Source organism: Psychrobacter sp. JCM 18903 (assembly GCF_000586475.1).
GTDB lineage: Bacteria > Pseudomonadota > Gammaproteobacteria > Pseudomonadales > Moraxellaceae > Psychrobacter.
Map to the genome: position 1 here is coordinate 1 of NZ_BAWJ01000001.1, position 115,343 is coordinate 115,343.

The following is a 115,343-nucleotide window of genomic DNA, read 5'->3' on the forward strand; positions in this document are numbered from 1 at the left end:
CGCATGTATTATCCCTAATACCAGAGCCGATACCTTAATCCTTATTATAAGAGAGAAAGTAAAGCCTGATAGTATTGTTTACACTGACTCCTTTAGAAGTTACAACGGCCTTGATGTCAGTGAGTTCACCCATTACCGTATCAATCATTCAAAAGAGTTTGTACAAGACATAAACCATATCAACGGAATAGAGAACTTTTGGAGCCAAGCCAAGCGACATATGCGTAAATATAATGGCATCCCAAAAGAGCATTTCCATCTGTTTTTAAAGAAATGTGAGTGGCGTTTTAACTACAGTGACCCAAAACGTCTATTATATCAGCTAAAACAATGGGTTAAACAGGAACTGAACTATTTATCTAGGACAGCCCCTTAAAAAAAATTATGATAATGCAAACTAGAGTTTTTCTGCAAGTCATTGTTATCGTGCAATATTAAATTAGAGCTTAGGCTTGCCACTGTTTGTTATCTTGATGAAAGAACCACGTCATTATTATAGGCGCGAGCAGGCTTAGCAAATACCATACGTAATCGATAGCCCTTGCGCTACTGTGATATAGCTCAACAAAATAATAAAGGTGGCAAGAATAAGAGCGGTCATATTGTGAGTTGATTTGCGGCACATCAAGGCTCGAAGTAAAGTTAGGGTCACTAAAAAGCCAAATAGCATTATCATCAATAATCCCATAGCATAAGGCTGGGTGACCGTACGATTCAGAGTATCTGCCCAAGCGTCGGTCACTAAATTAAGCGCGCTGCCTAACGCTGTAAGCGTAGCGAAAACAAAAAAGTGCCCATAGCCAAATAAGAATAAATCATAACGGCGACGCTCATTGTTCAAAATAGTACCAAACGGGATCGTAAAATAGAGCCACCATAAGGCAAAAACCAATGCTACAAGGCTTGAACCTAATAATATAATGGCGCTAGCAGCAGACTCGGAGTTGACTAAAAAGGTTCGAATACTGTTACTAACTCCTAGCACGCCTTCGCCTAAAACGATAATGGTCAAGAGACCATAACGTTCAGCCATGTGATGAGGATGCCAATTGATGTTCTGTGCGGCACGCGCCCATATTGGCATCAGTAATTCAGCCGCTATAAATAAAAATAACGCAGGCGTTTGTATCGAAGCAGGTAGAAACAACCAAAGTATCCAAACACTTTGTAGCGTTAGTAAGCCAATAATACTGCGACCAGCCACCCGTTTGTGACCTTCAACTTGCTGATAAACACGCCACCACTGGCTACAGCTGGCCAATCGCATGATCGCGTAACCAGTGACTCCTATCCATGTTAATCCTTGCTCAAAAAACTGATTGATGTTGGCTGCAATCATTAATGAGCCAAACATTTGCAGCAATACTGAGAGACGATAGTACCAATCGTCAGGATCGTAGCCGGAAGCAAACCATGTGAAGCTCGTCCAAGCATTCCATAAAATAAAGAAGGCGATGATAAAGGTCAAAAACCCTAAAAAGTCATGTTCAAGCAAACGATGATGTAGCCCGCTTGCGGCTGCTGAAACGGCAATGACGTAGACTAAATCAAATAATAACTCAAGCGTTGTTGATGCCCGATATGGCTCATTGGGATCGCGGGCACTTATCTTATTGAGAGCAGGTATAGTGATCATTTAAGCTTGTCCGTTAAGTGTTGAGCCGTAAATGCTTATCAAAAATTATCCCAGTACGGATTATCACCAAAACGCTCGGCAATAAAGTCAATCAAATAACGACAACGCTGCGATAAAAATCGATTTTTGGGATAGACTGCATAAGCGTTTAAAGTGGGTAATTGATACTGCTGCAGGATAGGCACAAGCTCACCGCTGATTAAGGCTTGATACGTAATAAAGGTCGGCAAAAAAGCAATACCATGACCTTTGACTGCCATCTCCCGCAAAAAGTCCCCATTATTGGCTTTTATTTTACCGTTTACGGCGACTTGATGCTTCTTACCTTGCTCATCTATCAATTCTATCGCGCTAGATTTGCTCATACCATATTGTAAAAACTCATGTTCTGACAGATCGTCAAAAGTCTTTGGCGTACCCATCCTCTCTAGATATTCAGGACTGGCGCATAACGCATAACGAATCAGCGCCAGACGTTTGGCTTGATAACTGGAATCTTGCAACTCTCTAATACGAATCGCTAACTCGAACCCTTCCTCAATCAAATCAGTATGCCGATCAGAAAAATCCAGCTCAAAATTTAACTCAGGATGCTGATTGGCGTATTCATCGATAACATCGTTTAAATGCATCAAACCGAAGGATAATGGTGCAGTCATCTTTAATGTCCCTTCGATACGCGTCGGAGTACCACTCGTCTCTTCATTCAGCGCATCCACTTCACTGAGTATATGGTGCACCTTTTGATAATACTGCTCACCGGCTTGGGTTAAGTTTGATTGACGCGTGGTTCGGCTAATCAGTTGACTGCCCAAGCGCGTCTCTAACTCCTTTAAACGCCGGCTTACCGCAGATTTTGCGATGTTCAGTTGCTCTGCGGCTTTGGTAATACTGCCTGCTTCGACAACACGCACAAACATTGCCATATCTTCTAATTGTCCCATGTGAACCACTCCTTAATTGTTCTACAAATAAGAACTTACATTTGCAATTATCACGGTTTATCTAATTATAAGCAACGAATACAATAAGACCATCGCATAATCAAATAAAAGCTTAAAAAACATTCTATTACTGGAGAAACCCCATGGACAACCTGCAAGCGTTAAGCGCGCCAATTGGACGCCTTTTTTTATCAATGATTTTTATCTTTTCAGGCTTTACTAAAATTACCGGCTACGCGGCCACTCAAGGTTATATGGAATCAATGGGTGTACCTGGGATGTTATTGCCGCTGGTCATCGCGGTTGAACTTTTCGGCGGCCTCGCTATTCTCTTTGGTTTTAAAGCGCGTTTCGTTGCTATTTTACTCGTTGGATTCAATATTATATCAGCGCTGCTTTTCCATCAATTCTGGATAGATGAATCACAGATGAACCCTTTCATGAAAAACATTGCGATGGCGGGTGGTTTCTTGATGATATTTGCTCATGGAGCAGGTGCTTATTCAATTGATAACAGTAATCATCGCAGAATATAGTAGAGTAAATGGCTTAGAAAATATCGCTTTATCATCATAATCAAGGAGCCGTTATGAGTAGATCAATCAACATCGCCTTAATTATTGGCAGCTTGCGAAAAGAATCTATCAATCGTAAATTTGCAGAATATATGGTGTCGCAGATGCCTGAAAGCGTGTCTATAAAAGAAGTCTATATCGCAGACTTACCCCTTTACAATCAGGATTATGATGATACGACTATCGATAGCTATGAGCGTGTGCGTCAGCAGCTGAAAGGCGCTGATGCCGTATTAATTGTCACGCCAGAGCATAACCGCACTATGCCTGCCGCCTTGAAAAATGTCGTAGATATCGCCTCACGTCCTTATAAAGAAAGCGTGTGGACCCATAAAAAAGTTGCGGTAGTGACGGCCTCGCCAGGTAGTTTCGGCGGTATCAATAGTGGCCTTGATGTCAGAAAAAGCATGCGAATGCTCTCGGCACAAATGATGGTTGATCCTGAAGTTCATTTAAGTCGTGCAACTGATAGCTTAAATGATGATGGCAGTGTTAGCCCGCGTACACAGAAATTCTTACAGCGCTTTGTGAGGGATTTTGTAGATTTTTCAGGACATACTAGTGAGTAAAACGGTAACTAATAATAATACTGCTCCTGTACATGATGAGCCACCAAGCTTTTGGCAACGCTATCAAGCGCCTATTCTATTAACGATAGTTGGTGGGGCGATTGATACCATTGGCTTCATCACTTTATTTGGCTTTTTTACCGCTCATGTCACGGGTAACTTAGTACTGGCTGGTAGCGGTTTGGTCAAAGGTGAAGATGGCTTGTGGATCAAGCTAGCATCAGTACCACTTTTTATAATAACGGTGGTTATTATAAAAATATACATTGATAAAAGCCGGAAGCAAAAATTAGTACTCAGTCATTTATTTTTGGCAGAAGCCCTATTTTTGACCGCCTTTATGATAGCAGGATTGTCCTTTCAACCTTTCACTGAGGCTGGAGATATTACCGTCGCCATCACTGGTGGTCTAGGTTTAACAGCGCTAGCTATTCGTAATACGGCTAGTAAAACAGTCATCAAGCACATGAGTCCAACGGTATTAATGACAGGCAATACGACCCAACTGGGTATTGGTATGTCAGATTATATTGCCAACCGTAGCGCTGATAATGCCAAAAAATTAGGGCATAGCGCGGCATTGGTTATCAGCTTTGTGATTGGCGCGCTACTCGGCGCGGTACTGTACGTGAATCTCAGTTATTGGGCAGTCGGTTTATTTGTCATTCCTGTGCTGTACCTATCACTACTAGCGCGTAATCCAGAGTTCTTACAGCATATTAGCTAATAAAAGCTCTACCGTTATTGAGTAATGTCATTAATCGTAAAAAGCCATGATGATTTATCATGGCTTTTTTTATGCATATTGTCTTAGGCTTTCGCACAATGAAACACCGAATTGGCTTGGTATTCTGGATGCTTATCAATGTAAGACTTCACATAAGGACAGGTTGGTTTAACGCGTAAATTTCTAGAAGCGGCATTATCTAAGATGATTTTGACTAAATAACCAGCAATACCACGACCACTAAGCGACTCAGGCACGAATGTGTGCTTATACTCAATACCTTCTTCACCTGTGGATGTGGTAAAAAACTCATACTCTTCAAAAGCAACCTGATCATCAATATGAATCTCAAATCGATTTTGGCTTTTATTGTCGATCACATCGTAATGCGTTGTATGCTGATTTGACATTGTTATTCTCTCTTTATCATTAATATTTTTTGCACCTGTTTATTGGTACTGACGGGTAACGCGAATGATGGCGTGACTATTATATTACGTTAATTCTAAGCACTTATTGTTCTATAAATAAGAATAGTTATTTGCAATAAGCACTGTTTATCTATATATGGTCAACAATTATAATAGGACCATAGCTTAAACAAGCCAATTAAAAATAAAGGATAACTTATGAAAACGATCTATCATGCAGCAGATTCTCGTGGCGATGCTAACCATGGCTGGCTCAAAAGCAAGCATACTTTCAGCTTTGCCAATTATCATAATCCAGAGCGTATGGGTTTTGGCGCGCTACGGGTAATCAATGATGACTTTGTTATTGGTGGTCAAGGTTTCGGCAAGCACTCACACCGTGATATGGAAATTATCAGTATTCCTCTAAGTGGGAAGTTAGCTCATGGCGATAATATCGGTAACGAAGGCATCATCGAGACTGGTGAGATTCAGGTCATGTCAGCGGGCACAGGTATTACTCACAGCGAGATGAATGGCGATGCCAATGAGCCTGTCAAGTTTTTACAAATTTGGGTGATACCCAACAAAATGGGTGTGACGCCGCGTTATCAACAAGTGCGTATGGATGAGCACATGAAAGCTAATGAGTTCAACCAAGTGCTATCGCCAAATGCGGACGACGCTGGGGTTTGGATTCATCAAGACGCTTGGTTCCATATGGGTAATTTCAATAAAGGCGTGACTCAGACTTATGATTTAAAAGATGTCAACAACGGTGTTTATGTCTTGGTACTAGAGGGTAAAGTGACTATCAACGGTAACGTACTTGATACTCGTGACGGTCTTGGTATCTCAGACACCAAAAGCTTCACGATGGATGCTGATGAGGACGCTAGAGTATTGCTAATGGAAGTACCTATGTATTAGGTAACTAATTATTCAGTACCTATTTATTGAATAATCTTGTATTAAACATTTATACAGTCAACAGCAGTATCAATCCATACAAAACCTAGTAGTAATTTATCAGTAAGCATTCAATAATCTATAACTATCTATAATAAGAGGTGGATGATGAGTATTCAAACCCTAGAGCCAAGGTTGGCTGATGTCGGCGGTATTCCGATTGCCCGGTTATTACCCAATAAAGGAAAACAGCCTATCGGTGCGTGGTGCTTTTTAGATCACGCTGGTCCTGCTGACTTTGGTGAAGATGATTTAGGCATGCAAGTCGGTCGTCATCCGCACACCAATCTGCAAACCTTTAGCTGGATGTTAAATGGCGAAGTACTGCATAAAGATAGCTTAGGTAACGAGCAAGTCATTACCAAAAACCAAGTCAATGTCATGACTGCAGGTACAGGTTTGAATCAAGGTATCAGTCATACGGAACAAAGCGTCTTTCCAGACACTGGTGGTTCGTCAGAGGCGGCGCGTGCTATCAGTATGGTACAACTCTGGATTGCACTACCGACGGATCAAGAGATTGAGCGCGGTTTCATCATTATCCAGAGCTACCAACGTGGACGGAAAATAGTGTTGAGATGATTTTGACCACCGGTAGCTATACCAATGCTTCAGGTCAGCACTTTAAAGCGCCTACCATCCAATACTCCAAGCTGGTCGGTATCGACGTGTACTTCACCGAAGATGGCGAGGCTACACTGACTTTAGAACCGAGCTTTGAATATGGCATCTTAGTCTCAGAGGGTGAGATAGAGTCTGAAGGTAATATTTGTAAGCAAGATCAGTTATTTCGCTTCCACGATAGCGATGTTGCTAATAACAAAAGCATCAAGCTGGTCGCCAAAAAAGGCACCCGTGTGATGTTTATCGGCGGTGAGCATTAAACAACCAAGTGCTACTGTGGTGGAACTTTGTTGCGGACAATAAAGCAGAGATCGAGCAATCCATCATCGACTGGAATAATGGTCATGAGCGTTTTGGTAATGTTGACTCAGATATGCAACGTTTGCCAGCACCTGAATTACCTCAAGGTTTTAAAGGCTAAAAGAAGGCTAAAGATTAAAAGCCTTTTATCATTTACTATATTTTTAATATAAACCTAACGGAGAACATCATGTCAAATCTAAAAGATTTACAACAATTGGCAGAAAAGCGCCGTTCTATTTATGCGCTTAGCGACAATCTACCCGTAACGAATGATGAGATTGTCGATTTGGTGGAACATGCTATTTTGCATACGCCATCCGCTTTCAACTCACAATCAGCACGTACTGTGGTGTTATTTGGTGAAGATCATAAAAAATTATGGGACATCACTGAAGAGACACTCAAGGTGATTGTTGGCGATGACGAGAAGTTCCAAGGTACTAAAGATAAAATCGCAGGCTTTAGAGCGGGTGCGGGTACAGTATTGTTCTTCGAGGACAAAGGCGTCGTGAGAAACATGCAAGAAGCCGCCCCTTTATATGCGGATAAATTCCCAATCTGGCACATCAAACCAGCGCGATGCATCAATATGTAATTTGGACGGCATTGGCTAGCTTAGATATCGGTGCTAACTTGCAGCATTATAACCCTGTCATCGATCAGAGAGTTGCTGATGCTTGGGACATAGCTGAAGATTGGGAATTGAATGCGCAAATGGTGTTCGGCGCTATTGAGCAGCCAGCAGGTGACAAAGCGTTTCAGCCAATTGATGAACGTATGAAAGTATTCGGCTAATAATTTTTAGCGTTAAAGACCGTATAACCAATGAAACTGCTATGAAAATATCATAGCGGTTTCATTGGTTTTTTTATAATTATAAACTGGGGTAATATGATTTTATAGCAGACTATAACTAATGTAGTAAATCCTACTAGCCCAGTTGTTTAAGATATGCCTATAGAAGAATTCAAGATCATCGAGCGCTTTAATCGGATGCTTCGGAATTTAAGAAGCGTCGGATTAAGGGTTATCTTGAATACTAGCGTTTATAAATATATTTAATAGCCAATTACTGTCAGCAGTCATTAAACTATCTTTATTAGATGAGGTGCTAAGCGCTAATGGCTATGTTCATCATCATGTCCAGCTTTCACACCAAACCAAGTCACATGAGAAGGTGTGAAATTTAGTGTTATTTTTGACTCGATTTTACCATCATGAGGATCAATCTCGATAATTTGCTGGTTTGAGTCATCCATCATATAAACCATTTGCGTGTTTGGGTTAACAATAAATGAGGGAACCGCTTTGCCTTCGATGCCATTAGGGAAAACATTTAATACGGCGGTTTGCTTATAATTTTGTGCAACATCGAGTATATATAGTTTGCCGGTATCATCGAGTAGCATTAAATGCTCTCCATGGGCATCAAAATCATAGCTGACAATACGGCGACTGCTGTCTGTTGTCCAGACAATCGGTGTCATGTTTTTACTGACAGGATCGACACGGTAAGGCTGACCGCAAGCAGTGCCAATGGCATAATTATGATGGTGGTTAGTGATGAATGAGCCAATTCGAGCAGGACTACTGCTTGTACCATCACATTGAATATTGGTTAGGCTGCTGGGATAGGAAATTTTTTCGGCGCTGAATGTGTCTCCGGTTTGTTTGACGCTTAAAACGCCATCGCTACAAGCAAAGACACTGTAATCTGTGACGCTGCCACTGCCATGCAACCCCATGCATTTTGTCTCAAAGGTTTGGCTTATATGATAGTGATCACCATGCTGTTCAAATACAGAGAGCGTATCAGCCAGTGAGCTACCAGTTGTCTGATAACGCTGCGAGGCAATCACATAATTGCCTCTAGGTTCCGCTGTACCGTGCATGCTGGTATTAAGCTTTTGATAAGGCAGTGTACCATCGGCAATACCGGTATCTGTTACGAGTACAAATCCAGCTTCTTTTACAGGGTTTTCTATGGGGTTGCCTGTGGCACCCAAACCATCAAAAAATAATCCAGCTTGCTCACCAAACGTTTGAAAATGTACAGGACGGGTATAGTTGAGCTGTAATGGCATTTTTGCCGTATCACGAGCATATGGGTGATCATGATCGCATGATTTTCAATCTCAAGCCCACTATGATAAAAATTGACCGTGTTGTTAGTACGATCCATGACGACGGCGTAATGACCATCTGGACTACTTTGTACGGCATCGGCTTGACCTGTCAAAGGTAAGGTTTGTATCACTTTATCTTGAGCAAGGCTATAAATGTAAGCTTGACTGCCATCTTTTGCAGTGATGAATAAACGACCTTGTTCCATTTCAGTGCTGACAGCAGATTCATCATCATGGTCATGATCGTCTCCATGGTCGTGGTCGTGTTCTGAATCTACGATTGGTGTTTTCCTATCATCTGATGACCCGCAGCCGCTAAGTGCTGAAACGGCGATTAAAGAAGAGAAGGCGAGCGCGATGGCAGGGCTCAAAGCATTTATTTGATTCATAAAGGACTCCATCATAAGTTATGAGGCTTATGACAATTGATTACGGATTGCTAGTTACTGGTGACTAATGAAAAGAGAGTAAGCTGTTAGAAGTTATAGGTGATACCTGCGTTTAACGAGCGTTCTGGCATTGGCACTTGTTCAGCCAAATAAGAGGCATGATTATAGGCAAGCTCGTTTAAAATGTTTTCGACTTGAAAAAAAGCGGTGTAATCATGAGCGCTCGAACTGTGGTAGACAAGCTTGGCATCAACCATGTTGTAGCTCGGTGTATTGGTTTCAAAATCAGCAATGTGATCTTGCTCAAAACGATGATATCCAGACAGCACCAAGTCAAACTGACCAAATTGAGAGGTAATATCACCACCAATACGGGGCGCTACCAATCTTGGCGCGTACTTCCGTGTAAGGCTCGCATCATCTAGCGTGATGAGTGCAATGTCGGCAAAGCTGCCAATACTAATATTGTTATTGAGATAATAGCGTGATTGAATTTCACTACCATAATGTTTGGCATCGCTTTGGACATAATCCACTAAACGGAAACCAGCAGACTCTCCTTCAGTAGCAATATCTTGAGTTTTGGCATAAATATAATTTGTACTGTCGTTATAAAAGACAGAAATACTACTATCAAAACGATTGCCATTGTCGTAACGCAGAGTGAGCTCTATGCCATCAGTAGATTCTTCTTCTAATTGCCCATTACCACGCTCCCAAGTATTGGTTGCAAGATGGGCGCCATTAGAAAACAACTCTTGTGGAGAAGGTAATCTTTCAGAATGACTGATTCTGGCTGACAACTGCGTATTAGGCGTAAGATATTTGCCACCTTCTAAACTGACAGATGTTCCGGCATGTGTTTTTTCGATGTTATTGTCGTTATCTATTAGATTTTGAAAATCTTGACGACCGCCAAACTCAATATACCAAGGACTTTTGCCTTGTTTTCTTAAAATACTAGACGTATCGAGAGGAGCGTCGTTCGTCGTCTCACCATGATTATGACCAGCATGGGCATCACTTGCAGATAATGATTGACCTGCAAATTTATCAGCATTCTGTATTTTTGCGCCAAAATAATCTGGCGTGAGTCGTTCAATGAAAAACAAACCGACCTGTGTACGATCAGTTTGCGGCAAATAACCTTCTAGCCCAACAGCAGAAAACCGACTGTTTGTGTAATCTAGACCGACCACACCTTTCATAAAACCTAGATTGCCTGTTTTATACGTGCTATGTGTGGCTTGAGCTTGAGCACTAATGGCTTTGTTTTCAAAAGTTGTTCCCACCGCACCTTCATCTATTTCATCGTGACGGTAGTCTGTATAGCTGAGTTTCGTATTGATGCTATCGACGCCTATCATGGGTAATTTTCGCTCTGCATGGAGCTGATAGACGTTTGACGTCATATCGACATAGGGCGCTTCACCATGATCGTGGTCATGTTCGTGATCCGCCTCACAGCTCAGTTGGTTGGTCAGTACGCTATCAGGTGAGCATTCATTATGCACATGAAAGGGCAAGCCATATTCTGAAGACAGGCGCTGATATGATGCACCGATATAGCCATATCAGTCACATAAGACAAGCCGATGCTACCGTTATCTTGCGTGTACCAACTGTTGGCAATCTCATCGGTATCTAAGTGTGGCACTTGGATATTGCCTTTATCCGTCTTTTGGTAATACCCACTCCATAGCCAGTTTTCACCGATACTGCCATTGAGTTCTGCATAACCCAAATAACCGTCTGTGGCTTGTTGACCAATCAATGCCACTTTTCCGCTGATGTTTTTTTTAGGCTGTTCTTTAGGAATAGTGTCATTAATAATATTGACCACACCGCCGATAGCACCGCCGCCATACATCAATGCTGACGTGCCTTTGATTACTTCAACTTGTTTGGCACCTAGTACAGGTACCGCCACTTGATGGTCTGGTGAGATTTGTGACGCATCTTGTACGCTCAAACCATTTTGCATGACTTGGACACGCGGTGCGCTTTGCCCTCGAATAATGGGTCGGCTCGCACCTTGCCCAAAACTATCAGTAGACACGCCCACTTCATTTGCTAGTGCATCACCAAGCGTACTGCTTGTCTGAGTAGTGAGCGCATCGCCAGTAACAATACTGGTTGCGGTTGCCATTTCATTCGCTTGTGGCAATAACGGGTTAGACGTCACCACTATGGTGTCTAGAGTTACCGAAGGGTGGGTCATATCAGGAGAGTTTAGGTTAAAAGATGAGGGTGTCATAGGTTTGATGTCTACTATCGTATCCTGCGCATTGACCGACAAACTTGCCATACCTAAAGCTGTCGTTACTGAGAATACAGTCGTTACCCGGCGAATACTAAAATTAACTGAAGATACAGAAGTATAATCAGGTTCTCTTAATCTGTTGATATGAAAAATTGGAGACATGAGATTACCAAAATAAGAAGTTATATAGGGATAAATAACGATAAGAGTAAATATTTTAGTTATGTTATAATATAACATAAAGATATACAAACTTTATATTTCAGTAAGGTGTGCATATTAGCTACGCTTACACAAGGTAACTTCAATATTTGACTTTCTTTGTGAGTGATAAATGTGACAGTCATTCAATGAATGTGTTGGTACTGAGATAATAATGAGTATGTCGAAAGTTAGAAAAATGAATGTATTAAGAACTATGGTTCAGGAGAATATCAATCATAAAAAGCCTTATAGATCTCTGGTCAATGAATTGATACGTCTGAAATATAGAGCACTTTGTAAGCCAGTCTCTGAAGAAATAAGAACGGTAGGCAATAAATCAACAATAGATCGTCTGGACTAATGACAGTTTGCAGGAATTCAGCACCAGAGTTTAGGATTTCATATGGCTGAAAGTGTTATATTTTGGAAGTTTAAAACCAACTTTGAGTGATAACTTGAATAAAAAATAGCTAGTTTAGCTTTAACGACAGCTGCTAAGAGCAAACGTTATATGAGGGGACAGGCTCTAGAGTAGGTTTGTCTTTATTTACGAATGCTACTCTATACGTTTGGCACAATTGAATAGAGAGAACGTAGGCAAGTGATACTAGTAATCTAGGTTTTTTGGATAAGCGCAGTGTATTTGTTAAGCAGTCCAATATTATTTGAGTGACCTAATCACCTAATAGAATCGGCTCTATTGCTTATTTATGCAAGGTGTTACCTTTAATAGCGCCAGTGGCTGCTAGATTCATTAGACGTCAAAACCTCGGACACTCCAAGTGGCTAGGCGCTGTGTAAGTTGCCGCAAGTTGCAGCCCGTCACGCATAGCGCTTAATTTTTGAATCGTTTCATCCAGTTCAGAGGCTTTGTTCAGCAACAAATCTCGATCAACATCTAGGGTTTTTTCAGACCCTAATATCCCAGCAATCTCATCCAATGAAAACCCTGCAACACGTCCTAAAGCAATTCAGGCCAGACGCTCTAATATATCTTCGCTGAAAACTCGGCGGATACCGTGCCGACCAACAGAGCGAATTAGGCATTTTTTCTCATAAAATCGTAACGTTGAAGCAGGAACACCAGACTGTTTAGCAACCTGCGAAATATCCATAATGCCCTCTGGACTTAAAATTGTATGCAATCATCACATTGATACTGAAACCAGTAAGAGAGTCATCATGGATAACGTCGTTTTTATAATATTAATCGGTATTGGTGCTACCGCTGTGATGGACTTATGATCATTACTCAGGAAGTATGTGTTTAATATTCCACCGAGCAACTGGGGAATGGTGGGGCGTTGGATTGCTTACATGGGTCAAGGGCAGTTCCGTCATGACGCTACTGCAAAATCTAATACTATTCATGGTGATCTTTTTATTGGGTGGAGAGCCAATATTTTACAGACAAAAAAAGCCCCAATCGTGAGATTGGGGCTTTCTAAATATTTGGTAGGCATAAGCAGACTCGAACTGCTGACCTCTACCATGTCAAGGTAGCGCTCTAACCAACTGAGCTATACGCCTATTTAGGTTGAGTATTCTATCAAGTTTTTGAGATTTTACAAGCTTTATTTCTAATAATTTTTTTTATTAGCATAATAATGATTATCACACTTTATATTAAGTGACTTTTAATATTTTTTTATGTAGTTATATTAAATAGTGATTGAAATTGGTTTATTTTTTATTGTCAGTAGAACTACAAACCCTAATAGCTAGGTGATATATAACTGGTATCATCATTCTCAAAATAAAGTGAGGATTGTGATAATAGTTTCACAGTACTCATAGTTCACAAAAATTATATCAAAATAGAATGTTGAGGAGAGTGATATGGGGCTGTTGGTTGATGGTCAATGGCAAGACAAATGGTATGACACGGAGGCGAGCGGTGGACGCTTTGAGCGAGAAGATGCCGGCTTTAGAAATTGGGTCACGGTCGATGGCAGCGCAGGCTCGTCAGGTGTTGGCGGTTTTAAAGCCGAAGCTGATCGCTATCATTTATATATCTCGCTTGCATGTCCTTGGGCACATCGTACCATTATTTACCGTCAGCTAAAGGGTTTGCAAGACCTGATTTCGCTGTCAGTGGTGCATCCATTTATGGGCGATAAGGGCTGGACGTTTGCAGAGGGCGCAGGCGTGATTGCTGATCCTATTGTAAATGCGAATTACTTATATGAGATTTATACGGCGGCAAAGCCTGACTATACAGGACGGGTGACGGTACCAGTATTATGGGACAAAAAAACCAATACCATTGTCAGTAATGAGTCCTCTGAGATCATTCGTATGTTTAACTCAGCTTTTGATGAGGTTGGGGCGCTAGCAGGTAATTTTTTACCAACCGAGTTATTAGCAGAAATCAATGCAGTTAATGAGCTCGTTTATTCTGCGGTTAATAATGGCGTTTATAAAGCAGGATTTTCGACCACACAAGAGGCTTATGAAGAAGCGGTGACGGAGCTATTCGATGTATTAGAGACGCTAGAGGCACGTTTGACAGACCAGCGTTATTTGCTAGGTAATACGATAACTGAGGCGGACTGGCGCTTATTTACCACGCTGGTGCGTTTTGATGCGGTATATGTCGGACACTTTAAATGTAATATTCGCCGCATTGTTGATTATCCCAATCTTTGGGGTTATCTGCGTGATTTATATCAAGTGTTAGGTATTGCAGAGACGGTGAGCATCGGGCATATTAAGCAGCATTATTATACTAGTCATGCCAATATCAATCCCACGCGTATCATTCCTGTTGGTCCAGCGCTTGATTTTAATGAGCCACACGAGCGTACACGTTTATAATTTTTAGTGAAGTTTTAATATAAGGCAATAAAAATCGCGCCAGCTGCTTGATCACAGTTGGCGCGATAGATTGACGGTATAAATAAAAAGCTGCTTAATTTATATTACGCATTATTCAACTGACGAGCGGCTTCTAGCGCAAAATACGTCAAAATCCCATCAGCGCCTGCACGGCGGAAACCAATCAACGATTCTAAAATCACCGCGTCGGTTAGCCAACCATTTTGAATCGCAGCCATATGCATCGCATATTCGCCAGACACTTGATAAGCAAAGGTCGGTACGCCAAAGGTATTTTTAACTTCACGAATAAGGTCTAGATACGGCTGACCCGGCTTAATCATGACCATGTCTGCACCCTCGGCTATGTCCATCGCCACTTCATGCAGCGCTTCAGCACGATTACCGAAATCCATCTGGTACTGTTTCTTGTGTCCGCCTTTTAGGTTGCCAGCACTGCCGACTGCATCACGAAACGGACCATAGTATGCAGAAGCATATTTGGCAGAGTAAGCCATGATAGCGGTATTCACAAAGCCTTCGGCTTCAAAGGCGTCACGCATGGCTTTGATACGGCCATCCATCATATCACTAGGCGAGATGATGTCAGCACCAGCGCGGGCATGTACCAATGCTTGTTTGACCAATACTTCAACCGTTTCATCATTAACGACATAGCCTGAATCATCCAGCAGTCCATCTTGACCGTGCGAGGTATAAGGATCTAACGCCACATCGGTCATTACCACCATTTCAGGCACAGCATCTTTGATCGCTTTTACGGTACGAGCAGTAAGGGCGTTTTCGTCATAAGCTGATTTACCGTCGGGTGTTTTTAAGGAATTATCAATAACAGGGAAGATGTCGATGGTAGTGACGCCCTCGCTTAATAATTCTTTGGCATAGTTGATCAGCAGGTCAATCGATAAGCGTTCAACGCCTGGCATACTAGCGATTGCTTCGCGCTTATTTTTGCCTTCTAAGACGAAGACAGGGGCGATAAAGTGCTTAGGATGCAGCTCAACTTCACGAATCATCGCGCGTACGTTATCGTTGTAGCGTAATCGACGTAGACGAGTTTCAGGGAATTGACGGTTAAAGGTATAAGTCATGATTTGTCCTCATTAGATTTTAGTCATTGTTATTTATCAGCTTGATTAAATAAGCTGTTTTGAAGCATATGTTTTTTTATATCACGGACATTAATAAGTGGATAAAAGTATGTGTAAGCTAATTTCCCTACTATAACTAAAAGCACCTTACAAAAGCAAAAAGCCCTACCAAGTCGGTAGCTTTTTGTACTTATCGACTATCAATGTGAAGGAAATCACCTCACACTATTTATGAGTGTTTAAGGCTCAACGATCTGCGTGACCGGTACTTGCTCAATGCTGGTTTCGTTATACGTCGTCTGTTTGGTAACGACTCCTATGGCAGCATCTTTTTTGCCATCATTATTGACATCAACGACAGCGGTTGGCTCAAAAGTGGCCGTTTCCGATGGTTGCGCTTGTTTAATGGCGTTTGCTTCTTGTGCAGAACAACTCGCGCTGAGCTAGCCGCATCGATAGCATTTGCCGCTTTTGCTTTATTGCTATTGGCAGGTAGATTCACTAGTTGCACTAAGTTTTTATGCGGTACAGGAATCGCCGTTGGTACATCCAGATTAGCACCGCCACCCAGCACTTGGTATAGCTCGACTTGGCTCACAATTTTTTGTAGCTCTAAATCCAAAATACCTTGCTGCGTTGAGAACAATGAACGCTGTGCATCTAGCACATCTAGATAGTTGGCAATACCTGCTTTAAAGCGTGCATCTGCTATCTGGAACGTTTGTTCAAAGTTATCTTGTAGACGGTATTGTGCTTCGAGCTGCTCACCCAGTGTGGCTCGTGTCGCGAGTACGTCTGACACTTCACGGAATGCGGTTTGGATAGATTTCTCGTAGCCTGAGAGCGTTTGTTCACGCTCAATTTTAGCCACATCGTAATTGGCGCCTAAGCGACCAGCGTCAAAGATAGGCACGCTAATGCTTGGACCAAACGACCAACCGACAGCGCCGCTTTTGAATAAGTCATCTAAACTGCCGCTACTAACCCCAATGCTACTGGCTAAGCTGATAGACGGGAAATAAGACGCGCGTGCCACTTCGATATTGGCTCCAGCGGCTTTTAGGTTGTATTCTGCTTGCAGTACATCTGGGCGATAACGTAGCAACTCACTTGGTAAGCCTGCACTAAATATCTGCTGGCTAGTGATGTTGCTGACTGCTGGTGTTGGAATTAGATTGGTTGGAATCGGTCCACCCACCAAGAACTGTAAGGCGTTACGTGATTTTAAAATGCTGCTTTGTGCCCGTAGGACAGCAAGTTTGGCATTTTCTAATGACGCACTGGCTTGCAAAGATGGCAGCTTCGGATCAATGCCTGCTTCAAAGCGTTTATCAGCGATAAACAGGGACTTTTCACGACTCTCAACCGTGGCTTCTGCCAGCTTTAACTGCGCTAAGCTATAGCTCAAGTTGGCATAGCTCTGAGCGATATTACTAATCAAGCTGATTTGGGTCGAATCTTTGGCCGCTGTAGTGGCTAAGAAATTCTGTAGCGCTTGATCTTTTAAGCTAGCAATTTTGCCCCAAAAGTCCAACTCGTAATTAGCCAAGCCTAGGTTGACGTTATAGCTACTATTGGGATTTTTGTCGGTTCTATTTTGTGCTTGACGTGTGTATCCACCATTACCATTAATCGCTGGTAGATCATTAAGATCGGTAATTTGATACTGTGCGCGTGCTTTCTCGATTGCTAAACGAGCACTTTCAAAATCTTTGTTGTTCTCTAGCCCTAAAGCAATCAAGCCCTTTAAACGCTCGTCACTATAAAAATTCTGCCAGCGTTGACCCGCAATACTTGCTTGATCAGCGCTACTAACTGTTTCTTTATCGAATGCCCCATAAGTTTGTTCGATAGGGATATTTGGCTCAGCAAGCACAGGGCGCATATCTGCTTTTGGAATCGTGTTACAAGCAGCCATGCTCATCGCTAAAACGGTCAAGCCCATTAGGCGACCAGCATTTCTGCGCATATATGAGCACGCTGGTTGCGCAGTGATAGCAATGTTTGCTACCGCTGCTGAGTTGGTGTTATATATTTTCTGAACACTCATTGTGTATTGTCTCCAAAGCTTGCAGGCTGATAATTCTCAGAAGGCGTTGGGTTTTGCGGGTCAGGCGTACTATTATCATCATCTTTATCGTTTGGTTTATTGTTCTCGTATTTGTACGGGAACATACTACGTACCCAAATATAAAACATGGGAATAAAGAAGATACCTAACAATGTCGCGGTCACGACGCCACCTAGTACACTGGTACCGATGGCATTTTGACTGCCTGAACCAGGACCTGTGGCGATAAATAATGGCACAACACCCAGTCCAAAGGCAAGCGAGGTCATGATAATCGGGCGCAAACGTTGACGCGCGGCTGTCATGACGGCTTCTCTCAGACTATAGCCTTCCTCTTGGTGCTCTTTTGCAAACTCAATGATCAAGATAGCATTTTTAGCGGATAGACCAACGACTGTGAGTAGACCTACCTGCAAATAAATATCGTTATTAAAGCCACGTAGCCAAGTAAAGATGACTGCACCTAATACCCCAAGTGGAATGACCAATAGCACAGAGAAGGGGATAGACCAGCTTTCATACAAGGCTGCTAGACATAAGAATACCACCAAGATTGAGAGCGCGTATAGCATCGGCGCTTGTGCACCTGACTTTTGCTCTTCAAGTGACATACCCGTCCACTCATAGCCCACACCTTCAGGCAGATTCTCCATCATTGCTTCCATAGAACTCATCGCTTCACCCGTACTTAGACCGGGTGCAGCACTACCTTGAATATTCATCGATGGTAAGCTGTTATAACGGGTCAGACGCGGTGAGCCAGATTGCCATTCGCTGCTAGAGAACGCATCAAATGAAATCATTTCACCTACATCGTTGCGTACATACCATTTGGCAATATCTTCAGGATTAGTACGGCTGCTTGGTTCACCTTGAACAAAGACGCGTTTAATACGCCCGCGATCGACGAAGTCATTAATATAACTTGAGCCCCAAGCGGTAGAAATAACGCTATTAATACTAGCAAGTGATAAGCCATAAGCAGCGGCCTGCTCTTGATTAATATTCACTTTTAACTGCGGTGCATCTTCTTGACCATTTGGACGAACGCCTGCGACTTTGTCGTTTTGCGCAGCCATGCCAAGCAGCATATTACGTGCTTCGAGTAGACCCTCATGTCCAAGGTTACCGGTGTCTTGAATCATTAAGTCAAAACCACTGGCGTTACCAAGTTCGGTAATGGCTGGCGGTACAATCGCAAATACTTGTGCTTCATTTAGTTGGGTAAAGAAGTAACCCATGGCGCGATCAGCGACAGCCTGTGCAGTGTTTTCTTCACCGGGACGATCAGCCCAATCCGATAAACGTACAAAGGCCAGTCCCATATTCTGCCCTTGTCCTGCAAAACTGAAACCTGCGATCGTAAAGACTGAAGCGATATTATCGCCTTCTTGGGTACTGTAATAATCACTGACTTTATCGAGCACTTCTTGCGTTTCATCAAGCGTCGCACCAGCAGGTAACTGAACCAAGGTAAACATAATACCTTGATCTTCTTCTGGTAAGAACGAGCCGGGAATACGTAAGAATACCACTGCCATAATACCGATAATGGCAGCATAAAGAATTAAGTATAGCCACTTCAAGCGGAAACTTTTGCCAACTAAATTCTCGTAACTACGACTGACTTTATAAAACGAGCGGTTAAACCAACCAAAGAAGCCTTTTTGCTCTTCTGTATTGCCTTTATCATGGCTCTTGCTACGCTTGAGTAAGGTCACACAAAGGGCAGGGGTAAAGATAAGCGCTACTAAGGCTGATAGCACCATACTGGTAATCAAGGTGATAGAGAACTGACGATAAATCACACCTGTTGAGCCACCGAAGAATGCCATCGGTACGAATACGCAGATAGAATCAGCGCAATACCAATAACGATTTTACTAATCTCGCCCATCGATTGTACGGTAGCATCCTTAATAGAGATATCAGGATCTTCTTCCAAGATACGCTCGACGTTTTCGACAACGACGATCGCATCATCGACCAACAGACCGATGGATAGTACCATGGCAAACATGGTCAAGACGTTAATACTAAAACCAGCGATGTAAAGTACAGCGAAGGTGCCAAGTAGTACGACAGGTACGGCAAGAGTAGGAATGATGGTCGCACGCCAGTTCTGTAAGAAAACGAACATGACGATAAATACGAGAACAATTGCCTCAAGCAGTGTCATAACCACTTGTTCGATAGACAAGCGCACAAATGGTGTGGTGTCATAAGGGATAACGGATGTTAGACCTGCTGGGAAGTTTGCTTCCAGCTCTGCCATACGAGCGCCAACGGCTTCACGAGTTTCCAGTGCGTTTGCACCACCCGCCAATGAAATACCAAGACCAGCTGCTTCTTTGCCGTTGTATAGCGACACTACGCCGTAGTCTGCACTACCAATCTCAACCTCTGCCACATCACCTAAACGCACTTTTGCGCCAGCAGTATCGGTTTTTAATAGAATGTTTTTAAATTCATCAGGCGTTTGTAAATAGCTTTGAACCGTGACAGTCGCATTGATAACCTGTTGACTGGTATCAGCAGGTGCTTGACCTAGCTGACCGGCAGATACTTGGGCGTTTTGTGCCCGTACTGCCTCAACCACATCCGCTGGTACCATGTTATAGCTACGTAAGCGCGCCGGATCTAACCAAATGCGCATGGCATAAGCAGAACCGAAAACTTGTACTTCACCAACACCTTCCACACGGCTTAACTGGTCAACAACGTTTGAGTTGACATAATCGGCGATATCCGCACGATCCATACTGCCATCTTCAGAAATAAAACCTTGCACCATTAAAAAGCTGCTAGAGGATTTATTAACGTTGACGCCTTGACGCTGTACCGACTCGGGTAGTGAGCTCATGGCGGCTTGGAGTTTGTTCTGTACCTGTACCTGTGCAGTATCAGAGTCTGTACCATTTTCGAAAGTGAGCGTAATGGATGCAGCACCATTCGAGGAGCTCGATGACGACATATACATCAGACCATCAAGACCCTTCATGCGTTGCTCAATAATCTGCACGACTGAATCTTCAACCGTCTGAGCATTAGCACCAGGATAGCTTGCGCTGACTGAAATCGTCGGTGGTGCAATACGTGGATACTGCTCAATCGGTAAGTTAATGACCGATATCACCCCGATGAGCATGACTAAAATAGCCATAACCCATGCAAAAATAGGGCGATTAATAAAAAAACGTGACATAGTATATTCCTAGTCTTCCTATCTTTGAATGGAATTAGTTAGCGGTAGACTCTGCTGGTTTCTGAGCAGTGGCATCTTTGCTAGCTGGCTTATCCATCGCTTTAGCAGCTTGCGGCGGCGTCTGGGCATTAGGGGCACCTTCTTTAGCTGGTGCTGGGTTTGGATTCTCTAATGGCTTAACGACCACCTCTTGTTCAGGCTTAACTTTTGAGCCGCCGATAACAACTATCTTGTCCCCTGCTTGTAAGCCGTCAGTGACAACCCACTGGCCTTTATAAGTGCCATTAATAGTGACAGGACGTACTTGGATTTTATTATTTTCATCAACGATGTAAACTTGCGTCTCACTTTTCGGTGTACGCATTACGGCGCTTTGCGGTACCAATGCAGCATTGGTAATCACGCTCTGTGTCAAACGTGCCGTCACATACATACCAGGCAGCAAGATGTTATTGCTGTTAGGGAAAATAGCACGCAAGGTCACAGCGCCTGTTGATTCGTCAACCTTTGCTTCAGATAAAGCAAGCTTGCCGCGTACTGGGTAGACTGAGCCATCTTCTAATACCAACTCAACCGAATTCATGCCCGGCTGTGCTTTGCCTTCAGCGATTTGCTGACGCAGTTTTAATAGCTCAGAGGATGATTGACTGATATCAACATAGATAGGATCTAAGCGTGAGATAGTCACCAGCGGATCAGCTTGACCTGCGCTGACCAAAGTACCAGCGGTGACACTAGAGCGGTCAGTACGACCTGACAGCGGGGCACGTACGATGGTACGGTTAAGATCTAGGTTACTAGCATCTAAACCCGCTTGAGCAGTTTGAATGCCTGCTTTTGCACTTTCGATGCCTGCTTGTGTCTGTCCAACAGCGGCGACCGCACTTTGTACCGCTGCTTGTGCAGTACGTACTTGTGTTTGTGCCTGCTCATACTGCTGCTTTGAGATGGCGTCGATGCTGACCAAGCCTTGTAAGCGCTGTAAATCATTTTGTGCTTGTGCCAATGATGCCTGACGGCTGGCTAGCTCGGCTTTTGCATTGGCATTATTTGCTTGTGCAGTCTGGTAATTTGCTTGTGCTTGTTGCACTGCTGCCTGACCACTGGTGACAGAAGAAGCGTAGTTATCAGTATTGATACGATAAAGTGGCTGGCCTTTTTTGACGTTGCCGCCTTCACGGAACAATACTTCGTCAATAACGCCATTAACTTGTGGGCGGACGTCGCAGTCTGATAAGCCGTGGTACGTCCAGAAAAAGTCTGTACTTGGGGTACAGTATCGAGCGTGACAGTCTGGACGTTAACAACCGCAGGCGGCATCTGCTGCTGTGCGGCATCTGCGCCAGCGGCGTCCTCGTTTTTGTCACAGCCAATCAGTACAGCTCCAGATAGTACAGATGCTATTACAAGCGCAAGAGTAGAGTGCTTCATCAATGTCCTCGGCAATAGGTATAAAATAAGTAATGACAGTATAAAAAGTTTATCAATAAATCTAAGCGTATTGAATATAAAAATGAGTATTGATTCTAATGAGCTTTACTTTCTCGCTAAATTTGTTCTTAATAATATGAATTTAGCCAAACATCACTATTAGAATCTCTAATAGCGATATAAGTATCAAGTATCGGTGTAAGAATCTTAAGCATCAAAGCTGTAGCCAAACCACAACCTTGATTAGTAAAGTTAACGAGTAATTATAAACTATCGGGATAACCCCACAGTCAAGTAGTTGAGCGCAGGATTTATGGTTAGAAACCGTAATATCAGCTTTTGTGAATGCATGAAATACTGTCATGGCAAGCGCCATCTTCATTAACAGCTAATGTACAGTCATACAACGGTCAATGAGAAATAATTGTAAACTTTTGTGAAAATAGTATAACCATATAGATTGTAAGGTCTTTAATGAATGATAAATAAGGTTTGCCAACAAAACAAAAACTTTAGCAACTATTAACTGTGACCATTAACACAATTACTCATTAAGGGTCTTTATCAACAGTTAATGGCTGCTAGCCGCAAGTATTGACAGCTGTTATGACGATACTGACTACAGCAAGCGTGCGCTAGCCAATTCAGTCAATTGATATAAGCCTGTGCGATAACGATTGTCAGGTAGCGTACTCAATGCTTGTTGCGCCAGCTTGGTTTCTTCCCAAGCCCGCTGCTTACAGTAATCTAATGATCCTGAGCGGCGCACTAACTCAATAAGTTGTTCAGCGTTCGGTGTCTTTCCAGTTTGTACGGCGACACGCAACTGCTCATAGCCTTCGATGTCGCTGTTTTTTAGCAGCTCAAGCGCTTTGATGGTCGGCAGGGTTGGCTTGCCTTCAGCGAGGTCGTCTCCTAGGTTTTTGCCCATTACCTCACTATCACCACTATAGTCGAGCACATCATCGATAATTTGAAAAGCATTGCCAAAGTGCTGACCAAAATCGCCTAAAGCCTGCATATGCTCTATTCTGTCTTGTAAAATTGCAGCGCCTTGAGTCGCCATCATAAACAGCCGCGAGGTTTTACCGTCAATAATGCGCAAGTAGTCCTCTTCTGTCGCGGCAGGGTTATGCTGATGCTGGAGCTGTAATACTTCGCCTTCAGCGATATCACAGGTGCCATCTGAGAATACTTGCAGCAGTGGTAAGCTTTGGAAGCCAACTAATAAATTAAAGGCGCGAGCAATCAGATAGTCACCGACCAGTACCGCGGTGGCATTATCCCATGTAGCATTAGCCGTCGGCTTACCACGGCGCTGTCCTGACTCATCAATCACATCGTCATGAACCAAGGTCGCTGTATGCAGCATTTCAGTAATAGCGGCTAGATGCATGGCTTTTTCTGAGGGCTTGTCCTCAAACATGCGTGCACATAACAAGGTAATCAGCGGGCGCATGCGCTTACCACCAGCATTGATTACATGCTGTGAGACGCTCATTACCAGCTGAACTTTGGAATTAAGACTACCGAATACTTGCTTGTCCATAATCTCAAAATCATCCGCCACGATACTTTGAATATCAGCATAATTAGGCGTTGATTGAGTCATTGAATCTGTTTTATGTGAAGGGATGCTGGTCATAATAAATAGTCATATTAATAAGAATAAAGAGAATTTTTTATAGCCTTAGTTTTATAGATAGGTCAGGCATTATTTTCTATAATAGCATAGCTATGCCTTTAGATTGTGGGTTAAAACGTGCCTAAAACATCGCACCTATCTTTTATATAAGATTTACTATATATAGAAATTGACATAAAAACTGTAAAAATTGGCTAAAATTTCACTAGAATTAATGGTCATTTATCGGCGACATTTAAGGTCCTTTAAGAGATGTATAAAAGGCTGTAAGTCGATGATTATATAAGTTATAATAGCCGCTGTTATTATATAGTGTTTTTTTGTTGGAGTAGCATCTTAGATGCGCTCCTAATCAGCAGTAGATATAATAAAAATTGAGGTGGTTATTCGTGTAACTGCCTTACAAAAACCAGTCAAACAAGTGAGATAGACGGCTTGCTTTTATGAGCAAAAAGCCGTAAAATCTTGCCTTTAATTTTTCCCTGTCGTGTTCGTCGTAAAAGCGTTGGTATAACATCAGCCACGGCACACGGGTTAAACGGAGTCATACAATGTACGCAGTAATCAAAACTGGTGGTAAACAGCACCGTGTAGTTGTCGATGAGTTGCTTAAAGTTGAACTACTAAAAGCAGAAACTGGCGCAACAATCAAATTCGAAGATGTATTGATGATTGTTGACGGCGAAACTGTCAAAATCGGTCAGCCTATCGTTGAAGGTGCTAGCGTTGAAGTTGAAGTGGTTGAACATGGTCGCGGCGAAAAAATCCGTATCGTTAAGCACAACCGTCGCAAGCATTATCACAAAGAGCAAGGTCACCGCCAATGGTATACCTTGTTAAAAATCAAAGCCATTAATGCCTAATTATCCACTTAGCAATTACTGCTAAATAGTGCACTAAACGCTTAAGAGTTATCGCATCAGCGATAAGTCAAATTAACAAGGAGATTTTCCCATGGCACATAAGAAAGCTGCCGGTTCAAGCCGTAATGGTCGTGATTCAAACCCAAAAATGCTAGGCGTTAAAATCTTTGGTGGCCAAGCTATCACACTGGTAACATCATCGTTCGTCAACGTGGTACAGAATTCCACGCAGGCGAAGGCGTTGGCATGGGTCGTGATCATACTTTATTTGCACTGAATGACGGTGTAGTAAAGTTTGCGACCAAAGGTAAGTTCAACCGTCGTTATGTAATGGTTGAAAGCGCATAATTGCCCATCAAGGTTGTTTTAGTCGAAGACTAAAGTAATCCGATGACTAAAAAGCCTCTATTACCGTTTGGTAGTAGGGGCTTTTTTTTAGTTATTTTCGTAGGGGTTAAGGATGCTAAATTGGCTTTATGCTGCTAAACAACATTAGTAAATAACGTTAGGAAATAATGAATAGTCAAAAAACTCACCATTCATGCTGTTTATTATTGTGTAGCCACTTATGATCACAAAAATGCTCAAAAGAGTAGTTACAAGCGTGTATGGCAGCGGTAGTAAAGATTGCAAATCATGACTAGGCGTGTAATAAAAAAACTGGCACACTGTTGTCATTGTTTATGAGCCACTATTTTATGGTTGCTAGATAAACATTTATAGAAAAAAATTTTAATAAGATGTCTTATTTTTAAGCGACAATTTTTAAGCGATTATGCATTTTTAGAGAGGATTTATGATGACTTTATTAACCAACAAAACAACTTTAAAACAAAAAATGATGAGCGGTGCTTTAGCTGGTGTATTAATGACATCGCTTGGTGTTGCAGCCCCAATGATGGTATTAACACAATCAGCTACTGCTGCACCAGCTGATAATTTGACCGCTGCCAAACGTTTAAACAAGCTGCTGACAAATACCAAAAGCATGACGGCTAACTTTAGCCAAACGACGAAAGGTGCCAACAGTGGTACTTTTACGGGTACGATGAGTGTACAACGCCCAAATAATTTCCGCTGGGAAACAAAGTCGCCGTCACAGCAACTGATCGTCGCTAATGGTAACTCCATGTGGGTTTATGATAAAGATTTAGAGCAAGCGACCAAGCAAAACGTTGATAGCCAAGTTGGTAATACGCCAGCACTGCTGTTATCAGGCGACCCAAGCCAAATTGACAAGAATTTCAAAATTACCCAGCCATATGATAATAAAAATTACTACGTGCTGTACCCAAAATCAGACAGTGCCAGCTTTAAGAGTTTATCAATGAGTTTTAGTGGTGGAAAGCCAGTAATGATGGTACTAAATGACAGCCTTGGTCAAACCACTTCCATCAAATTCAGTAGTATCAAACTAAATCCAAGCATCAGTAGCAGTCAGTTTAAGTTTACGCCACCAAAAGGCGTTGATGTCATTAATCAATAACAGGCCGTTATCAAGAGCCAATGCTTAAAAGTTAATTCTTGAGAGCCAGTCAAAGACTTTCTTGATTAAATAAAAAAGACAGATCCTATGCGGTCTGTCTTTTTTTGAATGAAGATTCTCTGGAAAATAATGCTAAATCTCTTCTATATCATGTTTTAAATGCTTAATGATTTTTAAAGGCTTCACGCTCTAAAGGCTTAAGACATCGCTTTGATAGCGCTGATATCTGGCATCGGTGGTAACTCGCTCAACTCACTCAGTCCAAAGGCATCTAAAAATTGTGGCGTGGTCTGTAGTAATGCTGGGCGACCCAAGGTTTCTTTGTAACCTTTCTCTTCAATCCAGCCTTTATCAAATAGTTGACGCAATATATTGCTTGATAGCGTCACACCGCGCACGTGTTCTATGTCACTACGAGTCACTGGCTGCTTGTAAGCAATCACACTAAGCGTCTCAAGTAAGGCTTGGCTCAGGCGTTCTTGGCGCTGCGGGAAGACGCGTTGAATTAAAGCACTATAGTTATTCGCGACTTGCAGTCGATAACCGCTGGCAGTTTCGTGCAAGCTTAGCACGCCCATATCCAAGCGCTGTCTTAGTAGCGCCAAAGCCTCTGTTAGCTCTTTAGCCGTTAAAGATAGGTGTTTTCTTAAGACAGTGGCGGTGAGGGGCGCTTCGGACGCATGTAATAGCACTTCGATATGCTTGCTTAAGTCTGCTAGATGCTGTCGCTGCTCTTCGGTCAATGACAGTAAAGCGGTAGATAATGAGGATGGTTTGTCATGATCTTGCTTGGTATTGTCAGTATCTGTCATTAGAAAGCGACTCTTTTTAAATGATAATGTGTATCGATATTTATAGGAATAGATAGGTGAATAATAACTATGCCAACCACTGTAACGTTAAGGGTTTAATATGACGGTCTTCGGCATCATTATTGTCAGTGGTAGGGTGACTTTCTAAATCAGCATTTATAATACCAACCAACTGTCGTTTTATCAGCTCTAATATAGCGACGAAGCTGACAACCACACCTATTTTACCTTGTGTTTTATCTAGTAGCTCATAAAAAGAGCGCTCGCCATCCGTACTGAGCTGTCGGCTAATACTGGCAATACGATCAGCAAGAGGAACAGCATCGACGTTGATGGTATGCATTTGATAATCGGGCTGCAGCTGCATTTTAAATAGGCTGTCAATCAAAAGGTTTGGCGAATAGCTAGGTAGTTCAGCATTCATGACGTCTTGACCGGGCATACTGACCATGGCTAAAAACACATCACGCTCAAGACGCACCAGATTATCTAAGCGTTGACTGGCTACTTTGATTTGCGCATATTCTTCAAGGCGCTCAATCAGTTCTGCTTTTGGATCACGCTCATCGCTAGGAGTTTCAGGCTTGGGCAGCAACAGCTCGGTTTTAATGGCAATCAACGTGGACGCATCAACAGATAATCGCCTGCCAATTCAAAATGCTCGGTATCTAATTCGCTGATGTAAGCCAAATACTGCTCCGTTATGGGTAGTATCGGCATTTGGGTCAGATCAACGTTATTTTTTTTGACCAGATATAGCAAGAAATCTAATGGTCCGGAAAACTGCTCAAGCCAAATGGCAAAGGCTTGCGGCGGCACATAGAGATCTTCTGGTAGATGTTGTACGGATGTCTGGTAAATGCGAATAGCAGTAGTATCAAATATATCTATCATGCTTAAGGTTCCTGACATACTGCCATAAATAATCCTGCACCAATATCCAAAGTATGACAAATATAACGAGAATTATTTATGAATTCTGTTAAGAATTCACAAACCTCACCACCATGAGAGATGACATTATCTACAATAAGAACACTGCCAACACTTAATACTTTATGTAGACGTTCGGTATAATTGGAATAAAACTGACGCTCCGCATCTAAAAATATAAAATCAAAAATGTCATCAGTCTCATTTAGAAAAACAAAGGCGTCTTGCACTATTAACCTGACGAGAGGGTATAAACCAGTATTCTGTAAGTGTTTCCTAGCAGCATCGCTTCGGCTTTTATCTATATCTAACGATATAAACTCAATGTTAGACTGGCGACGTAAACCATAAGCAAGCCATAATGTAGAAAACCCAGTTGAAGTACCAATCTCCAGTACTTTATTGGGCTTTCTTATCATGGCAATATTGGCTAGAAATTGAGCAGAATCCAGTTCTACATGACGATGACGATTAAGTCTATTCGTTTGCTCAGAGTCATACGCTTTGTCCGTATCATATACAGACTGACAATAAGACAAAAAATAAGTACGTTCAAAACCTTCATGCATCGACATTAATAATATCTACCAATACTTTGTTTATTATTTAAGTTTGGCAAGTGGACGGATACCAATGGCACGACGCGCTTTATCTAGTTGCTTACGGCTATGACGACGGGCTTTTTCTGCACCCATTTGTAAGATTTCTTCTAACTCTTTTGGGTTAGCCATAAGATGCTCATAACGCGCGCGGAAGGGTGCTATTTCCGTATTTATTTTCTCAAACAGGGCTTGTTTAGCATCGCCCCAGCCGATACCAGCGGCAAACTGCGCGCGCATATCAGCAATTTCTGTAGGAGTAGCAAAGGCTTTATAAATCTCAAAAATAGCAGAGTCATCAGGGTCTTTTGGCTCAGCAGGTAACTGTGAGTTGGTCACAATTTTCATGATGGCTTTATGCATCTGCTTTTCGGCGCTAACTTGTGGATTAGAATCACCAAATAGCGGAATGGTATTGCCATAGCTCTTACTCATCTTGCGACCATCCAAACCCGTTAGTAATGGGATATCGTCATCTACAACGGCAGATGGTAAGGTAAAGAGCGTTTTATAGCGATGATTAAAGGTACCAGCAATATCACGCGCCATTTCGACATGCTGAATTTGGTCGCGACCAACAGGTACATGTGTGGCATTAAACATCAAGATATCTGCTGCCATGAGTACAGGGTAGCCAAACAACCCCATATTAATACCTTGATCAGGATCGACGTCTTCTTTTTTCATATTAATATCAACAGCGGCTTTATAAGCATGAGCACGATTCATTAAACCTTTGGCACATGAGCAGTTCAAAATCCAAGCAAGCTCTGGTATTTCCGGCACATCTGATTGACGGTAAAAAGTGACGCGCTCAGGATCCAGACCACAGGCAAGCCAAGTCGCTGCAATGGCTTTGGTCGATTCGTGAATAATAGCAGGATCATAACAGCCGATAATGCCATGGTAATCTGCTAAAAAAAAGAATGCTTCGTCATCACTGTTTTGGATAGACTGAATGGCTGGACGAATCGCGCCAACGTAATTTCCTAAATGCAAGGTACCCGTCGGTTTGATGCCCGTCAAAATGCGTTTGGCTTGCGTTGAGTGATCAGGAGCTTGGTTATCAGAAATATGAGTGTTATTCATGGTAAATCCATTATTTGGTTCATCAAGGTTTTATTTATAAAAGTTTTGTTTTTCAATTTGTTATAAATTCATTGTTATTTATATGTAGGTAATATAAAAAATATAAGCTGCAAAGTATAGCAAATTTTCTGGCGATCTTCCGTAGCAATACACGCTTACTTATAGATATCAGTACGACCATCAGGACCATTTTTGAAACGACGATGGAACCACATCCACTGAGTGGGATCAATACGAATCAATCCCTCTAGCAACTCATTGACTCGCGTCGCATCAGCAATTCATCGTTACTTGGATAGTTTTGAATTTCTGGGGTAATCGTTAGATGATAGTGCGGGCGTTTGCCTTTGGGTAAACTGTCTGGTGTCTGCCGGTAAGTATGCAGCGCCATTAATGCGGGTGGATGTGCCTTGTCGCCCAATTTTGCCATGCGCCGTGATGCTGTAATAGTCGCTGCTGGCACACCAAAGAATGGTGCCATGACGCCTTGTTTTAGACCATAATCTTGGTCAGGTGAGTACCAAATCACATGACCAGCTTTAATTGATTCAACAAAACTGCGCATGTCACGACTGGCTATTTGCTTGCTAAGAATACTGGCACGACCATTATAAACAAACCAATCAAGTAGCGCGTTATTCTGCGGTCGATACATCCCATCCATCGGAAAAAATTGCGTACAGAGCATGCCGCCCAGATCAAGCATCGTATAATGAGCGCCCAGTAAAATGACAGGACGACCCTCATTCTGTGCATTGACAACGTGCTGTAATCCCGAAATTGAAACGGTACGAGTAAAAACATTTGGACGATACCAAGCACATAAAGTTTCAAACACACCAATGCCTTGATTGACAAAGACTTGTTTTGCCATCAATTCGCGCTCAACGTCTGGCTTTTCTGGAAAAGCCAGTTTCAAATTGATAAGCGTATCACGCCGACGTGAGCCTGCTATTTTATAGATAAATATGCCAAGCTGACGTCCCAGCCAAAACTGCCAACGTAGCGGCAAATATATGATGGGTAAGATCATTGCTGCCAATAGCCAAATGCCCCAATATTTAGGCAACAAAAACTGCCATTGAAAAGGCTTTTTTTCTATGGGCGCTGTGCGCTTATGATTTTGGGTAATCGTTGGCATGCCAGCAGGTATCGTTGGGGACTTAGCAGGCTGCTGTGTACTTGGCGGTGGCAGGCTGCTTTTAGTAGGTAGTTTGCTGGGGTCATATTGTTCAGGCGCTTTCATAAAATTGTTACTAATAATGAAAAGTTATCATCATGATGGGGTAGTCAGCATTGCTTTGCAAGGTGAGTTACGCACAAAATCACGAGCAAATGCAAAAGTCATCAGCCATAAAAAAACCTTATAAGCTGCGAACAGCTTATAAGGTTTTGCAAATCTACTCTTTTCTTTAATATTGTGACTGTCGCTCTGAGATAAAGACAACAGCCGCAAAAAGATAAGAGATAGCTTTGATTAACGTTTCGAGAATTGTGGACGTTTACGTGCTTTACGTAGACCCAATTTCTTACGTTCAACTTGACGTGAGTCACGAGTAACAAAGCCAGCTGCTTTTAGTGCAGGCTTGTTGGCTTCGTTTAGCTCAATCAATGCACGCGTGATGCCGTGACGGATTGCGCCAGCTTGACCACTAATACCGCCACCTTTTACAGTGATGTAAAGGTCATAAGCAGTAGGTGAGTCAAGTAATTCTAGAGGCTGACGAACAACCATACGTGAAGTTTCACGGCTAAAATACTCATCAAGTGGCTTACCGTTAACAACGATGCTACCAGTACCTTTAGCTAAAAAGACACGAGCAGTAGACGTCTTGCGGCGACCAGTTCCGTAATTGCGTTCCATAAGTATATCCTTAGATGTCTAGTTCTTTAGGTTGCTGTGCAGTATGTGGATGTTCAGTACCCGCATATAGCTTCAGCTTCTTGATCATCGCATAGCCAAGAGGGCCCTTTGGAAGCATACCCTTAACTGCTTTGTGTAGAACATCTTCAGGCTTATGTGCAAGCAACTTACTGAAGTTGGTTTCCTTGATACCACCTGGGTAGCCACTGTGACGATAGTATTTTTTATCTTGCGCTTTTTTACCCGTTACCGTGATTTTATCAGCATTGATGACAACAATGAAGTCACCAGTGTCAACGTGCGGCGTAAAAGAAGGCTTATGCTTGCCACGTAAGCGACTAGCGATTTGAGTGGCTAAGCGACCAAGGGTTTTGCCGTCAGCATCTACGACATACCAGTCATGGGTCACTTCAGCTGGTTTTGCACTAAGTGTTTTCATGATAAAACCTTAAAATTAGAATTCGTTGAGAGTTTAGCTGGGAACGGGGCTCTCAAAAAACAGACTGCACATTATAAGCAGTAGTGCCTACGCTTGCAAGCTGCATTGGGGTTTATTTTCGCCTTATATACATTAAACTGCAGCGTTGGCCAGTTTTTAGCGGTTCTAAACATTTGTAAAATTTGTTAACGGCTTTCATTAACTAGGCAATTATGACGATGATAAACGATAAAGTCCAGCAACAACTTGTCCAACCTTGGTCTGTTTCACACATTCAAAGCGGATTATTTGCTGAATAGTACTTGATTGGATATCTGGATTTTTATTAAGCGTCTCTTCCAGTTGCTTCAATTGGCTCTCTAAATCTTTATCCGCTTCTAGATAAATCAGTGTTTCACTATCAATTAACGACTGGGTAATCAGTGCTATTAAAATAGGTTGCCACAGATCTTGAGCATACGGTGGATCGATAAATACAATATTGAAAGGGCGCGGAACAATCTGCTCTTGCATCAATACTCTTTCTGCAGTGCCTTGGATAATTTGATGGGTATCAGCGCTCAGATGTAACTGTTCAGCACTTTGACGCAGCATATTACTTTGCGCAGGATTTATTTCGATAAAGGTAGCGTGCGCGGCACCACGAGACAGTGCTTCAAAACCTAAGACACCGCTACCGGCACAGCTATCAAGCACATAAGCGCCATGAATATCAGGAAGTAACCAGCTAAACAGCGTCTCTCGCAAGCGATCTGGGGTCGGACGTAGACCCTCTGCGTCAATAAAACGTACAACACGGCGTTTAAACTGACCACCAATGATCCGCACGTCGCCCGCAGCTATATTTTTGCTCTTATGATTGTTCCTATGCTCGCGGCTGCTTATAGATTTTTTCATAATATTTATATTTACCGTATCTGGTTTAGCGTACTTTTACTCAGAGGTTGTGGTGGCTGCTTCCACCTCTGCCTTTTCTTTTAGCGCTTTTTCTTCTTTTTCACGCTGGGCATCACGCATCAATTTTTCAAAAGCTTTTTGGCGCTTGATGACTTTTAATTGGTCAGCCGTTGGTGGCAAGATAGGGTCGTTTTTGCGCTGTAATATCCAGTAGTCAAATAGTGCGCGACCGATAGGTGCAGCTACCACACTACCACCGCCACCGTTTTCGACCAGTACTGCAAGCGCAATCTCAGGATTTTCTACGGGTGCGAAACCATTGAACCACGCGTGATCCCAGTGACGTTTGTCTATGGCAGATTTATCATAGCGTTTGCCTTGCGCAATGGACTTGACTTGCGCAGTACCCGTTTTACCCGCAATACGATAGCGCGGCGTATAAATCCCACGTCCGGTACCTGCCTTGACGGTTTCTTCCATTGCATCGTGCATACGTAGCCAGTCAGACGGTTTGCCGTTATATTCGATTTTACCATCGGGTTTGGTGATTACGTTAACTTGTGCTGCACCATCGCTACTTTTTAGTAGATGCGGAGTAATGTGATAGCCTTTGTTCGCTGTCATGGCGGTTGCATTGGCAATCTGTAATGGTGTGGCTAAGAAATAACCCTGCCCGATACTGACTGAGATGGTTTCGCCCGGCAACCAGCCTTTATCATAGGTGTCTTTTTTCCATTTTGGTGACGGCATAATTCCTGATTTTTCATTGGGCAAATCAATACCTGTTGGTTCACCAAATCCAAAACGTGCCATCCAATCATGTAGGCGCTGAATACCCATCTCATAAGCCAATTTATAATAATAGGTATCCACTGACATCACGATAGATTTCTTGAGATCTACCGTACCGTGACCACCGCGTTTCCAGTCACGGAATCGATGTGAGTCTCCTGGTAAGCTAAAGTAACCGGGATCATAGATAGTGGTTTCCCAATTGCGCAGCCCATAATGAATGCCGCCTAAGCCTTCAAAAGGTTTAATCGTAGAGCCGGGTGGGTATGTCCCTTGTAGCGCACGATTATAGAGCGGCTGATCCAGATCTTCACGCAGATTGCCATAATCCTTAAAGGAGATGCCTGAGATAAAAGGGTTGGGTCATAGCTTGGATTACTGACAAACGCCAATACATCACCATTCTTTGGATCGATTGCCACGATAGCGCCGCGACGACCGTCCAGCTGCTGCTGGGCGACTTGCTGTAAGCCATAATCCAAGCTCAGCGTAATGTCATTACCAGCTACGGGTGGTTTAGTGTCTAATTGACGCAAAATATTGCCAAGAGCATCGGTTTCTACCGACTGATAACCCGGTTGCCCTAGCAATATGTCCTCGTAATAATCTTCGATACCGATTTTACCGATAAGGTCAGTGCCAGCGTAGCGATCTTTGTCAATGCGTTTGGTTTCTTTATCATTGATACGCCCAACATAGCCGATGACGTGTGCAAATAGCTCGTCATAAGGGTATGAACGTGTCAGTTTGCTTTGAATGGTCACACCGCGAAAAAAGGGTTTGCGCTCACTAAACTGCGCCAATTGGGCATCGGTTAAGTCAATTTTAATGGTCACAGGATCGTTTTTGCTTTTACTCAGTCGCGCTAAAATATCGGTAATATTCTCATCTGTTAGCTCAAAAATAGGCGCAAGCAAATTTAGCGTACGCTCTGGATTTTCGACTTCATCAGGCTTAACATGGCCGTAAATACGGGCTGGTTGTCTGCCAATATGATCCCATTGCGATCATAAATATAGCCGCGACTGGGCGGTGCAGAGATCAGTTTAATACGGTTATTGTCTGCTTGCGTCGTATACTTATCGTGCGCATAGACTTGCAGGTAACCATAACGCACGATCAAGCCGCTCAATCCAATAAATATCAGAATTCCAAATATAATAATACGACTGGTGAAAACACGATTGACCTGTTCAGTATTGGGGGTTAGCGGTTTATTCATAGAAAGTAAGAGCCCAAACGGTCAGTGAGTCAATAAAAGAGAGTAAAAGGCAGGGTCGTTCACCAAAGTGCGGCGAGCATAAAGGATAATAATAAGAATTTCAATTACATGGACTGATATGAGTTGAAATAATAATCCCTCAATCTATATACAGCGATGTGTGGTCATACAATCACAAATTATAACAGAACAAATGAGCCGCCGCAGTACACCGCCATTTATTTTGTGGTCGTTATTATCTAAAGCGCCTGTAGATGATATTAATATTGTTACTATCGAAAGTAATCGTAAAACGTGTCATCCCTAGTCACAACTTACCTAGGCTCGACGTGTGCTAATGAATGGCAAGTATGCTAAAATCAGGCGATTTATTTGATAATAATTATCATGGGCAGAGCGGCTTTTTGTTAAGCGTTCTAATTTGCTAATCCTTTTTAATTAGCGACGACAATTAACCTGTCAGGGGCAAGATAAGTCATGGATGCAACTTCATTGTGGCAGACAATAGCTGAACACCCAGAGTTTTTTGCCATGCTGACTATTCCGCCTGTGACCGCATTTGTCACATGGATACACGTGTGGATGGCGCTTAAAATGCTGTTCTATCCGATTAAGTTTCGGGGTATTCGTATTCCAAACTTCCCGTTTTTTGGGTTGCCAGGTATTGGCTGGCAAGGTATCGTCCCACGAAAGGCTGGCAAGATATCAGGCGTTATCGTGGATCAAACGCTGTCAAAGCTTGGCTCGCTTGATGAGTTCTTTCAGGCGATGGAGCTGAGCAGATGGCGGTATTTATCACGGATACCGTGGACAAAAACCTTGAAGCATTGATTGATGAAATCATGTTGGACCATTCGCCAGCGCTGTGGGGTAATCTGCCTTATGCGTTGAAGCGCCGTGTCTACGCTCAAGCGCATCAAGAGCTGCCCAATATCATGCAGTCTTTGGTGACTGACTTGACCCATAACGTCGAAGACTTGGTTGATATGCGCAAAATGATTGTTAACACGATGGAAAGTGATCGTCGTTTAATGGTCAATATGTTTTTGAAGGTTGGTCAAAAAGAGATCGATTTTATTTGGCATATCAGTGCTTTGATTGGTTTGGTCTTCGGTATTATCCAAATGTTCATATTTTTGGTGGTGCCGCAGCATTGGACAGTGCCGTTTTTTGCCGCGATTTGGGGCTTTCTTACCAATTGGATTGCTATTTGGATGGTGTTTAATCCTGTAGAGCCGCGATTTATTCCTTATGTGAAATTTTTTGCCGTCCAGAGTCGCTTTCCATTTATTAGACCGCAATTACCACATATCGCCCAGTATCGTTTGCAAGGCGGTTTTATGAAACGCCAAGAGGAAGTTTCTGAGGTTTTTGCTGAAATTGTCGTAAAAGATTTGGTGACGCTTGAGAACATCATGAATGAGATGATGTATGGCGACCGTGCTGCACAAACGCGTGAGTTGATGAAGTCGCATTTATATAAAGTGCTAGAGTCGCCAGTGATTAGTACGACACTGCGCCTAGCTTGGGTCGCCGCGAATATGGACAGCTAAAAAACACCATCATTGATAAGTCGATTGTTGCGACAATGGTGCCATTGCGAGATCCTGAGCTCAATGAAAGCCGTGCCAGTAAAATATTTGGGCTGTTTCGTGACCGTATTCGCGCGCTGACGCCAGATGAGTTTCAGAACTTATTACGTCCCGCTTTTCGTGAAGATGAAATGACATTAATCGTGTTGGGTGGTTTGACAGGGTTTTTAGCCGGCTGGTTGCATCTGGTCTTAGTGTTTTTTCCTGCGATTCAGTAATGACATATTTTTTATGTCCTTTATACACATCGCATACAGAGTGGATACAGAAACGTGACAAGTTGACGCTAATGTACCTTGCTGTAAGCGCCCTTAGCTGCAATGGCTAATGGCGCTTTTATAATAAATAATACTAATAAAGACCAGCAGTATAAATACTCGTAGTAACGATTACTGGATACTTTCGAATATCCTAAAAAACCAATCCCTAAAATAAACAATGACCGTATTAAGGTAAACAAGGTTAGACCGTATGTTAATCACAGAATTGGGTTATTTTGCCTTGCTAGCCGCCTTTATATTGGCGATTTTGCAGGTGGTATTACCAACCGTCGGTATCATGCGTGACCACGTTGCGTGGCAGCGTTTGGCACCAAGTCTGGCGTGGGCACAATTTGCTGCCATGATCACATCATTTGCCGCGCTGATGGCAGGCTTTTATTATAATGACTTCAGTCTCGTCTATGTCACTCAGCATTCTAATACGCTGTTGCCTTGGTATTATAAGCTGTCGGCAACTTGGGTGGTCATGAGGGTTCATTGCTGCTTTGGATGACCATCATGGCTACTTGGTGTGCGCTGGTCTCTTACTTTAGCCGTGGTTTGCCACTGTCTATGCGTGCGCGAGTGTTGGTAATTTTGGCCGGCGTGCAGATGATGATGCTCGCGATGCTGATTTTTACCTCGTCGCCATTTGATCGTACATTGCCAAATTTGCCTGTTGATGGTGCGGATCTAAATCCTGTGCTACAAGATTTCGGTTTGATTATTCATCCACCGATGTTGTATATGGGCTATGTGGGTTTGGTCGTGCCGTTTGCCTTTTGTATGGCGGCATTGTGGGAAGGTCGTTTAGATGCAGTTTGGACACGCTGGTCGCGTCCGTGGGCATTGGCGGCTTGGGGATTTTTGACCGTTGGTATCGCGCTTGGCTCATGGTGGGCCTATTATGAGCTTGGCTGGGGTGGTTGGTGGTTCTGGGATCCAGTAGAGAACGCTTCATTGATGCCATGGCTGGCTGGTACAGCGCTGCTACATTCGCTTGCCGTCACAGAAAAACGTGGTGTTTTTAAAGCATGGACGATTATGCTGGCTATTTTTGCTTTCGCACTCAGTCTATTGGGCACCTTTCTCGTGCGTTCTGGCGTTATTACCTCGGTGCATTCGTTTGCCGCAGACCCAACGCGTGGTCTGGTTATTTTAGTCATTCTCGGTGTGATCATCGGCGGTGGCTTGTTGATGTTTGCGGTACGTGGTTGGCGTTTAACGGTCGAAAGTCAGTATCAACTGATCTCACGCGAGTCATTTTTAGTCATTAACAACGTTATTATTTTGATTTCGACTTTGGTCGTACTACTTGGCACGCTGTATCCTATCATTGCCGACTCCTTTAATTTAGGTCAGGTGTCTGTCGGCCCTCCTTACTTTAATGCGCTATTTGTACCGCTCACGTGGCTGATATTAGTGGCAATGGGTATGGGCTCGAACATTCGCTGGAAAAAAGACAGCCGTCCGCTATTGGGCGCTGGTATGGTCATTGCCGCCAGTAGTTTAGTGCTTGCGGCAGTTATCACGTATTTTGTGAGCCCGTCTGCGATGCTTAATATTGGCGTTACCTTGGCGGTCAGTTTTTGGGTACTGCTATGGATGGTGGTTGATTTCAAAGACAAAACCAAAAACGCACCCAATTTTGTTAAAGGGTTACGCCAGTTACGTCTGAGCTATTGGGGTCAACAGACCGCTCATATCGGTGTCATTATTGCCGTCATCGGCGTCGCATTTACCAGTACGTTAAGTATTGAACGTGATGTCGCACTTGGACCAAACGATAGCGTTCATGTCCAAGGCTATGACTTTACCGTTAAAGGCTTTCGTGAAGTCAAAGGCAGTAACTTTGATGCCACCCAAGCTGAGGTTGAAATCAGCAAAGATGGCCGTGCTGTGACTACTCTGTATCCTGAAAAACGTAATTACATCATTAGTATGATGCCAGTCACAGAAGCCGCGATTGATGCTAGCCTCATGCGTGATGTTTACGTGGCACTGGGCGAACCTATCGCCGAAGATAGCAACGAATGGGCAGTACGTATTTATGTGAAACCGCTTATCCGCTGGATATGGCTAGGCGCTCTGATTATGGCGTTTGGTGCAGTACTGAGTATTCTTGATCATCGGTATCGTATTAAGAAAACCAAGACACCTGCACAAATTGCGGCGAATAAAGCAGGCTTTACCACCGTCGCCGATTTGGATGAGTCAGCATTAAAGACAGGGGATAATTAATATGAGCACATCAAAGCAATCCCCTGATCAAAATGCAAAGCAAGATAAGGTAGGTGGTACGAAAACCATGAACAAAAAGCAACTTAAGCTATGGTTTTTGATTCCACTGATCGTTTTCATTGGCTTAATCATCATGCTATATCTGCGTTTGGGTAAGCCGACGGATATCGTTACCAATACGGCACTTGAGCGCCCAGTGCCCGCTTTTGAGCTGCCGTTATTATCAGATACCAGTCGTATCATGACCAATGAGAATTTGCCTGATAAGCCCTTTTTGATGAATATCTGGGGCTCTTGGTGCCCAACTTGTATTATTGAGCATCCTTTTCTTATGCAGCTAGAGGAGCGTGGTGTCAATCTGGTCGGGGTCAACTATAAAGATGACATTGGTGATGCTCTAGGCTACTTAAACCGAGGTGGCGATCCGTTCTCGATGTCTATTCAGGATTTATCTGGTCAGTTTGCTTTGGACTTAGGTTTGACGGGTGCGCCTGAGACTTTCGTAGTCGATGGTAATGGCATTATTCGTCAGCACATCATTGGTGAGATCAATGAAAGCAACTGGCAAAGTCGTATTACGCCTTGCTTGATGGTACTCAATGAAGCCAATAATAATGACGTCAGTCCAGATCCGACTCAGGTTGCGGAGCGTGTAAATGATAGCCAATAAAATAACAACCGTTACGTTAAAAGTCTCGAGCTTATTAATAGCTTGTCTAATAAGTATGGCAAGCTATGCTGCTATTGAGGTCTATGACTTTGATTCTGTGCAGCAAGAAGCCCAATATCGTGGTCTCATCGAAGAGCTGCGTTGCCCAAAATGTCAAAACCAAAATCTTGCAGGATCGGATGCGCCCATTGCTCAAGATCTAAAGCAAAAAACGTATGATTTGATAAAAGACGGTCGTAGTGATGGCGAGATTCGTGCTTATATGCAGGAACGTTATGGCGATTTCATCACTTATAAGCCGCCTGTCCGTCCATCAACGTGGATTTTGTGGTTTTTTCCACCACTATTACTCATCAGTTTACTCATAGGCTGGTTCTGGCAAAGCAAACGACGTCAGCTTGTCGCTAGTGGTAAAAGCGGGGTAACGGTCAATAGTACGGCTGCTGCTCTGTCTGCTGCTGAAAAAGCCGAGATTGATCGTCTGTTATCACGTGCTTCGAGCGATGACAAAAACGACCATGATATTACAAGCCTCAAGGACAAAAAATGACCATATTCTCTACTGTGGGCTTATTTATTGCTCTAAGCTTACTCATCGCCTTAATACTCGCTGTTATTACTATCATGCCTTGGCTGCGAGCATCACGCTCGCCAGAAAAGCCTCTGGACAATCAGCTGTTGGATATCAACGTTGCTGTGTTCCGTGAGCGTCTAACAGAACTGAAAACAGATAAAGATAATGGCACTATCGATGACAGCCATTACCAGAACCAAAAACTGGAGCTTGAACGCCAGTTATTGGATGCTCAGCGTGAAGTCACACCGATGGTCGCGCCTGGTATCAAAAGTCGATTGATCATTACTGTCTGGGTGCCTGTCTTGGCAGCGATGGCCTATTTGATGGTCGGCGATCGTACGCCTGTGTTCGAGCTTTGGGCAGCTGAAGACAAAGTGGGTCAAGTGGCTGATGACTTATTAACGGGTAAGATTGATCAGCCGCCTGCTTGGGCGATTGAAGATGGTCAACAGCTGATTAGTGCCATGCAGACCAATGTCTATCGTCACGCTGATGATCCAGATCGCTGGATGCGTTTATCAGAATTATTCTTATCATTAGAAGCGACGGATTCCGCAATTGAAGCCTTGTCGCGTGCTTATCGTTTGTCACCAGACAATGAAGAGATTGCAACCACTTATGCACAGATTAGTTTCTTTGCCAATAAAGGCCAATTAGACGCTAATAGTCGCCGAGTGCTACAAGACGTGTTGGCTAAAAATCCAGAGCATGAGGGCGCGCAAATGCTTATGGCAATGGGTGAGGCACGGAGTAGTAATTTTGATCAAGCACAAGGCTGGATTAAGCGTCTACGTGACAGTATTGCAGCTAAACCTGGTGATCATACCAAAGCATTGGCGAGTCTAGATGAGCTAAGTGCTAATGTCACCGCTCAGCAACAGCAAGCCTCTGAAGGTGTTGAAGTGACTGTTACGATTAATGCTAGCCTGCTGCCGTTAGTTAAAGCCGACGATGTGTTATTTGTCGCCATACGTGATGTCAATGGTGGACCACCATTTGCTGCCAAACGTTTGCCGATCAGTGTTATCAAGCAAGGTGAAGCCAGCATTAGCCTAAGCGATTTGGATGCCATGATGCCTGAACGTACTTTGAAATCGGCGAGAGCGGATAAAGTTCAGTTGGCTGTCATCGCTCGTATCAGCCATAGTGGTACTGCCAGTGCAGAGTCAGGGGATTTGTCAGGTAATCCTGTGGTGATTAGTGCGGAACAAAATCAGGTCAATGTTGAAATTAATCAACAAATTCCATAGTATTTATATCTGTTGTTGTCAGCACCTCTGATGTAAGCGCTGTTGTCCGATACAGCAGCGCGCAACAGCATTATATGAACAGATAAGTCATGACAACTTATCACTGCAAATAATGAAAATACTTGAGCTTTGCCAAGCCACAAGGTAAGGTAGCTTGGCAAACAACCAATCCCTGAGTTTTATTAGTCCCAAAATCCTATCTATTAAGGAGAATCGTGTAATGATGCGTATTATTTTGCTAGGTCCACCAGGCGCCGGTAAAGGTACCCAAGCCCAGTTTATTTCTAAAGAATATGATATCCCGCAGATCTCAACTGGCGATATGCTGCGTGCAGCGATCAAAGAAGGCAGCGAGCTTGGCAAAAAAGCCAAAGACATCATGAATGCTGGTGGTTTGGTTTCTGATGACCTCATTATTAACCTAGTGAAAGAACGTATCGCTAAGCCTGATTGTGCCAATGGTTGTATTTTGGATGGTTTTCCGCGTACGATTCCACAGGCTCAAGCACTTGCAGATGCTGACGTTGCTATCGATCATGTAATCGAAATTAGCGTGCCAGATGACGAGATTGTCAAGCGCTTATCTGGTCGTCGCCAACATCCTGGTTCAGGTCGCGTTTATCACGTTGATCACAATCCACCCAAGGTCGATGGTATCGACGATGTGACAGGTGAAGCGCTAATCCAGCGTGAAGATGATAAAGAATCTACCATTCGTGATCGTCTAGCGACTTATCATGAGCAAACATCAGCGCTTGTTGGTTTTTATCAAGACAAGGCCAAAGAAGGTGCCGATGCCCCTAATTATGATAAGTTTGATGGCACGCAAGGCATCGATGATGTTAAGCAACAAATCTTGTCAGCGTTAAAAGGCTAATCATCGATTTCGAATAATTGATGACGCGATTGAAGACCCTGTTTATTAGCAGGGTTTTTTATGTCTGATGGTTTTAACTGTCTGTCTTACAACATTACTAAGCAGAACTCTCATTGCCCAACGATTCTATTGAGTAAGCGCTTAAATAGCATTCACAAAAAAACCGCTCACTCGTAATGAGTAAACGGCTTTTTGATCAAAATATACTGCGAATAAAGCTAGCACATTTTTGCTTAAAACTTATGCATTACCTTCAGCATCAACTTGTGCTTGTTGCTGGCTTTGTGCGTAAGCTTGATCAAAGTTCACAGGCGCAAGCAATAACTGCGGGAAGCTACCACGCGTTACGATGTCGCTGATGACTTCACGAGCGTATGGGAACAAAACGTTCGGGCAGTATGCACCTAAGATTTGACCGATTTGGTCTTCTGGGATGTCTTTTAATAAGAAGATACCTGCTTGATGCACTTCAGCGATAAATGCCGCTTCTTCCGCATTTTTTGCTGTAACGCTCACCGTTAAGATGACTTGATAATGATCGTCATCGAGTTTTTCAGCATTGCTAGACAAATTGATATCAAGCTCTGGGTTCCACTCTTTGGTGAACACACTAGCGCCTGGGACTTCAAGTGACATGTCTTTTACGTAGATACGCTCTAGTGCCAATTGTGGTTGTGCTTGTTCTTCAGCCATGATAAATCCTCTAAAAGTTGATCAAATAGTTGGACAAACTGTCATTTTAATAAAAGTTCATTGTAATATAAATCGAGACAAAATCTGGATGTTTTTATTACTCTCTTTTATCTTTGCCGCTGTCTATCATTGCACAGGCAAAGACAGACAGCAACGAAAAGCAGCAGATTAACCTGCTAATAGCTCGTCAAGTTTGCCTTGTTGGTTCATTTGATTGAGCTCATCAAAACCACCGACAAAGGTCTCGCCGACGAAAATTTGCGGCACAGTGCGATAGTTATTGGTTTTTTTCATTAATTCTTGACGCTCTTCGCGGCTCATATCGTGCATGCCAATTTCTTCGTAGTCAACGCCTTTAGTTTTTAAGAGTTGTTTGGCGTTTGAGCAATATGGGCAGATAGGCGTCGTATAAACTTTAACAGCGACAGTCATGGTAAATCCTTATTTATAAGTTTAGAAGGTAATCGTTTTATTATAAAAAGTATTATAAATAATTATTTGATAAAAATTCTTATAATCCGTTACCAGCAAGTAAATTGAAGATAGATTCGGTGATGCTCGTTATTAAAGTGGGGATGAGCAGAGCAAATTCAAGATGTTTGAGTATAAAAGCTCTGACGGTAGCACAAATGCCACAAACAAAAAAACACCTATCGATAAGGTGTCTTTTTTATTTGTGAATATTCAATGCGCCTCAATCATATACCAATTGATACGGGCTAAATATTTTTTAAACAGCAGTATAGCGGACTACTTATGTAGACTTGGTTTGGCTTTGCTTTATTTTTAGGCTTTGCATCTTTTAACCCAACCAATGGCATGCCCGCTGCTTGCCAGCCGCCGATACCACCTTCTAAGCGATAGACACTGTCCTTGCCGATCATCTGAATCGCCGCGCCTGCTTGCACACCCATATCACAAATGATAATCACTGGCTGCTCAATTGCACGGATTTCTTCTAAGCGGTCTTTAAGCTCAGTGAACGGTATGTTACGGCTGCCTTGGATGTAACCGGTCTCAAACTTCTTTTTGGCACGAATATCGATTAGCTGCGCGTTTTGCGAGTTAACCATCATACCTAAGGTATTGGGCGATATTTTTCTGCCACTACGTTTGTTTTCAATCGTAAAAAATAGCACGGCAAGTACGGCTAATATACCAAATAAAAACGGGTGGTTGCCCACAAATTCCAGCGCACGATCCAAACCATACCTCCAAAAAAATAAGTGTTCGGTTAAGCTGAGAAGACAGCCTAACGATACTGAACAAGGCGCTATTATACCGATTAGACCATCCATAGTAAACGGGCGATGGTCAACCAAGCGATTAACGACCCATAAGGCAGCGATTAATAAGGCGTATACTAATAATGCCAATATTAATAGGCTTAGTATCGGCCTCTTCTCTTAGGGTAACGAGGTTTTCCACACGGCGCTGCAATACCACACCGTCAGCAACCGCTTGCCATAGTGCGCAGCCTTTGCTGTTGTGAGTATGACGACAATCACGGAACTGACAGTTGCCAGATAACGGTGCAAGCTCTACAAATCCTGAAATGATATCATCGGGTGTGAGATGCCAAATGCCGTACTCGCGTATACCTGGGGTATCGACGATACCGCCTTGGGTCAAGTCGGCTGGATTAAATGGTAATAAGCGACTGGTGGTGGTGGTGTGTTGACCAAGTTTTGAGTTATCAGAGATGATATTGACGCTTTGCGCCGACTCAGGTAGTAGTGCATTGATGAGACTGCTTTTACCGACACCAGATTGCCCCGCAAAAATCACCAGTTTTTTATCGATATAACGTTTTAATTCATCTAGCCCTTCTTGCTCATCGCTATCCGCGACGTTTTCAGGGCAATCGACTGAGGTGAGAACGCTCTCATAACCGAGAGAAGCATATTGTGCCAATAATTCTTTGGTATCGACGCCGTTTTCTTCTGCCAATAAATCGGCTTTATTAAGCACCAACAGCGGCTTTACGCCAGCATGATGACAGACGACCAAATAACGATCGATGAGGGTTGGCGCGGCAGCAGGTAGCGGCGCAAAGACAATGGCCAAAATATCGACATTGGCGGCGACAGGTTTAAGTTTATGATAACGATCAGGACGCGAGACCAGAGAGGTACGCGGCTTAACCGATTCAATACGTCCAAAGCCCGTGTTAGGATCGGCACTCCAGCGTACTTGGTCGCCAGCAGCTAGCATCGGTAAGTTAGTACGCACATGACAACGCCAAATATCGCCTAATGCCAGCTCTTGCCAAAACGGCTCAGGATCATCGGGGGCAATCTTCGGCTGCACAGGTATCACTGCAGGCAAGCTGGTCACTTGTACTTCTAGTTGCTTGCCATAGTGCGCCATGACCACGCCATCCATCAAACTGTCATCGATGCTGTCTTGGCTTGCCAGCTGTTGTTTGTCGATGCGACGAATCTGTTGTTTAGTCAGTTTGCGTTGCCGAATTAATGCCATGGGTTTTGAACCTATTAAAAAAATATTGCTAAGTGTAGCGTGAAAGTTTGATAACATACAGCCTAAAGCGCCTGCTGCAGACAGAGATTTTGTAACGTTTTAAGGGTTATAAATCAGTAGATGCAACGTTTTGCTACTTATGCATGAACATTAACAGGCGATTTATCTAATTAATATTGCTCCAAAGTTGTTCTAAACTTTATTGACCATAGGATATTTTATGAGTACCGGTGACCACCCCAACAAGATTAAAATCAGAAACCAAGGCAAAAAAGGGCTGGTATGGATTGACCTAGAAATGACCGGGCTGGATACCTTGAATGACGAGATTATCGAGATTGCTACCGTTGTCACTGATGAAGATTTGAATGTCCTTGCCGAAGGGCCAGTGTTCGCTATAAAAGTATCGGATCAAACGTTAAATAAAATGGATGATTGGAATACCAAGCAGCATGGTCAGTCAGGATTGGTCGACCGTGTCCGCCGTAGTACCGTGACATTGGCAGAGGCCGAAGCTGAAACCATTAAGTTTCTCAATAAATGGGTCGATAGTGGTAAGTCGCCAATGTGTGGCAATTCCATCTGTCAAGATCGCCGCTTTATGGCGCGTCAAATGCCGGAATTAGAAAAATTCTTCCATTATCGCAATCTGGATGTGTCGTCAATTAAAGAGCTTTGTTTCCGCTGGCGTCCTGATATTCTCAGAAACTTTGAAAAAGGTGGCAGTCACTTAGCGTTAGATGACATTCGTGATTCTATTCGTGAATTGAAGCATTATCGCCAACATTTCTTTAAATTAATACCGTAAAGTAAGAGTTGAGCGATCAATAGTTTGACATTTAAATTCGCTTCAATCATGCAGTGTAATTTAAAGAAAAAAGGTCTGTTGATAATTCAATAGACCTTTTTTATTGTTCAGAGGCGCTCAAAAAAAATGACATTAAATGAGCGATTTAAACTCAATCAATCTAAATTCAGCAGCATTACTACTAAAACTGTCATTTGAATGCTCGTCGCCTGTGACTGCGCCAATCACCGCACTTACTTTTGGCTGGCGTGTATTGCTATCGAGCAATCGCCAGTCACCAAGTACATAGCGAGTTTTACCCTCATTACTTTGGTGGATTTCAGGACGATGGGTATGACCATGTAGTAGGGCATCAAAGCGATAAATAGCTTTGTTCACTGCTGCTTCATTAACATCCATGATATACGCCGCTTTATTGGCATTATTCTGCTGGCTTTTTTGCCGCATTTTATCGGCGATAGCCAAGCGTTTTTCTAATGATTTATTGAGCAAATACCACTGAGTCAAACGATTACGCATGATTTTACGAAAAAACTGATACTTTTTATCATCAGTACACAAAGCATCACCGTGCTCTAGACGATAATTTTGCTGACCGACAGTCAAAGTATACGGCTCGTAAATAAGCTCGCCACCAAATAGATTGCAGAATGGCTGACCTAACAAAAAATCACGGTTGCCATGCATGACCAAAATCTCGCAGCCAGCTATGCGCAGTTTTTTTAATTTAACGATAAGCGGAGTGAGCCAATGACTTTGTCGTTCCTCGTCGGATAAAGACAAATAAAAATCATCACCGAGCCAAACTTCAAACCAATCACCTAAGATAAACAAGCGTTTGAGCGCAGGCAGAGCAAGGCAATCATCAAGCAGCGCCAAAAAAGCCTGCGCTAAGGCAGGCTCTTCAGGCGATAAATGCAAATCGCTAATCAATACTTGCCGCACCTCATGAGGGCGGGTGGTAATTAGGTGGTCAAAACTTTGCATTTATCCTTATCCTCGTAATTTTAAACAGCAACGACTCATAAGCTTTTACAGACTCATCGCTACTGAGTAATAACTATTGAAGAATGATTACTGAGAGACAGTTATTTAGTAGCAGTTACTTAGTGATAATAGTCGCTGAGTTGATAACCACTGGCTCTTTTGGCACATCAGCATGCATGCCGAAACGACCAGTAGGTACGCCGCGCATTTTTTCGATGACATCCATACCGCTTGTTACTTTACCAAATACGGTGTAGCCCCAACCTTGCATGTTTTTGCCAGAATGGTTTAGGAAATCGTTGTCTTTTACGTTAACGAAAAACTGACTGGTTGCTGAATGCGGATCTTGCGTACGCGCCATCGCAATCGTACCAGCGTCGTTTTTTAGACCGTTGTCTGCTTCGTTTTCAACAGGGGCATTGGTCGATTTTTCATTCATTTCAGCGTCCATTCCGCCGCCTTGAATCATAAAGCCGTCAATGATGCGATGGAAAATCGTACCGTCATAATGACCAGATTTTACATAGTTTAAAAAGTTTTCAACGGTTTTTGGTGCTTTTTCTTCATTGAGTTCGATAACGATCGCACCCATATTGGTGTCTAGTTCTACTACTGGTGGCATGTCTACCATGTGATATTCCTCTTTGATTGCAGCGCCTAAAATGACGCTGTTAAGTGGTGGCTAAAAAGTTGGTGATTAAAAAGTTATGGCTAGTCTAACGGCTTTTTTATCTCGTGTCATGTATCAGGCTGTTAATGCGTTCGCAAAAGCTGATAGAATAACGCAACTTTAGCTTTTTATTATCATTTTTAATAACTTGTTTTTAATGATTTGGTTTGAATTTTCCATGCTGCGTGATGGCACGTAGCATGAACTGACAATTTGCGTTAGGAGCAATGCCCGATGAGTGAGCACTCAAGCAACAATGCACAAAAAGACGAACAAAAAAACGATTTTATTCGCAATATCATTCGTGACGATGTCAAGGCACAAAAATACCCACAAATCGTGACGCGTTTTCCGCCAGAGCCAAACGGTTACTTGCACTTGGGGCACGTAAAATCTATCTGCTAAACTTTGGCGTGGCCGAAGAGTTTGGTGGTGTTTGTAACCTGCGTTTTGATGACACCAACCCAACCGCAGAAAAGCAAGACTTCATCGACAATATCGAAAATGATGTCAAATGGCTTGGATTTGAGTGGGCAGGAGAGGCGCACCATGCGTCAGGCTACTTTGACCAGCTTCATGCTTGGGCGATTCAGCTTATCAAACAAGGCGACGCTTATGTAGATTTGCAATCGCCTGAGCAAATTAAAGAAAACCGTGGCTCATTCAATGAGGCAGGCACAGCATCACCACATCGTTCTGCCAGTGTTGAAGAAAACTTGTCCCTCTTTAATGACATGAAAGAAGGTAAGTTTGCAGAAGGTAAAGCCGTGTTGCGCGCCAAGATTGATATGGCAAGCCCAAACATGAATATGCGTGACCCCGTTATCTACCGCGTCATGCATCAAGCGCATCACCAAACGGGTGATAAATGGTGCATTTATCCGATGTATGATTTTGCCCATCCGCTCTCTGATGCACTCGAAGGCATTACCCATTCATTGTGTACGCTAGAGTTTGAAGATCATCGTCCATTTTATGATTGGGTCATTGACAAAATTGGCTTTGATGTACCACCGCACCAGTATGAATTTAGCCGCTTAAATGTCGATCATACCTTGACCAGCAAGCGTAAGCTTAAACAGTTGGTTGACGAAAATATCGTTAGTGGTTGGGATGATCCGCGTATGCCGACGATCGCTGGCATGCGTCGCCGTGGTTACACACCAGAGGGTTTACGTGATTTCTGTGAGCGTGTTGGTGTAACCAAAGTAGACAGCGTCGTTGACTTTCGCTTATTAGAATTTAGTATTCGCCAATCATTAGAGACGACCACAGGTCGTGGTATGGCAGTGCTTAAGCCATTAAAAGTGACCATTACCAACTTTGCCGAAGCGGTCAGCAGTTGGGAATCGCAAAAAGCGGACAGCGTCAACGCTCGCTTTGATGATGCTTCGCAAACCTTATGGCTCACGCAGCCAAAACATCCTAATGTCGACATGGGTGAGCGTGAGATTCCATTCACTGAGACTCTCTATATCGATCAAGGCGATTACGAGATAGAGCCGCCAGCAGTATAAGCGTCTATCACCAGAAAAGCCAGAAATTCGTCTGCGTAACACCTATGTGTTGGCAGTGACCGAACATGTGCTAGATGACGCAGGTAATGTCGTTGAACTAAAAGCGACGATTGATCCGGCGACTTTGGGTCAAAATCCTGAAGGTCGTAAGGTTAAAGGCGTGATTCATTGGGTATCAGCTAGCCAAGGCATCCCAGCAACAGTGCGCATGTATGAGCAGTTATTTAGTGTCGAAGACCCAAGTGGCGTCGCTGACGTCCACCAAGCATTGAATCCTAACTCGTTGACTGAACTCAATGCCGTGGTTGAACCTTCATTGGTGAATGCGGACGCTGGCACACGTTTCCAGTTTGAGCGTGAAGGTTACTTTATCTCTGATAGCGAAGACCATAGCACTGACAAACCAGTCTTTAACCAAATCGTCAGCTTGCGTGACAGCTATAAGCCAGCTTAATTTATCACTATTAGCGGCATTAGCGCTTATTTGAAAAACTACTGAACAATAGTGGTTTGCAAGCTTGCCCATTTCTAGTACGCTAGGGATGGGCTTTTTTGTGCATGATTATAAAGTGATTGATCGTAAGATTGAGGAAATAATAATGGCAAAATTTTTAAACAGCAGTGGCACGACTTACCATTTAGAAGAATTGATTAAAAATGCGTCTGATAGGTTGATTATCATCAGTACCTATCTGAAGCTGAATGAACGTATTAAAGAGTTGCTAGAAGATCGTAATCGTCTCAAAATTGATATTAGAATCGTTTATGGCAAGAATGATTTGCACCCAGAAGAGATAAACTGGCTTAAAAACCTGACCTTTATTCGCACCAGCTTTTGCAAAAACTTGCATGCAAAGTGTTATCTGAATGAAAACGAATGCATTATTACCAGTTTGAACCTTTATGAGTTTAGCCAAGTCAACAATAATGAAATGGGCGTGCTGATTTATCGTAATGAAGATGCCAAACTATATGCCGATACTTATGAGGAGGCACAGCGCATTATTCGTATCAGCGATGAAGTGCGCATGTCGCTTGAAAAAGTGACCGAATCTGATGGTAGGACTGATAATACTGCTACTGCCAGTTATACAATGCCCAGCAATAATGCTAATACAACGGTCGCACCTACTGCTACAGAAGCGGCAACGCTAATTACTCTAAATTAACGACGGCGAAACTTGCCAAAGAGCTGGGTTTTAAGACCCAAGAGTTAAATGATAAGTTACTTGCAGCGGGATATTTACAAGAGCAAGAAGGTGAGCTTACATTAACAGATGCTGGGCGTGCAGCAGGTGGTACTAGTAAAAAAGGTAAATTCGGTGATTTTTGTTTGTGGGATTCTGGGATGGTGATCTGATTCATTCGTTAAGTGTATGCTAAATTACTTAGTAATAAACAGAATAACCGCATTACAATCCTTCACAAGGCAGTCATAACCAGTTTGCTAAGATAAAATAGAATTTTTGCTGACGTGCTTTGAGTTATTGTGTAATATCTGACAGGGCACGTTGATAATAAGAAGTACGTTGATAATAATAGAGCACGCGAATATCTTTGGATATTAGTGCTCATCACTAACATAGCTAAGGAATTGAGCATGGCACATTTACGTTTAGGCGATACCGCACCGAATTTTGACGCTGCAACCACGGAAGGTGACATCAACTTTCACGAGTGGGCAGGCGATAATTGGGTGGTTTTTTTCTCCCATCCAGCTGATTTTACGCCAGTATGTACCACTGAGCTTGGCCGTGCTGCGGCACTGAATGGCGAATTTCAAAAGCGTGGTGTCAAGCCAATTTGTATCTCTGTTGATGGTATCGATGACCATCATGCGTGGGCCAAAGACATTGGTGAGACTCAGGTACTGAGCTAAATTTTCCAATCATTGCTGATCCGAACAAAGAAGTCGCTGAGCTGTATGACATGATGCATCCCAATGCAGACAGCACGCATACGGTACGCAGTGTGTTCATTATTGATCCAAACAAAAAAATTCGTCTAACGCTGACCTATCCTGCTAGCTGTGGTCGTAATTTTGACGAGATTATCCGTGTCATTGATGCTCTGCAACTGTCTGATGAATATAATATTGCGACGCCAGTTGACTGGAAAGACGGTGATGATGTCATCATTCCACCAAGTGTCAAAAACGAAGATATTGCGGCTAAATACCCTAAAGGTTATACAGAAATTAAGCCTTATTTACGTACCACGCCTGCACCCAATAAATAAGTAGCATGATTGGATGAATGAAATTAAGCCTCATGACGTAACGTTGTGGGGCTTTTTGTTGTTTAGTATCTGATCAAAAAAGCAAGCCTAATAAGGCTTTGCTATGATGAGCAGAGTAGGATATAACTGTTGTATAAAGGATGGTCAGTCTTCATTTATCATCAACAGCGTAATAACCATAATAAAACCAGATAGCGTTGAGTCGCTTTTGTCCAATCTTACAAGGAGTTTGCCATGAAAAAACTATACGTCACCCGTACCGCGCCCAATCCACGTAAAGCCCTTATTTTGTTAGCATCAAAAGGCATCGATGTCGATGATATGGATGATGTGGACGTGATTGACATTGATTTTGCTGCCAATGAGCAAACGTCAGACGAGTTCACCAAAATAAATCCAATGCAGACCGTGCCAGTTCTCATACTAGGGGATGGCACGGTACTCAATGATTCGCAGGCTGTATGTGAGTATCTCGACCGTGTCTATGGTGAGCGTTCGGTGATGGGTAATGATGTGATACAACGTGCGCAAGTGTGCGCTATGCGCCGCATTGCTGAGTTTGAGGTATTGTATAACTTTATGCTGGCTTTTCAGCACAGCCATCCGTCCAAAGCCCAACGCGTTGAGCAAGTCCCAGAGTTTGTCGCGCCATCTGTTGCACGAGCTGTTAAAGCTCTTGCTTATTTTGAAAATATTTTAGAAGGTCGTGAGTATTTGGTCGGTGAACAATTAAGCTTTGCTGATATCGTCCTATATCTCGGTTTGGATTTTGGTAAAGTCCTTAACGTAAATCCGAACGAGCAGGGCGAAAATCTTGCGCGTTTTTATCAAATGATGAATGAGCGTTTTAGTATTAAAAATATGGCAAAAGCCAAAATTGCTCATACAAACGAGTAAGCCTAGCGCGAAAAATTAAAAATGTGACATCATTGATGGTCTTGAATAATTGATGAAATTTCCAATTATCTGAGACCATTGATTTTTTATGGTACCTTTAAATATTAAAATAGCAGTTACGATGAATCCATAAAAATAAACACTTTGTTACAACCATGGTAATCAACGGCGCTATAGTGGTGAATTGTGACGCTTTATTAAAGTGGATATCATCAGCCCTTATTGTTAAATATTTAACCTGATTTTTTAAATACTTTGACTTAAAAAAGGGATAACCACAAGGTATGACTGCTATGACCTCATCTGTTAAAAAATGGCCAATTCGATTCACTTTACTACCAAGTTTGTTGGCACTAAGCTTGGCATTAAGTGCTTGCCAAGATGCCTCTTTGCCCAATGAAAGTGAGGTACAAGAAGGCACTCAGAAAAGCGCTGATGCAATAAATGATGATGGCATAGATATGAATGCCGATGCAGTAACGGATGATACTCAGATGGATAACATGAGCGATGAAGAGAAAATGATTGCCAATCTTTCACGTTATCGTTGGACATTGCTGTCTGTAATGGACAAAGGCGCACAGCCATTAAATATGCTGACGGATATTAAAGACCAAGTGCGTTTGTCTTTTAATCAATACCAAGGTGAGAATACGTTAAGTTATAGCGTTGGTTGTAATACCATGAGCGCCGGCTACCAATTGCAAGGTCACACTTTGACTATTGAAGAGGGTATGAGTACGAAAATGTCTTGTGGTGAGCTCGATAAGGCTGAAAATAGTTTAAGTCAGCTGATGCAAGGTGAAAGCCAGTTAACATTAGTGAAAGCTAACAGTGCCAAAGATGGCGACGCTAAAGACAACAACTCTCAGGATGATAGTCTTAAGAGTGATAAGCCAATATTAACCCAAGTGACCAGTGTCGGAGCAACGTTGATTTGGGAAGGCAGGCTTACCTCACAAGCCAAGTATAATAGTAAAGGTGAGACCGTATTCTGGGCAGTAAGCTCGAAAATGATACCTTGCACTGATAATGGCTCAGAGATGTGTCTACAAGTGAAACCCATTACCTATGATGACCAAGGTATTAAAACGAGCGAAGGCAAGTGGGCAGTCTTTACGGATGAAATCGATGGCTATCAGCATGATGGCATGCATGATGAAGTATTACGTCTACAGCGCTACCCATTAGACAGTGACGATAGCAATAGTACAGAAGGCGAAGAATATGCTTATGTGTTGGATGCAGTGATTGAAAGTGCCGTCGCAGAGTAGTCGGTTTAAGCCGTTGCATTTTTATAGTAAAGCGATTTTATAGCAAAACGATAGTGTAAATAACTTAGACAGTTCGAAAAACACGCGCTATTTAGACGCGTGTTTTTTTATGCTTGTTTTATAAGCGTTCTTAACGCAAATTGCCTAGATCTTCTTCTGTCAAACGCCAGCGACCTTTTTTCTTAGACGCACCGCGCCCACGCATGGCGCTGTTTAATATTAATTTATTCATGGAATGGCTTGAATGCGCATGACAGATGGCGCAGGCAAGACCATCGGCGGCATCTTGCTGTGGCACGACATCCAAAGATAGTATGCGGCAGACCATCTCTTGCACTTGCTCTTTGGCCGCTGCACCATAACCGCAAACGGCTTGCTTAATCTGGCGTGCAGTATATTCTGATACTTCTAAGTCTAGAGCAACCATAGCGGCAATAGCAGCACCTCGCGCTTGCCCAAGTTTCAACGCTGAGTCAGGGTTTTCTGCCATAAACACTTGCTCAATGGCAGTATAGATAGGCTCATCAGCATATTTCAAATGATGCTGTGTGATGCGCGTTAAGCCATTAAAGATGCGCTTTAGACGTTCAGGCATCTCTTTGGTGTCGGTACGTATGGTACCTGCATCGATATAGGTGAGTTTGTCGCCCGTCTGTTGGACGATGCCATAACCGGTCATGCGCGAACCAGGATCAATTCCAATAATAATTGCCATAATATCCCATCTTGCTTACATTTTATTTTCAATCCTATATAAGTTGGATACGGTGTCAGACTCGCTCAGCCTACTACTCGTAGTACCTTTACTCATCTTCCTTGTATCCAAATTATATTGTACCGACTATATGGCTTAAAAATCAGCCTTAAGTTTGATAGTATAGCAATCAATCCCCATATACATCATATGTTAGCCATCTTAATTTGCATGGCGCTCAATTTATTGGTTTTTATTTTATAGGACGACACTTTATGGGTCAGATAGTTGGTATTGCCATTGTTTGGTTTATTATCGAAATGCTACTTTGGTATTTGCTTGCTCAGTTTATGAGTGGTTGGTGGGTATTTATGTGGTTTATTATCGCCGCAGTCATCGGTATCTCCCTCTTGCGTAAAGGGATGGCTGCCCTCAATCCAATGGCGCAGCAAATGAAAGCAGGTGGCCTGATGAACCCATCGATGCGTCCGCAAGAATCAACCATGATGAAAAGTGTGGCCATGGCAGCGGCTGGTATTTTGCTACTCATTCCAGGTGTGCTGAGCGATTTACTCGCATTATTGGTGATATTGCCACCCGTGCAAAAGAAGCTCAAAGACTTTGCTAATAATTATGTCATGAATAATCAGCAAAAAATGATGGAAATGATGGCCAAGCAAATGGGTGGACAGATGGGCGGCGGACAAAATCCGTTTGGTGGCATGGGTGGTCAAAACCCATTCGGCGGCGCAGGTGGTATGAATAATCAAAATCCATTCGGTCAACAACAAAACCCGTTTGGTGATGGGTTTAAACAGCATACAACGATTGATGGGACAGCAAAAACCATTCCCAAGGATGTGAAAAAAATCACCAAATCTGCTAATGATGAATAGTTAAATTAATAGGCAAGCATAAGAAAAGCCCCTTTCATCAATGATAAAAGGGGGCTTTTTAATGGTTATTACTAAGTCTTTATGAAATGGTAGATTATAAGTGAACCTACCAAATATTATTAGAATAATAATTAACTGAATAGAACAACCGAAGTGCCGCTGTAAGATGGTGACCCATGAACCGTGAAGTTCAGCGGATGCGTCACTGCCTCTGCAGGTTTCCTGATACACCGCAAGCGATGCAGGCATACACAATGAAGCAATAGGTACCACATCCTGGTAAAGCATTATCGGCTCAGGGAATAAACATCTACTAGCCAACACTTCAGAATATAATTATCTTAACGAATGGTTTGAATGATTGCAAGTATGATTTACAGATTGATACGTAGATTTAGAGAGTGGCATTATTGCTATTAAGTTTTAACCGCCTTTTCTACTGTATAAATGTGCTTTAAATAAGTATGCTTTAACGCTTAAGAGTGGGCGTAAAATGACGATTTTTCAGCTATTTTAAGATGTGTGTTAATATAGAGGGCTTTAAACATCCTAATATAGCATTATAGGCGTTCATTCACTTGAGGAGCGGTAATCCATGACCAATACCCAGCAACAATCAGCATTTATCGATGATAATCAGGCTCAGCTCAATAGTAAGCAGGATGGCGATCAAAATAAAAAAGTGCCGCATGTCTTAATGATATTAGATGGTTTTGGGCATCGTGAAGACGATAAGGATAATGCGATTGCTGCCGCCAATATGCCAAATTTGGATAGGATTTATCAGCAATATCCGCATGGATTGATATCTGCTTCTGGAGAAGACGTTGGTTTGCCAGATGGGCAGTTTGGCAATTCAGAAGTTGGGCACATGAACTTAGGTGCGGGTCGCGTTCTGTATCAAGATTCGACTCGTATCTCAAGTGAAGTGGCCAATCGTGAGTTTTATAAAAACGAAGCTTTAGTCAAGGCGGTTAAAGCCGCGAACGAGTTGGGTGGTAACGTCCATATCATGGGTTTGCTGTCAGATGGTGGTGTACATTCGCATCAAGATCACATCGAAGCAATGTGCCACTCGGCGTTAGTGCACGGCGCCAAAAATGTCTTTGTACATTGCTTCTTGGATGGACGCGACACCCCACCTAAATCGGCGGATAAGTATATTAATCGTCTGCGGGACCATATCAATAAGCTTAATGCTCATTATGAAGGCGGCCGCGTACAGATTGCCAGTATCATTGGGCGCTATTATGCAATGGATCGTGACAATCGCTGGGATCGCGTCCAAAAAGCCTATGAGCTTATCACTGAAGGTAAAGCCGATCGTCTGTCTACGCGTGCAGATGGCGCAGTACAAGCTGCTTATAAGGCACGCGAAACCGATGAGTTTATCAATCCAACGGTAGTGATTGGCCGTGATGAAGTGCCATATACCGTTGATGACAATGACGCGCTTATCTTTATGAATTTCCGTGCTGACCGTGCCCGTGAGTTGGCGCAAGCTTTTGTCTTGCCAGATCATGAGTTTTCAGGGTTTGCCCGCAATAAGCAGCCAAAACTTGCGGCATTTGTGATGCTGACCAAATATTCTGATGTTTTAGCAGACAATCCAAAAACTAGCGTTGCTATTATCCTACGTCGTTGACCAATACGCTTGGCGAGTATTTGCAAGACAATGGTAAAACTCAGCTGCGTATCGCTGAAACTGAAAAATACGCACATGTGACGTTTTTCTTTAGCGGTGGTCGTGAAGAAGAGTATGAGGGTGAAACACGTATTCTCGTACCCTCTCCAGATGTGGCGACTTATGATCTGAAACCAGAGATGAGTGCGCCTGAAGTGACCGATAAATTAGTGGCTGCCATTGAATCAGGCAAATATGACGTGTTAATTGTCAACTATGCCAATGGTGATATGGTAGGTCATACAGGGATTTTTGATGCGGCTGTAAAAGCAGTAGAGGCACTAGATGTTTGTGTTGGCCGTATTGAGTCAGCAGTACGCGCTGCTGGCGGTGATATGCTTATCACAGCAGATCATGGCAACTGTGAGCAGATGCAAGATTACGAAAGCGGTCAAGTACATACTCAACATACCACTGAACATGTGCCACTCATTTATGTGGGTGAGAAAAACTTACAAGTACGTAGTCGTGGTAAGTTGAGCGATGTCGCACCAACTATTTTGGCGCTGATGGATATTGAGCAGCTACTGAAATGACGGGTGAAAGCTTACTGGTTCCAGCGTTGTAAGTTGGGCATTTAATACTATTAAATTGACAACTTACTAGCGTTGTTAGAACTAATAGAAAGAGGAGAGATATTTATTGTCTCTCCTTTTTTTGATCTGTTTTTTAAGAGATATTTATCTTTAAATGTTTGGATAGTAAGGAAAATAAGCGCAAGCATGATATTTCGCCTGCTAAACAAACTTGACACCGCTACTCATCATTTGATGAAATCATATTAGTTATCGTGAATGTTACTTGCAATACTCTCCTAGTCTTAGACTGGCTCTTGGTGCTATCTTATGAGATAAATATTCATCCATATATCTATAAAAATAATTCTATTATTAAACGAGTTCTCTTATGCGTTCTATTTATTTTATGCGCTTACCAGTAGCGAAGCGATTGGGCAAACAAGCAATGAAGGTATTCACTGCGCCGACTATTTTTAAAGCTGCATTGATGATAGGTCTGATTGGGCTCAGCACTGCTAGTATGTACGCACAAGCAGCGAGGTCACCAGCTAATGTGACCATCAATAATCCCACCGCCAGTCTACAACTGATTAGCTTAAATACCGATGAGATAGCCACAGAAGATGACACTAATAATTTATCAGATGTCGCTGATATGCTTGAGTCGGCCGACCAAGTTGACGACTCGATAGACAGTGTCGCAGATGAGAGTGCCTTGACCGATGATACGAACGAGATTGATGTCAGTATTCCACCTGAAGTTGCGCAAGTATCATTGAATGCGATTTCTCCAGAAACGCTCAAGACGTTTGTTGCGGTAGTGGATTTGGTACGCCGTGAATATGTAGATGCGGTCAATGATGAAGAGCTGTTCAATAATGCGTTGAGTGGTATGTTGACTAAGCTAGATAGTCATGCTGAATTTTTAGATGCTGAGGCTTATGAAAATTTGCGTGCCTTTACCGAAGGTGATGTGGGTGACGTCGGTATTAAAGTCAATTATCAGCCTACAGATGGCTATTGGGTGATTACAGAGGTTATTGACGCATCGCCTGCAGATAAAAAGGGCATTGCGGTTGGCGATTATTTACATCAAGTCGGTGATTTCAAACTTGATGAAGATAAAGAAAGTAACGATATCGAGCAGCTTTTGACAGGGATTGCAGGTACGCAAGTAGATGTTGTCACCTCAAAAGCTGGTCGCCGCAAACATACCACGACCTTGCAGCGTAATAACAGCCACCCTCAAACGGTCGAGGCAAGTCTCATTGACGGTATCGCTGTTATTAAGTTACCTGCCTTTCAAAATAATAGCCGTGAAAAACTCTTGGAAGGCTTGATAGATCTAGATGCACCTATTACAGGTATCTTGCTAGATATGCGTGATAATCCAGGCGGGGTGCTAACGTCGGCGGTGAGCGTAGCCAGTTTGTTTATGAGCGACACTGATGTGGTACAAGTAAAGGGTCGTCAAAGTGATACGCGTACGCTATCCACTCAAGGTCTGGCGATACTTGAATCATTGCCAGTGGTGGTGCTACAAAATCGCTATTCGGCGTCAGCGGCAGAGGTGCTTGCTAGCAGCTTACAAGCACAAAAACGTGCCACAATCGTTGGTGAAGTCAGCTATGGTAAAGGGTCGGTACAGTCAGTCATCCCACTGAATGATGAGCAGGCTGTCAAACTAACCGTCGCCAACTACATGACAGCGTCAGGCAATAAGATCGATGGAATCGGGGTAGAGCCTGATTTAACCTTATCAGGTAGTGAAAGTACATGGGAGCAGCAAGCGCTCGCTTTACTAAAAACAAAAGCACTTGATTCGGGCATTCGTTTTGTCCGAAAACCTGCCAAAGTTGATCAAGCGGTGGCAGGCAATAGGGTTCAGTAAGGCTCGCTTAAAGACAGGCTATCACGATATATCAACGTTAAAATATCATTTATCGTTATTCAAAAATAGCGAATGCTATGGCTCGAATTGATCCTCAGCTATCTCTAGTTTTTTCATGCGATAGCGTAAAGAGCGAAAAGTGGTGCCTAGTAGTTCAGCTGCTTGCGTTTTATTCCAAGCCGTTTGTTTTAGCGCGGTAATAATCAACTGTTTTTCTTGTTCTTGTAGGTAGTGTTCCAACCTTGAGAGGGTAACTGACCATCCTCTAATTTGCTTAGAATTGCTTTTTCATCACTTTCTTGCAGAATAGGTCGATGGGTGACAGATTCTTCGTGATTGTGACGGGCTGTATGGTTGGGGTTTTCTGCATGATGGCTTTCTGAACGCTGTATCATAGAAGGGTAGTGCTGAGCGTTAGTACGATAAGGGTGCAAGTTGGTCGTCACTTGCTTGACCTGTGGCGCTATAGTCTCATCCATAGATTGAATGACTTTTTCTCTATTTTCTATCGATTGAGCGACCATTTGGTTGTTTGTTTGACGCTCAGAATGTTGAGTATTATTGACAACCGCTGGTTCACTCTTCTGATCTTGAGAGACTGCGCGGTGATGGGTTATATCAATATCAGGCAAACCCAAGTGGCTGATGTCAATGTGCGGTGTCTCTGCTAGGGTTACTGCACGTTCAAGGACGTTACGCAGTTCACGAACATTGCCCGCAAAGTTATGATCTTGCAAACGTTCGCATGCCTCAACAGTGAGTATCGGTGGGTTCTCTAACTGCCATTCATCAGCAATTAATGCTAAAAAGTGCTTGGCTAATACAGGGATATCATCACGACGTGCATTGAGCGTCGGCAGTTTTAACTCAATCACATTGATACGGTAGTACAAATCTTGTCGAAACGCACCGTCTTGCACCAATTGGTTTAGATTTTTGTGGGTGGCGGACAAGATACGAATATCTACGGGAACCTCTTTGGTATCACCAATGGCTCTCACCGTTTTTTCTTGAATGGCGCGCAGTAGTTTTACCTGCATGGCTAAAGGCAAATCAGCCACTTCGTCTAAAAATAACGTGCCGCCATTGGCTTGCTGAAACAGCCCTTGCTTGTCAGCGACAGCTCCTGTAAAGCTGCCTTTTTTATGACCAAAAAACTCTGATTCCATCAGCTCTGATGGTATCGCCCCACAGTTTACTGGTACAAAGCTACCATCACGGCGTGGGCTTAAATCATGAATCAATCGGGCAACCACTTCTTTACCAGTACCCGAAGCGCCTGACAAAAATACAGGTGCTTGTGAGCGTGCTAATTTTAAAATAGTATTTTCAGTGGGTGCATCACCGCAGAATCACCAATGAGTCTACTGTCCAGCAGTTTTTGTTCGGGTGAGCATTCGGCTGTGGCTTTTGTTTCATTGTCTTGATGAATAACTTTTAAAGCATTTTCCACCAGTTGACGTAGGCGCGGTAACTCAAGAGGTTTATTCACAAAGTCAAAAGCACCAAGCTTCAATGCTTCAATGGCGAGGTCCATACTGCCGTGAGCAGTAATCACGGCAATGGGCGTACTAGAGCTATTACTGATTTCTTTTACCAACTCTAGTCCTGACCCATCAGGCAGCTTTAAATCGGTCAGACAAAAATCGTAATCATTGTCTTGCCAGTATGATCTTGCTTGTGACAGAGTATATGCTACATCACTTTTAATGCCCATTTTGGTCAAAGTAATTTGCATCAATCGGCACAGATCCACTTCGTCATCAACGACTAGCGCGGTTGTTGTCATACATCATCTCATCGTATTCAATAGCTATAAAATGGTAAAAACCAAGAGGCCTTAATGGCAAAGTATTCCATATAATATTAATACTTGGTAACGTTAATATTTATAAAATAGTGGCATTAACATTATGTTCAGTTTTATTTACATGAGTATCAGCGCCAATAGCAGGTGCTATCAAGCGAAAACAGGTTTTTTCATGTTCAGGAATATAAAGCAAACGAGTTTGGTTGGCCTCACAAAAAGCTTGTGATAAATACAGTCCTAAGCCTGTCCCTGCTTGATCTGTCGTAAAAAATGGATTGAATAAATGTTCTAAGTCTTTGGTGCTAACCCCACGACCAGCATCCAAGATATCAATTATAACATCGTTATCCGCACAATAAATCTCGATTTCCACATAGGCATGAGGGTGGGCGTAGCTACTGTAGCGCAAGCCATTGTTGATTAAATTGATTAAGACTTGCTCTAGTTGATGCGTGTCGAATGATATGGTCGGTTGTGTTTTTACGTGTAGAAAAACATCGTGTCCTTGAAAGTAATTCTCTAAAAATGTTGGCATCCAGTCTGCCAGTATAATCGACTGCTGGTTTGCAGTTTGCTGGCGAGACAATTTTAGTACATCTTCGATAATGCGATTCACGCGTTTTGTTTGTGAAAATATCATTTGATAAAGCTCATGATTCGCTGCCATATCGTCATTTGAGATAGTCGCCGTTATTGTATTATCTGCTGTATCGACTTCTAGATTGGCTTCTATAACATCTTCCATTAATAATTGGCTGGCTTGTGATATCGCTGCCAAAGGATTCCTTATTTCATGGGCGATGCTCGCCGTCAATTGCCCTAAAGAAGCCAGTTTCAATTGTTGGGCACTGGCTTGCTCGCGGCGTAAGTCCTCTAACATTATCAATTTACTGTCATCTTTTAATGGAATAATTTGTACGCGCAGTTTACCGAATATGGAAGCGTTTGCGACTGCAGGCAAATCATAAATAAAGGTACGTGATTGGCCTGCCGCTACTGACAAACAGGCTTTAAATAGCTGCGTATGTTGTTGACCAAGCTGCTGCTGAAAGTTAGATAAGAGTGCACTGCGAGTATTGTTTCGAGTATCTTTTGTATCAATAGAGGTGTTGTGCAATGATGCGGAAGGGGTGTGCGAAAGGCTAAGTAATTGGTGAGCGGCAAGGTTTGCTAAAACGATATGCTTTTTATCGATGACGATGACACCATTGACCATTTGCGTGATGACTTCTTGGTTGATGACGTTTAATCGTTCAACTTCTTTAGCGTGACTCGCTGCTACTTTCTCAAGTTGTACCAAACGCTGTGAGATGGACCAGCTCAAACCACCAACCGCCAAAAAGCTGGCTGACATGAGCAATGCGTCCCCTAAATTTGCTAAGCTCATGCTATTGGCAATGGCATAAAAGAATTGCTGATAAATGACAAAAATAATAGCGAGTAAGGTAATAATTAAGGCTTGTGAGCCGTGTAGCAACATAAAACTCGCTGCGACGACCACCATATATAGCATGGTCAACTGTAAATCAGGCGCACCCGCTGTATATAGTAATAAGCTTAATATAATGACGTCTAATACTAAACCAAAAGCTAACTGCCGCCGCATTTGATGATTAACGACATAAAACAAGCCAAGTAAAATAAGACTCAGTAGGAAATAAAAGCTAAGCGTTGTTTGTTGTAAAAAGCTTGGTAGAGAGAGGCTGTTGTCAGAGTGAGCGGTGATATATACCATCAGTAGAGAAAACAGACTAACAGCAAAGCGGTAACTGCTATAAATAAGCCCCAACCTGCGCAATTGAGGTGGAGATAGCGTGTCATCACGATGCAAATAATGAGTAACAGTAGAGACGATATTAGTAGCAGGCTTCATAGATTGACCGCAATAAGGGAACAGTTGCTAGGGCGTGTCCTCATTTTAAAAATAGGGATAAAATGAGATAAATTACAATCAAACAAGGAATATATCGTCATTAATATCGGGATATTTGACGATACTTGATAAAATTTAGCCATTTTCAGCCCATGTAGATGTCCATCAATTGAACTGAGGACACGCCTAATGAGTTATGGCTGAATTAGACCATGACGAATGGCCAAATGTGTTAACTTCACATCGCTATCAACCCCAACTTTCTCATAAATACGATAGCGGTAAGTGTTGATGGTTTTGACACTCACAAATAGCTGATCAGCGATTTGCTGCGGGCTTTGACAGTTAACGACCATCATTGCCACCTGTTTTTCGCGATCACTCAGTAAGTCAAAAGGTGAGTTGGCATTATCTGACAACAAAACATCAGCCAGTTGCTCAGCGACATCTTGGCTAAAATAACGACCACCTTGATAGATTTTTTTGACAGCGCGAATCATCTCATCGAGCGGCGTGCCCTTCGTAATATAGCCATTGACCCCCGCTTTGATAAGCATCGAAGGATACGGCTGCGCTGACATACTGCTGACGGCCAATATTTTGATACCCATATCCAGCTGAATTAAGCGTTTGGTTGCTTCAAGCCCACCAATATTAGGCATATTGACATCAAGCAAAACCACATCAGGCGCAATTGTTTGGCCAATTTGATGGCCATGTCACCACTGTCCGCTTCGCCGATTACTTCAATATCGATACTATCTGACAACATGCGGCTAATACCCATTCTCACCAAATCATGATCATCTACTACCAGTACTTTAATCATAACGATACTCTTTATTGTTTGTCAGAATGAAGGCTTTTATTGACGCTAAATGACAAAAAATAAAATCATTAGAGTCGTTTTTTTAGTTTTGGAAAAAAATAAAATATTGCTAATCTTTTAGATAGATACCATTGTTTTATATAACAAAAAACGAATAATTACAGTGTTCAAAGTTAAGATATATTGCTGAAATGTGAGTCAATGTTTCTGTAATATAAAGTGGTTGTAGTAAAATTTGAATTACACCAAAATAAATTATTAAATCAGCTTGATACATTAAACTTAAATGCAAACCATGATACACTAAAAATACAAAAACTCTATACGAGTACTTATAAACCCATTCATAAACGCTACGTACGTTGTTGCTATTGGTTAGTATGTAACTGATTCTCTAATTAACAGCATCGTGACAGCAGGAGGCATAATGAAGCAACTACCATTAACCAAACAGCAATTAATCGCTGCTATGATTTCATTGAGTTTGGGCAGTGTTGCACAAGCCGCACTTACTATTAATGGTAGCGCTGACACTAGCTCTAGTGCTCGCATGAGTTGGGGCGGTGCCGATAGTTTGTCTGAAGCACGCAATATTATGTACAAATCCAAAGGCTCAGCTATCAAGAAAGTTGATAGTGGCAATGGTACGACCAGTATCACCAACGCCAATAGCTTCGGTAGTAGTAATAACAGTTACAATAGCAGTAATAGCTACAATACAACGTATCGTGGCTCATTTGGTAGCAGTAACATGATACCGATCAGCACTGATTCGCGTAGTGTCGCGGTCATCGATGCTGAAACGGGTGAATCTATTTATGAAAAAGATGCTGACATTGCACGCCCAATGGCCAGTATCTCTAAAGTGATGACGGCCATGGTCGTATTGGATGCTGGTCTCGATATGCGTGAAGAGCTCACACTCGATCCAGAAGATTTCGTCGGCCCTAAGCGAGCCAGCTCTAACCTTAAATCAGGCGATCGTTTGAATCGTGCCGAGATGTTGCTCATGGCATTGATGAAATCAGAAAACCCAGCAGCAAAGAGTTTAGCGCGTAATTATCCAGGTGGCTATACCGCCTTTATACGTGCCATGAATCGTAAAGCTCAAGATCTGGGTATGACCACAGCTTTCTTTGGTGATCCAACGGGTCTTGATAAGCGCAACGTCGCTTCATCAAACGACTTGGTTAAAATGGTTCGCGCGGCGGGCAACTATGACGTGATTCGTCGTTTCTCGACCACCAAGAGCTATGACTTTTATGTGTCTAACTACTCAAGTGGTAACCGTACTTATAAAGCCAATAACACCAGTAGCTTGGTTCGTGCCGGTGATTATCCAATTGGTATCTCAAAAACAGGTTTCATCAATGAAGCTGGTCGTTGTGTGGTCATGGAAACGCGTGTGAATAACCGTCCAGCAATTATCGTCATCTTAGGAGCGAACAGCTCAGCTACACGTTGGGGTGATGCCAAAAATATTCTAAACAGTCTAGCGACACGCCGCACGGTATAACCTTACTGTTTTAGCATTTATAAAAAGGCTGTTATTCGATATAACAGCCTTTTTATTGTATTGAATTTAAAGTGTGTCTTCAATTTAATCAATGGACTTCTACATGGGCTAAAAATTTATCTCATTTTTATCTCCATTTTTAAAATGAGGACACACTCTAGGAAAAATAACATGACTCAAACATCGACTGTTATATCAGCACCAAAGCTATATTTACTGACCAATGACGATGAGTTTGCGCTGCTGTATCGCAAATTAGAAGCAGCACTAGCAACAGGATTCATTGCGCTGTTACAAATTCGTCGCAAGCAGATATTGGCGCTACCTGATGGTGAGTCTCGTCTATACGAAGAGGCTAGACAAATAGTTGAGTTGGCGAAAGCGTACAGCGTACCAGTCGTCATCAATGACAATATTAAACTGGCTGCCAAGCTCGGCGTTGGTGTGCATTTGGGTCAACAAGATGGCGAAGTCACTGATGCTAAGGACGAACTACATGCCAACCAAATGATCGGACGCACTTGTCATGGCAAGATAGAACTGGTTGAAGAAGCAAAAAATGAGGGCGTAAGCTATGCCGCTATGGGTGCGATTTTTACCTCAAATACAAAACCTAACGCCAATATTATCTCGCGCCAGCAGCTTATAGATGGCTGTCAGCAAAATATAGCGATATGTGTCATAGGTGGCTTGACGGCAGAAAATATCACCGAACTGGCAGGTTTGCCGATTACTTACGTGGCGGTCGTTGGCGATATTATGGATTTACCTGTGGATCAAATCGCTGCGCGCTGTAAACAATGGCAGCAGGCATTCTCTCAATGGAAAACGCCTGCTTGACCACTGGAACTTTGGTTTAGAAGGGATGTTTTAGAGTAAAAATGAGTCGTTATTCAGCATGTTCCATACATAGGGTAGCGTAAGGTAGTGCTTGTAAGCGCTGTTCTTCAATTTGCTCACCGCAGACTTCACATTTACCATAAGTCCCATTTTCAATACGACTTAGTGCATTTTCGACATAGATCAAACTTTGACGGGCTTCAACCATCAAATTTGTACGCATGTCGTTTTGACGATAAGAGATGGCTTGGTCTTCCCAATGCTCATTGAGGTCGTCTTGCGGGTTTTGGATATGATCTTCAATTTTATCGATACGAGTCTCATATTCTTCTTTAAGGGTTAGTAGGTTTTGTTTGGCAGCTTGGAGGTCGATACTCATTGGGTTCTCCTAATGGATTATTTTTATTGTAGGTATTATTTATTATCAGTGCTAATAGCATCTTAAACAGCTTTATTACTAAGTGCCACCACGAAATGTTACTGATTTTTATTAAAATTTAGCCATTTGTATTATTTTTATCCTCATTTTCAAAATGAGGACACGCCCGAGTAAAATTTAATAGTGCGTTCTTTATGAGCACTTGCTAGAAAACTGCTAGAATACACCGCCTCAAATTCTTGCTTGGTTGCTTTTATACAGCCACAGACAAGAGCAGCCGATTTGATAAATATTTTCAGTAATGAGTAAAGAGCCAACCGATAGATTAACAAGAGATGATGCATAGGAGCAGGTAATGAATTTTTTGCGTATGAGTGAGCTGAGCTTAACGGATAAAGTGGTGTTGATTCGTGAAGATCTCAATGTGCCTATTAAAAACGGTAAAGTCGCCAGTGATGCACGCCTGCAAGCCAGCTTGCCTACGATTAAGATGGCGTTAGAAAAAGGCGCGGCCGTTATAGTTTGTTCACACTTAGGTCGTCCAACTGAAGGCAGTCCTGAGTCGATATATTCGCTAGCACCAGTTGCTGAGTATTTAAGCGATAAATTAGCCACACAACTTTCAACGCCCGTTAGCTTAAACAATGACTACCTTACTAAAGGCGTGGCAATTCAAGCAGGCGAGGTCATGCTATTAGAAAACGTGCGCTTTAATCAGGGCGAAAAGAAAAACGATGCGGATTTAGCACAGAAATACGCTGATTTATGCGATGTATTCGTGATGGATGCATTTGGCACCGCACATCGTGCGCAGGCCTCAACAGAAGGCATTACCCAAGCTATGCATCGAGCAGGAAAAACAGCTTGTGCAGGACCTTTATTGGCGGCTGAGCTTGATGCGTTAAGCTTGGCACTTGAGACCCCAGCACAGCCAATGTTGGCAATCGTTGGTGGTTCCAAAGTATCGACAAAGCTAGAAGTGCTGCACAGTTTGTCTGAATTATGCTCGCAGATTATCGTTGGTGGCGGTATTGCAAACACCTTCCTAGCGGCGCAAGGTCATAGCGTTGGTGCGTCACTGTATGAAGCGGACTTGGTTGAGACAGCTCGTGACATTATGACTAAGACTGAAATTTTATTACCTGAGTATGTTGTCGTTGCTGATAAAAATGAGATTGATTTTGCTGACTTCACGGGCTCATTACAACAAGCCACTGCGACCATCAAATCTGTCGATGCGATTGGCGAAAATGACATGATATTGGACATCGCTCCAGAAAGTGCTAAGCAATTAGCGGATGCTATTATCAACGCAAAAACCATTTTATGGAATGGTCCGGTCGGTGTTTTTGAAGTCGATGCTTTTGGTCAGGGCACACAAATCATAGCAAGTGCCGTTAAAAACAGCGAAGGATTTTCGATCGCTGGTGGTGGTGATACGCTTGCTGCAATTGATAAATATCAAGTGGCAGATGGCGTTAGCTACATGTCAACAGGTGGTGGCGCATTTTTAGAGTTTGTAGAAGGCAAGGTATTGCCTGCGGTTGCTGCTCTACAGATTGATGCGTAACGCTTTAACGATATTTAGCAGATGAGTAACATTAGCCGTACAATTTAGCCTCACCATCTCATGTACGCTGTATCAATAATATTTTGGCTACTATTCTTATGTTATTGTTTTAAGAGAAATAAGAATCAGTGGCCACTCATTATTATTAAGTAGTAATTATTTGTTTCTATACTGAAAATTATGATTGCATGTCTAATTTGCACTCTATAAAATAGCGCAAATCATGTATTTGACATGCTTTATTTATGAGGGATTTATTATGTTAAAACGCCATTTATTACTTGCTAGCGTACTTGCTGGTACTTTTGCAATCACTGCATGTAGCCAACAAACAGAAGAGAACGCCGAAGCTGCTGTTGAGTCTGCTGGTGATGATGTTGCTGCTAACGCTGATACTGCCGCTGCTGAAACAGAAGCCGCTGCTGTTGAAGCTGAAGTTGCTGCAAAAGATGCTGGTACTGAAGTTGCCGAAGGCGCTGAAACTGCCGGTGTTGCTGCTACAGATGCACTAAAAAACACTGGTGAAGCAGTTGTGGTAGGCGCAAATGAAGCCGTTGCCAAAACTGCTGAAGTGGTTGCCGATGGCGCATCTGCTGTTGAGAATAAAGCCAGTGAAAACGCAGTAGAAGCAGAACAACAGTACTAATCATCAATACATAAGCAACTGAACCTAAGCCATTGATCTACTAATTTGTTGATTGATGAATAGCTTATTAAGCTGTTGGTTGCAGATATTGATTGCTGTATAAGCCCTCAAAATATTTAAAAAGCTTTGGTGATAGCCAAGGCTTTTTTGTATTTAAAATCATAATCTAGAGGTTAGGGTGTGTCCTCATCTTTAGCGCATTTAAATATCCATTGATTGAATTGAGGGCAGGCCTTAGTCAGTCAAAAATATGATGCACAAGGTTTATCCGTTTTTTCAATTAGCTGCGTATCATATGGAACTTATCAAATTGTTTTATGAAACTCGCTATCATTCTGTTTTATGAATCAAGCAAAGAAAGAAATAGTCGGTTAACCGCTACGAAGCGCTGGCAATTTTTGCTATAATCACGGCGTAATAATTACGATCAAAAAACACCAGTTTTTTGCTGGTCTGACTATTATCAGGCTAGGGTTTTAGGGCAATTGTTGCAACATCGTATTTTTAAGAATGATTTCTTAATATCATATTCAAAATTTAATCAGAGAGCGTCTTATGGCTTTAATATCGTTACGTCAACTTCTAGATCATGCCGCCGAAAATAACTACGGTGTCCCTGCTTACAATGTCAATAATTTAGAGCAGATGCGTGCAATCATGATGGCAGCCGACGCCTGTGATTCTCCTGTTATCGTACAGGCTAGTGCTGGTGCACGCAGTTATGCAGGCTCTGCATTTTTGCGTCATCTGATTATTGCTGCTATCGAAGAGTGGCCACATATTCCAGTCGTTATGCATCAAGATCATGGTATGTCACCAGCGATTTGCCAACGCTCAATTCAGCTTGGCTTTTCATCAGTGATGATGGACGGCTCGCTCGGTGAAGACGGTAAAACGCCAATGGATTATGATTACAATGCCAGCGTGACTCGCGAAGTTGTCAAGATGGCACACGCATGCGGTGTTTCAGTAGAAGGTGAAATTGGTTGCTTAGGTAGTCTTGAGACTGGTATGGCTGGTGAAGAAGACGGCTCTGGCGCAGAAGGCGTATTAGATCACGAGCAGCTATTGACCAGTGCTGATGAAGCAGAACAGTTCGTTAAAGACACCAACGTCGATGCGTTAGCCATTGCTATCGGTACCAGTCATGGTGCGTATAAATTCACCCGTCCACCGACAGGCGACATCCTATCGATTGAGCGTGTCAAAGAGATTCATGCCCGTATTCCTAACACCCATTTGGTCATGCATGGCTCGTCATCAGTGCCGCAAGAGTGGCTAAAAGTTATCAATGAAAATGGTGGCAACATCGGTGAGACTTATGGTGTACCGGTTGAGCAAATCGTTGAAGCGATTAAGCATGGTGTGCGTAAAGTAAATATCGATACCGATTTACGTTTGGCATCAACGGGCGCTATTCGTAAATTCCTTGCAGAAAACCCTAGCGAATTTGATCCGCGTAAATACTTCAAAGCCTCTATGGTTGCGATGTCAGATATCTGTACCAATCGTTTCGAAGCCTTTGGCTCAGCTGGGCAAGCGCATAAAATTCGTCCAATCAGCCTTGAAGGTATGGTCGATTTTTATAAATAAGCGTTGCAACAAGATATGCTTATTTAATAGCATTTATCATTAAATAGCAGCTCAGTTCATTTTTTATATCAGCTCTAATAGAGGTAGTGGATTATGATTGGATTGATTAGTGGTCAAGTGCAGTATTTGATGGCACCGACTGCCTGTGTCATGACTACCTCTGGTGTCGGCTACGATATAGAGCTGCCGCTACCGTCATTTTGCCAGTTGCGTCTCAATGAGCAGGCGAGTATTTGGACGCACTTTCATGTGCGCGAAGATGCGCAGCTGCTTTATGGTTTTATCGATCGCAAAGAGCGTGACGTCTTTCGGCAATTGATCAAGATTAATGGCGTTGGGGCAAAAATGGCGTTAGCAATGCTGTCTGCGATGTCAGCTGCTGAGCTAAAGATGCATGTCGAGCAAGAGTCAGAGACGGCATTAACCCGTATTCCGGGTATCGGTAAAAAACAGCGCAGCGCTTATTGATTGAGCTAAAAGATAAGCTGAAAAATATCGAAGTCGATAGCAGTCATTTAGAGTTTGCCATGCAACCTGCTGAGGTGTCTCACGAGGGCAGCATCATCGCTGAGGTAGAAGGCGCGTTGATTAGCTTGGGCTATAAAGAAAGAGAGGCACAGCAAGCGATTAAAGCTGCTAAGAGTAATGGTAATACCTTTGCCGATACGCAAGGTTTACTAAAAGCCACATTGCAACAGTTGTCAGGATTTTGATTCATATAGCTCACTACCCTTGATAAGTATCAATAAGTCTTAAACAGATAAGCGACATTCATTGTCGCTTATTTTCGTTTTAGGCTGTGCTTTATTTAGTAGCTGCTTTATGATGTTTTGCATGACTTATACGTAGCGTTTGGTTATGCTATTTATACCTATTCTTTAAAGATAATGATTTAATATAATGATAAAACCTATGATGCAAGATCGTTTGATTAATCCATTCGAAGGGGCAGGCGATGCGCCTGATTCTAATATTCGACCGGCATTACTGGCTGAATATATTGGTCAGCCAGTGGTACGTGAGCAGATGGAAGTATTTATTGGCGCAGCGCGTGGTCGGGGTGAGGCATTAGATCATACTTTGATTTTTGGTCCGCCTGGTCTTGGAAAAACGACGCTTGCCAATATTATTGCTCGTGAAATGGGCGGTAATCTGCGTTCTACATCTGGCCCTGTCCTTGAGCGTCCGGGTGATTTGGCAGCGATGTTAACCAATTTGGAAGAAGGTGACGTGCTCTTTATCGATGAGATCCATCGTTTGAGCTCCGTTATTGAAGAGATACTGTATCCCGCTATGGAAGATTTTCAGCTGGATATTATGATTGGTGAAGGGCCTGCGGCACGCTCTATCAAGCTGGATTTACCGCCGTTTACCTTGGTTGCGGCAACCACGCGAGCAGGATTATTGACCTCACCACTGCGTGATCGTTTCGGCATTGTGCAGCGGCTCGAATTTTATAATATTGCTGATCTGACCACGATTGTGAGTCGTGCCGCCCGTTTGATGCGTGTACCGATGAGTGAAGATGGCGCGGTGGAGATTGCTCGCCGTGCGCGTGGTACGCCAAGGATTGCCAATCGTTTATTACGCCGTGTACGTGATTATGCTGAAGTGAGAGGCGACGGTAGTATCAATGGCGCGATTGCGGGCAGTGCGCTCGATATGCTGGCAGTTGATAGACGTGGTCTTGATCATTTGGACAGACGTTATATTGAGATATTGCACGAACGTTTTGATGGTGGTCCAGCTGGCGTTGAAGCGGTAGCAGCAGCAATGGCTGAAGATCGCGGTACGCTTGAGGATGTGATTGAGCCATATCTTATTCAGCAAGGCTATGTATTACGTACCGCACGTGGACGCGTACTGACCCAAATGGCGATTGACCAGATGTTATGAAATTAGCCTAAAAAATACCCCTACGTTTAATACTCTAGTTAAACGTAGGGGTATTTTTTAGGCTTTGATTTCTTATAAGCACTATTCAACAGTTAAACAGTGGGTAAAGCCTCAGGCCATATTTTACCTGGATTTAAGATATTTTTAGGGTCAAGGGCTGATTTAATCGCTTGCATCATACTAAGGCGTTACCGTGTTCTTGCTGCATATATTTTTGTTTGCCTTGCCCGATACCATGCTCACCTGTACAAGTACCATCCATTTCAATAGCGCGGGTAGCTAAGCGGCTGATAATGCCGTCAGCGGTAGCGATTTCTTCAGGATTTTCGGTATCGACCAATAACAAAACATGAAAATTACCATCGCCAACATGACCAACGATAGGCCCAATCATACCCGATGCTTCGATATCTTTTGCTGTTGCACTGACGCATTCTGCTAATCGTGAAATGGGCACACAAGCATCCGTCGATAAGGCGCTGGCTTCAGGACGTAGAGCAGAGCTGGCATGATAAGCGTTATGCCGTGCTTGCCACAGACGTTTGCGCTCGGCTTCATTGGTATCCCAAGCAAAGTCACGACCGCCGAATTCTTCGATAATATCCGTAAACAGTTGAGCTTGTTCAGCGACGCTGGCATCTGTGCCGTGAAACTCTACAAATAGGGTAGCGTCTCATCTAGATCAAGATTGGCATATTGATTACAGGCTTTAATTTGCATGGCATCAAGTAGCTCAATGCGCGCAATCGGCAAGCACATTTGAATGGTCAGCATCACTGCCTGACAGGCATCCTCAATCGTTGGGAAATGGCAAATACCGCTACCAATACACTCGCTGATGCCGAACAGTTTAAGTGTGACTTCGGTGACGATACCAAGTGTCTCTTCTGAGCCGATCATTAATCTCGTCAAGTCATAACCCGCTGCAGATTTTTTGGCACGGGTACCAGTGCGGACAATCTCTCCACTCGCGGTGACTATCTCAAGCGCGAGTACCACGTCTTTCATCGTGCCATAGCGTACCGCATTGGTGCCTGAAGCGCGAGTGGCGACCATACCGCCGATACTGGCATTGGCACCCGGATCTATTGGAAAAAACAGTCCTGTATCACGTAAATAGTGATTGAGCTGCTCACGTGTGACACCTGGTTGTACGGTCACTGTCAGATCTTCATTATGTACCTGCAATATTCCATCCATCGCGTGCATATCGATGCATAATCCACCATATGGCGCATTTAATTGACCTTCTAAGGATGAGCCAATACCAAATGCAATCACTGGCATTTGATACTGATTGCAAATCTCCACCGCAGCTGCTACCTCGTGCTTATCTTGTACTGTCAAGACGGCATCGGGTGGCTGATTGGCAAGCCACGTCATCGTATGCCCATGCTGCTCACGTACCGTTATATTGGTAGTAAGTTGTTTACCGAAACGAGTTTGTAAGGCAGCAATAGCCTCGCTGTGGTCTTTTTTAGCAATTGATATTTTAGCGGTAGACATGGGTGACTCCTATACAGGGCGTCTTTTTTAACGACACAATGAGAAATGAGGCAATGTAAAAACTAAGCTCTCACTCACTTTAAATATCACTAAAAAGCAATGAAAGTGAGTGAGAGCTTATTGAATAAAAATTAGATAGTAATGGCTATTAACCAATACTTATTTTTATTAAAAATAACAGAGCGTTAGGCTAAAATACGCCAAACGACAACCAAAATAGCCAATATATAAAAGATAGGCGAGAGCCAGCCAACAACCTGTATTGCAATGGCAATGAAAATGGCAAAGCCAGCAAGCGCCAGCCAATCTCGGCGGCGATCATTAAGCATATCCGCACGAATTTGTTGTATTTCTCGCAGCTGACTGTCTTGACGTGATCCTTGTGAGGCAAGGCTTTGTAAGCCTTGATCCAATAGCTTTGGAATATCAGTCGTCGATAATAAAATCTCTGGTAACTGCTGGCGTAAATGTTGTAAATTACGCATCGGATCGAGCTGCTCTTTAATCCAGCTGCTTAAAATCGGCTTGGCAAGTGACCAGATATCAAGGTCAGGATACAAGTCGCGACCAAGCCCTTCGACATGAACCAAGGTCTTCAATAGCAGCATTAATTGCGGCGGGATACTCATATGGTGACGACGGGCGATATCTAAAATCTGCATCAAGACACCAGCAAAGTCGATATCATTAATGGATTTTTGCAGCATTGGACCAACCGTGCGTTTCATATCGCGCATCAGGGCATGCTTATCTGTATTTGGTGGAATCCAACCTGCACGGCTGACGATATCAACCATCGCCGTAAAGTTGTTATTCATCACCGCCAACAGCATGCGCGCCACAATGAGCTGATCGTCTTTTGATAGCGTACCCATGATGGCGCAATCAAGCCCGATATAGCGCGGCTCGTGCCCTAAGTCAACCGCTGCCATATCGGCAGTGAGCGTTTTAACCGGTGGCGTCTCTACAAAGACATTACCCGGATGCATATCGGCATGAAAGAAGTTATCGCGGAATACTTGGGTAAAAAAGATCGTTAAGCCTTTTTCTGCTAGTGCTGCTCGGTCATAACCAAGTTGATCAAACACTGCAACTTGCGAGATAGGAACGCCTTGGATACGCTCCATGACCATCACATTTTTGGCAGAATCATAGACTTCTGGTACATACATCAATGCCGAACCCAAGAAGTTGTTGCGCATCTGAGTGGTATTGTCTGCCTCTAAGGTCAAATCCAACTCGTTTAACATCACTTGGCGATAGTCTTCGACAATATCGATGATATGAATGGCACGTGCCGCTTCAATACGCGCTGATGCCCAATTGGCCAGCTCACGTAGTAGCTCAAAATCAGCAATGATGGTGGTGCGGATATCAGGACGCACCACTTTTACCACCACTTCACGACCATCATGCAGCGCAGCAGTATGTACTTGGGCAATCGAAGCCGCCGCTAGAGGTTTGACATCAAAGCGTGCGAACAAGGTGCCAATCGATTGACCAAGACCGTGTTTAGGGTCTTGGATTTGGGTAATGGCCACATCAGAATTGAAAGGTTTGACTTTATCTTGTAGCTGAACCAATTGCTCGATAATCTCAGGCGGCACTAAATCGCGACGCGTTGACAGCAGTTGGCCAAGCTTTAAAAACAGCGTGCCCATGTCTTCAAGCGCATATTTAATCGCATTGGGTTGGTGTTTTTTACCCCACGCCGCTGGATGCAGGCGAATCAAACGCGCCAAAGGTTGCAGCTGTGGCACGTCTTCGATAGAAAGATGAGTATCGATGCGATAAGTTGCGGCGATACGCCAAAGCTCAAGTAAACGGGCGCGATGAGATAATAGCATGAGGTATGGGTACTCTAAAGAAAGTCGAAAATAGGGTGGGCACTGCACTTATTTATAAACTGTGCTTATCTATAAATTGCACTTATCTATAAACAGTGCTGTCGATAATAGAATTTAGCGATCATCGACGACAACAGTTATTGATGAAACGAGTTATTGAGAAAACGTGTCTGTTCATCTTTGATAGCAGCAAGTTTGGCCTCTTCACGTTCGACATCAGCCCGCAGCTTTAACAGTTGCTGCTTAAGATCGTTTACTTCTGCTGCCTCGATAGGATCAGGAGCACTATTACCTGCCACCTCATTAGCCCAGTCGCTGACATCGTCAAAAGCGCGTTTGGCACTATGGCGCCAGCTGCCTTTAAGCTGTGAGATAAGTAGATGCAACTGATTGGCCATCGGCTTACCAATAAATGGCTCAAGCTGTCCTGCAACATCTGGATCGAAACCTGCGACCAGTTGTTTGAGCTGCATGAGTACCTTGTAATCACCCGCGATAGGCAGGTTGCCTCAGTGCCACGCATCAGATTCAGCAGTTGCGCTGGGTTATCTACAGTAATGGTACAGTCTGGGCGACTATGACCAATCCGTGCGCGCTCCATAGTGGCTTGTTGGTGCTCGTTCATCGCGCCACTTTGCTCAAACACGCTGTCTGTTGTCACCGGCTCAAAACGCAAACGCTCATGAGTGAATAAAATATCCAAACGAATCTCAGGCATGGCCATATTGAGTCGCAACACTTTGCCAGCAAGCGGTGCCAATCCTGATTTGGTAATTTCATCACTCGCAATAGCAAGGTTAATCAGCTTTTCGGCACCCGCCAAAAGTAGAACAGTCAGCATAAGGCTCTCGCATAGTCAGTTGAGCGCCTTAAAAGAGCGCATCATTTGTAAAGGTCAGTTGCCACCACTTTACGTGATGGCATGTCTATTACTATGTAATGTAATTCAAAACTTAATCTTACGCTTTAAAGCCGCGATGGACAGCGACAATACCAGCCGTTAAGTTATGATAATCACAATTTTCAAAGCCCGCTTGCTGCATCATTTGTTTCAACGTCTGTTGATCAGGATGCATACGAATCGATTCGGCCAAGTATTGATAACTCTCAGAATCATTGGCAATCAGCTTGCCCATAATAGGTAAGGCGGTAAATGAGTATAAATCATAGGCTTTAGACAATGGCTCAAATACAGGTTTTGAGAACTCCAAAATTAATAAACGACCACCTGGCTTCAGCACGCGATACATCGATTTGAGCGCTGCGTCTTTGTCCGTGACATTACGTAGGCCAAAGCTGATAGTGACCAAATCAAAGCTATTGTCATCGAATGGCGCGAGTGTTTCGGCATTGGCCAATACAAAATCGACGTTGTTGCAGCCAGCATTGATTAAGCGTTCACGACCGACTTCTAGCATGGCGGCATTGATATCTGATAACACTACATGGCCATTTCTACCGACTTCACGGCTAAAAACTTTGGCTAAATCACCTGTACCACCAGCGATATCAAGCACATGCTGACCCGCACGCACGCCTGATAAGCTAATGGCATAACGCTTCCATAGTCGATGAATACCAAATGACATTAAGTCGTTCATGATGTCGTATTTTTTGGCAACTGAGGTAAAAACATCGGCAACGCGCGCTTGCTTTTCAGCTTTATTGACAGTCTTATAGCCAAAATGCGTTTCTTCATTACCGTCAGTATCAGGCGTATGTGGGTTATTGATGTCATCACGTTGATTAAAAAGCGTTTGTTTGGCGGTTTGTGTTTGTGCAGATACATTGTCTACATGGTTGCTATTAGCGTTGTTGCTGATATTGTTACTGGTAGTATTATTTGGCATAGTGGTTTGTTGGCCTTGTGGCGTTCCCGTTGGTAGGTCTTGGACTTGTGTAAAGTCATTTCTCTTGCTGTTTTCGACGCCAGCATCAATACCTGTATTAAGCGTGGTATTAGTTTCATAGCTTCGACGTGCTTGTACTTGTGACGTAATATTTTGATTGTGGGTGATGCTATCTCTGACCAATTTATCTTGCAGGTGACCATTAGTCGTGGTGTTGAGCGCTGGCTTTTGGTCAGAGTGAGCGGTGTTGTTATTGGTATTATCGGTCATAGCATTATCCTGTTATTCACTTTTATGATTATTGGTTTGCAAGGTATAAAATAGCAGCTAACCAAGCAAATGATGCGTCTATCATACACCAAACGTCATTGGCTTACCGCCATTATCCGTCTCATGAACACGGTCAATAATCTCAAGTTCACGCTCACAAAACGGTTCAATAAAGCCGCTGACACTTTTTAGTGGTTTCATCGCTTTAAAGCCTGAATCGATAAATTCATACAAAGGCTGATAGTTGTAACGGTAGGCGGTGCCTTTAGCCAAGGCAAAGGCTTTTTGCAACATAAAAGAGTTTATATATTTATCGGTACGATAGCACACCTCTTTTAAATGACCGATTTGGATACGTCTGGTGTCGGCTTCATTGACTACGCGATAGGCGTTCAGCATGTTGTCTTCGTTAACGGCTAAATCTTGAGCCAATAGCCATTCTGCTAAATGTAAATCTAGCTCTATCGCTAAGATAGCTGCTTGTATTGCCATGCTGCCAGTCTCTAAAGCCGCTGCTGGCGCAAAACGTTCAACTTTTTGCGCTTTAGGCACAATACGTTCTAACTGTCTGGCCAGCAATTTAAACTCATCGCCGCCATACAATTGTGTCAAAAAATAATCTGCCATCAGCTGATTTTGAGGTTGCTCGAACAAGTCTTTGTGAGTGTTCTGAATACGATCTCGTTGCCAAGCTTGCACCTCACTAAGTTTATCGTTTAATGCCAAATCTTCATGATAAGGCAGTGCCCAAAAACGGTTCAAATGTTGTTGTAAGTCGGCTAAAGAGGCCATGGTCAGTAAACCTGCATAAAAGTAAAGAGGATTAAAAGGTTGCGAATAAAAAGCTCAGGATAAACCGTGTTTTATACTTTTGGTTTTTGTATTTATAGAGCGTGATTACAGCATGTGTCTGAGATTGTGTTCACCTTAAAAGAAAATAAAGCAGAATACAAATGTCAAACTGTTACATAGCAGCGTTATTTACCGAATTGCTGCAATGCTATGATGGCGCTAACACGCTTTCAATCATAGGATGATGACAGTTATGAGCAAAAATAATAAGACGACTGAACCCACCGCACCACAAGCGCTAACTGCACAATTTAGTGAGCAGATTATCGATGAGCGCTTAACTCCCAATCCCCTGAGCCAGTTTTCTATGGACAACGATGCACTGAGATTGGCACTGGTCACGGCCCAATATGCTCTACGAGCAACGCGGCAACAGACGCCGCCAATCCTCAATAAACCAACAGGCTATTGGTATTGGTCAATGGTATGGAGCAGGCAGGCAAGGGTACCGCTGTCAAGCAATTGCGCCAATGGTCGATCCTCGACTACTTAAAGTTGAGGCAACCGTTGGTGATTGTCCCTCAGTATATCAGCCGATTTGGCAGGTACATACCAAGGTGTTACCCCGTCATGGCGATGTGATGGTTTATTTTGGCAACTGGTATGCTGACTTGCTTTATAACGTCATGCGTATGGCAACATCAGACAATGACAAGTCTGACAACGACAAAGCGTTACCGATTGCGCAATGGCAAGCATATTTACAGCAGCAGCTTATTGAGCTACAAGCGTTCGAACAAGACCTCGCTGCCAATCAAACCCGACTGCTTAAATGCTGGTTCCATGTCGATATCGAAACGTTGCAAGCGCGATTGAATGACGATGAAGCCGATCCGCAGTTTTTATACCAAATTGACTGGAATAGTAAAAAAGTTATCGAAACCTTTAATCAAGTGGCTACCGTTCTGCTACGCCAGCAAGATGATTGGATCATCATTGATGGTGATAACAAGTCAGATGCGGCTGACCATTTTTGCCATGAAGTGCTACAAGCGATGCAAACCGCGCTAATAAGTAGTAAAATCAATAAAGTACAAACCTCTGATAAATCAAAGGCTAAGAAGCAAGCTCAGCAAGCACTCAAATCAGCAAAGTTTGAACCTGTAAAAATTCCTAAATGTTTAAAAGATATCGATGAGGCAGAGATTGATAAGTCGGACTACCGTGATGCGTTGGTAGAAAAACAAGTTCGCCTTGCCCAGTTGCTGCGTGCGCGCAAAGGGCGTCATATCGTTTTTGCCTTTGAAGGAATGGACGCTGCTGGCAAAGGCGGCGCGATCAAAAGATTGGTTGCGCCACTCGACCCACGCGAGTATCAAATTTATAATATCAGTGCGCCAATGTTATATGAGCTGCAACATCCTTATCTATGGCGTTTTTGGACCAAACTTCCGAACGAGCAAACCGACCGTATTAGCCGTATTGCCATTTTTGATCGGACTTGGTATGGGCGCGTTTTGGTTGAGCGCATTGAGGGTTTTGCCACGGATGAGGAATGGCAGCGTGCTTACGATGAAATCAATCGCTTTGAGGCGGATTTAGCCGCGGCGGGGACAATCGTTATCAAATACTGGTTGGCTATCGATAAAAAAGAACAGCTTAAACGTTTTGAGGCACGTCAGGAGACACCGCACAAGCAGTTTAAGCTGACGGACGATGACTGGCGCAACCGTGATAAATGGTCGGATTATGTGCAGTCTGCGGCGGATATGCTGGCACGTACCGATACAGAGTACGCACCGTGGTGCGTCATCGCGACCAATGAGAAGCGTCAAGCACGTTTGGATGTTTTAGATCATGCGATTAAGCAACTATCAGCGGTGTGTGGCAGCTGATATGTGATTGGTCATTCAATTAGGTAGCTGTTTACAAAGCGCCATAATTATATATTTAACGTTAAATAAATTCAGGGAAAGAGAGTATAATGCGGCGTTATAGCAGGATGTTCTCTAACACATATGCTGGCAGTTACAAATCTTGCAATATCATCATGCATTATGCGCTTATATTTAATATAATAGGCGCGTAATAGCTCCTGCTGTGCACGCTACTCACTGAGTGAGTAGCGTGTTTTTACCCTTTGATACAGACATTTTAATCACTCTGGTTAATAAGTTTGGCAAAGTTCTTACAATAGCAGTTATTAGCACCAAAATTATTACTACGACATCTCTAAGCCGCAAGCTGCTGTAATCAGACGATTTGGCAATATTCCTTGCGGCTTTGTGACATATTGAGTGATGTGTTTTACCTTATTTACTGCCTTTACGTAAAATAAAATACGAGTAAATAAAAAATAAGCGTTAGGGTAGAGCACCAAGATAGCAGTAAGAAAAACCGTTTTTTAGCAAGCATATTGCGCGTTTCATATACGTTATATTAATGTCAGAAGCTATCACGAGCATTATTAATAGCCGCGCAATGTCATCAACCGCCTATAATTTCAATCAGCTTACGCAGGACGTATCAACGTATGGGTATTAGCAACAGTTCTACAGAGCCAGTCAAATCAGTCGGTTCTATGAGAATAAATCTATTTTTTGCCATTTTACTGATTGCGATGACCGCCTACTTTTTGTGGTGGGGTCTAGATTACACGATGCGTCAACAGACGACGCTATTTATTGTGGCTACTGCTTTTGGTGTCTTTATGGCATTCAATATTGGTGGTAACGATGTCGCCAACTCCTTTGGTACCTCAGTAGGTGCAGGGACATTGACCATTCCACAAGCGTTGGGTATCGCAGCGATATTTGAAGTGTCCGGAGCCGTACTGGCAGGTGGTGAAGTCACCGATACCATTCGAAGCGGCATTGTCGATTTAGATGGTCTTTCAGTAACGCCCAACCAATTCATTTATGTCATGCTGTCAGCGCTCATCGCTGCCGCATTTTGGCTGTTATTTGCCACCAAAAAAGGTCTGCCCGTTTCGACCACGCACGCCATTATTGGCGGCGTTGTTGGTAGCTCTATTGTATTAGGTATCACGTTAGGTGGTACTGAAATGGCATTGTCAACGGTGAATTGGAGTACGATTGGCACCATCGCGATTTCTTGGGTATTATCACCGCTATTGGGCGGCGTTTTGTCCTATGTATTATATGGACAGATTAAGAAAAATATCATCGAATATAATGATAGAACAGAGGCGCACATTGCGACTTTGAAAGGCGACAAAAAAACCTTAAAACAAAACCACAAAGAATTTTTGGACGGTTTAACAGAATCAGAACAACTTGCCTATACGTCAGCGATGTTGCGTGATCAAGAAATCTACAAAGATGATGATTGCGATGTTGAAGATTTAGAGACTGATTATTATAAACAGCTTTATGAGATTGAAAATGAACGCAGCAACCTTGATACGCTAAAAGCGTTGAAGCAATGGGTTCCTATCATTGCGGCTGCAGGCGGCGCGGTCATGGCCTCTTTGGTCATCTTTAAAGGTCTAAAGAATGTCAATAATGGCATGACGACGCTGCAAGGCTTTTTAATCATGGGTATGATCGCGGCGCTAGTGTGGCTTGCGACCTTTATCTATACCAAGAGTATCCGCGGTAAACATAAAGAAGATTTGACCAAAGCGACGTTTATTATGTTTAGCTGGATGCAAGTCTTTACCGCCTCTGCTTTTGCCTTTAGCCATGGCTCAAACGATATTGCCAATGCAGTCGGTCCTTTTGCCGCGATTATGGATGTTATCCGTACCAATAGCATTGCGACTGAAGCCGCTGTACCACCTGCTGTCATGCTGACCTTTGGTGTTGCGCTTATCGTTGGTCTTTGGTTCATTGGTAAAGAGGTCATTCAAACGGTTGGTACAAATTTGGCAAAAATGCATCCCGCTTCTGGTTTTTCAGCTGAATTGGCTGCGGCTGCAGTGGTTATGGGCGCATCAACCATGGGGCTGCCCGTCTCAAGTACGCATACGCTAGTTGGCGCGGTACTTGGTATCGGTATTGTCAATAGAGACACCAATTGGGCGTTGATGAAACCTATCGGTTTGGCATGGATCATTACTCTTCCTGCAGCAGCGGCAATGTCTGCAATCAGTTATATCATTTTGGTCAATATTTTTTAACACGTACGCTTATTAAGGTTTTTGCTTAAATCTTATTTAACGTTATTTATAAGCAAGTTTCAAATAAAAAACGCTTATCAGTATCATGCCGATAAGCGTTTTTTTATGTCAAATTAAGGTCTATTCGGTACCAAATTGTTTGCGTTTTTTGGCAAAGAAGCGATCTAAGCGGTCCATGGCATCTTCTAAATCATGTAAGTTTGGCAAAAACACCAAGCGGAAATGATCGGGCTTATCCCAGTTAAAGCCTGTTCCTTGCACCATTAATACATTTTCTTCAACAAGCAAATCCATCATAAATGCCATATCATCTTCGATAGGGTAAATATCAGGATCCATCTTTGGAAAGCAATAAAACGCGCCTTGTGGCATGGTACAAGAGATACCTTTGATCGCATTAAGCCGTGACACAGCCATTTCACGCTGCTTATATAAGCGCCCACGCTCTGACGTGAGCTCTTTCATGCTTTGATAGCCACCCATTGCCGTTTGGATGGCATACTGACCTTGGACGTTGGAACACAAGCGCATAGACGCTAACATGTCCAAACCTTCGATAAAGTCAGTGGCATGGTGTTTTTTGCCAGACACCATCATCCAACCTGCGCGGAATCCCGCGATACGATGAGATTTAGATAATCCATTGTATGAGAGCACCAGCACATCATCAGTCAAGGTGCTCATTGGGGTGTGTACCATATCATCATAAAGAATACGATCATAAATTTCATCGGCCATGATGATTAAATCATGCGCTTTAGCGACCTCAATAATTTGTTTGAGTAATTCATCACTATAAAGTGAACCCGTTGGATTATTAGGGTTAATCACCACGATACCTTTGGTTTTAGAGGTGATTTTAGATTTAATGTCTTCGATATCAGGATGCCAATTGTCGTCTTCATTACAGCGATAATGTACCGCTGTGCCGCCAGCTAGGTTCGCCGCTGCCGTCCAAAGCGGGTAGTCCGGCATTGGGATAAGCACTTCGTCACCATCATTCATCAAAGCCTGCATGGTCATTACAATCAGCTCAGAAACTCCGTTGCCCAAATAGACATCACGGACATCAACTGCCGATAGCAACCCTTTTGATTGGTAGTACTGTAGGACGGCTTTACGCGCTGAAAAAATCCCTTGCGAGTCGGAATAGCCGGTCGCGTCTGGTAAATTCATTGCCACATCGCGCAAAATCTCATGCGGGGCTTCTAAACCAAAGGGGGCTGGGTTACCGACGTTCAGCTTTAATATACGTTTGCCTTCTGCTTCCATCTTATTGGCTGTTTGTAGTAGCGGGCCGCGAATGTCGTAGCAAACATTTTGTAATTTATCCGATTTTTTTATTGTGTTCATAGTGTGACCACTCATAGGGTTATTTTGTGAGTTTGTATCTATAGTAGGAGTTGTAGCTGTTTGATTGGTTTGGGAGTCACGCATCTTGTCAGTTTGAGCGGATGACGTATTTTGACTATTCTTATTATGAGAATGAGTGCTTTCACTCACTTCTTTATTATTATCACTGTCGTTTTTTAGTTCACCGCGTAACAGATAGCCTTCGCTGCAGCCTAAAATGTGTGCTAGCGTTGGTAGTTTAGATGACACAATGCCATTGGTGCCACGCTCCCAATTCGAGATAGCACCGCGACTGACTTTTGCGCCTGCTGCGGTCATGGCTTGCGCTAATTGCTCAGCAGTCAGCCCTTTATCACGACGTAGCTGTACCAGTCTTTCGGCTTGTGTGCTTTTATTTTTGTCATCAGCCATAATCATTCAAGCCTTTATTATTCATTAATTGGTAATAGAGAGAAGGAAAGCAGGCATTTGTTTTAATTAAGCCTTAATGCAAGATATTATTGCATTATCAGTATCAATGCAAGCTGTTTTTAAGGAAGATGTATTTATCAATGCAAGAATAACTTGCATTGATAGTATTATAGTTACCTCATTGCTACTCTACTAGGGCGTGTCCTTATTTTAAAAATGGTAATAAAAATGAGATAAATTGTCGTTAAACAAGGAAAGTAGTGCAAATAATATCGAGATATTGCTAAGCTATTTGACGATGTTTGGCAAAATTTAGCCATTTTTAGCTCATTTAGAAGATAATCGATTGAATTGAGGACACGCCCTATATATCAAACTTCTTTCAGAGAATCATTGTCGTGGCTACATCTATATTCATTGATACGTTAAGAAAATTTGCTGTATTTTATTTATCATAGCTTTTTCAATACCTTACACTATCGCTTGTTTATGATAGTTTTCTTGTAATGTATACCTTGAATATTGAGTGGATAAACAATAGATAAGGCCCATCGTTTTTATAAAAATATGGCGATAAAGTGTTAGTTAATAGCAGATAAAAGCTAATGCTAATGGATGAGATAATACATACCCAAATTAAGGATACATTATGCAAGACAATCAACTTAGCCAAGAAGAGATCAGCCAATTAACAGAAGCTGATTGGAAAGAGCGTTTGAGTGCTGATGAATATCACGTGATGCGTGAAAAGGGCACAGAACGCCCATTTACGGGCGTCTATAACGATGCGACTGATGACGGTATTTATCGCTGCAAAGGCTGCGGTGCGAGCTTATTTGACTCAAGCAATAAATTTGATGCCAGCTGTGGTTGGCCAAGTTTTGACCAAGGAGTTGATAACAGCGCTATCGAGGAGCATGTGGATAATTCGCTGGGCATGACGCGGACAGAAGTGACCTGTAGTAACTGCGGCGCACATTTAGGTCATGTCTTCCCTGACGGCCCAAGCGAGACGACGGGGATGCGCTATTGCATCAATTCTGTGTCTATTGATCTAGATAAATCTGACAAGTAATCGGTAGAACAAGTCGCTTAAATTGTTTTAGAATCATGGCAAAGAAGTGCGATATGCTTCTTTGCCAGTTATTAGAACTATGAATGTTATTGAGACATGAGCACGGCTTAAAAAAACCAAAATAATAAATTAATCAATTTAAGGACAAATGATGAGTACTATTTATGATTTTACTGCTGAGCACATGGACGGAACTGTACAAGCCTTTGCTGATTATCAAGGTAAGATGTTATTAATCGTCAATACCGCCAGCAAATGTGGGTTTACGCCGCAATTTGAAGGTTTAGAAGCAATATATCAGCAATATAAAGATCAAGGATTGGTCGTTATTGGTTTCCCTTGTAATCAATTTGGCGGGCAAGATCCAGGCAGTAATGAGGAGATTGGCGCATTTTGTCAAAAGAACTATGGTGTCAGTTTCCCAATGATGGCGAAGGTTGATGTCAATGGCAAAGACGCTCATCCTATTTTTGATTGGCTCAAAGAGCAAAAGGGTGGCGTATTAACAGACGGTATCAAATGGAATTTTACTAAGTTTTTAATTGGTAAAGATGGACAGGTCATTGACCGCTATGCGCCAACCACCAAACCAGAAGCCATAAAAATGGATATCGAACAAGCATTAGCCAGTAAATAGGGTCATGCTTGAAAATTTATTGGTTTTTTATAAAAATATAAATCCAATGAAAACATAGGCTTGTCAGATTAATAAATAAAAACCTATAAAATAGGTTAAAAAACTGAAAATACTGTTTGACAGCCATGTGTAAATCTATATAATACACACCCACAGCAAGGGGACTTAATTAAGTTCAATGTTGTTAGAATTTTTACTGACTTAAAGCGTGACAACTTTAAAGATTAAACTTTCTATAAAATTCCTTTTAAGGAATTTTAACTTGCGAAGCTAAAATTGCAGTGCAATTTTTTAACGCTTCTCAGGGTGATTAGCTCAGTTGGTAGAGCGTCTGCCTTACACGCAGAATGTCGGCGGTTCGAATCCGTCATCACCCACCACTCTTTTTAGCGAGTGTCTCTGTAATAAGAGAAGATGCTAAGACGACCTAAGCAGCGGTAGTTCAGTTGGTTAGAATACCGGCCTGTCACGCCGGGGGTCGCGGGTTCGAGTCCCGTCCGCTGCGCCATATTTAGTAAAAAGCTAAAACAAATTTAAACTCTCGAGTTTAAGCAAGTTTCGCCTCAAACATAATTTTGTTTGGGGTTTTTTTGTGTCTAAAATTCTTCTTACGGCCTTTATCTATAAAGGTTGGCTTTTTTTCCCTTATCAACTCTTAGGGAATAGTCTGTTTTTAATAAGGTATTCTCTATAAGTTTGGTTGCATACATTCTACCTTTTGGTCACCGACCACTTCCTTGCTGACCACCTGCTCGGTGACCAAAAGGTGACCATTTCTCGATTAAACACGCCCTATGATTCTTTTAATAACTGTACGTTAACTTGAAAGTAATACTCATCCTTAATGGTAATACTGACTTTGCCGTTATGGGCATTGACGATCGCTTGTACGATGGCCAATCCCAGCCCTGTGCCCGAGTGCTTATTATTGGATTTGTGATGACGATAAAAGCGTTCAAACAGTCTATCTGCTTCCGCTTGAGTTAGAGGCGTCTGCAAGCGATTAGTGATGGTGATGTTTAGCGATGGCTGCTGAACCGTTTCTCTAAGGGCGTGAGCGTTATGTTTTATAAAGCTAGCAGTCTTAGAAACGGCGGTAATAGTAATGATACTGTCGCTGGCGGCGTAGTAAATCGCATTGGATATCAAGTTGGCAAACAGCCTTTGTAACAAGCTCTCATCCCCTAATACCACATCAAATGCCCCTTTTTTCTCAAAAGAGATACCGCGCTCTTCGGCTATCAGCTCAAAATAATCGATGAGCTTAATTATCAGTGAGTTGGTATCGACAAGATGACGTTGTGAGTCGTAAAGACCTTTTTGAGTTTTTGCCAGCAATAGCATATTGTTAATTAGCAGGGATAGTTGCTTGAGCGTGTCGTGTTGATGATGTAGCTGCTCGACATATTCTTGATGGTCTCTAGGTTTACTGAGCATCACTTGAGTTTGAGTGCTTAACGTTGCCAGTGGTGTGCGCAGTTCGTGAGCAATGTCATCAGAAAACTGTGATAATGAAGCAAAGTTGTGTTCGAGTTTATCCATCATGGCATTATAAGCGTCAGCCAAGGGTCGCAACTCGCTTGGCATTTCAGAGACGATGATTCTATCGTCTAACTGCTCGGCGTTGATACGTGCCATTTTTTGACTGATGGTCGCTAAGGGGGCGAATCCTAAATAGACGCTAAAAGCCGCCACTGATACCAAGATAAAAGTAATCGCAATAAGTATCAGAATAAGATGGTGATTAAACTGGGCAAGGTATTGATGATGCACATCAATCGGTAGCGCGATTAATGCCAAGCGATTAGAGTGCTCAATGACCAGCGCGCGATAATGACGATGATTAAGCTGCAAGTCAAAGGGTTGATCGCGGTGCTGCTGCCATAGTTTTTCGACCAATTGGGAGTCATTGAGTTTATCAATAAAATTCTTTGGCTGACTATTAATGATATGTCCATTATGGTCAGTAATAATTGTTTTGACTTCATAATCTGGTCGAAAAATATCTACCACAGATGATGCTGTATTAGCGAGATGAGCAGGGTCGGCAAGGTTGTCAGAGGCTGATCATCCGATGTCACCTCTGTCATATACTGTCGTAAATTAAACGCAGCATGAGTCAGGATCTCTGAGTCCATTTGTTCAAAATGATCATTAACTGAACGCTGTATCCATATGTACAAAAAAGCTTGAGATATCAGCACACATACCGTTAATACTAGGGTAGTGCGCCACAGTAATGACAAGCGTCGATGCTCTGATTTATATGCCATGCTATTTTACTTCAACATGATTGAGTTTAGAAACCGTATTAGCCTCATTACTCATATCAATGTTGGTTTCATTATTAACTGTAACGGCGGTATTGTCCGCTTCTAGTTTATAGCCCATACCGCGTACGGTATGAATGAGCTTACTTTCAAAGCCATCGTCGATTTTACTTCGTAAGCGTCTTATCGCCACATCAATCACATTGGTATCGCTATCAAAATTCATATCCCATACTTGTGAAGCGATGACAGAGCGGGGCAATACTTCGCCTTGATGCTCAAGTAAAAACTGCAATAGCGCAAATTCTTTGGCCGTCAATTTGATAGAACCTTTATCTCGATGCACACTACGTTTGGCGATATCCAGTTTTAAATCAGCCATTTGAAGCACTGTGCTGGCGTAATCTGCTTGATTGGCACGGCGTAGTAAGCTTTTGATTCTGACCAGCAGCTCAGCGAAGGCAAAAGGCTTGGTAAGATAATCGTCACCGCCAATCTCAAAGCCTTTTATACGGTCACTAAGGTCATCTTTTGCGGTCAAAAATAATACAGGGGTGGTGTTACCAGCAGCGCGATAGTTACTGACCAGCTCAAAACCACTGACATCAGGCAGCATCACATCCATCACCACGACAGTGAAGTCCTCAGTCATCAGAGCATGATAACCATCTAAACCTGTGGTTCTATGCTCAACGATAAAACCTGCCTCGCTTAAACCTTTTCTAATGTAGTCGCCAAGCGATAACTCATCTTCGACTAACAATACTTTCATAGCATACTCGCGCCAATTATTTAGGATGAGATCAATATAAAATGTCTTTATTATTATCAATCATAGAGGAATACTGGTAATAAACCTATGCTCAGTCTAGAAGATGACAAAATTGTCATCTTGGCGTCATCTGACTGTCAGAGTGGCTATGCTAGTTTGGCTTTAATACATCCTAATTTTAATATTCAACACCATGAAATATTAAACACCATGAAATATTCAACACTATGAAATATTCAACACTATGAAATATTCAACACTATGAGAAGCCTCTATGATGCCTTTTACCATTAAGTTTGTTCGAGGGTCAGCGGTCTTATTAACCGCTGTCATATTATCAGCGTGCGGGCAATCTGACAGCAATGCTTCTAATGCTAGCCCCTCTACTGCCAATGCCGCTAACGCCAGCAGTGGTGAGGCAAACGCTATACAGAGTAAGCAAACAGTGACACCAGCCAACAACCCAGACCTGCTCAAGAACGTGTCAGCCACTGTCTATAAAGATGCCAATTGTGGCTGTTGTAAAGAATGGATAGGGCACGCAGAAGATAATGGGTTAACGACAACTGCACATGATGTTGCAGACTTGTCATTATTTAAAGAGCGTTACGGTGTACCTGCTGAGATGCGTTCTTGCCATACCGCCGTTACTAGTGATGGTTATGTCATCGAAGGTCATGTTCCTGCTAAGTATGTGGCTGAGTTTTTGCAAAATCCACCAAAGCAAGCCATTGGTTTGGCGGTACCGGGTATGCCCGTCGGTAGCCCTGGTATGGAATATCAAGATAAGTTTATGCCATACCAAATTATGCAAATCAATAAAGATGGCACAAACCAAGTATACGCTGAGATTGAGTCCGCAGAGCAGCAGCTATAAGCCAATACTTTAGATAGATTTTTTAAATTTCAGCTACTCATTGTAGTACTGATAGCAGCATTGATGGAGACTGACTGATGAATCATACAGAGCAAAAACAGATGAACCCTTATGTAAAGTTCACCCTCATGATTCTGACGTCTACCGTGGTGATGTATATCATGATGTACTTCAATACTTATGAGTGGGATCATATTTATTTTAGTGAGACCAGAGCCTATATGGCGCTATATATGGGCGCAGGCATGGCAGTGATTATGCTCGCCTTTATGAGCAATATGTACAAGAAAACTAAGGTCAATTTAATGATTTATGGTCTTAGTGTGCTGATGTTTGCCGTGGGTATCTGGGGCGTCAGATCTCAAGCAACCGTCGATCAAGTAGATTGGATGCAGGCTATGATAGCGCATCATTCAATTGCGATCTTAACCAGCTCAAGAGCCGATATAGAAGACCCTAGAGTACAGCAACTTGCTGATGACATTATCGAAGCACAAAAACGTGAAATTAAAGAGATGAAGGCACTGATCGAAGCATTAGAATAAGCAGCCTTAAAACACACTCCTCTTAGTACATAAATTAAATGATTTTTCCAACTGGTGGATCTTAGCTGATTTGCCAGTTTTTATATGAACCATAACTACCAAATGATCGTAATTAAGGACCTACCATGAAAATGATAAGAAACTCACGTCTTGCCATGCTTGCAGTTAGTATCAGTGCCATGATGATGCTTGGCGCTTGTCAGCCGACGAATGATGTAACAGAGGCTACTGTCAAAGACGAGGCGGCTCCCGTTAATAATGCTACAACAGACACTAGCGCGATGGATGCGCATGCAGGTCATGATATGTCAGGTGATGCGATGACGGGCATGCATGGAGAGTATAATGACTCTATGACTAAGATGCATGATGAGATGATGGCAGGTATGGCATACAACGATCCCGATGCTGCCTTTGCCCAAGGAATGCTCGGTCATCATATGGGTGCTGTTGATATGGCAGAGATTCAGCTAAAGTATGGTACGGATGCAGAAATGCGTCAGTTGGCACAAGAGATTATTGACGCTCAGAAAGCTGAAATTGAGCAAATGCAGAACTGGCTTGCCAACCATCCTGATGCTGCTGAGCCAACGTCTGATACTGAAGCCATGCAGAAAGCTTATGCTAAAGGTATGGATACGATGCATAGTGAAATGATGGCAGGTATCGCTGACTCTAACCCAGATATGGCATTTGCTCGTGGTATGTTGCCGCATCATATTGGCGCAGTAGATATGGCAAAAATACAGCTAAAGTATGGCAAAAATGAAGAAATGCGTCAATTGGCACAACAAGTAATTGACGCGCAGCAGGCTGAAATTGAGCAAATGCAAAACTGGATAGCCAAGCATAATAGTTAAATAATGAGTGCTTAAGAATGGATGTATTTTAGATAAAAAGCAGTGCCTTATATTTTTTAAGGTACTGCTTCTTCTACTTTACATTTCTTAATTTTCTCTAAAATTTCGCTAGTGCCTGTATCAATATGCGCGTCGCCACCTTTGTCTACCATAAGCCTTAAAAGCTTAAGTCTCTCAGGTACGCCATTGATATGAGTAAGACTTGCTAGGATAATATAACTGTGTTTAAACCACCCGAAGGTGGCTTATGTCATTATGAATCATTTCAAATTATCTAAATCAGGCAAAGTTGATGAATTTTCAACGCCAAATGCCATTTGTCCCAACTTCTTAAAGTCTATGTATTGGATTTCAATCAAGTCGGGTAAAAGATTGAGATGTACAAAGATATTCATCTTATCTATATTTTTGATAGAAGCATTGTCACTAATAGCAAGGGCAGGGACAAAGCCAAACATTTCATCGTATTCAAGAGCGCCAAACTTCTTGATACAGCGTTTGAATAGTGGTTTGTCGTTGTTGTCATATATATCTGTATGATCTAGCTTACTAAAACCAAAAAATAGCTCTAACTTTTTATCTGCGTACTTCTGCAATATCTTCTTTGTCTCCTTCTTCTTGATATACCCAACCACGAGTCGGAGTGATTGTATAGGCATGACCTGTTTTTTTTCCCCAAACGTAGAGCTTGCCAAAGCCACTACGAGCGATCACATAATAGTTATCTTTCCGCGTGATTTCTTCATCTAGCCAGATAGCTAATTCATCTTCATAATCAGCAGGATTAACCATCCAAAACAGCCCTTGTTTAAAGCGACAAAAACCAAAATGCTGCCAATAGAAAAGAAGTCTATTAGGCAATTTACCACGATAATAATCTAAGGTAGCTTGATCAACCGGTTGTTGCCAATCAGGTTGACCGAATTTTTCTAAAAAATAATCAAATCCTTCATCTATAATAAAGTGACTCATTTTGATATCCTTTAGATGTTTATTTGTACATATTAATCAGTGTCAATGATATTTGTTGGTAGGTGTTGGCTTGCTATTTATTATTACTGTTTAATAATGCCTTATTAATTGCCCTGTGGTCGTTTAATTCTCTATCAAGCCCTAGTTGCATCAAAGTAGCAGGATGATACTGGTAGTTGTCCTGTTTGTTATTGGAGCTCGAGCTCGAGCTTGAGTTGAGAGTCATAAATATAAAAAACCACACAAAGGTGGTTTAAGTAAAATAATAACAAACTAACCTTTTTCACCTTCAAACTGCCAAATAACTTCGCCCTATTGGTTGTTAGGGTAATCAGGCATGATTTCACCTTGCTTAAAGTAGGCACGACTGTTCGCTTTTGCTTGAGTGAACCAGTAGCCTGACTTAGGGCAAGGCTGATTTGCTGGGCAACGCCCTTTGGCTTGACTAGTAATTTCAGGTTTAGCGGTAGGCTGGTTCTCATAATAAGGCGTCATATCTTCACCCGCCTCAGAACGCTGCATAAACTCTTCATAAGTTATTTTATAGGGGTCAATAGAGATAAACTTACTGGTGTCGATGCCTGTTTTCTCTAATATCAGAGGGAGGGTAGAGTCAGGTTGATCTTGTTGAATTTTTAATCCCATATTGATGGCAGAAGTTTCATTCTCTAATCTCCAAGAGGCTATTTCTGGATAGGTTTCTGGGTAGGTATCCTGCCATCTGATTCTATCCTCAGAGTCTAAATTGGTTTGAATTTCTTCTAATTCGTCATAGACATCTAAACTAATTAGATAATAACGATTACCAGTAGATGGATCTGTTTGTCTATTTATCCTAATGTCCATATAGATTTCCGTGCCATATCTTAATCGCCATAGCTGTAGATCATTAAGTTGCATCCATTCTTTAAAAGTAAGTGGGTAACTGTAGTCAAGATATAATTCTGAACCTGCATCTGTCGTTGCAAATGTAAAACTGTCTTTGGCAGTCAACCTAGGAGCACTATTTGAATGCGCATACGTCCAACCTTTATCTTGTAGTTCTTTAAAGAAAAACATCATTTTTTTATAAGCATCTTCGTCTGATATACCGTTGTCTGTCTTATCGAAGAAAAAGTCAACTGTAATTTTATTCAACCCTCTCTGCTCGCTAGTTACCTTATCCATAGCTAAAATAGTGACAACTTGGTCAATCTTAAAACTATCATCAGAATAATGGAAAATTACTTTCCCCATGTTGTTTGTTGGAAAATCATAACCCTGAAAAATAACGCCCATAGGTTGAGCATCCGCTTCTTGAAAAGCTTTATACTCAGGGTTGGCATCGTATAACTCTTTAGCAGTCATGTTTAATGAAATTTCTAAAGGTTTATCAGGCATAGTGCTCTCTTTTTCTGCTTGGCAGGCAGTAGCTAAAAAAAGAAAACTAAAGCAAATCAGAGTAATGAAAATTTGTTTAAACATAATATTGAACATGCCTTAGTTGCTTGAATAATGGGATTTTATATCCTTACCCTTGTTCACCTTCAAACTGCCAAATAACTTCGCCCCATTGGTTGTTAGGGTAATCAGGCATGATGTCACCTTGCTTAAAGTAGGCACGACTGTTCGCTTTTGCTTGAGTGAACCAGTAGCCTGACTTAGGGCAAGGCTGATTTGCTGGGCAACGCCCTTTGGCTTGACTAGTAATTTCAGGTTTAGTGGTAGGCTGGTTCTCATAATAAGGCGTCATATCTTCACCCGCCTCAGAACGCTGCATAAACTCTTCATAAGTAATTTTATAAGGGTCAATAGAGATAAATTTACTGGTGTCGATACCTGTCTCTTTAAGTACGAGTGGTAGCGTATAATCAGGTTGATTTTGCTGAATCTTCAATCCCATTTTAATGGCTTTAGTCTCGAAAAAAAGTCTAGCTTCAGGTAATCCGCCATAAAGCTTACTATATTCTTTGGTCAAAGATTCATCATAGTTATTAGGAATGATTTATCTTATTAACTCTAACTCATCGAAAATATCTAAGCTAATCAGGTAATGACGGTTGCCTGTTTCAGGGTCACTTTGCCTATTTATTCTAATATTCATAAATACATCTGTACCATGTCGCAGTTGCCATATTTGCAAATCACTGAGCTGCATCCATTGCTCAAAGTTCAAAGGGTAGGTGTAATCAAGATTAAAGTCACTTCCACCTTCTTTTGTGGCAAATGTAAAGCTGTCTTTAGGGCTTAAACGAGGTTCACTTAAACTTTTAGCATAAGTCCAACCTTTATCTTGTAGTTCTTTAAAGAAAGACATCATTTTCTGATAGGCATCTTCGTCTGATATACCGCTTACTTTATGGTTGAATAAAAAGCCAAGATTGACTTTCGAGAGTTTGTAATTTGCTTGTTTGTTATCGTCGTAAGCCAAGACTGACATAACACCGTCAATACTTAACTCACCATTAGGATATTTAATAATGACAGTAGGTTCTTTATATCTTGGAAAATCATAACCTTGAAAAGTAACCCCCATAGGCTGAGCGTCTGCTTCTTGGAAAGCTTTATACTCAGGGTTAGCACCGTATAAATCTTTAGCAGTCATGTTTAATGAAATTTCTAAAGATTTATCAGGCATATTAACCTTTGTTTTAGCTTGGCAAGAAGTAGCTATTAATATGATAAAAAAAGAAGTAATGAACCTTAATCGCTTCAACATATCTATCTACTCATTCAGATCAAACATCAAAGTGCACTGCTTCTTACTTATTGCTATTCTAATTTCTATCATTAAGTCAATCGATTTTTTGGCTGTTATAAGATTTTAAAGCATCATATGTTTTAACCGCATCAAAGCTTGTGTTTAAATAACCGATTGACTTTAGTTGTAACATTTCTTCTGATGTTAAATTTGAAATATTATTTACTTTGTCTATTATATGACTGCTGACTATTTCTTCAGAAATTAAACGTGCTCTCTTTCGTACTGCGGAGCTTTTTGCCTTATCTGTTGATAAAGCTACAAAATATTCAAGTGGAGCTGCACCATTTTTAAGCATACATATCTTATAGTTGATATCTGAACGATATAATATGTAATCTTTAACTTTTTTTATGTCAATTTTACTTATCTTCTTTAAAGTACTTTCATCAGGTAAAGTTCTGTTTTTTTCTTCAGCAGTGCATAGATCTATAGTGTTCTCGTACTGTTCTATTGCTGATTCTAGAGTAAGTTTATCTTCTAATTGTGTCTCTGTTTTAGCACAAGCCGGTACTGAAAATATGATTAATATTAATGAAAAGAATATAGTTTTTTTCATGGTATACATCCATCGTAAATAGATCTAAAGAATTTAATTTCATCGTTACTTGCTCCATCACTTTGAAGGTCAATGACAGCCATACCTGCTATGTCTTCAACTTTTCGTCGAGTTATCTTACTCACGTCTCTCATACCTTCTGCAAGCATTATCCAGTCTGTTGATTTTACTGCAACTTCTGCATTTAAAGTTGTTCCGCCTATAAAGACAGTAGCTACTCCTCCTATACCTAAAAATCTTGTTAGCCAGCTACCAAGTTTAAGACGAGAGTTAATATCATCTAAATATTCAGATCCCTTTGCACTGAGCACTAAATTCTCAAATACAGGACAAGATTTTAAATTTTTGTTCCCCTTTGTAATCTTCACCTGTTTAGTTTTACCATCTAAAGTAGTTTTATCTGTAGAATATTGAGGCGGTTTTTGCATAACTAATAATCTCCATTCGTTGATAGATAGAGGTGAACATTAAAGTTTTCTTCAAGTGATGATACAAGGTTTTCAGTTTCACCCTCAGCATTAGTGATTCCAAAATAAATTAACTCTTTTACCTCAGATATTGCACGATAATGAACATGACTATAGGGGTTACCATCATCATCAGTAAACTTAAATTTAGTTTTATAAAGCTTAATAGATCCCCAAGGGTCTTCATTTCTTAGATGTACTTTAATCTTATTGGAGTCAGAACTATAAAAAGTCTCAGTATTTCCCTCAGCATCAGTTACACCCTCGAATGTTTCTTTTGTATTCTCATTAATAGCAATATATGGTGTATTGGTGTAGGCGATATCATCATCGTCAGCGAACTTAAATTGCGCTTTAAACATCGCACCAGCTATCAAACTCGGCAACCCCGCCAAACCCATCCCATCCCTTCCACCCCCAGCCTTACTATGCTTACCAGCCTTCTCCGTAAACTGCTTTGCGGCTATCGTAATATTTGCGCCATCCAAAGTGATACTTGCACCACCAGCGGTAAGTGTAATTTTATTCGTCGCTACTATCTCAACCTCTTTGGTCGAGGAGGCTATATTGACATCTTGCTTAGCCGTGGCTTCAAGCTTACCCGTATGGGCGGAGAGGGTGATATTCTCTTTGGCATTGGTCATGCTAAATTGACCATCGGCTATGATATTTAGAGACTCGCTACTGACTTGGTTATGACTCTCCCCACTACTGATCATCATATCTTGCTGCGTAGTACTAATCATCTCACCCATACTTCTGTGAATCAGCGTATCGTCACTGACATAAGCACTGTCTGCTGCGCTATCGATTAACGCGAATGGCATTGTTTGATGGGTTTTGGTTTGCTGTTCCTCTGCGATAGTCTCAAGCTGCGTCTTAATCGCTTTGTGGTCATTGACATGACGTCCAAGCCCTGTTGCCAATTGTGTTAAACGTTCGGCTAAGTGCTGACCACCTAATGCAGTTTGGGTCAGGGTCGGGGTGTGCTGCTGGTAGTTATGCTGTCTAGATTGCGTATGAGTTTGCGGTTGAGTGGAAAGGACGAGAGCTTCGCCTGATTTTATATTGATTTGAGCGTTAGTAGCCGCATTGATGCCTTGACGTTTGGCTGTGTCTGATGGATTGATGACCCCCATCTTTAGACTGGCAGATATCCCGGCACTGTCTACTTTTAGCTGCGAGTACGCTTGTTCTGTACGGTGATCAGTAATCCATTCTGATAAACCGTTGCCTGTGTTGCGATAACCGCTTTCAATCGCTTGTTCATTGTCCGTGGCAAATAGGCTAGGGCGAGTCGATGACAATAAACTGCCAGTGTTAATTAGATGCTCGCTATCGCCGATAGATTGCATGAGGGTTTGGTCATCCGCTCTATGGGTGAAGTGTGTGCCGTAGTTCGCGCCAGCCTGAGCCTCAAGGCGACTGATAGGCTGGGCAGGGCTATCCAGTAAATAGCTGCGCGTGGGCGTCATATGGTTACGGCTATCCATCTCATTTTGCATTTCGGTGATACCCGTCATCGGCGGTAGAGCGCGTCTGCTATATAAAGGACCGATCCATGGGGTATCAGCGGTAATGAGGCGCAGTTGAGTTAAATGAATGCCAGATGCTAATGTCGACGCATGACGCTGTTGGTGGCGTGAGCTTTGGGTCAGCCCTGTGACATGCGCCAGACTATTGCGTGCCAAATGAATGATATGAGTAGCACGGTAGTGTTGATTGAGCGCACTGTGATCGACAAGCATAAAAGTATCAGCAACACTCAAATCGGTAGCATGGGCTAGGGCATGATAGGCGCTATATTGACTTTGATGACTGTTTGCCACGATGGTTGCTTCGTCTATGGTTTCAGTATTGGTTACTGGCGCAAAAGCAGCTGGCGTGTCTAATGTGAGAGTGTGGTTATTTGAATGGCTTATGTTATTAGGGTTACGGCTCATCGTAACGTCAGCGGACTGCGTTGGGTGTGCAACACTGCTGCTATTAAAGCGCTGCATCGTTACTGAATTTGGCTGGGTGATGACCTGCTCACTCAATGCCAATACTGGTGCATGGACACGGTCATGTAACACTTGCTGGTAACGCAGCGCGCCAATATTTAGGCTGATTCCATCGCTATTACTTGGACTATGCGATGTAATAACGAGCTTTGGTGGACTGTGCTCGTCCGTTTGCTCATGGCGCAGATAGGCGGTCAGCCCTTGACGCGCGAGCCGCTCGCAAATATGTGTCCAGTCGCTTATTTGCCACTGGGTCATGCGTGCTGGTGACCAGTTAGCATCTTCACCATTGTTGCTGTCATCGATGATTTCTATATCCAGCGTAGCCGTGCGCTCTGCTACTATCGCTTGTACGGTCAAATGAGTATCAATGTGACCGCGTATATGCTGATGCAGACGATAAGTGATGGGCTGGGCGAGCAGGCGATAATAGCCGTAGCTGCCATCATGATCTAGCTGATGCACAGCCGTTATATACAGATGACGAAAGCTTAGGCCACTTGGAATATCAAAGCTCAAGGTCAGAGGCTACCGATGAGATTGGTTAATGGCGTAAAGGGAGGGTGATGCCGCTCATGGATATAAACATGTAACACATAAGTGTCGATACCATGCTGCTGGTATTGGCAATTACCATTGGGGTTTAGTTGAGCAATGATATCGGCTTCATCAGCGCTATGCATGAGCTTATATTGCCACGCACGATGAGCCTTAATGTCTTGGCGAGCGCTCGGATAGGGCGCTTGAGTGCTGCCTTCACTGGCATAGAGCCGATCAGGTGCATAGGCAGCACGGTATTGGTCAAGCGTAGCATAGTTATGTCCCTATTTTTTTAGCAGTGGCTCTCTTTTAGCATTGGTGTTTTTTGTAGCATCGATATCTCTAGTAGCAATGACAGTATGTTTTTCAGCATTATCAAACCAGCTATCAGCACTTAACCGTCATTGCTTAGTTGCCGTTATCGTCATACGTTCTACATAGCGATGTTATTCATTAAGGGTAAATTCGATACGGCGATTGCGAGTGCGACCTTCTTCGTTGTCGTTACTAGCGATAGGATCTGAGTCCCCTTTGCCAGTAGTACTGAGACGAGTCGCATTGATATTTCGACCGATCAAGTATTGTTTGACGGCTTCTGCACGCTTATTTGATAGGGCAAGATTGGCAGTAGAATTGCCGACATTGTCGGTATGACCGGTGATAAGAACAGGCTTATCACCGACCCGCTGTAACACCCCTGCCATATCGTCTAAGATACCAAGGCCCATCGGCGTTAGATTGGTGCTACCAGACTCGAACTCGACGATACGGTTGCCTAAAGTCTCGTCTATGAGGCGTTGTTCACCTTCTACCACGACCAGCTGATTTTCTAATTGATAGAGATCAGTTAGGCGCGAGTGAATACGGTTTTGAATGGCTTGCTTTTGTTCAAGGCTGCTTACCTTGCCATGTAAGCTAATGGTCGTACCATGAATGTCAATACGCCCTTGACGAATGTTAGAGATGTCGCTATCAATGATAGTCGTGGCTATCTGTTGCCAGTTGGTCGGTATACTGATGTTCGAACGTACTTCGATTTCATCTCTGACAGGTTTATCAGGATACTGTGCTTTTAGCTTGTCAAGCAATTGCTGTTTGTCTGAACTGGTAGCGACCACACCTTTGATGACCACTGGCACATTTTGTGAGTTATTTGTCACATGAGCGTCGTTATGTTCTGCAAATACAACGGCGCTCATAGGAAGGGTGATAGCGGCGGCTAATAGCAGGTTTTTCGTGTGATTTGTTCGCTTGGATTTTGTTATTCTAGAGAGGACTTTCATTCAAGTACCTTTTTAATCTGTCTATTGTTGAGCAGTGACTAATTGCAGGGGTATGATGCATGGCGGCTACTATTAGCTGTTACGAATCAGCAATTATCGTGAGCCACTATCTATTGTGCTAAAAAAGTTTTTTTAAACAATTGCCTAGTATCATACAGATATAAATTGTCTTGTAACAATACTTTATTGAAACGGGTCAATCCAATGTCTTCATCGATATAGCCTTGAGTCCAGTCGCTATGAGCGATGACCACCCAATCTTCAGGATAAGTTTGTTCACTTTCTGATATTTGCTTGAGTATACGTCCATCGGGTTTAGTAAAACTCATGAGCAAGCGATAGCAATTAGCGACACGATATAAGTAGGTATTCAAGTAGAGCTGGTGTGGCTGATAAAAACCATTGATGAGATCGTGCCAAAAAGTGGCCATGTGTATCGAGTTTTCTCTATCAGAGGTAAGTGACCAGCAGATGGCTTTATTCAAGCCATAAAAACCCTTAGTAAAGGTCGGTAAAAATAACAGGCCAGTGGCAATGATTTGCTGTATCAGCTGCGTTTTATCAATGTTCATTAAGATCGCGATATCATGCAACGTAGTGGTATTGATAAAATCATAGTAGTAAGTACTGGCATTGTTATCGATGCTGAGTTGGCTATGATTGAGGTGCTCCATAAGATCGCTATTGTCAGTTTTGGATTTTGCCATACTCAAAACTTCATAAGTGTCATTCCAAAGCGCTGATGACTTGACGGGCAGATAGTTCATCCAGTTTTTCGGTTTATCGAGATGAAGCACGCCAAAACCTATCAATGGGTAATTTCTATAGCTACTATCGTGACTAGGGATCAAAACACCGGTGATAATCTCGTTAGCTCTAGTGTCGATATGACTGAAATTTAAAAAGGCAAAGTTATGATTGCTGACATTGTTTATCGGAATTCCGCTAAATACACTTTCCGACACGGCTAGCGCTTCGCTGACCCATTCATCAATGGCATTAGTCTCAGAGATATGAGCACGCGCCCGGACAAAGTCCCCGCGAGCAGGCAATTTTCCAAAATATACTAAAGGCAAAGAGTCTGGAGTCATGGCGTTTGCTCCTGCTGTTCAGTCACGGCTGAACGATCATCAGTAGCCGTCGTGGTATCAGTAGGCGGTTGTACTGGTGGACTGTTTTCACTATTAGTATTAGGGACTACAGTAGATACGCGGGCGGGCGGCGTGACATTGCTTGTATTTTGCTCGCCAGTTGGTACTGGCTGATTGGTGCCAGAACCCGCATTAGGAGTGTCGCCATCAACAGCATTATCATCAGAAATTGGCCTTGCTGTACGTGTGACACCAAGGGCAATAATCTCCTCTGGTAGTTTCATTCCGGTAAAGGGATTGGTAGAGCGACCTTGACCGGTAGTGGTACTACTGCCGCTGCCGCTGATGATTCTAAAGCGTACAGAGATAGTGATACCGTCACCAGACCATGCCATCTCAAAGATATCATTGCCAAGTTCAGTACGGCGTGCACTGTTAATGAGCCTTTCTACCCCAAAGCTGCCTGCTTCTTCAAAGACAGTAAAGTCTCTGCCATCATAGTCCTTGGCTCGAATACTGGCACCAGGTTGGCTACTTGGATTTGGCCATACAACGTTGTCCACGCTTGAGTACCCATGCGATAACGCAACTGTTGACCATCGACCACAATAGTATATTCAGTCAAACCGCTGACGGGTAATGGCATGATTTGAAAAGTGGTTTGATTGGCAGCGCCACCAGTATTATTCGCACCAGCAGCGCCTGTGCTATTGCTGCCCATATAATTGGTAAAGTAACGGCCAAAATCAGCGACAAACTGCGGGTTGAGACCCAGACCTGCACCATTCCAGATTTTACTGGAGATTTGATCGCCGCGGCGAATGATAAAGGGCGATAACGTTTCGTTGACGAATCGCGCCACATAGCCATCTTCGCCGAAGAATTGACCGATCTCTGCAGGCGTCGCTTCTAAGTTTGCATTGGCGGTAAAGGGATACTTACTGCCTAAATTATCGAGGAAAGGCTTATAGACCTGCGCTTTCCAAACTTTATTAATCTCAGCCTTAGTGGGCGTCAGCAGCATGTTAAATGAACGAGTCAGTGGCTCACTCAACAACGGACGAACCAGTTGTTTTATTTCAGAGTTGGCTTGACTCAGGATCTGCTCATCTAATATCTGTAGAGATTTGGTTAACTCTGAGCCTTCGGGGCTGAGGGTTTGTGAGGCAAACAACAAAGCATCAGGGCCGATGTCGTCACTACGAGCGATATTGTTAAAACGGGTTCTGATATCGCCTAAGCTGACTAAATAGCTGTCTAATAATGACAGATCCTGATTTTCTTCTCTTGGCGTTACTAGCGCATGTATAGAGGAGAATTCTTGCGCAATCACACCTGAGCTTGCTTGTGCTACAGGCGCGGCGTTATTAGAGCTACCACCATTATTCATCGCTGCTTCTGCTTGCCGCAGCTCAGCAGGGCTTTGACGCAGGATGGTTTGCTTAAACCAATTGACAAATGAGCGACGAGATTCGCCACCATTGCCAGCTGCTTGATTAGCCGCTTTATTGTCCCATTGAGTTTGGCGATCTACTGTCTCAAACAGGGTTTTTAACGGTGACTCTGCGGCATTGGACAGCTGATTTAATAAGACCGCATGATCATCGAAGCCTGTGCTATCCCGAACATACACTTGAGTTAAAAAACGTTTCCATTCACTGATATATTCTTGCTTATAGCGATTGACCAGATATTGTCGTATCTGTTCAGGACTACCCGTCAAGGTAAGATCATCTTGGCTGCTGGTGGCCAACACCCAATCATCGGCGACCACTCTCGTAGTGGCAGCTTTATCAATCTCATCACTGACGAAAGCATCCCATGCCTCTTTAGTAAAAGTGCCTGAAATGACATAACTACCAAGCAGTGTTTCATTAGCATTGTTTTGCGTAATCTGTGCAACCGTGACTGATGGGAAGCGGGCAGATGCACGCATTTTAATCTCAGAGTAAACCCGCTCACGAGCAGGTTGACCTTTGCTAACCTTGGATAAATTGCTACGGGTTTTGTCTATCAGCTAAGTCATTTTGGATCAATGGAAAGGCGGGGTCGTCGACATGAGCCAAGGTGAAACTCAAGATACGCTCAGCTTGGCGAATCATCTTGTCACGCGGCATGTCAGCGCGATTGGCTTCGAGCCAGTTGCGCCAAAAACGGGTCATCTGATCACTCAAATGACTGGCCTCTAAATTGTCATGATTGCCAAGCATGAGATAAGCTTTGAGCGCGTTATAAGCATCTTCAACGTCTGTGGGGTCCGACTGGATATAAGCATCATTAACGGCAGCATCAGAGGTGTCATCAGTGTTTGAGTCTTCTGTACGGACTTCTAATTGATCGGCATTGGTATTTACTTCGGTCAAAAACGTTTCGATATTTTGTTTGGTTGGCGCTAAGACGATGATGCTGATGCCGTTATAATATTCTGCTAGCAATTTCTGCTTAAGCTTATCGCCTTGATAGAGGCCAAAACTTAAAGACAGCGGCTTGTCGTCTTCATAGCCTTCAAGCTGCTCGATTCGACTTTGTAGAATATTGAGCGACTCGAGCTGGGATTGTAAATCACCGTTAGAATTTTTTTGTAGCGCTGCGACTTGCTGTAAGTCAGCCACGACACGCTCAGTGAGCTGTTTATTATTGGCATAAGACCATGTCCACAGACCGACAGCCGCACACAAAGTCACGACAGCAGCTAGCGTCGCAAGCGCACGATGACTGCGCTTGTGTCGGTTTTTATGCTGCCTGACCAAATGCTTGTCTTTTAAAATGACTTTAGAAAATAGATCTTGTAAAAAATAGGGCTTGTCTGCGGCTTCTTGCTGCGCATTGAGCGGTATCGCAGGTGGGTGCAAATCGTAATTTTGTACCATTTGTAACGTCATTTGGCTGCTAACTTGCCCGTCTTGCAAGGCGCTGGTAAAGTAAAAGCCACGCAATATGGGCTTAAATTGGAAAGGGTTGTCCTCAAACAAAGCATGCATCAGCGTCCGTATCATGGGACGTAACGACTGAAATTCCATTGGGAAAGTCATTAGACTGGGAGATACCGTGCGCTGATGACGTAAGGATAGCTTAGTGGTGCTCAAGTCTTTTAGACCATTGACCAAGACACCAAAATGCTCTTCGAATACGTCCGTGATATTGATATTTTCTGGGTCTTCAGGATAGGGGATGGTCGCGCCCCATACTTGGCTGCGCTCTTCTTGCTCATAATCATTAAAGAAGTCACGGAAGCCTGAAATCAAATCCATTTTAGTAAAGATCACATAGACAGGCGCATAAACTTCTAACTGTTCCGTTAAGTCTTGCACACGGCTGCGCAGATTCTTGGCCAAATCCAACGCATAGTTTGGATCGTTTTTGGTGAGTTCGGCGATACTGACCGCGATGATGATGCCATTGATCGGTGCTTTAGGTCGATTCTTTTTGAGTAGGCTTAAAAACGACAACCATTCTGAGCGATCTTCTTCATAAACGGAGTAACGTCCTGCGGTGTCGAGCAAAATACCTTCAGTCGAAAAAAACCAATCGCAGTTACGTGTACCGCCGACGCTTTAACGGATAGCTTGTTACCTTGCTCCATAAAGGGGAATTTTAAGCCAGAGTGTAGCACTGCAGAGCTTTTGCCTGCGGCTGGATTACCAATGACCATATACCACGCAGCTCATATAACGCCGCTTTGCCTGTTTGATCGCCTATCTTTGATTTGCGAATGGTTTTAATAGCATCTTGCATTTGCTGGCGTAGCGCTTGCACTTCTTGAGCGTTTTCATCTTTGGCCACATGAAGGCTATCGTCACCTTGGCTCTTGTTACCATTATCCTCCACTAAGTTTGCCAGCTCATCTGAGGCAAGCTTACGTTTTTTCCACAGGTAATAGCCAAGCGCCCCCAGCACCGTACATGTGATTAGGACGCCAATGATTATGACAAAGGTTTTAATAGTCACATAATCATAAAGTAAGACTAGAGCGACTATGAGCCCAGCGCCAATAATACTCTTGGGTTATAGATAAGATGAAAAAACCTTGAAAACATGCGTGCTACCTAGTGTGAACTTAAGATAATAAAACGAGTATTTACCACGACAAAGCACCATTAAAACTACGACTCAGATTTTTGAGAAGAGTCTAGCAACCAAAGCATATTGCAGTGCTTATGTTGAGTAATTAGAAATGACCTGTCTGACTCTTGTTGGTCTTCTTTGGCTAAGTCAATGAATAACGATAAGCTGATGAATGGCTTCAACCAATTATTCAATGGCATATAATGCCCTAAATGATGCTCATTTACTAGAGCGCCTTGTGCTATAAATGCTTCAAGAAAGCTCATATACGTTGATAAGTCATAAGGCTGCTTTAATGGATTAATGTCAGACATGGCGGTAATGGTCATGTCTGTTATAGCAACATTAGTCTTGTATTTTTCTTTGCTGTTGATGTCAGACGATTTTTTTGCGGGCTTTACTATCTGTTTATCGGTGGTTTTTAGCGTGGTCGTATCGGTCGGCGACAGTGAAAGCATATTGTCTATTAATAGGTTTTTGATAGTCGTTAAATGATTCAAATAGCGACGTTTATCACTCAAAAGCTCAGTGCGATGAGCTGTAGCTATCTCCGTTAATAAAATACGGGTACTAGCGTCAATATTGAGTAGCTCTTGAGCCGCTTGATTCGAGAATAGCAACAGCGCACCCGCCTCAGTAGGAATGACATTGGTCATTTGCTCAGCATACAAATGAGTGTCTAACCATTCTTCACTTATCTGTGAATCTGCAATGAGAATTAAGTAAAGATCCGGCGCAGTTGATTTAGATAAAGGCAGCAGATGTTTATTGATGAATTCTGTAGGTGTGGCAATTGCAGTATTGTTAGCGCTATTGTCTGCTACGGTGTTTGCGACGTCAGTGCTGTCAGTTATGATGGTCGTAATAGCAAGCCGTGTATCAGGAATACCGTAAGTTGCTAACTGTTCTTTTATGGTCGCGATCAAAAATGCTGGATCGGCGCTGGCAGGCAAGCATAGATAGATAGGAAGATTGGTTAAATGACCAGCAGAGGCTGCTGTCATTTTGTCATCACTGTTCTTTTTACTGCTGTTATTTTCACTACTTACTTCGTTGGCACTCACCAAATAATGTTGCTGCCATTCGGGATGAATATGAATGGCTGCGTTGGACTGAGTCGTATCTTGTTGGTGATGTTGGTAAAAGTATTCGGCAAGGCTAGACAGCATCTCCTCGCTCAAGACTAGCTGCTCATAAATTAATGCCTGTAAACGCAAGGTAGTATCCTTTAACGCAGCTTTACGTTCAGTAAATCTCTCATCATCGAGATGGCTGTCTAAATCATTGTCTAAATCACTGTTCGAATCTAAATAATGGTCTGAATAGCTGTCGTCAAACTCTGAATCTGCTGAATAGGCATCAGACAGACTAGGATATGGTAGGGCAGCTGCATCAGGGAGTCTTGCAATCGGTTTGACCAACATTGGCATACCATCAATATCTGTCAAATCCTCGCTCAATACGGTTAGGTCTGCATCATTGTCCACCACCTCAGACCAACAGTCTCCTTCTGGTAGGCAGACACGGCTATAGATAAATAACTGATAAGTATTGGGCGGCTTAATAGCGTCTGTTTTATCTGTTGTTCCATCAAGTATCTCTGGTGAATCGGTTGTTTGTTTATCCAGTTTTTTTTGCCACCATAAGAGCGCCATGATAGATCCAAGAGACAATAAAGGGATGGAAACAAACCATAGTAATAAGCCAGATGAGGTCAGCTGTCGCGCATTGTCTTTAAAGTACATCCAGACCAAAATGAGATACAACACCAAAATCATGACTAAAACAGATCGGCCGTATGACAGTATTTTTTTTGCGCCCACTTATTTAAACTCCCTATTTGTTGGGTTTTTATTATAATTATCACCATGTAGACAAGCTTTGCGATCCAAATTTTATGATGTTTATAATCTTGTTTTTACTATACTAGTTAACTTTATTTGTCTTTTTTATAATTCGGTTGTAATGATAGGAATCGCTTTGAAAATATTGTTAAACTATAAAATCGATAACTAGTGAGGGTTTTAGGCATTATTAAGTAAATTTTTATAATGAAATAGTATTTTTAAGTTGTCTGTAGATAAGCTAATGGATAGGAATAAATAAAAATTAGTGTAATTAAGTTAGCTTTATTTTAAAAGGAGATGATTTGTCTATATAATACTGACGAAATCGTAATTATCAACGCCTGTTTATTATTATTTTGTTTTTATCGTCTCAACTGTCGCTGACGCTTGCCTATGATTTACTTGACTGTATCGGTCTTTACATTGCTCTCTATCCTCATGATGGTCACGCTTTTTGATCGGCAGCTATGTGGGCGACTATTAGATAAGGTAATGGTATTTTTTCATCGATTGCCTAGCCTAAAATTCAAGCGTCCATCAATAAAGACACCAAAAGAGGCATTTCATTATCGTATCAAGCAGTTTATTCGTTTTATTTCAGATATAGATGTTTCTCGTATTCCAGTGATATCGGCATTGTCTTTTTTGATTGTCATGGCAACGGTTGGATTGTGTTATGCCCTGATTACCAATCATTCTCTGAAGGTTTATCATGCCAACGATACCGTGGCTAGCACGACAAATCTGCAAATCAGTCAACTACTCATAGGAGAGCGTCTGCGTCCGCCGTCGCCTCCGCCAGAGGAGCTGTTTGCTGAACTAGAAGCCGAGGTTGCAAGCTACCAAGCTGACAAGACAGAGGAAGGGTATTGGCCGGATAATCAGACAAATATACCTCAGACTGATAGGCCGCTAATGCTCCCTGAGCCTGACTTGTCTGACTTAGACACGCAAGATCATAGCACTGGCTATTCAGGTGACATGTTGGCTGCACATCTAAACAATGGTCATATCAATATCAAAAATGCTGACCGTAATTGGCAAAAAATGAACTCAGATTTTGTTCAACGGCTGTTGACTGTGTATAAAGTAATGAGTGACCAATATGGCTATGACATGGTGCTGTTAGAAGGCTATCGTAGCCCTGCAAGGCAAGCAAGACTATTGAAAAAAGGGACTCATGTAACGAAGGCAGGATCATACAAGAGCTATCATCAGTTTGGTTTAGCGGGCGATAGCGCCTTTATCAGAAATGGTAAAATTGTCATAAGCGAAAAGGATCCTTGGGCAATGCGAGGCTATAAATTATATGGTAAAGTAGCCAAATCTGCCGGACTTGTGTGGGGTGGTGATTGGCGTATGATGGATCTTGGGCATGTTGAGCTGCGCAAAAAAGGCGTGCTCGGTCGCCCAGAAATGGCTGAGATTTTGACCAGTCAATAATGATAATAACAAGCTAAGGTAAACTGAAAGTATGAATAAATGTATGACATTGCCAGTATCATTAATCGCTGCTACTTGCTTGCTAAGTGGTACGATCGCCGGATGCAGCACTGATAAGTTGAGCAAGTCAAATGACAAGGTATCGGCATTGGCAGGCGAGCCTCCTACTATAGATGCCATGAGCCATATCGTTGATAATGGCAAAAATAGTGCCGATTTGCAAAGTTTAAAAGCACAGCTAGAGCTGCAGCAACAGCAGCTAGCGACCATGAATGCTGAGCAGCAAGCATTACAAGAAAAATTGAAGCGTCAGCAGATTACCCTAAATATCAAACCCACCACTAATGCCAATGCAGGGCGTACCAAAGTAGGCACAGCAAGTACTGCCTATATCGCATTTTTGGAAGAAGAGAGCCAGTTTACGGATATTGAAGCGCTGGCTGCCAAAGAAATCAGTATTATCCCAAATCGTGAGAGCAGTCTGACCGTGAACATTCCACAAGACGCGCGCTTTATCGCTATTAAAGTGGGGCTGAGATATACCAAAAAGCGCTCACAGTTTCTTATCCCACTTGCCAGTCTCAATTTTGATACGCCACTGGCGATCAATATTGGTGGATGCGATGTCAGCATTACTGAGGGTGTTGACCCAGCACTGGCACCTACATTTACTACCAAACTTAAATATTATCAGCAGCCACTAGTCAGCTGTTCTTAGGAGATTGTCTTGAGTAAACACAGGGTATTATGGGGAGAAGGGTTGTTTTTGCGACCCCAACATTTTCAGATTCAAGACACTTATCATGACTCGCAACGCGCTTTGAGTATGATGCTGGTGCATCCTTATGCTTATGGAGTATCTGATGTTCAGATTGATAAGCAACTTTTGGAAAGCAATTTACTAAGCTTTCAAAGTATTTATGCGGTATTGCCCGATGGTACGATATATCATGCACCTCGTACCGACACTTTACCGAAAGCCATTACCTTAGATACCCAAGACAATGGCGATGAAGTTTTCGTATTTTTGAGTTTAGAGATTGTCCATAGTGGCGGCAGCAATATACAGACGGATCGTAGTGACAATCCAACACGCTATGTAAGGGGTGCTATTGAGGCACAAGATCTATATAGCCAAGCGGCTGAAGCAGTCATTGACGTGATTAAACTGTCGCCAAATTTGCAGTTAAGTTATTCTGCGCAAGCGCCTAGCCAAGATACCGTGTCCTTATTGGTAGCCAAGCTCGTGCGTACCACTCAAGGCATCTATCAAGTCGATGATGATTATATCGTCCCAAGTGTGCATATTACGAGTAACCCTGCGCTTGTTGGTCACGTATATCGTTTGATGACGATGATTAATACCAAGTCCACGTCACTGTATGACCATCATCGTCAATCTAACAATGACTTACTGGAGTTTCGCTCCTCAGATATTGCCTCTTTTTGGCTATTGCATACGCTAAATACCGCATACTCTCAGCTCAGTCATTTATATAATAATGCCAAACTACATCCAGAACGCCTTTATGAAGCATTATTAAATGTCGCCAGCCAATTGGCTACTTTTAGCTCATTATATAAGGTGGGCGACTTACCTTCTTATCATCACGATAATGCTAATGACTCATTTGTCAGTATCATTTTAATCATTCGTGAGCTACTCAATACCGTCATTGCCAGTAACTTTATTTCGATTCCATTACGTCAGAATAAGCCATCTTATTATACAGGCGAGCTAAGTAGTGACAAGATCACGCGTGCTCACAGCTATATCTGTCTGTTAGCTCATCATTGCCGATGCACGAGCTCATCGACATCGTACCACGCCGATTTAAAATTGCGACGCCTGACTCAGTAGAGAAACGTGTCTTATCAGCGCTGCCAGGCTCTTCTATTTCACATGTCAGCCAAGTACCCAGTGCGATACCAGTGAGACCAGGCTTTAGCTATTTCACCATCGAACCGGTAGGCGAGCTATATGACGAAATGCTCAAATCTGAATCTATCTGTATTTATGTGCCAAATGGTTTTGATGATTTAAAAATAGAGCTGATGGCTATCGTACAGTAGTTCTTTTTGTCTTTAGAGGTGCTGAGGTTGCAAGATGAGTATGCACTAGGGCGTGTCCTCATTTTGAGAACACGCCCTCAATAGTATTTGAAATAATAAGCATTAGGAATAATCATGTCAGGGAATAATTCAATGGGTTCTGCACCTTCGTTGTTAGATTCAGGCGAGGTGGCTTCAAAGGTCTCAGCAACGGGTCTAGATAAGCGTGTCAGTAGTCAGTCGCTGGTAGACATCATGTATGACGGCTTTTATTTGGTGTTTTTATTACGCAATCATTATTTCAGCACTGAGCCGCGACAATTTCGTCAAAAAATATATGATTTTTTAGATAAGTTCGAGATGAATGCGCGCAAAAAAGGATTTCTGTCAGAAGATATCCATGAAGCCAAGTATGCGTATTGTGCGTTGATTGATGAGACCATCATGACCTCGCAAGAGCCAGAGTTTCAAACCCTCAAAGATGCTTGGGAGCTAAATCCTTTGCAGTTGGATTTATTCGGCTCACAAATTGCTGGTAATGAGTTCTTTGAGCGTTTAGATGGTCTACGCGAGCAAGGAGAGAGGCGTCTGCCTGCTCTGGAGGTCTATCACTATGCGATGCTACTTGGTTTTCAAGGGAAGTATCGTTTAGAAGCACCCGAGAAAATTCGTTATCTTATCTCACGCTTAGGGGATGAAATTGAGCATCTACGGGGTAATAAGAACGAGTTTTCGCCTTTTTGGGCGATACCCGACCAAATCAAACACACGCTCACGAGTGAAACGCCACTATGGGTCATACTCACGGTCATGGCAGTGTTGTTGACCGCGATATTTGCGACCATGTGGCAGTTTACCAATAGTTTCTCGAATGAGCAGCTGTCAGCATACGATAATGTGATTCAAGAAAACAAAGAGCAAGCTCATATCTCAATTTTCCTACCTTAATTATTTTCCTTACTTTAAATGCTAACTTCTTTAACAGTTTATTTCAGCTGCATACGTTGTGCTGAAATAAAAACTGTTAGGACAGCAAGGTAATAATTGTTATATCGTTGGCTACTTATTTTTCTACTGAGTTTTATATAAATTTCTTCATGCCAATAAAAATAGTAGCCATAAAAAACCCTCATCAAAGAGATGAGGGTTTTGGCAAATGCCATAATTGAATTAAAGATAATTCAAGAAATTTACAACTAAAATGTGGCTCTCCAACCTGGGCTCGAACCAGGGACACACGGATTAACAGTCCGTTGCTCTACCAACTGAGCTATTGGAGAATAAGCTGCAAGTATTTAAAACCTTACAACGAGCCTTAGAAGTCTCTAACGAGTTCTTGCTAAGTGGGGCGTATTCTAGCAAAAATAAAAAATACGTCAAGCCTTTTTTGCATAATTATCAAAGATAATTATTTTAATAAGGAGATAAGGCATTTTTCGAGGTTTTTTGCAAAAAAAACTCCCAATTGTGAGATAAATAAAAAAGACGCCACATAGAGGATAGGTGGCGTCTTCGTTTATAAGCACATTTCTAAGCACATACTTAAGCGTAGTAATTTTAAGACAGTGGCTGTTTATTTATTATTCAGCAATGTCTAGATCAGCAACCGCTTTTTCGATACGTGATAAGGCGTCTTTTAGCGTTGCTTCATCAGTCGCGTAAGAGATGCGCATATAGCCACCAAGACCAAAGGCATCACCAGGCACCACTGCTACGCCAACCTTCTCTAACAACCATGCTGAAAATTCAGTACATGATGACAGACCAGCGGCTTTGATGAGTGGTTTGATATCAGGATAGACGTAGAAAGCGCCATCAGGACGCAGGCAGGTGATACCTTTAATCGCGTTCAAACCATCAACGACTAGATCACAACGCTTTTCAAAGGCTTCTACCATCGGCGTGAGCACGCTTTGATCGCCACTGATAGCGGCTTCGGCAGCAACTTGGCTGATCGATGTTGGGCATGAGGTTGACTGTGATTGTACTTTTTTCATCGCCCCAATCAGCTTAGCAGGGCCGCCAGCGTAACCAATACGCCAGCCAGTCATCGCATATGCTTTTGACACGCCATTTAAAATAATCGCCCGCTCTTTTAGCTCAGGTGCTGCATTCAGAATATTGTAGAACTTATCGCCCGTCCAGCGGATGTGCTCATACATATCATCTGACACAACATAAACTTGAGGGTGCTTTTTCAGCACTTCAGCGATAGCTGTTAGCTCATCCAACGTGTAAATCATACCGGTTGGGTTAGAGGGGCTGTTTAGTACCAGCATTTTAGTTTTGTCAGTGATGGCGTCTTCTAACTGCTCAGCGGTGATTTTGAAATCTTGCTCAGCAGGGCATTTGACGATGACTGGCACACCTTCTGCAATGATGACCATGTCAGGATAGCTGACCCAGTAAGGTGCCGGAATGATGACTTCATCACCTGGATTGATAAAGGCTTGCGCAAGGTTAAAAAATGATTGTTTACCACCGACCGATACTAGGATTTCATTGGGCTCATAGCTGATGTTGTTATCACGTTTGAACTTCTCAATGATGGATTTTTTGAGCTCTGGCGTACCATCGACAGCGGTGTATTTGGTAAAACCGTCATTAATGGCATCGATGGCTGCTTTTTTGATGTGCTCTGGCGTATCAAAATCAGGTTCACCCGCACCCAAACCGATAATGTCTTTACCAGCTGCTTTTAGCTCTTTGGCTTTATTGGTAATCGCTAGCGTAGGTGATGGCTTGATGTTGTTGACGCGGTCAGAGAGTTGCAATTCACTCATGAGAGATCCTTTTTATAGTGGAGTGGGATTGGTGAAGCACTATCATTAATTGTATAACGTTTGAGATGTCATTAGGACACGATATCAGGCAGTTTCAAAAACTGTCGCAAGGGAAGTTGATTTTTGAAAATAAATAACCGTTAATAAAGACAAGCGCTTTTAACAGGTTGGATATTTTCATGATAAATACGCTGACTAATCAGCCATTTAATATAAAGCTATTTTTGATTTTTAGTATTGTAGCATGCCGTAATTAGGCTGTCTTATAAGGCTAGTAACATAAAACGACAGACCTAAGAGCAATTTTCCCAGTGCGCGAGAGTAGACAGGTTCAGTCAATTAAGAGACGCATTGATTGCGAAACCACAACAATAAATCGATAGCCGTGCGCTATGATTGTTTAGATTTAATAAATAAAATGGATGATACCTTAATAAAAAAAGGTTAATATCATCAGCTGACTAAAGATGATAAGCAAGGATTTAGCACCTAAATGCATGGTGAATTTTGTACTATCAGCACACATAAAAGGACGTTTACGATGACTGACTCTACTAAGAAATTACATATAATTATTACTGGCGCGACGTCTGGTATTGGCAATCAATTGGCAAAAGACTATCTACTAGAAGGTCATCATGTCTATGCCGTTGGTCGAGACGATAGCGCATTGGCTGAGCTTGAGTCACTAGGCGCAGAAAAGGTTGACTTAGATCTCATGGATCGGGATAAAGTTATCGACGCTTTTGGAAAAATTGAAGAGGTTGATTTGGCGATTTGTGGCGCTGGCATGTGCGAATATTTGGACATGCCAAACTTCGATAGCGTCTCATTTATGAAAGTGATGTCGGTAAATATGGGTACGTTGTCACATGCTATCGAAGGGATATTGCCAAAGCTAATCGCCTCAAAAGGTCGTCTGGTGGGCATTGGTTCAGCATCGGCTTATGTGCCATTTGCTCGTGCCGAAGCTTATGGCAGCTCAAAGGCTGCCATCCATTATCTAATGAAAACTTTGCAAATTAGCCTTGCACCGCATGATGTGTCGGTAAGCTTGGTCGTGCCTGGTTTTGTCGAGACGCCAATGACTAAGCAAAACGATTTTCCCATGCCCTTTATTCAAACAACAGCGCAGGCAAGCCAAGCTATTCGTGATGGTATCGCGAGTGGTCACGATGTGATCGAATTTCCCAAAAAGCTCACTTTACCGCTAAAGGTATTGGGTACGTTGCCAGATTTAGTGTGGCAGCAAGTCAGTGAAAAAATTAATAAAAAATAGCTTATATTGAAAAATGGCAAAAAATAAATTACTAAAAATATGGAAAGGAACGCATCAATGCTGTTTAACCGCCGTAAACGTAAGAACCTAGAGACAGTCTCTCATGAAGCCAGCAGCCTCTCAAAACAGACGACTAACGCTCAAGCTAAAAAACGTATTGCTATCATTGGCTCAGGTGTATCAGGATTGACTTGCGCTCATTATCTGGTGGCGCAACATGAAGTGACAGTGTTTGAGGCTAATGATTATATTGGCGGTCATGTAAATACCATCGATGTGGCGCTACAAGACGGCAAAAAAGCAAAGAGCAGCAATGTGGAAAACAGTGCC

The 115,343-nt window shown here is 42.6% G+C and carries 94 protein-coding genes, 4 tRNA genes, 1 other RNA gene and 19 pseudogenes (1 of these 118 running past the window's edge); 55 read left to right on the forward strand and 63 right to left on the reverse strand.

What is annotated here, in order from left to right; genetic code table 11:
- On the forward strand, positions 1-376 hold a 376-nt coding region (locus tag TT12_RS00005; protein ID WP_045451117.1), incomplete at its 5' end, for an IS1595 family transposase.
- A gap of 135 nt (positions 377-511) precedes the next feature.
- Here TT12_RS00005 and TT12_RS00010 read toward each other — a convergent pair.
- Together TT12_RS00010 and TT12_RS00015 are read right to left on the reverse strand one after the other, a co-directional pair.
- On the reverse strand, positions 512-1,636 hold the full coding sequence (locus TT12_RS00010) for a low temperature requirement protein A (protein WP_243443177.1): 1,125 nt from the start codon (positions 1,634-1,636) through the stop codon (positions 512-514).
- A 38-nt stretch (positions 1,637-1,674) separates the two neighbouring features.
- A complete protein-coding gene (locus tag TT12_RS00015; protein ID WP_045451120.1) occupies positions 1,675-2,580 on the reverse strand; it encodes a LysR family transcriptional regulator in 906 nt (301 codons plus the stop codon).
- Positions 2,581-2,723: 143 nt separating this feature from the next.
- Between TT12_RS00015 and TT12_RS00020 the strand changes: the two genes are divergently transcribed.
- From TT12_RS00020 to TT12_RS00030, 3 genes are read left to right on the forward strand one after another with little or no spacing between them, the layout of a single operon-like run.
- Positions 2,724-3,116: a DoxX family protein gene (locus TT12_RS00020; protein WP_045451122.1), complete on the forward strand. Its 393-nt coding sequence runs from the start codon at positions 2,724-2,726 to the stop codon at positions 3,114-3,116.
- A 53-nt stretch (positions 3,117-3,169) separates the two neighbouring features.
- Positions 3,170-3,724, forward strand: a complete 555-nt coding sequence (locus TT12_RS00025; RefSeq protein WP_045451125.1) for an NADPH-dependent FMN reductase — start codon at positions 3,170-3,172, stop codon at positions 3,722-3,724.
- Positions 3,717-4,451: a YoaK family protein gene (locus TT12_RS00030; protein WP_045451128.1), complete on the forward strand. Its 735-nt coding sequence runs from the start codon at positions 3,717-3,719 to the stop codon at positions 4,449-4,451. Before TT12_RS00025 ends, TT12_RS00030 begins: the two co-directional genes overlap by 8 nt.
- 83 nt (positions 4,452-4,534) lie before the next feature.
- Here the strand turns inward: TT12_RS00030 and TT12_RS00035 are convergent, their stop codons facing one another.
- The gene (locus tag TT12_RS00035) at positions 4,535-4,861 is read right to left on the reverse strand and encodes a GNAT family N-acetyltransferase (protein ID WP_045451131.1); all 327 of its coding nucleotides are present in this window, start codon (positions 4,859-4,861) and stop codon (positions 4,535-4,537) included.
- A gap of 219 nt (positions 4,862-5,080) precedes the next feature.
- Between TT12_RS00035 and TT12_RS00040 the strand changes: the two genes are divergently transcribed.
- From TT12_RS00040 to TT12_RS00050, 5 genes and pseudogenes are all read left to right on the forward strand, one after another.
- Entirely contained in the window at positions 5,081-5,791 is a 711-nt protein-coding gene (locus TT12_RS00040) for a pirin family protein (RefSeq protein ID WP_045451133.1), read from the forward strand.
- A 147-nt stretch (positions 5,792-5,938) separates the two neighbouring features.
- On the forward strand, positions 5,939-6,412 hold the full coding sequence (locus tag TT12_RS15870; RefSeq protein ID WP_243443178.1) for a pirin family protein: 474 nt from the start codon (positions 5,939-5,941) through the stop codon (positions 6,410-6,412).
- Positions 6,409-6,714, forward strand: coding sequence for a pirin family protein (locus tag TT12_RS15875; protein WP_279378750.1), 306 nt, complete (start codon positions 6,409-6,411; stop codon positions 6,712-6,714). Before TT12_RS15870 ends, TT12_RS15875 begins: the two co-directional genes overlap by 4 nt.
- A gap of 8 nt (positions 6,715-6,722) precedes the next feature.
- Positions 6,723-6,875, forward strand: coding sequence for a pirin-like C-terminal cupin domain-containing protein (locus TT12_RS18005; protein WP_279378751.1), 153 nt, complete (start codon positions 6,723-6,725; stop codon positions 6,873-6,875).
- 69 nt (positions 6,876-6,944) lie between these two features.
- A pseudogene (locus tag TT12_RS00050) lies at positions 6,945-7,552 on the forward strand (nitroreductase family protein).
- Between the two features lie 323 nt (positions 7,553-7,875).
- On the opposite strand, the gene TT12_RS00055 reads toward TT12_RS00050, so the two are convergent.
- The 6 genes from TT12_RS00055 to TT12_RS15895 form a co-directional block, all read right to left on the reverse strand.
- A complete protein-coding gene (locus TT12_RS00055; RefSeq protein ID WP_207803924.1) occupies positions 7,876-8,841 on the reverse strand; it encodes a hypothetical protein in 966 nt (321 codons plus the stop codon).
- Complete coding sequence (locus tag TT12_RS00060) at positions 8,739-9,272, reverse strand: YncE family protein (RefSeq protein WP_207803925.1); 534 nt, start codon at positions 9,270-9,272, stop codon at positions 8,739-8,741. The genes TT12_RS00055 and TT12_RS00060 overlap by 103 nt, the downstream gene beginning before the upstream one ends.
- A gap of 86 nt (positions 9,273-9,358) precedes the next feature.
- Positions 9,359-10,798, reverse strand: coding sequence for a TonB-dependent receptor domain-containing protein (locus TT12_RS15880; RefSeq protein ID WP_243443179.1), 1,440 nt, complete (start codon positions 10,796-10,798; stop codon positions 9,359-9,361).
- Entirely contained in the window at positions 10,753-11,697 is a 945-nt protein-coding gene (locus TT12_RS15885; protein ID WP_243443180.1) for a TonB-dependent receptor plug domain-containing protein, read from the reverse strand. Before TT12_RS15885 ends, TT12_RS15880 begins: the two co-directional genes overlap by 46 nt.
- A gap of 803 nt (positions 11,698-12,500) precedes the next feature.
- Positions 12,501-12,710, reverse strand: coding sequence for a MerR family DNA-binding protein (locus TT12_RS15890; RefSeq protein ID WP_265089899.1), 210 nt, complete (start codon positions 12,708-12,710; stop codon positions 12,501-12,503).
- Positions 12,711-12,854: a MerR family transcriptional regulator gene (locus TT12_RS15895; protein ID WP_228139013.1), complete on the reverse strand. Its 144-nt coding sequence runs from the start codon at positions 12,852-12,854 to the stop codon at positions 12,711-12,713.
- A gap of 145 nt (positions 12,855-12,999) precedes the next feature.
- On the opposite strand from TT12_RS15895, the pseudogene TT12_RS18970 reads away from it, so the two are divergent.
- Positions 13,000-13,242 (forward strand): annotated as a pseudogene (locus TT12_RS18970) (DUF2938 family protein); the annotation flags it as partial.
- Here TT12_RS18970 and TT12_RS00075 read toward each other — a convergent pair.
- A tRNA-Val gene (locus TT12_RS00075) sits at positions 13,193-13,269 on the reverse strand. The pseudogene TT12_RS18970 and the gene TT12_RS00075 sit on opposite strands and share 50 nt — an antisense overlap.
- Before the next feature lie 309 nt (positions 13,270-13,578).
- Here TT12_RS00075 and TT12_RS00080 point away from each other — a divergent pair.
- A complete protein-coding gene (locus tag TT12_RS00080; RefSeq protein ID WP_045451142.1) occupies positions 13,579-14,556 on the forward strand; it encodes a glutathione S-transferase family protein in 978 nt (325 codons plus the stop codon).
- A 104-nt stretch (positions 14,557-14,660) separates the two neighbouring features.
- Here the strand turns inward: TT12_RS00080 and hemB are convergent, their stop codons facing one another.
- From hemB to TT12_RS00105, 5 genes and pseudogenes are all read right to left on the reverse strand, one after another.
- Complete coding sequence (gene hemB, locus TT12_RS00085) at positions 14,661-15,668, reverse strand: porphobilinogen synthase (protein ID WP_045451145.1); 1,008 nt, start codon at positions 15,666-15,668, stop codon at positions 14,661-14,663.
- Between the two features lie 316 nt (positions 15,669-15,984).
- Positions 15,985-17,718 carry an efflux transporter outer membrane subunit gene (locus TT12_RS00090; RefSeq protein WP_243443182.1) on the reverse strand — a complete coding sequence of 578 codons (1,734 nt, stop codon included), beginning with the start codon at positions 17,716-17,718 and terminating at the stop codon, positions 15,985-15,987.
- A pseudogene (locus TT12_RS00095) lies at positions 17,715-20,944 on the reverse strand (efflux RND transporter permease subunit). Before TT12_RS00095 ends, TT12_RS00090 begins: the two are co-directional and overlap by 4 nt.
- Positions 20,945-20,978: 34 nt before the next feature.
- Positions 20,979-22,375 (reverse strand): annotated as a pseudogene (locus tag TT12_RS00100) (efflux RND transporter periplasmic adaptor subunit).
- A gap of 619 nt (positions 22,376-22,994) precedes the next feature.
- Positions 22,995-24,020 (reverse strand): polyprenyl synthetase family protein, encoded by a 1,026-nt coding sequence (locus tag TT12_RS00105; protein WP_045451146.1) that lies wholly within the window; start codon positions 24,018-24,020, stop codon positions 22,995-22,997.
- A 551-nt stretch (positions 24,021-24,571) separates the two neighbouring features.
- Here TT12_RS00105 and rplU point away from each other — a divergent pair.
- The 3 genes and pseudogenes from rplU to lolA all read left to right on the forward strand — a co-directional run bounded on the left by rplU (position 24,572) and on the right by lolA (position 26,369).
- On the forward strand, positions 24,572-24,883 hold the full coding sequence (rplU, locus tag TT12_RS00110; RefSeq protein WP_010199185.1) for a 50S ribosomal protein L21: 312 nt from the start codon (positions 24,572-24,574) through the stop codon (positions 24,881-24,883).
- 91 nt (positions 24,884-24,974) lie between these two features.
- A pseudogene (rpmA, locus tag TT12_RS00115) lies at positions 24,975-25,231 on the forward strand (50S ribosomal protein L27).
- Positions 25,232-25,682: 451 nt separating this feature from the next.
- Positions 25,683-26,369: an outer membrane lipoprotein periplasmic chaperone LolA gene (gene lolA, locus TT12_RS00120; RefSeq protein ID WP_045451149.1), complete on the forward strand. Its 687-nt coding sequence runs from the start codon at positions 25,683-25,685 to the stop codon at positions 26,367-26,369.
- 197 nt (positions 26,370-26,566) lie between these two features.
- Here lolA and scpB read toward each other — a convergent pair whose 3' ends face one another.
- The 9 genes and pseudogenes from scpB to mrdA form a co-directional block, all read right to left on the reverse strand.
- On the reverse strand, positions 26,567-27,112 hold the full coding sequence (gene scpB / locus TT12_RS00125) for an SMC-Scp complex subunit ScpB (RefSeq protein WP_227678880.1): 546 nt from the start codon (positions 27,110-27,112) through the stop codon (positions 26,567-26,569).
- Between the two features lie 136 nt (positions 27,113-27,248).
- A pseudogene (locus TT12_RS00130) lies at positions 27,249-28,093 on the reverse strand (segregation and condensation protein A).
- Entirely contained in the window at positions 28,078-28,689 is a 612-nt protein-coding gene (locus TT12_RS00135; protein WP_045451152.1) for an O-methyltransferase, read from the reverse strand. The pseudogene TT12_RS00130 and the gene TT12_RS00135 overlap by 16 nt, the downstream one beginning before the upstream one ends.
- A gap of 27 nt (positions 28,690-28,716) precedes the next feature.
- The gene (locus TT12_RS00140) at positions 28,717-29,802 is read right to left on the reverse strand and encodes a tryptophan--tRNA ligase (RefSeq protein WP_045451155.1); all 1,086 of its coding nucleotides are present in this window, start codon (positions 29,800-29,802) and stop codon (positions 28,717-28,719) included.
- 155 nt (positions 29,803-29,957) lie between these two features.
- Positions 29,958-30,943 (reverse strand): annotated as a pseudogene (locus TT12_RS00145) (LpxL/LpxP family acyltransferase).
- A 336-nt stretch (positions 30,944-31,279) separates the two neighbouring features.
- Positions 31,280-31,666, reverse strand: a complete 387-nt coding sequence (rpsI, locus tag TT12_RS00150) for a 30S ribosomal protein S9 (RefSeq protein WP_045451158.1) — start codon at positions 31,664-31,666, stop codon at positions 31,280-31,282.
- Between the two features lie 10 nt (positions 31,667-31,676).
- A complete protein-coding gene (gene rplM, locus TT12_RS00155; protein ID WP_045447009.1) occupies positions 31,677-32,105 on the reverse strand; it encodes a 50S ribosomal protein L13 in 429 nt (142 codons plus the stop codon).
- 210 nt (positions 32,106-32,315) lie between these two features.
- Complete coding sequence (gene rsmD / locus TT12_RS00160) at positions 32,316-33,002, reverse strand: 16S rRNA (guanine(966)-N(2))-methyltransferase RsmD (protein ID WP_045451161.1); 687 nt, start codon at positions 33,000-33,002, stop codon at positions 32,316-32,318.
- A 36-nt stretch (positions 33,003-33,038) separates the two neighbouring features.
- Positions 33,039-35,016 (reverse strand): annotated as a pseudogene (gene mrdA, locus TT12_RS18010) (penicillin-binding protein 2).
- Positions 35,017-35,493: 477 nt separating this feature from the next.
- Here mrdA and TT12_RS00170 point away from each other — a divergent pair.
- From TT12_RS00170 to adk, 6 genes and pseudogenes are all read left to right on the forward strand, one after another.
- A pseudogene (locus tag TT12_RS00170) lies at positions 35,494-36,826 on the forward strand (hypothetical protein).
- Positions 36,827-37,079: 253 nt separating this feature from the next.
- Positions 37,080-39,109, forward strand: a pseudogene (locus TT12_RS00175) (heme lyase CcmF/NrfE family subunit).
- Between the two features lies 1 nt (position 39,110).
- Positions 39,111-39,779 (forward strand): DsbE family thiol:disulfide interchange protein, encoded by a 669-nt coding sequence (locus TT12_RS00180; protein WP_207803926.1) that lies wholly within the window; start codon positions 39,111-39,113, stop codon positions 39,777-39,779.
- Positions 39,780-39,834: 55 nt separating this feature from the next.
- Positions 39,835-40,329, forward strand: a complete 495-nt coding sequence (locus tag TT12_RS00185; protein WP_413786957.1) for a cytochrome c-type biogenesis protein — start codon at positions 39,835-39,837, stop codon at positions 40,327-40,329.
- Entirely contained in the window at positions 40,326-41,606 is a 1,281-nt protein-coding gene (gene ccmI / locus TT12_RS00190; protein WP_045451166.1) for a c-type cytochrome biogenesis protein CcmI, read from the forward strand. Before TT12_RS00185 ends, ccmI begins: the two co-directional genes overlap by 4 nt.
- A 220-nt stretch (positions 41,607-41,826) precedes the next feature.
- Positions 41,827-42,483: an adenylate kinase gene (gene adk / locus TT12_RS00195; protein WP_045451169.1), complete on the forward strand. Its 657-nt coding sequence runs from the start codon at positions 41,827-41,829 to the stop codon at positions 42,481-42,483.
- Between the two features lie 240 nt (positions 42,484-42,723).
- Here the strand turns inward: adk and secB are convergent, their stop codons facing one another.
- The 4 genes and pseudogenes from secB to rsgA all read right to left on the reverse strand — a co-directional run bounded on the left by secB (position 42,724) and on the right by rsgA (position 45,657).
- Positions 42,724-43,176, reverse strand: a complete 453-nt coding sequence (gene secB / locus TT12_RS00200) for a protein-export chaperone SecB (RefSeq protein WP_045446997.1) — start codon at positions 43,174-43,176, stop codon at positions 42,724-42,726.
- A gap of 168 nt (positions 43,177-43,344) precedes the next feature.
- A complete protein-coding gene (grxC, locus tag TT12_RS00205) occupies positions 43,345-43,608 on the reverse strand; it encodes a glutaredoxin 3 (protein ID WP_045446994.1) in 264 nt (87 codons plus the stop codon).
- Between the two features lie 368 nt (positions 43,609-43,976).
- Positions 43,977-44,381: pseudogene (locus tag TT12_RS00210) on the reverse strand (rhodanese-like domain-containing protein); the annotation flags it as partial.
- A gap of 121 nt (positions 44,382-44,502) precedes the next feature.
- Entirely contained in the window at positions 44,503-45,657 is a 1,155-nt protein-coding gene (rsgA, locus tag TT12_RS00215; RefSeq protein ID WP_045451172.1) for a ribosome small subunit-dependent GTPase A, read from the reverse strand.
- Positions 45,658-45,877: 220 nt separating this feature from the next.
- On the opposite strand from rsgA, the gene orn reads away from it, so the two are divergent.
- Positions 45,878-46,465, forward strand: a complete 588-nt coding sequence (orn, locus tag TT12_RS00220; RefSeq protein WP_045446983.1) for an oligoribonuclease — start codon at positions 45,878-45,880, stop codon at positions 46,463-46,465.
- Positions 46,466-46,597: 132 nt separating this feature from the next.
- On the opposite strand, the gene TT12_RS00225 is transcribed toward orn, so the two are convergent.
- Positions 46,598-47,452: a UDP-2,3-diacylglucosamine diphosphatase gene (locus TT12_RS00225; protein WP_045451175.1), complete on the reverse strand. Its 855-nt coding sequence runs from the start codon at positions 47,450-47,452 to the stop codon at positions 46,598-46,600.
- A gap of 115 nt (positions 47,453-47,567) precedes the next feature.
- A complete protein-coding gene (locus tag TT12_RS00230; protein ID WP_045451178.1) occupies positions 47,568-48,083 on the reverse strand; it encodes a peptidylprolyl isomerase in 516 nt (171 codons plus the stop codon).
- Between the two features lie 273 nt (positions 48,084-48,356).
- Here TT12_RS00230 and TT12_RS15910 point away from each other — a divergent pair, with 273 nt between their 5' ends.
- The 7 genes and pseudogenes from TT12_RS15910 to TT12_RS00255 all read left to right on the forward strand — a co-directional run bounded on the left by TT12_RS15910 (position 48,357) and on the right by TT12_RS00255 (position 54,048).
- Positions 48,357-48,527: a glutamate--tRNA ligase family protein gene (locus TT12_RS15910; RefSeq protein WP_243443184.1), complete on the forward strand. Its 171-nt coding sequence runs from the start codon at positions 48,357-48,359 to the stop codon at positions 48,525-48,527.
- Positions 48,515-49,639, forward strand: a complete 1,125-nt coding sequence (gene glnS, locus TT12_RS00235; RefSeq protein ID WP_279378769.1) for a glutamine--tRNA ligase — start codon at positions 48,515-48,517, stop codon at positions 49,637-49,639. Before TT12_RS15910 ends, glnS begins: the two co-directional genes overlap by 13 nt.
- Before the next feature lie 55 nt (positions 49,640-49,694).
- Complete coding sequence (locus TT12_RS18015; RefSeq protein ID WP_353511605.1) at positions 49,695-50,093, forward strand: glutamine--tRNA ligase; 399 nt, start codon at positions 49,695-49,697, stop codon at positions 50,091-50,093.
- Positions 50,094-50,238: 145 nt separating this feature from the next.
- Positions 50,239-50,999: pseudogene (locus TT12_RS00240) on the forward strand (phospholipase D family protein).
- A 240-nt stretch (positions 51,000-51,239) separates the two neighbouring features.
- A pseudogene (locus TT12_RS00245) lies at positions 51,240-51,877 on the forward strand (peroxiredoxin).
- A gap of 234 nt (positions 51,878-52,111) precedes the next feature.
- Positions 52,112-52,774 carry a glutathione S-transferase family protein gene (locus TT12_RS00250; RefSeq protein WP_045451181.1) on the forward strand — a complete coding sequence of 221 codons (663 nt, stop codon included), beginning with the start codon at positions 52,112-52,114 and terminating at the stop codon, positions 52,772-52,774.
- 293 nt (positions 52,775-53,067) lie between these two features.
- Positions 53,068-54,048 (forward strand): META domain-containing protein, encoded by a 981-nt coding sequence (locus tag TT12_RS00255; protein WP_045451522.1) that lies wholly within the window; start codon positions 53,068-53,070, stop codon positions 54,046-54,048.
- 130 nt (positions 54,049-54,178) lie between these two features.
- On the opposite strand, the gene ruvC is transcribed toward TT12_RS00255, so the two are convergent.
- Complete coding sequence (ruvC, locus tag TT12_RS00260; RefSeq protein ID WP_045446965.1) at positions 54,179-54,763, reverse strand: crossover junction endodeoxyribonuclease RuvC; 585 nt, start codon at positions 54,761-54,763, stop codon at positions 54,179-54,181.
- A 254-nt stretch (positions 54,764-55,017) separates the two neighbouring features.
- Here ruvC and TT12_RS00265 point away from each other — a divergent pair, with 254 nt between their 5' ends.
- On the forward strand, positions 55,018-55,638 hold the full coding sequence (locus TT12_RS00265; protein WP_045451184.1) for an FxsA family protein: 621 nt from the start codon (positions 55,018-55,020) through the stop codon (positions 55,636-55,638).
- 141 nt (positions 55,639-55,779) lie between these two features.
- Here the strand turns inward: TT12_RS00265 and ssrS are convergent.
- Positions 55,780-55,973, reverse strand: a non-coding RNA gene (gene ssrS, locus TT12_RS15000) — 6S RNA.
- Positions 55,974-56,233: 260 nt separating this feature from the next.
- Here ssrS and gpmI point away from each other — a divergent pair.
- A pseudogene (gene gpmI / locus TT12_RS00275) lies at positions 56,234-57,890 on the forward strand (2,3-bisphosphoglycerate-independent phosphoglycerate mutase).
- A gap of 338 nt (positions 57,891-58,228) precedes the next feature.
- Positions 58,229-59,731, forward strand: a complete 1,503-nt coding sequence (locus tag TT12_RS00280; protein ID WP_201605009.1) for a S41 family peptidase — start codon at positions 58,229-58,231, stop codon at positions 59,729-59,731.
- Between the two features lie 75 nt (positions 59,732-59,806).
- Here the strand turns inward: TT12_RS00280 and TT12_RS19195 are convergent.
- From TT12_RS19195 to TT12_RS00295, 3 genes and pseudogenes are all read right to left on the reverse strand, one after another.
- Positions 59,807-61,520 (reverse strand): annotated as a pseudogene (locus TT12_RS19195) (sigma 54-interacting transcriptional regulator).
- A 100-nt stretch (positions 61,521-61,620) separates the two neighbouring features.
- Positions 61,621-63,414 carry a sensor histidine kinase gene (locus TT12_RS00290; RefSeq protein WP_045451191.1) on the reverse strand — a complete coding sequence of 598 codons (1,794 nt, stop codon included), beginning with the start codon at positions 63,412-63,414 and terminating at the stop codon, positions 61,621-61,623.
- A gap of 194 nt (positions 63,415-63,608) precedes the next feature.
- Positions 63,609-64,243, reverse strand: a pseudogene (locus TT12_RS00295) (response regulator).
- A gap of 427 nt (positions 64,244-64,670) precedes the next feature.
- Here TT12_RS00295 and TT12_RS00300 point away from each other — a divergent pair.
- Positions 64,671-65,759: a serine hydrolase gene (locus TT12_RS00300; RefSeq protein WP_045451193.1), complete on the forward strand. Its 1,089-nt coding sequence runs from the start codon at positions 64,671-64,673 to the stop codon at positions 65,757-65,759.
- Positions 65,760-65,930: 171 nt separating this feature from the next.
- Positions 65,931-66,599, forward strand: coding sequence for a thiamine phosphate synthase (locus TT12_RS00305; protein WP_045451195.1), 669 nt, complete (start codon positions 65,931-65,933; stop codon positions 66,597-66,599).
- A 49-nt stretch (positions 66,600-66,648) separates the two neighbouring features.
- Here the strand turns inward: TT12_RS00305 and TT12_RS00310 are convergent, their stop codons facing one another.
- Positions 66,649-66,978 carry a TraR/DksA family transcriptional regulator gene (locus TT12_RS00310; RefSeq protein WP_045446956.1) on the reverse strand — a complete coding sequence of 110 codons (330 nt, stop codon included), beginning with the start codon at positions 66,976-66,978 and terminating at the stop codon, positions 66,649-66,651.
- 355 nt (positions 66,979-67,333) lie between these two features.
- On the opposite strand from TT12_RS00310, the gene TT12_RS00315 reads away from it, so the two are divergent.
- The 5 genes and pseudogenes from TT12_RS00315 to ruvB all read left to right on the forward strand — a co-directional run bounded on the left by TT12_RS00315 (position 67,334) and on the right by ruvB (position 72,683).
- Complete coding sequence (locus TT12_RS00315; RefSeq protein WP_045451198.1) at positions 67,334-68,548, forward strand: phosphoglycerate kinase; 1,215 nt, start codon at positions 67,334-67,336, stop codon at positions 68,546-68,548.
- 259 nt (positions 68,549-68,807) lie between these two features.
- On the forward strand, positions 68,808-69,194 hold the full coding sequence (locus tag TT12_RS00320) for a hypothetical protein (RefSeq protein WP_045451201.1): 387 nt from the start codon (positions 68,808-68,810) through the stop codon (positions 69,192-69,194).
- 555 nt (positions 69,195-69,749) lie between these two features.
- Complete coding sequence (gene fba / locus TT12_RS00325; RefSeq protein ID WP_045446949.1) at positions 69,750-70,787, forward strand: class II fructose-bisphosphate aldolase; 1,038 nt, start codon at positions 69,750-69,752, stop codon at positions 70,785-70,787.
- Between the two features lie 93 nt (positions 70,788-70,880).
- Positions 70,881-71,500, forward strand: a pseudogene (gene ruvA, locus TT12_RS00330) (Holliday junction branch migration protein RuvA).
- Between the two features lie 202 nt (positions 71,501-71,702).
- Positions 71,703-72,683, forward strand: a complete 981-nt coding sequence (gene ruvB / locus TT12_RS00335) for a Holliday junction branch migration DNA helicase RuvB (protein WP_045447074.1) — start codon at positions 71,703-71,705, stop codon at positions 72,681-72,683.
- A 92-nt stretch (positions 72,684-72,775) separates the two neighbouring features.
- Here ruvB and TT12_RS18770 read toward each other — a convergent pair.
- From TT12_RS18770 to TT12_RS00360, 5 genes and pseudogenes are all read right to left on the reverse strand, one after another.
- Positions 72,776-74,189 (reverse strand): annotated as a pseudogene (locus TT12_RS18770) (FAD-binding oxidoreductase).
- A gap of 185 nt (positions 74,190-74,374) precedes the next feature.
- Positions 74,375-76,036 (reverse strand): ABC1 kinase family protein, encoded by a 1,662-nt coding sequence (locus TT12_RS00345; RefSeq protein ID WP_045451204.1) that lies wholly within the window; start codon positions 76,034-76,036, stop codon positions 74,375-74,377.
- A 137-nt stretch (positions 76,037-76,173) separates the two neighbouring features.
- Positions 76,174-76,877: pseudogene (locus tag TT12_RS00350) on the reverse strand (ubiquinone biosynthesis accessory factor UbiJ).
- 118 nt (positions 76,878-76,995) lie between these two features.
- Complete coding sequence (gene ubiE / locus TT12_RS00355) at positions 76,996-78,156, reverse strand: bifunctional demethylmenaquinone methyltransferase/2-methoxy-6-polyprenyl-1,4-benzoquinol methylase UbiE (RefSeq protein WP_045451207.1); 1,161 nt, start codon at positions 78,154-78,156, stop codon at positions 76,996-76,998.
- An 81-nt stretch (positions 78,157-78,237) separates the two neighbouring features.
- Positions 78,238-78,948 (reverse strand): FFLEELY motif protein, encoded by a 711-nt coding sequence (locus TT12_RS00360; protein WP_045451210.1) that lies wholly within the window; start codon positions 78,946-78,948, stop codon positions 78,238-78,240.
- Between the two features lie 253 nt (positions 78,949-79,201).
- Between TT12_RS00360 and TT12_RS15930 the strand changes: the two genes are divergently transcribed.
- The 3 genes from TT12_RS15930 (at position 79,202) to TT12_RS00370 (ending at position 83,089) form a co-directional block, all read left to right on the forward strand.
- Positions 79,202-79,501 (forward strand): hypothetical protein, encoded by a 300-nt coding sequence (locus tag TT12_RS15930; RefSeq protein WP_243443187.1) that lies wholly within the window; start codon positions 79,202-79,204, stop codon positions 79,499-79,501.
- Positions 79,479-80,843 carry an ATPase gene (locus TT12_RS00365; RefSeq protein ID WP_243443188.1) on the forward strand — a complete coding sequence of 455 codons (1,365 nt, stop codon included), beginning with the start codon at positions 79,479-79,481 and terminating at the stop codon, positions 80,841-80,843. Before TT12_RS15930 ends, TT12_RS00365 begins: the two co-directional genes overlap by 23 nt.
- Positions 80,844-81,481: 638 nt before the next feature.
- Positions 81,482-83,089, forward strand: a complete 1,608-nt coding sequence (locus tag TT12_RS00370) for an inorganic phosphate transporter (RefSeq protein WP_045448242.1) — start codon at positions 81,482-81,484, stop codon at positions 83,087-83,089.
- Positions 83,090-83,209: 120 nt separating this feature from the next.
- On the opposite strand, the gene TT12_RS00375 is transcribed toward TT12_RS00370, so the two are convergent.
- Positions 83,210-84,853: an aminotransferase class I/II-fold pyridoxal phosphate-dependent enzyme gene (locus TT12_RS00375; protein WP_413786955.1), complete on the reverse strand. Its 1,644-nt coding sequence runs from the start codon at positions 84,851-84,853 to the stop codon at positions 83,210-83,212.
- Between the two features lie 649 nt (positions 84,854-85,502).
- On the opposite strand from TT12_RS00375, the gene msrB reads away from it, so the two are divergent.
- The 4 genes from msrB to TT12_RS00395 all read left to right on the forward strand — a co-directional run bounded on the left by msrB (position 85,503) and on the right by TT12_RS00395 (position 87,073).
- Complete coding sequence (gene msrB, locus TT12_RS00380; protein WP_045451213.1) at positions 85,503-85,928, forward strand: peptide-methionine (R)-S-oxide reductase MsrB; 426 nt, start codon at positions 85,503-85,505, stop codon at positions 85,926-85,928.
- 151 nt (positions 85,929-86,079) lie between these two features.
- A complete protein-coding gene (locus TT12_RS00385) occupies positions 86,080-86,565 on the forward strand; it encodes a glutathione peroxidase (RefSeq protein WP_045451216.1) in 486 nt (161 codons plus the stop codon).
- Positions 86,566-86,869: 304 nt separating this feature from the next.
- Positions 86,870-86,945 (forward strand) — tRNA-Val (locus tag TT12_RS00390).
- 51 nt (positions 86,946-86,996) lie between these two features.
- A tRNA-Asp gene (locus tag TT12_RS00395) sits at positions 86,997-87,073 on the forward strand.
- 284 nt (positions 87,074-87,357) lie between these two features.
- Here the strand turns inward: TT12_RS00395 and TT12_RS00400 are convergent.
- From TT12_RS00400 to TT12_RS00405, 3 genes are read right to left on the reverse strand one after another with little or no spacing between them, the layout of a single operon-like run.
- Positions 87,358-88,578: an ATP-binding protein gene (locus TT12_RS00400; protein ID WP_243443189.1), complete on the reverse strand. Its 1,221-nt coding sequence runs from the start codon at positions 88,576-88,578 to the stop codon at positions 87,358-87,360.
- Entirely contained in the window at positions 88,572-88,838 is a 267-nt protein-coding gene (locus TT12_RS18975; protein ID WP_353511606.1) for a hypothetical protein, read from the reverse strand. The genes TT12_RS00400 and TT12_RS18975 overlap by 7 nt, the downstream gene beginning before the upstream one ends.
- Position 88,839: 1 nt before the next feature.
- On the reverse strand, positions 88,840-89,607 hold the full coding sequence (locus tag TT12_RS00405) for a heavy metal response regulator transcription factor (protein ID WP_045451219.1): 768 nt from the start codon (positions 89,605-89,607) through the stop codon (positions 88,840-88,842).
- A 274-nt stretch (positions 89,608-89,881) separates the two neighbouring features.
- On the opposite strand from TT12_RS00405, the gene TT12_RS00410 reads away from it, so the two are divergent.
- The 3 genes from TT12_RS00410 (at position 89,882) to copM (ending at position 91,889) form a co-directional block, all read left to right on the forward strand.
- Complete coding sequence (locus TT12_RS00410) at positions 89,882-90,484, forward strand: DUF411 domain-containing protein (RefSeq protein WP_045451223.1); 603 nt, start codon at positions 89,882-89,884, stop codon at positions 90,482-90,484.
- 77 nt (positions 90,485-90,561) lie between these two features.
- Positions 90,562-91,029, forward strand: a complete 468-nt coding sequence (locus TT12_RS00415) for a DUF305 domain-containing protein (RefSeq protein ID WP_045451226.1) — start codon at positions 90,562-90,564, stop codon at positions 91,027-91,029.
- Positions 91,030-91,154: 125 nt separating this feature from the next.
- On the forward strand, positions 91,155-91,889 hold the full coding sequence (copM, locus tag TT12_RS00420) for a CopM family metallochaperone (RefSeq protein ID WP_227678864.1): 735 nt from the start codon (positions 91,155-91,157) through the stop codon (positions 91,887-91,889).
- 260 nt (positions 91,890-92,149) lie between these two features.
- Here the strand turns inward: copM and TT12_RS00425 are convergent, their stop codons facing one another.
- From TT12_RS00425 to TT12_RS00480, 16 genes are all read right to left on the reverse strand, one after another.
- Positions 92,150-92,485 carry a T6SS immunity protein Tdi1 domain-containing protein gene (locus TT12_RS00425; RefSeq protein WP_045451229.1) on the reverse strand — a complete coding sequence of 112 codons (336 nt, stop codon included), beginning with the start codon at positions 92,483-92,485 and terminating at the stop codon, positions 92,150-92,152.
- Positions 92,466-92,861 carry a GAD-like domain-containing protein gene (locus tag TT12_RS00430; protein WP_207803928.1) on the reverse strand — a complete coding sequence of 132 codons (396 nt, stop codon included), beginning with the start codon at positions 92,859-92,861 and terminating at the stop codon, positions 92,466-92,468. The genes TT12_RS00425 and TT12_RS00430 overlap by 20 nt, the downstream gene beginning before the upstream one ends.
- Positions 92,862-93,173: 312 nt before the next feature.
- Positions 93,174-94,325 carry a hypothetical protein gene (locus TT12_RS00435; protein ID WP_201605002.1) on the reverse strand — a complete coding sequence of 384 codons (1,152 nt, stop codon included), beginning with the start codon at positions 94,323-94,325 and terminating at the stop codon, positions 93,174-93,176.
- 46 nt (positions 94,326-94,371) lie between these two features.
- Entirely contained in the window at positions 94,372-94,818 is a 447-nt protein-coding gene (locus tag TT12_RS15005) for a hypothetical protein (protein WP_201502384.1), read from the reverse strand.
- 27 nt (positions 94,819-94,845) lie between these two features.
- The gene (locus TT12_RS00445; protein ID WP_045451234.1) at positions 94,846-95,478 is read right to left on the reverse strand and encodes a hypothetical protein; all 633 of its coding nucleotides are present in this window, start codon (positions 95,476-95,478) and stop codon (positions 94,846-94,848) included.
- A 157-nt stretch (positions 95,479-95,635) separates the two neighbouring features.
- On the reverse strand, positions 95,636-96,160 hold the full coding sequence (locus tag TT12_RS00450) for a hypothetical protein (RefSeq protein ID WP_198330575.1): 525 nt from the start codon (positions 96,158-96,160) through the stop codon (positions 95,636-95,638).
- On the reverse strand, positions 96,157-96,588 hold the full coding sequence (locus TT12_RS00455) for a hypothetical protein (protein ID WP_045451239.1): 432 nt from the start codon (positions 96,586-96,588) through the stop codon (positions 96,157-96,159). Before TT12_RS00455 ends, TT12_RS00450 begins: the two co-directional genes overlap by 4 nt.
- A gap of 2 nt (positions 96,589-96,590) precedes the next feature.
- Positions 96,591-99,149: a DUF2345 domain-containing protein gene (locus TT12_RS00460; RefSeq protein WP_045451241.1), complete on the reverse strand. Its 2,559-nt coding sequence runs from the start codon at positions 99,147-99,149 to the stop codon at positions 96,591-96,593.
- A gap of 2 nt (positions 99,150-99,151) precedes the next feature.
- Positions 99,152-99,313, reverse strand: coding sequence for a hypothetical protein (locus tag TT12_RS15010; RefSeq protein ID WP_207803929.1), 162 nt, complete (start codon positions 99,311-99,313; stop codon positions 99,152-99,154).
- A gap of 303 nt (positions 99,314-99,616) precedes the next feature.
- The gene (locus TT12_RS00465) at positions 99,617-100,330 is read right to left on the reverse strand and encodes an OmpA family protein (protein WP_045451536.1); all 714 of its coding nucleotides are present in this window, start codon (positions 100,328-100,330) and stop codon (positions 99,617-99,619) included.
- Positions 100,331-100,563: 233 nt separating this feature from the next.
- Positions 100,564-101,544: a type VI secretion system-associated protein TagF gene (gene tagF / locus TT12_RS00470; RefSeq protein ID WP_045451244.1), complete on the reverse strand. Its 981-nt coding sequence runs from the start codon at positions 101,542-101,544 to the stop codon at positions 100,564-100,566.
- On the reverse strand, positions 101,541-102,107 hold the full coding sequence (locus TT12_RS15015) for a type VI secretion IcmF C-terminal domain-containing protein (protein WP_207803930.1): 567 nt from the start codon (positions 102,105-102,107) through the stop codon (positions 101,541-101,543). Before TT12_RS15015 ends, tagF begins: the two co-directional genes overlap by 4 nt.
- Positions 101,993-103,561, reverse strand: a complete 1,569-nt coding sequence (locus TT12_RS18030) for an ImcF-related family protein (RefSeq protein WP_306304310.1) — start codon at positions 103,559-103,561, stop codon at positions 101,993-101,995. The genes TT12_RS15015 and TT12_RS18030 overlap by 115 nt, the downstream gene beginning before the upstream one ends.
- Positions 103,542-105,047 (reverse strand): type VI secretion protein IcmF/TssM N-terminal domain-containing protein, encoded by a 1,506-nt coding sequence (locus TT12_RS18035; RefSeq protein WP_207803932.1) that lies wholly within the window; start codon positions 105,045-105,047, stop codon positions 103,542-103,544. The genes TT12_RS18030 and TT12_RS18035 overlap by 20 nt, the downstream gene beginning before the upstream one ends.
- 91 nt (positions 105,048-105,138) lie before the next feature.
- Complete coding sequence (locus TT12_RS15030) at positions 105,139-105,492, reverse strand: hypothetical protein (protein WP_207803933.1); 354 nt, start codon at positions 105,490-105,492, stop codon at positions 105,139-105,141.
- Positions 105,493-105,647: 155 nt separating this feature from the next.
- A complete protein-coding gene (locus TT12_RS00480; RefSeq protein ID WP_045451247.1) occupies positions 105,648-107,432 on the reverse strand; it encodes a hypothetical protein in 1,785 nt (594 codons plus the stop codon).
- Positions 107,433-107,849: 417 nt separating this feature from the next.
- Between TT12_RS00480 and TT12_RS15035 the strand changes: the two genes are divergently transcribed.
- The 5 genes from TT12_RS15035 to icmH all read left to right on the forward strand — a co-directional run bounded on the left by TT12_RS15035 (position 107,850) and on the right by icmH (position 111,899).
- The gene (locus TT12_RS15035; protein WP_227678863.1) at positions 107,850-108,899 is read left to right on the forward strand and encodes a M15 family metallopeptidase; all 1,050 of its coding nucleotides are present in this window, start codon (positions 107,850-107,852) and stop codon (positions 108,897-108,899) included.
- A 31-nt stretch (positions 108,900-108,930) separates the two neighbouring features.
- On the forward strand, positions 108,931-109,617 hold the full coding sequence (locus tag TT12_RS00490) for a hypothetical protein (RefSeq protein ID WP_045451250.1): 687 nt from the start codon (positions 108,931-108,933) through the stop codon (positions 109,615-109,617).
- Positions 109,618-109,626: 9 nt separating this feature from the next.
- Positions 109,627-110,760 carry a type VI secretion system baseplate subunit TssK gene (gene tssK / locus TT12_RS00495; RefSeq protein ID WP_207803934.1) on the forward strand — a complete coding sequence of 378 codons (1,134 nt, stop codon included), beginning with the start codon at positions 109,627-109,629 and terminating at the stop codon, positions 110,758-110,760.
- Positions 110,700-110,972, forward strand: a complete 273-nt coding sequence (gene tssK, locus TT12_RS18040; RefSeq protein ID WP_207803935.1) for a type VI secretion system baseplate subunit TssK — start codon at positions 110,700-110,702, stop codon at positions 110,970-110,972. The genes tssK (TT12_RS00495) and tssK (TT12_RS18040) overlap by 61 nt, the downstream gene beginning before the upstream one ends.
- Positions 110,973-111,086: 114 nt before the next feature.
- Complete coding sequence (gene icmH, locus TT12_RS00500; RefSeq protein ID WP_201604997.1) at positions 111,087-111,899, forward strand: type IVB secretion system protein IcmH/DotU; 813 nt, start codon at positions 111,087-111,089, stop codon at positions 111,897-111,899.
- Positions 111,900-112,155: 256 nt separating this feature from the next.
- On the opposite strand, the gene TT12_RS00505 is transcribed toward icmH, so the two are convergent.
- Positions 112,156-112,231: transfer RNA gene (locus TT12_RS00505), tRNA-Asn, on the reverse strand.
- A 300-nt stretch (positions 112,232-112,531) separates the two neighbouring features.
- Complete coding sequence (locus TT12_RS00510) at positions 112,532-113,734, reverse strand: pyridoxal phosphate-dependent aminotransferase (RefSeq protein ID WP_045451255.1); 1,203 nt, start codon at positions 113,732-113,734, stop codon at positions 112,532-112,534.
- A gap of 541 nt (positions 113,735-114,275) precedes the next feature.
- Here TT12_RS00510 and TT12_RS00515 point away from each other — a divergent pair.
- Together TT12_RS00515 and TT12_RS00520 are read left to right on the forward strand one after the other, a co-directional pair.
- The gene (locus TT12_RS00515) at positions 114,276-115,013 is read left to right on the forward strand and encodes an SDR family NAD(P)-dependent oxidoreductase (RefSeq protein WP_045451258.1); all 738 of its coding nucleotides are present in this window, start codon (positions 114,276-114,278) and stop codon (positions 115,011-115,013) included.
- Between the two features lie 57 nt (positions 115,014-115,070).
- Positions 115,071-115,343 carry the start of an NAD(P)/FAD-dependent oxidoreductase gene (locus TT12_RS00520; protein ID WP_045451260.1) on the forward strand. The gene runs 1,488 nt beyond the window's last position, so the window shows 273 of its 1,761 coding nt (coding positions 1-273); the start codon lies at positions 115,071-115,073; the stop codon falls past the right edge of the window.

Coding starts and splice junctions, on each gene's coding strand:
- TT12_RS00305 (WP_045451195.1), top strand. CDS start 65,931: ATGACTCAAACATCGACTGTTATATCAGCACCAAAGCTATATTTACTG.
- TT12_RS00180 (WP_207803926.1), top strand. CDS start 39,111: ATGAGCACATCAAAGCAATCCCCTGATCAAAATGCAAAGCAAGATAAG.
- TT12_RS00435 (WP_201605002.1), bottom strand. CDS start 94,325: ATGTTTAAACAAATTTTCATTACTCTGATTTGCTTTAGTTTTCTTTTT.
- secB (WP_045446997.1), bottom strand. CDS start 43,176: ATGGCTGAAGAACAAGCACAACCACAATTGGCACTAGAGCGTATCTAC.
- TT12_RS00360 (WP_045451210.1), bottom strand. CDS start 78,948: ATGGCCTCTTTAGCCGACTTACAACAACATTTGAACCGTTTTTGGGCA.
- TT12_RS00370 (WP_045448242.1), top strand. CDS start 81,482: ATGGGTATTAGCAACAGTTCTACAGAGCCAGTCAAATCAGTCGGTTCT.
- rsgA (WP_045451172.1), bottom strand. CDS start 45,657: ATGGCATTAATTCGGCAACGCAAACTGACTAAACAACAGATTCGTCGC.
- TT12_RS15930 (WP_243443187.1), top strand. CDS start 79,202: ATGAGCAAAAATAATAAGACGACTGAACCCACCGCACCACAAGCGCTA.
- TT12_RS00415 (WP_045451226.1), top strand. CDS start 90,562: ATGAATCATACAGAGCAAAAACAGATGAACCCTTATGTAAAGTTCACC.
- TT12_RS00375 (WP_413786955.1), bottom strand. CDS start 84,853: ATGGCTGATGACAAAAATAAAAGCACACAAGCCGAAAGACTGGTACAG.
- TT12_RS00430 (WP_207803928.1), bottom strand. CDS start 92,861: ATGAGTCACTTTATTATAGATGAAGGATTTGATTATTTTTTAGAAAAA.
- orn (WP_045446983.1), top strand. CDS start 45,878: ATGAGTACCGGTGACCACCCCAACAAGATTAAAATCAGAAACCAAGGC.
- TT12_RS00300 (WP_045451193.1), top strand. CDS start 64,671: ATGAAGCAACTACCATTAACCAAACAGCAATTAATCGCTGCTATGATT.
- TT12_RS00230 (WP_045451178.1), bottom strand. CDS start 48,083: ATGGTAGACATGCCACCAGTAGTAGAACTAGACACCAATATGGGTGCG.
- TT12_RS00515 (WP_045451258.1), top strand. CDS start 114,276: ATGACTGACTCTACTAAGAAATTACATATAATTATTACTGGCGCGACG.
- grxC (WP_045446994.1), bottom strand. CDS start 43,608: ATGACTGTCGCTGTTAAAGTTTATACGACGCCTATCTGCCCATATTGC.
- TT12_RS00060 (WP_207803925.1), bottom strand. CDS start 9,272: ATGAATCAAATAAATGCTTTGAGCCCTGCCATCGCGCTCGCCTTCTCT.
- msrB (WP_045451213.1), top strand. CDS start 85,503: ATGCAAGACAATCAACTTAGCCAAGAAGAGATCAGCCAATTAACAGAA.
- TT12_RS00010 (WP_243443177.1), bottom strand. CDS start 1,636: ATGATCACTATACCTGCTCTCAATAAGATAAGTGCCCGCGATCCCAAT.
- ruvB (WP_045447074.1), top strand. CDS start 71,703: ATGCAAGATCGTTTGATTAATCCATTCGAAGGGGCAGGCGATGCGCCT.
- TT12_RS00250 (WP_045451181.1), top strand. CDS start 52,112: ATGAAAAAACTATACGTCACCCGTACCGCGCCCAATCCACGTAAAGCC.
- TT12_RS00225 (WP_045451175.1), bottom strand. CDS start 47,452: ATGCAAAGTTTTGACCACCTAATTACCACCCGCCCTCATGAGGTGCGG.
- rsmD (WP_045451161.1), bottom strand. CDS start 33,002: ATGAAAAAATCTATAAGCAGCCGCGAGCATAGGAACAATCATAAGAGC.
- rplM (WP_045447009.1), bottom strand. CDS start 32,105: ATGAAAACACTTAGTGCAAAACCAGCTGAAGTGACCCATGACTGGTAT.
- TT12_RS00020 (WP_045451122.1), top strand. CDS start 2,724: ATGGACAACCTGCAAGCGTTAAGCGCGCCAATTGGACGCCTTTTTTTA.
- lolA (WP_045451149.1), top strand. CDS start 25,683: ATGACTTTATTAACCAACAAAACAACTTTAAAACAAAAAATGATGAGC.
- TT12_RS15875 (WP_279378750.1), top strand. CDS start 6,409: ATGATTTTGACCACCGGTAGCTATACCAATGCTTCAGGTCAGCACTTT.
- TT12_RS00410 (WP_045451223.1), top strand. CDS start 89,882: ATGATGCCTTTTACCATTAAGTTTGTTCGAGGGTCAGCGGTCTTATTA.
- TT12_RS00105 (WP_045451146.1), bottom strand. CDS start 24,020: ATGACCAGCATCCCTTCACATAAAACAGATTCAATGACTCAATCAACG.
- TT12_RS00310 (WP_045446956.1), bottom strand. CDS start 66,978: ATGAGTATCGACCTCCAAGCTGCCAAACAAAACCTACTAACCCTTAAA.
- TT12_RS00055 (WP_207803924.1), bottom strand. CDS start 8,841: ATGCCATTACAGCTCAACTATACCCGTCCTGTACATTTTCAAACGTTT.
- hemB (WP_045451145.1), bottom strand. CDS start 15,668: ATGACTTATACCTTTAACCGTCAATTCCCTGAAACTCGTCTACGTCGA.
- TT12_RS15895 (WP_228139013.1), bottom strand. CDS start 12,854: ATGGATATTTCGCAGGTTGCTAAACAGTCTGGTGTTCCTGCTTCAACG.
- TT12_RS00185 (WP_413786957.1), top strand. CDS start 39,835: ATGGCAAGCTATGCTGCTATTGAGGTCTATGACTTTGATTCTGTGCAG.
- TT12_RS00255 (WP_045451522.1), top strand. CDS start 53,068: ATGACCTCATCTGTTAAAAAATGGCCAATTCGATTCACTTTACTACCA.
- TT12_RS15910 (WP_243443184.1), top strand. CDS start 48,357: ATGAGTGAGCACTCAAGCAACAATGCACAAAAAGACGAACAAAAAAAC.
- icmH (WP_201604997.1), top strand. CDS start 111,087: ATGTCAGGGAATAATTCAATGGGTTCTGCACCTTCGTTGTTAGATTCA.
- TT12_RS00280 (WP_201605009.1), top strand. CDS start 58,229: ATGCGTTCTATTTATTTTATGCGCTTACCAGTAGCGAAGCGATTGGGC.
- TT12_RS00135 (WP_045451152.1), bottom strand. CDS start 28,689: ATGTCGATGCATGAAGGTTTTGAACGTACTTATTTTTTGTCTTATTGT.
- TT12_RS00365 (WP_243443188.1), top strand. CDS start 79,479: ATGGTCGATCCTCGACTACTTAAAGTTGAGGCAACCGTTGGTGATTGT.
- rplU (WP_010199185.1), top strand. CDS start 24,572: ATGTACGCAGTAATCAAAACTGGTGGTAAACAGCACCGTGTAGTTGTC.
- TT12_RS00025 (WP_045451125.1), top strand. CDS start 3,170: ATGAGTAGATCAATCAACATCGCCTTAATTATTGGCAGCTTGCGAAAA.
- TT12_RS00265 (WP_045451184.1), top strand. CDS start 55,018: ATGGGTCAGATAGTTGGTATTGCCATTGTTTGGTTTATTATCGAAATG.
- ubiE (WP_045451207.1), bottom strand. CDS start 78,156: ATGACCGATAATACCAATAACAACACCGCTCACTCTGACCAAAAGCCA.
- tssK (WP_207803935.1), top strand. CDS start 110,700: ATGCACGAGCTCATCGACATCGTACCACGCCGATTTAAAATTGCGACG.
- TT12_RS00490 (WP_045451250.1), top strand. CDS start 108,931: ATGAATAAATGTATGACATTGCCAGTATCATTAATCGCTGCTACTTGC.
- tagF (WP_045451244.1), bottom strand. CDS start 101,544: ATGACTCCAGACTCTTTGCCTTTAGTATATTTTGGAAAATTGCCTGCT.
- TT12_RS00455 (WP_045451239.1), bottom strand. CDS start 96,588: ATGCAAAAACCGCCTCAATATTCTACAGATAAAACTACTTTAGATGGT.
- TT12_RS00140 (WP_045451155.1), bottom strand. CDS start 29,802: ATGAATAACACTCATATTTCTGATAACCAAGCTCCTGATCACTCAACG.
- TT12_RS00320 (WP_045451201.1), top strand. CDS start 68,808: ATGTTAAAACGCCATTTATTACTTGCTAGCGTACTTGCTGGTACTTTT.
- TT12_RS00015 (WP_045451120.1), bottom strand. CDS start 2,580: ATGGGACAATTAGAAGATATGGCAATGTTTGTGCGTGTTGTCGAAGCA.
- TT12_RS00450 (WP_198330575.1), bottom strand. CDS start 96,160: ATGAAAAAAACTATATTCTTTTCATTAATATTAATCATATTTTCAGTA.
- rpsI (WP_045451158.1), bottom strand. CDS start 31,666: ATGGAACGCAATTACGGAACTGGTCGCCGCAAGACGTCTACTGCTCGT.
- fba (WP_045446949.1), top strand. CDS start 69,750: ATGGCTTTAATATCGTTACGTCAACTTCTAGATCATGCCGCCGAAAAT.
- TT12_RS18975 (WP_353511606.1), bottom strand. CDS start 88,838: ATGGCATATAAATCAGAGCATCGACGCTTGTCATTACTGTGGCGCACT.
- TT12_RS00080 (WP_045451142.1), top strand. CDS start 13,579: ATGGGGCTGTTGGTTGATGGTCAATGGCAAGACAAATGGTATGACACG.
- TT12_RS00405 (WP_045451219.1), bottom strand. CDS start 89,607: ATGAAAGTATTGTTAGTCGAAGATGAGTTATCGCTTGGCGACTACATT.
- TT12_RS00510 (WP_045451255.1), bottom strand. CDS start 113,734: ATGAGTGAATTGCAACTCTCTGACCGCGTCAACAACATCAAGCCATCA.
- ruvC (WP_045446965.1), bottom strand. CDS start 54,763: ATGGCAATTATTATTGGAATTGATCCTGGTTCGCGCATGACCGGTTAT.
- ccmI (WP_045451166.1), top strand. CDS start 40,326: ATGACCATATTCTCTACTGTGGGCTTATTTATTGCTCTAAGCTTACTC.
- TT12_RS00345 (WP_045451204.1), bottom strand. CDS start 76,036: ATGCTATTATCTCATCGCGCCCGTTTACTTGAGCTTTGGCGTATCGCC.
- TT12_RS00040 (WP_045451133.1), top strand. CDS start 5,081: ATGAAAACGATCTATCATGCAGCAGATTCTCGTGGCGATGCTAACCAT.
- TT12_RS00315 (WP_045451198.1), top strand. CDS start 67,334: ATGAATTTTTTGCGTATGAGTGAGCTGAGCTTAACGGATAAAGTGGTG.
- TT12_RS15010 (WP_207803929.1), bottom strand. CDS start 99,313: ATGCATAGCGCTGATGAAGCCGATATCATTGCTCAACTAAACCCCAAT.
- TT12_RS00385 (WP_045451216.1), top strand. CDS start 86,080: ATGAGTACTATTTATGATTTTACTGCTGAGCACATGGACGGAACTGTA.
- TT12_RS00035 (WP_045451131.1), bottom strand. CDS start 4,861: ATGTCAAATCAGCATACAACGCATTACGATGTGATCGACAATAAAAGC.
- TT12_RS00090 (WP_243443182.1), bottom strand. CDS start 17,718: ATGAGTGTTCAGAAAATATATAACACCAACTCAGCAGCGGTAGCAAAC.
- copM (WP_227678864.1), top strand. CDS start 91,155: ATGAAAATGATAAGAAACTCACGTCTTGCCATGCTTGCAGTTAGTATC.
- adk (WP_045451169.1), top strand. CDS start 41,827: ATGATGCGTATTATTTTGCTAGGTCCACCAGGCGCCGGTAAAGGTACC.
- TT12_RS15885 (WP_243443180.1), bottom strand. CDS start 11,697: ATGTCTCCAATTTTTCATATCAACAGATTAAGAGAACCTGATTATACT.
- TT12_RS00290 (WP_045451191.1), bottom strand. CDS start 63,414: ATGAAGCCTGCTACTAATATCGTCTCTACTGTTACTCATTATTTGCAT.
- TT12_RS15870 (WP_243443178.1), top strand. CDS start 5,939: ATGAGTATTCAAACCCTAGAGCCAAGGTTGGCTGATGTCGGCGGTATT.
- TT12_RS15035 (WP_227678863.1), top strand. CDS start 107,850: ATGATTTACTTGACTGTATCGGTCTTTACATTGCTCTCTATCCTCATG.
- TT12_RS00445 (WP_045451234.1), bottom strand. CDS start 95,478: ATGCCTGATAAATCTTTAGAAATTTCATTAAACATGACTGCTAAAGAT.